At 46.5% G+C, this 115,343-nt stretch carries 120 protein-coding genes, 2 tRNA genes, 3 pseudogenes and 2 CRISPR repeat arrays (2 of these 127 running past the window's edge); of the genes and pseudogenes, 43 read left to right on the forward strand and 82 right to left on the reverse strand.

Annotation, left to right across the window (positions count from 1 at the left end; all coding sequences use genetic code 11):
* The 6 genes from CTN_RS01155 to CTN_RS01180 form a co-directional block, all read right to left on the reverse strand.
* Positions 1-77, reverse strand: the 5' end (the start) of a protein-coding gene (locus CTN_RS01155; RefSeq protein WP_244261584.1) for a TRAP transporter large permease. It extends 1,291 nt beyond the left edge of the window; the window shows 77 of its 1,368 coding nt (coding positions 1-77); the start codon lies at positions 75-77; its stop codon lies beyond the left edge, outside the window.
* Between the two features lie 29 nt (positions 78-106).
* On the reverse strand, positions 107-706 hold the full coding sequence (locus tag CTN_RS01160; protein WP_015918746.1) for a TRAP transporter small permease: 600 nt from the start codon (positions 704-706) through the stop codon (positions 107-109).
* Positions 703-1,665, reverse strand: coding sequence for a TRAP transporter substrate-binding protein (locus CTN_RS01165; protein WP_015918747.1), 963 nt, complete (start codon positions 1,663-1,665; stop codon positions 703-705). Before CTN_RS01165 ends, CTN_RS01160 begins: the two co-directional genes overlap by 4 nt.
* A 188-nt stretch (positions 1,666-1,853) precedes the next feature.
* The gene (locus CTN_RS01170; RefSeq protein ID WP_012895863.1) at positions 1,854-2,606 is read right to left on the reverse strand and encodes an ATP-binding cassette domain-containing protein; all 753 of its coding nucleotides are present in this window, start codon (positions 2,604-2,606) and stop codon (positions 1,854-1,856) included.
* Positions 2,603-3,583 carry an ABC transporter permease gene (locus tag CTN_RS01175; protein WP_012895862.1) on the reverse strand — a complete coding sequence of 327 codons (981 nt, stop codon included), beginning with the start codon at positions 3,581-3,583 and terminating at the stop codon, positions 2,603-2,605. Before CTN_RS01175 ends, CTN_RS01170 begins: the two co-directional genes overlap by 4 nt.
* A 53-nt stretch (positions 3,584-3,636) precedes the next feature.
* The gene (locus CTN_RS01180) at positions 3,637-4,569 is read right to left on the reverse strand and encodes a sugar ABC transporter substrate-binding protein (protein WP_012895861.1); all 933 of its coding nucleotides are present in this window, start codon (positions 4,567-4,569) and stop codon (positions 3,637-3,639) included.
* A 259-nt stretch (positions 4,570-4,828) separates the two neighbouring features.
* On the opposite strand from CTN_RS01180, the gene CTN_RS01185 reads away from it, so the two are divergent.
* The gene (locus CTN_RS01185; protein ID WP_015918749.1) at positions 4,829-5,593 is read left to right on the forward strand and encodes an MBL fold metallo-hydrolase; all 765 of its coding nucleotides are present in this window, start codon (positions 4,829-4,831) and stop codon (positions 5,591-5,593) included.
* Here CTN_RS01185 and CTN_RS01190 read toward each other — a convergent pair.
* Genes CTN_RS01190 through CTN_RS01205 form a run of 4 tightly spaced genes read right to left on the reverse strand, consistent with a single transcriptional unit; the run spans position 5,590 to position 9,483 of the window.
* Positions 5,590-6,630 carry an ABC transporter ATP-binding protein gene (locus tag CTN_RS01190; RefSeq protein ID WP_038066417.1) on the reverse strand — a complete coding sequence of 347 codons (1,041 nt, stop codon included), beginning with the start codon at positions 6,628-6,630 and terminating at the stop codon, positions 5,590-5,592. The genes CTN_RS01185 and CTN_RS01190 overlap by 4 nt on opposite strands.
* Positions 6,630-7,451 carry an ABC transporter permease gene (locus tag CTN_RS01195; protein WP_015918751.1) on the reverse strand — a complete coding sequence of 274 codons (822 nt, stop codon included), beginning with the start codon at positions 7,449-7,451 and terminating at the stop codon, positions 6,630-6,632. The genes CTN_RS01190 and CTN_RS01195 overlap by 1 nt, the downstream gene beginning before the upstream one ends.
* Positions 7,448-8,278, reverse strand: coding sequence for an ABC transporter permease (locus tag CTN_RS01200; RefSeq protein ID WP_145971566.1), 831 nt, complete (start codon positions 8,276-8,278; stop codon positions 7,448-7,450). Before CTN_RS01200 ends, CTN_RS01195 begins: the two co-directional genes overlap by 4 nt.
* A gap of 50 nt (positions 8,279-8,328) precedes the next feature.
* Positions 8,329-9,483, reverse strand: coding sequence for an extracellular solute-binding protein (locus CTN_RS01205; protein ID WP_015918753.1), 1,155 nt, complete (start codon positions 9,481-9,483; stop codon positions 8,329-8,331).
* A 541-nt stretch (positions 9,484-10,024) separates the two neighbouring features.
* Between CTN_RS01205 and CTN_RS01210 the strand changes: the two genes are divergently transcribed.
* Together CTN_RS01210 and CTN_RS01215 are read left to right on the forward strand one after the other, a co-directional pair.
* Entirely contained in the window at positions 10,025-10,912 is an 888-nt protein-coding gene (locus tag CTN_RS01210) for an AEC family transporter (RefSeq protein WP_038066465.1), read from the forward strand.
* A 75-nt stretch (positions 10,913-10,987) separates the two neighbouring features.
* Entirely contained in the window at positions 10,988-12,082 is a 1,095-nt protein-coding gene (locus CTN_RS01215; RefSeq protein WP_038066421.1) for a glycerol dehydrogenase, read from the forward strand.
* Here CTN_RS01215 and CTN_RS01220 read toward each other — a convergent pair.
* From CTN_RS01220 to CTN_RS01315, 20 genes are all read right to left on the reverse strand, one after another.
* Positions 12,075-12,989, reverse strand: coding sequence for a TIM barrel protein (locus tag CTN_RS01220; RefSeq protein WP_038066426.1), 915 nt, complete (start codon positions 12,987-12,989; stop codon positions 12,075-12,077). The genes CTN_RS01215 and CTN_RS01220 overlap by 8 nt on opposite strands.
* A gap of 17 nt (positions 12,990-13,006) precedes the next feature.
* Positions 13,007-14,086 carry an ABC transporter ATP-binding protein gene (locus CTN_RS01225; RefSeq protein WP_015918757.1) on the reverse strand — a complete coding sequence of 360 codons (1,080 nt, stop codon included), beginning with the start codon at positions 14,084-14,086 and terminating at the stop codon, positions 13,007-13,009.
* Positions 14,086-14,934: a carbohydrate ABC transporter permease gene (locus tag CTN_RS01230; protein WP_011943137.1), complete on the reverse strand. Its 849-nt coding sequence runs from the start codon at positions 14,932-14,934 to the stop codon at positions 14,086-14,088. Before CTN_RS01230 ends, CTN_RS01225 begins: the two co-directional genes overlap by 1 nt.
* Positions 14,934-15,818 carry a carbohydrate ABC transporter permease gene (locus tag CTN_RS01235; RefSeq protein WP_144399070.1) on the reverse strand — a complete coding sequence of 295 codons (885 nt, stop codon included), beginning with the start codon at positions 15,816-15,818 and terminating at the stop codon, positions 14,934-14,936. The genes CTN_RS01230 and CTN_RS01235 overlap by 1 nt, the downstream gene beginning before the upstream one ends.
* Before the next feature lie 36 nt (positions 15,819-15,854).
* Positions 15,855-17,186: an ABC transporter substrate-binding protein gene (locus CTN_RS01240; RefSeq protein WP_015918760.1), complete on the reverse strand. Its 1,332-nt coding sequence runs from the start codon at positions 17,184-17,186 to the stop codon at positions 15,855-15,857.
* Between the two features lie 209 nt (positions 17,187-17,395).
* Entirely contained in the window at positions 17,396-18,205 is an 810-nt protein-coding gene (iolO, locus tag CTN_RS01245) for a 5-keto-L-gluconate epimerase (RefSeq protein WP_038066429.1), read from the reverse strand.
* Positions 18,174-19,031, reverse strand: coding sequence for a PfkB family carbohydrate kinase (locus CTN_RS01250; RefSeq protein ID WP_008191991.1), 858 nt, complete (start codon positions 19,029-19,031; stop codon positions 18,174-18,176). Before CTN_RS01250 ends, iolO begins: the two co-directional genes overlap by 32 nt.
* Entirely contained in the window at positions 19,028-20,032 is a 1,005-nt protein-coding gene (iolG, locus tag CTN_RS01255) for an inositol 2-dehydrogenase (RefSeq protein ID WP_008191990.1), read from the reverse strand. Before iolG ends, CTN_RS01250 begins: the two co-directional genes overlap by 4 nt.
* Before the next feature lie 4 nt (positions 20,033-20,036).
* Positions 20,037-21,008, reverse strand: coding sequence for a 3-dehydro-scyllo-inosose hydrolase (gene iolN / locus CTN_RS01260; RefSeq protein WP_015918762.1), 972 nt, complete (start codon positions 21,006-21,008; stop codon positions 20,037-20,039).
* 10 nt (positions 21,009-21,018) lie between these two features.
* A complete protein-coding gene (gene iolM / locus CTN_RS01265; protein WP_011943142.1) occupies positions 21,019-22,203 on the reverse strand; it encodes a scyllo-inosose 3-dehydrogenase in 1,185 nt (394 codons plus the stop codon).
* Positions 22,204-22,216: 13 nt separating this feature from the next.
* A complete protein-coding gene (locus CTN_RS01270; protein WP_015918763.1) occupies positions 22,217-23,308 on the reverse strand; it encodes an ROK family transcriptional regulator in 1,092 nt (363 codons plus the stop codon).
* A 142-nt stretch (positions 23,309-23,450) separates the two neighbouring features.
* The gene (locus tag CTN_RS01275; protein WP_015918764.1) at positions 23,451-23,912 is read right to left on the reverse strand and encodes a 2-thiouracil desulfurase family protein; all 462 of its coding nucleotides are present in this window, start codon (positions 23,910-23,912) and stop codon (positions 23,451-23,453) included.
* Positions 23,909-24,736 carry a peptidoglycan DD-metalloendopeptidase family protein gene (locus tag CTN_RS01280; RefSeq protein ID WP_015918765.1) on the reverse strand — a complete coding sequence of 276 codons (828 nt, stop codon included), beginning with the start codon at positions 24,734-24,736 and terminating at the stop codon, positions 23,909-23,911. Before CTN_RS01280 ends, CTN_RS01275 begins: the two co-directional genes overlap by 4 nt.
* A gap of 4 nt (positions 24,737-24,740) precedes the next feature.
* Positions 24,741-25,775 (reverse strand): protein-glutamate methylesterase/protein-glutamine glutaminase, encoded by a 1,035-nt coding sequence (locus tag CTN_RS01285; RefSeq protein ID WP_038066431.1) that lies wholly within the window; start codon positions 25,773-25,775, stop codon positions 24,741-24,743.
* Positions 25,738-26,220 carry a diacylglycerol kinase family protein gene (locus CTN_RS01290; protein ID WP_038066432.1) on the reverse strand — a complete coding sequence of 161 codons (483 nt, stop codon included), beginning with the start codon at positions 26,218-26,220 and terminating at the stop codon, positions 25,738-25,740. Before CTN_RS01290 ends, CTN_RS01285 begins: the two co-directional genes overlap by 38 nt.
* The gene (locus tag CTN_RS01295) at positions 26,201-26,803 is read right to left on the reverse strand and encodes a 2-oxoacid:acceptor oxidoreductase family protein (RefSeq protein WP_015918768.1); all 603 of its coding nucleotides are present in this window, start codon (positions 26,801-26,803) and stop codon (positions 26,201-26,203) included. The genes CTN_RS01290 and CTN_RS01295 overlap by 20 nt, the downstream gene beginning before the upstream one ends.
* Positions 26,800-27,600: a 2-oxoacid:ferredoxin oxidoreductase subunit beta gene (locus CTN_RS01300; RefSeq protein WP_015918769.1), complete on the reverse strand. Its 801-nt coding sequence runs from the start codon at positions 27,598-27,600 to the stop codon at positions 26,800-26,802. Before CTN_RS01300 ends, CTN_RS01295 begins: the two co-directional genes overlap by 4 nt.
* Complete coding sequence (locus tag CTN_RS01305; RefSeq protein ID WP_038066434.1) at positions 27,597-28,106, reverse strand: deoxycytidylate deaminase; 510 nt, start codon at positions 28,104-28,106, stop codon at positions 27,597-27,599. Before CTN_RS01305 ends, CTN_RS01300 begins: the two co-directional genes overlap by 4 nt.
* A gap of 140 nt (positions 28,107-28,246) precedes the next feature.
* Positions 28,247-28,588, reverse strand: a complete 342-nt coding sequence (locus CTN_RS01310) for a P-II family nitrogen regulator (protein WP_038066442.1) — start codon at positions 28,586-28,588, stop codon at positions 28,247-28,249.
* Between the two features lie 13 nt (positions 28,589-28,601).
* A complete protein-coding gene (locus CTN_RS01315; RefSeq protein ID WP_041437415.1) occupies positions 28,602-29,909 on the reverse strand; it encodes an ammonium transporter in 1,308 nt (435 codons plus the stop codon).
* 288 nt (positions 29,910-30,197) lie between these two features.
* Here CTN_RS01315 and CTN_RS01320 point away from each other — a divergent pair, with 288 nt between their 5' ends.
* Complete coding sequence (locus CTN_RS01320; protein WP_038066445.1) at positions 30,198-30,746, forward strand: thymidine kinase; 549 nt, start codon at positions 30,198-30,200, stop codon at positions 30,744-30,746.
* Here the strand turns inward: CTN_RS01320 and CTN_RS01325 are convergent.
* Both CTN_RS01325 and CTN_RS01330 read right to left on the reverse strand, forming a co-directional pair.
* Positions 30,736-31,938 (reverse strand): sensor histidine kinase, encoded by a 1,203-nt coding sequence (locus CTN_RS01325; protein WP_244857363.1) that lies wholly within the window; start codon positions 31,936-31,938, stop codon positions 30,736-30,738. The two genes, CTN_RS01320 and CTN_RS01325, sit on opposite strands and share 11 nt — an antisense overlap.
* Entirely contained in the window at positions 31,931-32,602 is a 672-nt protein-coding gene (locus CTN_RS01330) for a response regulator transcription factor (protein WP_038066450.1), read from the reverse strand. Before CTN_RS01330 ends, CTN_RS01325 begins: the two co-directional genes overlap by 8 nt.
* Positions 32,603-32,710: 108 nt before the next feature.
* Here CTN_RS01330 and CTN_RS01335 point away from each other — a divergent pair.
* The 6 genes from CTN_RS01335 to CTN_RS01360 all read left to right on the forward strand — a co-directional run bounded on the left by CTN_RS01335 (position 32,711) and on the right by CTN_RS01360 (position 38,107).
* Positions 32,711-32,784, forward strand: a tRNA-Gln gene (locus CTN_RS01335).
* 213 nt (positions 32,785-32,997) lie between these two features.
* Entirely contained in the window at positions 32,998-34,140 is a 1,143-nt protein-coding gene (locus CTN_RS01340; RefSeq protein WP_015918776.1) for a class II glutamine amidotransferase, read from the forward strand.
* A complete protein-coding gene (locus tag CTN_RS01345) occupies positions 34,133-35,656 on the forward strand; it encodes a glutamate synthase-related protein (RefSeq protein WP_015918777.1) in 1,524 nt (507 codons plus the stop codon). The genes CTN_RS01340 and CTN_RS01345 overlap by 8 nt, the downstream gene beginning before the upstream one ends.
* Before the next feature lie 5 nt (positions 35,657-35,661).
* The gene (locus tag CTN_RS01350; RefSeq protein WP_038066467.1) at positions 35,662-36,108 is read left to right on the forward strand and encodes a 4Fe-4S dicluster domain-containing protein; all 447 of its coding nucleotides are present in this window, start codon (positions 35,662-35,664) and stop codon (positions 36,106-36,108) included.
* Positions 36,105-37,382 carry an NAD(P)/FAD-dependent oxidoreductase gene (locus CTN_RS01355; protein ID WP_015918779.1) on the forward strand — a complete coding sequence of 426 codons (1,278 nt, stop codon included), beginning with the start codon at positions 36,105-36,107 and terminating at the stop codon, positions 37,380-37,382. Before CTN_RS01350 ends, CTN_RS01355 begins: the two co-directional genes overlap by 4 nt.
* The gene (locus CTN_RS01360; protein ID WP_015918780.1) at positions 37,370-38,107 is read left to right on the forward strand and encodes a GltB/FmdC/FwdC-like GXGXG domain-containing protein; all 738 of its coding nucleotides are present in this window, start codon (positions 37,370-37,372) and stop codon (positions 38,105-38,107) included. Before CTN_RS01355 ends, CTN_RS01360 begins: the two co-directional genes overlap by 13 nt.
* 28 nt (positions 38,108-38,135) lie before the next feature.
* Here CTN_RS01360 and CTN_RS01365 read toward each other — a convergent pair whose 3' ends face one another.
* From CTN_RS01365 to CTN_RS01400, 7 genes are all read right to left on the reverse strand, one after another.
* Positions 38,136-39,239 (reverse strand): ROK family transcriptional regulator, encoded by a 1,104-nt coding sequence (locus CTN_RS01365; protein WP_244857365.1) that lies wholly within the window; start codon positions 39,237-39,239, stop codon positions 38,136-38,138.
* Positions 39,240-39,255: 16 nt separating this feature from the next.
* Entirely contained in the window at positions 39,256-40,476 is a 1,221-nt protein-coding gene (locus CTN_RS01370) for a glycosyltransferase (protein ID WP_015918782.1), read from the reverse strand.
* A gap of 662 nt (positions 40,477-41,138) precedes the next feature.
* Positions 41,139-41,500: a CRISPR direct-repeat array (repeat unit 30 nt; unit sequence GTTTCAATACTTCCTTAGAGGTATGGAAAC).
* A gap of 170 nt (positions 41,501-41,670) precedes the next feature.
* Positions 41,671-42,885: an ABC transporter permease gene (locus CTN_RS01380; RefSeq protein WP_038066477.1), complete on the reverse strand. Its 1,215-nt coding sequence runs from the start codon at positions 42,883-42,885 to the stop codon at positions 41,671-41,673.
* Positions 42,872-43,576: an ABC transporter ATP-binding protein gene (locus CTN_RS01385; protein ID WP_015918785.1), complete on the reverse strand. Its 705-nt coding sequence runs from the start codon at positions 43,574-43,576 to the stop codon at positions 42,872-42,874. Before CTN_RS01385 ends, CTN_RS01380 begins: the two co-directional genes overlap by 14 nt.
* Positions 43,573-44,580, reverse strand: coding sequence for an efflux RND transporter periplasmic adaptor subunit (locus tag CTN_RS01390; protein ID WP_015918786.1), 1,008 nt, complete (start codon positions 44,578-44,580; stop codon positions 43,573-43,575). Before CTN_RS01390 ends, CTN_RS01385 begins: the two co-directional genes overlap by 4 nt.
* Complete coding sequence (locus CTN_RS01395) at positions 44,577-45,836, reverse strand: TolC family protein (protein WP_015918787.1); 1,260 nt, start codon at positions 45,834-45,836, stop codon at positions 44,577-44,579. The genes CTN_RS01390 and CTN_RS01395 overlap by 4 nt, the downstream gene beginning before the upstream one ends.
* A 15-nt stretch (positions 45,837-45,851) precedes the next feature.
* A complete protein-coding gene (locus CTN_RS01400; protein ID WP_015918788.1) occupies positions 45,852-46,838 on the reverse strand; it encodes a TolC family protein in 987 nt (328 codons plus the stop codon).
* Positions 46,839-46,954: 116 nt separating this feature from the next.
* On the opposite strand from CTN_RS01400, the gene ilvA reads away from it, so the two are divergent.
* Genes ilvA through CTN_RS01415 form a run of 4 tightly spaced genes read left to right on the forward strand, consistent with a single transcriptional unit; the run spans position 46,955 to position 49,303 of the window.
* Entirely contained in the window at positions 46,955-47,758 is an 804-nt protein-coding gene (ilvA, locus tag CTN_RS01405) for a threonine ammonia-lyase (RefSeq protein ID WP_244857366.1), read from the forward strand.
* Entirely contained in the window at positions 47,736-48,161 is a 426-nt protein-coding gene (locus CTN_RS10025) for an ACT domain-containing protein (RefSeq protein WP_015918790.1), read from the forward strand. Before ilvA ends, CTN_RS10025 begins: the two co-directional genes overlap by 23 nt.
* Positions 48,162-48,188: 27 nt before the next feature.
* Entirely contained in the window at positions 48,189-48,395 is a 207-nt protein-coding gene (locus CTN_RS01410; RefSeq protein WP_015918791.1) for a hypothetical protein, read from the forward strand.
* A gap of 2 nt (positions 48,396-48,397) precedes the next feature.
* The gene (locus tag CTN_RS01415) at positions 48,398-49,303 is read left to right on the forward strand and encodes a diacylglycerol/lipid kinase family protein (protein WP_015918792.1); all 906 of its coding nucleotides are present in this window, start codon (positions 48,398-48,400) and stop codon (positions 49,301-49,303) included.
* A 12-nt stretch (positions 49,304-49,315) separates the two neighbouring features.
* Here CTN_RS01415 and mds read toward each other — a convergent pair whose 3' ends face one another.
* A complete protein-coding gene (mds, locus tag CTN_RS01420; protein ID WP_038066479.1) occupies positions 49,316-50,386 on the reverse strand; it encodes a GDP-mannose:di-myo-inositol-1,3'-phosphate beta-1,2-mannosyltransferase in 1,071 nt (356 codons plus the stop codon).
* 97 nt (positions 50,387-50,483) lie between these two features.
* Between mds and bioB the strand changes: the two genes are divergently transcribed.
* Both bioB and CTN_RS01430 read left to right on the forward strand, forming a co-directional pair.
* A complete protein-coding gene (gene bioB / locus CTN_RS01425; protein WP_231555957.1) occupies positions 50,484-51,377 on the forward strand; it encodes a biotin synthase BioB in 894 nt (297 codons plus the stop codon).
* Entirely contained in the window at positions 51,371-51,721 is a 351-nt protein-coding gene (locus CTN_RS01430; RefSeq protein WP_015918795.1) for a MazG nucleotide pyrophosphohydrolase domain-containing protein, read from the forward strand. Before bioB ends, CTN_RS01430 begins: the two co-directional genes overlap by 7 nt.
* On the opposite strand, the gene CTN_RS01435 is transcribed toward CTN_RS01430, so the two are convergent.
* On the reverse strand, positions 51,718-52,041 hold the full coding sequence (locus tag CTN_RS01435) for a hypothetical protein (RefSeq protein WP_015918796.1): 324 nt from the start codon (positions 52,039-52,041) through the stop codon (positions 51,718-51,720). The two genes, CTN_RS01430 and CTN_RS01435, sit on opposite strands and share 4 nt — an antisense overlap.
* Positions 52,042-52,096: 55 nt before the next feature.
* Here CTN_RS01435 and CTN_RS01440 point away from each other — a divergent pair, with 55 nt between their 5' ends.
* The 8 genes and pseudogenes from CTN_RS01440 to CTN_RS10250 form a co-directional block, all read left to right on the forward strand.
* Positions 52,097-52,960 (forward strand): deoxyribonuclease IV, encoded by an 864-nt coding sequence (locus CTN_RS01440; protein ID WP_015918797.1) that lies wholly within the window; start codon positions 52,097-52,099, stop codon positions 52,958-52,960.
* A 1-nt stretch (position 52,961) separates the two neighbouring features.
* Positions 52,962-54,611, forward strand: a complete 1,650-nt coding sequence (locus tag CTN_RS01445) for an Rqc2 family fibronectin-binding protein (protein WP_015918798.1) — start codon at positions 52,962-52,964, stop codon at positions 54,609-54,611.
* Positions 54,608-55,933 (forward strand): 4-alpha-glucanotransferase, encoded by a 1,326-nt coding sequence (gene mgt / locus CTN_RS01450; protein ID WP_015918799.1) that lies wholly within the window; start codon positions 54,608-54,610, stop codon positions 55,931-55,933. The genes CTN_RS01445 and mgt overlap by 4 nt, the downstream gene beginning before the upstream one ends.
* Positions 55,934-57,289 carry an aminopeptidase gene (locus CTN_RS01455; RefSeq protein WP_015918800.1) on the forward strand — a complete coding sequence of 452 codons (1,356 nt, stop codon included), beginning with the start codon at positions 55,934-55,936 and terminating at the stop codon, positions 57,287-57,289. It begins immediately after the preceding gene.
* A gap of 9 nt (positions 57,290-57,298) precedes the next feature.
* Positions 57,299-57,925 carry an endonuclease III gene (gene nth / locus CTN_RS01460; protein ID WP_015918801.1) on the forward strand — a complete coding sequence of 209 codons (627 nt, stop codon included), beginning with the start codon at positions 57,299-57,301 and terminating at the stop codon, positions 57,923-57,925.
* 34 nt (positions 57,926-57,959) lie between these two features.
* A pseudogene (locus CTN_RS01465) lies at positions 57,960-58,445 on the forward strand (TIGR00266 family protein); the annotation flags it as partial.
* Complete coding sequence (locus CTN_RS10180; RefSeq protein WP_280381582.1) at positions 58,405-58,593, forward strand: AIM24 family protein; 189 nt, start codon at positions 58,405-58,407, stop codon at positions 58,591-58,593. The pseudogene CTN_RS01465 and the gene CTN_RS10180, both read left to right, overlap by 41 nt.
* A 151-nt stretch (positions 58,594-58,744) precedes the next feature.
* A pseudogene (locus tag CTN_RS10250) lies at positions 58,745-59,735 on the forward strand (MFS transporter); the annotation flags it as partial.
* Between the two features lie 87 nt (positions 59,736-59,822).
* On the opposite strand, the gene CTN_RS01475 reads toward CTN_RS10250, so the two are convergent.
* Positions 59,823-60,257, reverse strand: a complete 435-nt coding sequence (locus tag CTN_RS01475) for a transcriptional regulator (RefSeq protein WP_015918805.1) — start codon at positions 60,255-60,257, stop codon at positions 59,823-59,825.
* Positions 60,254-60,982, reverse strand: coding sequence for a KaiC domain-containing protein (locus CTN_RS01480; protein WP_038066485.1), 729 nt, complete (start codon positions 60,980-60,982; stop codon positions 60,254-60,256). Before CTN_RS01480 ends, CTN_RS01475 begins: the two co-directional genes overlap by 4 nt.
* A 168-nt stretch (positions 60,983-61,150) precedes the next feature.
* On the opposite strand from CTN_RS01480, the gene argR reads away from it, so the two are divergent.
* A complete protein-coding gene (gene argR / locus CTN_RS01485; RefSeq protein WP_038066495.1) occupies positions 61,151-61,609 on the forward strand; it encodes an arginine repressor in 459 nt (152 codons plus the stop codon).
* Here argR and CTN_RS01490 read toward each other — a convergent pair.
* Positions 61,599-64,601 (reverse strand): efflux RND transporter permease subunit, encoded by a 3,003-nt coding sequence (locus tag CTN_RS01490; RefSeq protein ID WP_015918808.1) that lies wholly within the window; start codon positions 64,599-64,601, stop codon positions 61,599-61,601. The genes argR and CTN_RS01490 overlap by 11 nt on opposite strands.
* A 228-nt stretch (positions 64,602-64,829) precedes the next feature.
* Between CTN_RS01490 and dnaK the strand changes: the two genes are divergently transcribed.
* Both dnaK and CTN_RS01500 read left to right on the forward strand, forming a co-directional pair.
* Positions 64,830-66,620 carry a molecular chaperone DnaK gene (dnaK, locus tag CTN_RS01495; RefSeq protein WP_015918809.1) on the forward strand — a complete coding sequence of 597 codons (1,791 nt, stop codon included), beginning with the start codon at positions 64,830-64,832 and terminating at the stop codon, positions 66,618-66,620.
* Between the two features lie 15 nt (positions 66,621-66,635).
* Entirely contained in the window at positions 66,636-67,079 is a 444-nt protein-coding gene (locus CTN_RS01500; protein ID WP_015918810.1) for an Hsp20/alpha crystallin family protein, read from the forward strand.
* Positions 67,080-67,109: 30 nt separating this feature from the next.
* Here CTN_RS01500 and CTN_RS01505 read toward each other — a convergent pair whose 3' ends face one another.
* Both CTN_RS01505 and CTN_RS01510 read right to left on the reverse strand, forming a co-directional pair.
* Positions 67,110-67,742: a phosphate propanoyltransferase gene (locus tag CTN_RS01505; RefSeq protein ID WP_015918811.1), complete on the reverse strand. Its 633-nt coding sequence runs from the start codon at positions 67,740-67,742 to the stop codon at positions 67,110-67,112.
* Between the two features lie 34 nt (positions 67,743-67,776).
* Positions 67,777-68,502: a sulfite exporter TauE/SafE family protein gene (locus CTN_RS01510; RefSeq protein ID WP_038066506.1), complete on the reverse strand. Its 726-nt coding sequence runs from the start codon at positions 68,500-68,502 to the stop codon at positions 67,777-67,779.
* Between the two features lie 21 nt (positions 68,503-68,523).
* Here CTN_RS01510 and CTN_RS01515 point away from each other — a divergent pair, with 21 nt between their 5' ends.
* Genes CTN_RS01515 through CTN_RS01525 form a run of 3 tightly spaced genes read left to right on the forward strand, consistent with a single transcriptional unit; the run spans position 68,524 to position 71,526 of the window.
* Positions 68,524-69,444 carry an ABC transporter ATP-binding protein gene (locus CTN_RS01515; protein ID WP_038066510.1) on the forward strand — a complete coding sequence of 307 codons (921 nt, stop codon included), beginning with the start codon at positions 68,524-68,526 and terminating at the stop codon, positions 69,442-69,444.
* Positions 69,441-70,523 carry an ABC transporter permease gene (locus CTN_RS01520; protein ID WP_015918814.1) on the forward strand — a complete coding sequence of 361 codons (1,083 nt, stop codon included), beginning with the start codon at positions 69,441-69,443 and terminating at the stop codon, positions 70,521-70,523. Before CTN_RS01515 ends, CTN_RS01520 begins: the two co-directional genes overlap by 4 nt.
* Positions 70,516-71,526 (forward strand): ABC transporter permease, encoded by a 1,011-nt coding sequence (locus tag CTN_RS01525; protein WP_015918815.1) that lies wholly within the window; start codon positions 70,516-70,518, stop codon positions 71,524-71,526. Before CTN_RS01520 ends, CTN_RS01525 begins: the two co-directional genes overlap by 8 nt.
* On the opposite strand, the gene CTN_RS01530 is transcribed toward CTN_RS01525, so the two are convergent.
* The 4 genes from CTN_RS01530 to CTN_RS01545 form a co-directional block, all read right to left on the reverse strand.
* Complete coding sequence (locus CTN_RS01530; RefSeq protein WP_038066515.1) at positions 71,523-72,488, reverse strand: nitroreductase family protein; 966 nt, start codon at positions 72,486-72,488, stop codon at positions 71,523-71,525. The genes CTN_RS01525 and CTN_RS01530 overlap by 4 nt on opposite strands.
* Before the next feature lie 81 nt (positions 72,489-72,569).
* Entirely contained in the window at positions 72,570-74,522 is a 1,953-nt protein-coding gene (locus tag CTN_RS01535) for an anaerobic ribonucleoside-triphosphate reductase (RefSeq protein ID WP_015918817.1), read from the reverse strand.
* Positions 74,494-75,039 carry an anaerobic ribonucleoside-triphosphate reductase activating protein gene (gene nrdG, locus CTN_RS01540; protein ID WP_015918818.1) on the reverse strand — a complete coding sequence of 182 codons (546 nt, stop codon included), beginning with the start codon at positions 75,037-75,039 and terminating at the stop codon, positions 74,494-74,496. The genes CTN_RS01535 and nrdG overlap by 29 nt, the downstream gene beginning before the upstream one ends.
* A gap of 124 nt (positions 75,040-75,163) precedes the next feature.
* A complete protein-coding gene (locus tag CTN_RS01545; RefSeq protein WP_038066519.1) occupies positions 75,164-75,664 on the reverse strand; it encodes a nitroreductase family protein in 501 nt (166 codons plus the stop codon).
* Positions 75,665-75,691: 27 nt separating this feature from the next.
* Here CTN_RS01545 and CTN_RS01550 point away from each other — a divergent pair, with 27 nt between their 5' ends.
* Positions 75,692-76,351, forward strand: coding sequence for an endonuclease III domain-containing protein (locus CTN_RS01550; RefSeq protein ID WP_038066522.1), 660 nt, complete (start codon positions 75,692-75,694; stop codon positions 76,349-76,351).
* On the opposite strand, the gene lpdA is transcribed toward CTN_RS01550, so the two are convergent.
* The 4 genes from lpdA to CTN_RS01570 form a co-directional block, all read right to left on the reverse strand.
* Positions 76,328-77,674, reverse strand: a complete 1,347-nt coding sequence (gene lpdA, locus CTN_RS01555) for a dihydrolipoyl dehydrogenase (RefSeq protein WP_038066527.1) — start codon at positions 77,672-77,674, stop codon at positions 76,328-76,330. The two genes, CTN_RS01550 and lpdA, sit on opposite strands and share 24 nt — an antisense overlap.
* Positions 77,675-77,719: 45 nt before the next feature.
* The gene (locus CTN_RS01560; protein ID WP_038066529.1) at positions 77,720-78,055 is read right to left on the reverse strand and encodes a carboxymuconolactone decarboxylase family protein; all 336 of its coding nucleotides are present in this window, start codon (positions 78,053-78,055) and stop codon (positions 77,720-77,722) included.
* A gap of 24 nt (positions 78,056-78,079) precedes the next feature.
* Positions 78,080-79,411 (reverse strand): FAD-dependent oxidoreductase, encoded by a 1,332-nt coding sequence (locus CTN_RS01565; protein WP_015918822.1) that lies wholly within the window; start codon positions 79,409-79,411, stop codon positions 78,080-78,082.
* A 108-nt stretch (positions 79,412-79,519) separates the two neighbouring features.
* Positions 79,520-80,485, reverse strand: a complete 966-nt coding sequence (locus tag CTN_RS01570; RefSeq protein ID WP_015918823.1) for an NAD(P)H-dependent glycerol-3-phosphate dehydrogenase — start codon at positions 80,483-80,485, stop codon at positions 79,520-79,522.
* A gap of 157 nt (positions 80,486-80,642) precedes the next feature.
* A CRISPR array of direct repeats spans positions 80,643-81,070; the repeat unit is 30 nt; unit sequence GTTTCCATACCTCAAAGGAAGTATTGAAAC.
* Between the two features lie 624 nt (positions 81,071-81,694).
* Between CTN_RS01570 and CTN_RS01575 the strand changes: the two genes are divergently transcribed.
* On the forward strand, positions 81,695-82,318 hold the full coding sequence (locus CTN_RS01575) for a LysE family transporter (protein ID WP_038066533.1): 624 nt from the start codon (positions 81,695-81,697) through the stop codon (positions 82,316-82,318).
* On the opposite strand, the gene aroQ is transcribed toward CTN_RS01575, so the two are convergent.
* The 11 genes from aroQ to CTN_RS01625 all read right to left on the reverse strand — a co-directional run bounded on the left by aroQ (position 82,277) and on the right by CTN_RS01625 (position 91,628).
* Positions 82,277-82,714 (reverse strand): type II 3-dehydroquinate dehydratase, encoded by a 438-nt coding sequence (gene aroQ, locus CTN_RS01580; RefSeq protein WP_015918826.1) that lies wholly within the window; start codon positions 82,712-82,714, stop codon positions 82,277-82,279. The two genes, CTN_RS01575 and aroQ, sit on opposite strands and share 42 nt — an antisense overlap.
* Positions 82,711-84,189, reverse strand: a complete 1,479-nt coding sequence (gene aroB / locus CTN_RS01585; protein ID WP_041437436.1) for a bifunctional shikimate kinase AroK/3-dehydroquinate synthase AroB — start codon at positions 84,187-84,189, stop codon at positions 82,711-82,713. The genes aroQ and aroB overlap by 4 nt, the downstream gene beginning before the upstream one ends.
* Entirely contained in the window at positions 84,137-85,267 is a 1,131-nt protein-coding gene (aroC, locus tag CTN_RS01590; RefSeq protein ID WP_011943194.1) for a chorismate synthase, read from the reverse strand. The genes aroB and aroC overlap by 53 nt, the downstream gene beginning before the upstream one ends.
* Positions 85,264-86,025, reverse strand: coding sequence for a shikimate 5-dehydrogenase (gene aroE, locus CTN_RS01595; RefSeq protein ID WP_011943195.1), 762 nt, complete (start codon positions 86,023-86,025; stop codon positions 85,264-85,266). The genes aroC and aroE overlap by 4 nt, the downstream gene beginning before the upstream one ends.
* Positions 86,022-87,287 carry a 3-phosphoshikimate 1-carboxyvinyltransferase gene (gene aroA / locus CTN_RS01600; protein WP_015918829.1) on the reverse strand — a complete coding sequence of 422 codons (1,266 nt, stop codon included), beginning with the start codon at positions 87,285-87,287 and terminating at the stop codon, positions 86,022-86,024. The genes aroE and aroA overlap by 4 nt, the downstream gene beginning before the upstream one ends.
* On the reverse strand, positions 87,284-88,045 hold the full coding sequence (locus CTN_RS01605) for a prephenate dehydrogenase (RefSeq protein ID WP_004083127.1): 762 nt from the start codon (positions 88,043-88,045) through the stop codon (positions 87,284-87,286). Before CTN_RS01605 ends, aroA begins: the two co-directional genes overlap by 4 nt.
* Complete coding sequence (aroF, locus tag CTN_RS01610; RefSeq protein WP_004083125.1) at positions 88,042-89,058, reverse strand: 3-deoxy-7-phosphoheptulonate synthase; 1,017 nt, start codon at positions 89,056-89,058, stop codon at positions 88,042-88,044. The genes CTN_RS01605 and aroF overlap by 4 nt, the downstream gene beginning before the upstream one ends.
* Before the next feature lie 256 nt (positions 89,059-89,314).
* Positions 89,315-90,556 carry an MFS transporter gene (locus CTN_RS01615; protein ID WP_015918831.1) on the reverse strand — a complete coding sequence of 414 codons (1,242 nt, stop codon included), beginning with the start codon at positions 90,554-90,556 and terminating at the stop codon, positions 89,315-89,317.
* Between the two features lie 12 nt (positions 90,557-90,568).
* Positions 90,569-90,745, reverse strand: a complete 177-nt coding sequence (locus tag CTN_RS09955) for a hypothetical protein (RefSeq protein ID WP_162828737.1) — start codon at positions 90,743-90,745, stop codon at positions 90,569-90,571.
* A 6-nt stretch (positions 90,746-90,751) separates the two neighbouring features.
* Positions 90,752-91,252, reverse strand: a complete 501-nt coding sequence (locus CTN_RS01620; RefSeq protein WP_015918832.1) for a hypothetical protein — start codon at positions 91,250-91,252, stop codon at positions 90,752-90,754.
* A complete protein-coding gene (locus CTN_RS01625; protein WP_011943199.1) occupies positions 91,245-91,628 on the reverse strand; it encodes a DUF2089 domain-containing protein in 384 nt (127 codons plus the stop codon). Before CTN_RS01625 ends, CTN_RS01620 begins: the two co-directional genes overlap by 8 nt.
* Positions 91,629-91,999: 371 nt before the next feature.
* Here CTN_RS01625 and CTN_RS01630 point away from each other — a divergent pair, with 371 nt between their 5' ends.
* The 9 genes and pseudogenes from CTN_RS01630 (at position 92,000) to CTN_RS01670 (ending at position 100,625) form a co-directional block, all read left to right on the forward strand.
* Positions 92,000-93,703, forward strand: coding sequence for a YgiQ family radical SAM protein (locus CTN_RS01630; RefSeq protein WP_015918833.1), 1,704 nt, complete (start codon positions 92,000-92,002; stop codon positions 93,701-93,703).
* Entirely contained in the window at positions 93,700-94,938 is a 1,239-nt protein-coding gene (gene estD / locus CTN_RS01635; protein ID WP_015918834.1) for an esterase EstD, read from the forward strand. Before CTN_RS01630 ends, estD begins: the two co-directional genes overlap by 4 nt.
* 26 nt (positions 94,939-94,964) lie before the next feature.
* Positions 94,965-96,032 (forward strand): annotated as a pseudogene (locus CTN_RS09985) (dihydroorotase); the annotation flags it as partial.
* An 18-nt stretch (positions 96,033-96,050) separates the two neighbouring features.
* Positions 96,051-96,713 (forward strand): iron-sulfur cluster-binding protein, encoded by a 663-nt coding sequence (locus CTN_RS09990; protein ID WP_174872578.1) that lies wholly within the window; start codon positions 96,051-96,053, stop codon positions 96,711-96,713.
* Positions 96,701-97,513, forward strand: coding sequence for a tRNA-dihydrouridine synthase (locus tag CTN_RS01650; RefSeq protein WP_015918836.1), 813 nt, complete (start codon positions 96,701-96,703; stop codon positions 97,511-97,513). The genes CTN_RS09990 and CTN_RS01650 overlap by 13 nt, the downstream gene beginning before the upstream one ends.
* Complete coding sequence (pyrF, locus tag CTN_RS01655; RefSeq protein WP_011943203.1) at positions 97,510-98,115, forward strand: orotidine-5'-phosphate decarboxylase; 606 nt, start codon at positions 97,510-97,512, stop codon at positions 98,113-98,115. The genes CTN_RS01650 and pyrF overlap by 4 nt, the downstream gene beginning before the upstream one ends.
* Positions 98,112-98,675, forward strand: coding sequence for an orotate phosphoribosyltransferase (gene pyrE, locus CTN_RS01660; RefSeq protein WP_011943204.1), 564 nt, complete (start codon positions 98,112-98,114; stop codon positions 98,673-98,675). Before pyrF ends, pyrE begins: the two co-directional genes overlap by 4 nt.
* The gene (locus tag CTN_RS01665; protein WP_011943205.1) at positions 98,672-99,976 is read left to right on the forward strand and encodes an amidohydrolase family protein; all 1,305 of its coding nucleotides are present in this window, start codon (positions 98,672-98,674) and stop codon (positions 99,974-99,976) included. Before pyrE ends, CTN_RS01665 begins: the two co-directional genes overlap by 4 nt.
* A complete protein-coding gene (locus tag CTN_RS01670) occupies positions 99,951-100,625 on the forward strand; it encodes a type II restriction-modification system endonuclease (protein WP_004083091.1) in 675 nt (224 codons plus the stop codon). Before CTN_RS01665 ends, CTN_RS01670 begins: the two co-directional genes overlap by 26 nt.
* On the opposite strand, the gene CTN_RS01675 is transcribed toward CTN_RS01670, so the two are convergent.
* The 8 genes from CTN_RS01675 to CTN_RS01710 all read right to left on the reverse strand — a co-directional run bounded on the left by CTN_RS01675 (position 100,616) and on the right by CTN_RS01710 (position 107,151).
* Entirely contained in the window at positions 100,616-101,542 is a 927-nt protein-coding gene (locus tag CTN_RS01675) for a type II restriction-modification system DNA methyltransferase (RefSeq protein ID WP_008193633.1), read from the reverse strand. The two genes, CTN_RS01670 and CTN_RS01675, sit on opposite strands and share 10 nt — an antisense overlap.
* Before the next feature lie 33 nt (positions 101,543-101,575).
* Positions 101,576-101,652 (reverse strand) — tRNA-Thr (locus CTN_RS01680).
* Between the two features lie 39 nt (positions 101,653-101,691).
* On the reverse strand, positions 101,692-102,675 hold the full coding sequence (locus CTN_RS01685) for a phosphoglycerate dehydrogenase (protein WP_015918837.1): 984 nt from the start codon (positions 102,673-102,675) through the stop codon (positions 101,692-101,694).
* A 16-nt stretch (positions 102,676-102,691) separates the two neighbouring features.
* Positions 102,692-103,534, reverse strand: coding sequence for a MurR/RpiR family transcriptional regulator (locus CTN_RS01690; RefSeq protein ID WP_015918838.1), 843 nt, complete (start codon positions 103,532-103,534; stop codon positions 102,692-102,694).
* Between the two features lie 12 nt (positions 103,535-103,546).
* Positions 103,547-104,302 (reverse strand): SDR family NAD(P)-dependent oxidoreductase, encoded by a 756-nt coding sequence (locus CTN_RS01695; protein WP_015918839.1) that lies wholly within the window; start codon positions 104,300-104,302, stop codon positions 103,547-103,549.
* 15 nt (positions 104,303-104,317) lie between these two features.
* A complete protein-coding gene (locus CTN_RS01700; RefSeq protein ID WP_015918840.1) occupies positions 104,318-105,601 on the reverse strand; it encodes a TRAP transporter large permease subunit in 1,284 nt (427 codons plus the stop codon).
* A 1-nt stretch (position 105,602) separates the two neighbouring features.
* Positions 105,603-106,088, reverse strand: a complete 486-nt coding sequence (locus CTN_RS01705) for a TRAP transporter small permease (protein WP_015918841.1) — start codon at positions 106,086-106,088, stop codon at positions 105,603-105,605.
* A 49-nt stretch (positions 106,089-106,137) separates the two neighbouring features.
* Complete coding sequence (locus CTN_RS01710; RefSeq protein ID WP_015918842.1) at positions 106,138-107,151, reverse strand: C4-dicarboxylate TRAP transporter substrate-binding protein; 1,014 nt, start codon at positions 107,149-107,151, stop codon at positions 106,138-106,140.
* A gap of 150 nt (positions 107,152-107,301) precedes the next feature.
* Here CTN_RS01710 and CTN_RS01715 point away from each other — a divergent pair, with 150 nt between their 5' ends.
* Positions 107,302-107,883 carry a ThuA domain-containing protein gene (locus tag CTN_RS01715; RefSeq protein WP_015918843.1) on the forward strand — a complete coding sequence of 194 codons (582 nt, stop codon included), beginning with the start codon at positions 107,302-107,304 and terminating at the stop codon, positions 107,881-107,883.
* Here the strand turns inward: CTN_RS01715 and CTN_RS01720 are convergent.
* The 6 genes from CTN_RS01720 to CTN_RS01745 are packed head-to-tail and all read right to left on the reverse strand — an operon-like array spanning position 107,871 to position 111,655.
* Positions 107,871-108,074: a heavy-metal-associated domain-containing protein gene (locus CTN_RS01720; RefSeq protein WP_015918844.1), complete on the reverse strand. Its 204-nt coding sequence runs from the start codon at positions 108,072-108,074 to the stop codon at positions 107,871-107,873. The two genes, CTN_RS01715 and CTN_RS01720, sit on opposite strands and share 13 nt — an antisense overlap.
* A 12-nt stretch (positions 108,075-108,086) precedes the next feature.
* Positions 108,087-108,329, reverse strand: a complete 243-nt coding sequence (locus tag CTN_RS01725) for a DUF542 domain-containing protein (RefSeq protein WP_231555960.1) — start codon at positions 108,327-108,329, stop codon at positions 108,087-108,089.
* Positions 108,322-108,945, reverse strand: coding sequence for a class I SAM-dependent methyltransferase (locus CTN_RS01730; protein WP_015918846.1), 624 nt, complete (start codon positions 108,943-108,945; stop codon positions 108,322-108,324). The genes CTN_RS01725 and CTN_RS01730 overlap by 8 nt, the downstream gene beginning before the upstream one ends.
* Positions 108,945-111,122: a heavy metal translocating P-type ATPase gene (locus CTN_RS01735; protein ID WP_038066548.1), complete on the reverse strand. Its 2,178-nt coding sequence runs from the start codon at positions 111,120-111,122 to the stop codon at positions 108,945-108,947. The genes CTN_RS01730 and CTN_RS01735 overlap by 1 nt, the downstream gene beginning before the upstream one ends.
* Positions 111,079-111,405: a carboxymuconolactone decarboxylase family protein gene (locus CTN_RS01740; RefSeq protein ID WP_012310636.1), complete on the reverse strand. Its 327-nt coding sequence runs from the start codon at positions 111,403-111,405 to the stop codon at positions 111,079-111,081. The genes CTN_RS01735 and CTN_RS01740 overlap by 44 nt, the downstream gene beginning before the upstream one ends.
* Entirely contained in the window at positions 111,398-111,655 is a 258-nt protein-coding gene (locus CTN_RS01745) for a PLB family transporter (RefSeq protein WP_012310637.1), read from the reverse strand. The genes CTN_RS01740 and CTN_RS01745 overlap by 8 nt, the downstream gene beginning before the upstream one ends.
* Positions 111,656-111,749: 94 nt before the next feature.
* Here CTN_RS01745 and CTN_RS01750 point away from each other — a divergent pair, with 94 nt between their 5' ends.
* On the forward strand, positions 111,750-111,929 hold the full coding sequence (locus CTN_RS01750; protein ID WP_038033454.1) for a YHS domain-containing protein: 180 nt from the start codon (positions 111,750-111,752) through the stop codon (positions 111,927-111,929).
* 54 nt (positions 111,930-111,983) lie between these two features.
* On the opposite strand, the gene CTN_RS01755 is transcribed toward CTN_RS01750, so the two are convergent.
* The 3 genes in view from CTN_RS01755 to CTN_RS01765 are tightly spaced (at most 26 nt apart) and all read right to left on the reverse strand, a layout consistent with a single transcriptional unit that may run on beyond the window.
* A complete protein-coding gene (locus CTN_RS01755; protein WP_015918850.1) occupies positions 111,984-113,990 on the reverse strand; it encodes a glycoside hydrolase family 31 protein in 2,007 nt (668 codons plus the stop codon).
* A gap of 26 nt (positions 113,991-114,016) precedes the next feature.
* The gene (locus CTN_RS01760) at positions 114,017-114,835 is read right to left on the reverse strand and encodes a carbohydrate ABC transporter permease (protein ID WP_015918851.1); all 819 of its coding nucleotides are present in this window, start codon (positions 114,833-114,835) and stop codon (positions 114,017-114,019) included.
* A gap of 3 nt (positions 114,836-114,838) precedes the next feature.
* On the reverse strand, positions 114,839-115,343 hold the 3' portion of the coding sequence (locus CTN_RS01765; RefSeq protein WP_015918852.1) for a carbohydrate ABC transporter permease. The gene runs 371 nt beyond the window's last position; only the last 505 of its 876 coding nucleotides appear in the window; its start codon lies off the right edge, out of view; its stop codon occupies positions 114,839-114,841.

The raw sequence follows: 115,343 nt of genomic DNA on the forward strand, positions 1-115,343 counted from the left end.
TGAATGTCTCGAACGAACGGAAAATCCATCAAAAAAGATACATCTATTCCCAGAAGGAAAAGAAGAGCTCCCAGCACCAGCAACCTAAGAATTGTCCTCGATCTCATCATCTCTCTGCTGCTCCTCCTAATTTTTTGGTTATGAATTGCTCCACCAGTTTCATCACCACGCTAAATATGATCAAGATACCACATATAGAAGCAGGCATGTACATCCAAGCCACAGAAATACCAGTGGCGGGCAGCCTGTTCGGCAAACGTATGGCCAGAGTATAACTGTACTTTGCCATTGCATAGCCATAGTATCCTATGATCAACAATACAATTATCCCAGCCACTTTCTTTATCCAGAAAGGCAACGCATTCAAAAAGAGCTCCACTTTCATGTGGATTCCTTTCTTGACCCCAACTCCTGCCATTAACAAAGAGATCCAAATCATAATAAGAAGGGTGGTCTCTTCACTCCAAGTTGGAGGTCTGTTGAATACATATCTGGCTACCACTTGGTAGAAAGTAATACCAACCATAAAGAAAAGACCGATTGTTGCGAAACCAAGAGTGGTGTTTTCAACGATCTCATTGATTTTGTTCACAACTCTCGTAATTTTTTCTACCATCTGGACCGTGGCCTCCTTAATTGATTGTGGCAAATCTAAAACCCCAGCCAATGGCAGTTGGCTGGGGCTGTATTTGACAATCTCAATCATTTAACGGCCTGAATCCTTTCCAAGAATTCTTTGTAAGCTGGATATCTGTCGTACAATGGCTGAACTGCTTTTTGGAAGAGCGTAACATCTGGATGGAAAATCTTTGCCCCTCCTTCCTGGACTTTCTTCAAAGCCATTTCTTCCCATTGATTCCACAGGTACTTCTCGTACTCTGCGGAAGCCAAGGCAGCTGTCTTGAATATGAGCTTTTCCTCATCAGTCAATTTGTCCCAGAGCACCTTAGATACCAACACAACCTCAGGTATTCTCGTGTGACCATCCAGACTGTAATAAGGTGCTACTTCAAAATGTCTGGTCTCGTAATAGCTTGGAGGATTGTTCTCTGCACCATCAATCACGCCAGTTTGTAGAGCAGTGTAAACTTCTTCGAACGCCATTGGAACAGGAGACGCTCCAAGAGTTTTCATCAGTTCTATCATGACCGGATTCTTCTGAACGCGTATTTTCAAACCTTTCAGATCTTCTGGTTTCAAAATAGGTTTTTTAACCGTGTAAAAGCTCCTCGCACCTGCATCGTAATAACACAGGCCAACCAATCCCACCTTTTCAAGGCCTTTAAGAAGTTCCTCACCAATAGGCCCCTCGAGTACTTTCCACATGTGGTCTTGATCCCTGAAAACGTAAGGCAGTGTAAGAACCCCTATTGGCGGATAGAAAGCCACAAGTGGTGATACCGAAACCCTATCAATATCGATGGCTCCGAGTATTGTCTGTTCTATCGTCTCTTTTTCCGAACCCAGCTGGGCACTTGGATAAACCTCGATTTTGTACTTTCCGTTCGTCATAATCTCGATGATCTTGCCCATGAATTTTAAAGCTTCAACTGTGGGATACCCTTCTGCATGGTCATCTGCTGCTTTTAGAATGATGGGATCAGCAAACAAAGAGATACTCACTATAACCAGAAGTGTAACGAAAAGCATAAGCAACTTTCGCATACTTCCACCTCCTGTAAGATATGTGATGTTTTAAGCGTCACCAGATTATGATTGTACCAAAACGATTACAAAAGTCCAAGAAATGAAATAAAAAGATTTCAAAGATTATTCGGTGATATTCATCAATAATCGCTGTTAATAAAAGATAATCAAAAATATTCTGGCACAGTCCGTGATGCTCTGGTTATTCAACGAGACATCGTTCCAACAGAAGAAGCAGCGATGATCTCCATGATCTTTTCAGGAGTGGTTTCTGATTTCTCAAGGTCACCTATTTTTTCTCCTTTTTCAAGTAACACGAATCTGTCGGCCACTTCATAGACATGATATATATTGTGAGTAATGAAAATGACAGCTATTCCCCTTCTCTTGGCCTCAAGTATATGCTCCAGCACCCTTTGAGTCTCTCCAACCGAGAGGGCAGCTGTGGGCTCGTCGAGTATCAACAACTTGGCACCAAAATGAATGGCCCTTGCAATTGCTATCGCTTGTCTTTCACCACCAGATAGGAAAGCAACTGTTTCATCGGGAGATCTCACAAATATTCCTATGTCTTTCAGGGCTTCTATGGTGATCTTCTTCATCCTTTTAACATCCAGTGTTCCGAACGGACCTTTCATAACCTCTCGCCCCAGAAAGAAATTCCTCCAAATAGGCATCAAATTGACCAGGGCAAGGTCCTGATAAACTGTTTCTATGCCAAGCTTTCGGGAATCCCAGGGTGATTTGAAAGAAACTTTTCTCCCTTCAAAATATATTTCCCCCTCATCCGGCCGATAATACCCAACAAGTATCTTGATCAACGTTGACTTTCCTGCTCCATTGTCTCCGAGTAAACCCACTATTTCATTCCTTTTCACCCAAAAGTCCACACCTTTTAAAGCCTGAACCCTCCCAAAGCTCTTTTTGATACCACGCATTTCCACAAGATACTCACTCATCCTGCCACCTTCTTTCTTATCCTGGCGTTTATTATAGCGGCAACTATTAAAATGACTCCTATAAAGGCTCTATACCAGTAAGCAGGAGCCCCTGCCAGAACTAGACCACTTCGAACCATCCCTATCATGAATGCCCCTATAAAGGTGCCTAGGACACTTCCAAATCCCCCTGACAAAAGGGTGCCGCCGATTACAGCAGAAGCTATGGCTTCCAGTTCCATTCCCTGTCCCAGAGTGGGATCAACTATCTTGAATCTCCCAAAAGTAGTAATCCCAGCCAGCCCTGCTAGAAGACTGCTGATAATGAAATTTACAATTTTCACTCTGTCTGTTGGTATTCCCAGAGCCTTTGCCGCGCCAAGATTACCACCTGTTGCAAAGACCCAGTTTCCATAGCGGGTCCTCTCAAGTATTATCCAGAAAACAATCGCCAGGATTATAAACCAAACACCTGAATATCTTAATCCACCCGCTATACTGCCTCCAAATATGTTAAGAACCCTGCTGTTTCTTTCAAGCATTATGGGAAATCCGCCGGTAACGGCTAGAAGAATTCCTCTCCAGAACATCATAGTTCCAAGAGTGGTGATGAACGAAGGAATACCTGTTTTCAACGTGACAATACCGTTTAACAGTCCCAAGGACGCTCCCAAAAGCAACGATATTATCAAGGCTATGACATCGGGTTGCCCTTTGTTTATAAGTATTGCCATAGCCATTGGTACCACAGCATATACAGAACCCACGGAAAGATCAAATTCCCCTGATATCATAAGGAGGGTTATTCCAATAGCAACTATCCCTAACTCCGAAGCCATAGTAAAAATTGAAGCGAGGTTATCCATGCTCAGGAATCGATCTGATAAAACAGAAAACAAAATGAAGAAGACCACTATTCCCACGATTGCTCCCAATTCCTTCATAAGAGGAAACCTGATCATCAACGATTTGGAGCCAGAGTGACTGACGTTTATCATGATTTTCTCCCCCTTAATAGACGATACCGGGGGGAGACCCCCCGTGAATCAGATTATCTGTAACCTTCTCTGACCGTTTTTTCCACAACGTCCACGTTGCTTTTGTCGACGATAGAAGGACCAGTGAGCACCTTTTCATGTGGTATAAGACCGTATTCCTTGTATAAGTAGAGGAAAACAACGGGTAGATAACCCTGGAGATACTGCTGTTGGTCTATGGTGAAAAGCACAGTACCATCTTTTATAGCTTCTATGATCTTGGTTGTAAGATCTATGGCTCCTATCTTCACTTTTCCTTTTAAACCTTCCTCTTCAACAAGTTGAATGGCAGGATGCGCTCCCAATGGCCCAAGAGTGAAAATGGCATCGGTATCAGGATGCTTCATGAGATAACTCTTCATAATGCTCAGTGCTTTCGTGGGGTCTGTTGTGATATCAAGCTTTTCAACAGGAATGTTCTTTTCGGAGAGAACATCCATAATACCCTTGGCTCTTGCTTCCAAACCAGCGTGTCCAGGTTCGTGAATGGCAATAACAGCTCTTTTTGGAGTGAACTCCTGTAACATTCTCCTGGCAGCATAAACTCCTGCTAGATATTCATCCATACCAACGTAAACCAGGTACGGTATAGCCTCTTCAGGTGGCCTTGTATCCGGCACGTTTATTGCTACCACCGGAATACCCATTTTTATAGCCTTTCTCAGAGGCTCATCCAGAGCCACGGGATTGGTTATTGTAACTATCAAACCGTCCGGTTTCCTGGCAATAGCGCTGTTTACAAGATCAATGAACTCTTTCAAAGAATATTTCTCTGGCCCGAGGTAAACCGTTTCTACTCCATATTTTTCACCAGCATCCTTTAAACCCTTCATAACCACTGCCCAAAACGGATCAGCAGGTCCTCCATGCGAGACAAGATAGAACGTGTACTTCGAGAATCCAAAAACAGCCAGTACTACCATCAGGAAGATCAAGACCCTTCTCATACGACTCCCCCCTTTATGAGATGTGTGATATTTCATAAGGAATTCTACCACATGGTTACGCCAAGGTAAAATTTCAACGTAGTAGTATACAAAAATTTTTAACCGTTATTCAAGAATATCTGGACCTCTTCTGACAAAATAGTGTTTCACAAAAGTTTTCGATGAGTAATGTCAGGATATAAAATTCACAATTATGTAAAACTCGTCTGGTCATCGTACTATAATATTAACTAAGGCCTAACCAGAAGGAGAAGATACTATGGATTTAGGTTTTCTGGGAACAGCCTGGGCAGTTAGTACAGAAGAGCGGGATAATACTTCGATATTTCTCAAATCTGGTAATACATTCATTCTGGTTGACTGTCCCGGCAATGTATGGGGGAGACTTTTGAAGATGAGACTCAACCCTCTTGAACTGGACGCAATTTTCATAACACATGGGCATGTAGATCATGTATACGGTTTACCATCACTTTTGGAAATGATGCGCTTGAATGGAAGAAAACGTCCTTTATCCATTTATGTTGGTGAAGACTTTCTTGTATTGGTCGAAAAGTTATTGGACCTCTTTGAGATAGCAAATCATCCTGATTCTTTCAAAATCGATCTTTTTGGATTGGATTACAAATCCTCTCTTTTTAGGGTAAAAGATCTGATGATAGAAACGTTTCCTGTTAACCACACAGTAAGGAATCTGGCGCTGAAATTCCGGAACGACAATGTATCGATTGTCTACTCAAGCGACACGGCATATCATGAACCCCTAGCGGAATTTGCCAGTAATTGTGATGTTCTTATTCACGAAGCCACCATGAGTACCAAACTTGGAGATGCATTCAGAGAAGGACATTCCACACCATCAGATGCTGCCAGGATAGCAGAGAAAGCAAGAGTCAAACAACTTTTCCTGGTCCACGTTGGATTTTCAGTTAGTGAAAATCCCCAAAAGGCTATTGAGGAAGCGAGAAACTTTTTCGATGGTATTGTTGTCATACCAAAAGATCTTGAAATCTACAGTTTCTAGAAGATAAAGTAGCTCCCTTTTGGTACAACCACCTTAACCTCTGTGCCTGTCTCAACATCACTTCCATGGTTTATAAAAACAGGTTCATTTACTCCGTCGACTTCCATCTCATATCGATACTTTGAACCTAAGTAGAGCCTCCCCCTAATCACACCCGTTAAAACAAGGTCCTCTGGCCCAGACTCCACATTCTTATTGGTTGAAAGTATCACTTCATCGGCTCTAATGACAACAGTGGCTATTTTTTGCTGGTTAGGAATTCGTTTCTCAACATTCCCTATTTTTGCAACACCGTTCTTCACGGGAACTTTTATGATGGTGTTTACTCCTACAAAATCTGCTACAAAAAGATTACTGGGATTGCGATAAATCTCTTCCGGTGTGCCAACCTGGAGTATTTTTCCATTGTGAATGATGATAACTCTATCTGCTATGCTAAGGGCTTCCTCTTGGTCATGTGTGACGTAGAGCGTTGGAATCCCTAATTTTTGCTGCAAAGCTTTGAGTTCAAAACGTATACGAAGCCTGATTTTAGCATCCAGATTTGAAAGTGGCTCATCCAGCAAAAGTAATTTTGGCTCCACCACTATTGCCCTCGCCAAAGCCACTCGTTGTTGTTGGCCTCCTGACAACTGGCTGGGCTTCCTGTCGGCGAGCCCTTCCAATCCGAGGAACTTCAATGCCCATTCAACTTTTTCCCTTATTTTCGCTTTATCGATTCTTTTGATCTTCAAACCATAGGCGATGTTTTCAAACACGGTCATATGGGGCCAAAGAGCGTAATTTTGGAAAACCATAGCAACATCTCTTTTCTCTGGGGCAAGATCTGTGATATCCTGGCCGTGAAGATATATTCTCCCCGAGTCGAGTCTAACAAAACCTGCTACAGATCTCAGCAATGTGGTTTTCCCAGAACCGCTGGGACCTATTACCGCCAGCAGCTCACTCCCTTCTATAGTGAAAGACACGTCATCTAATGCACGCACGTGACCATAGTATTTCTTTAAGTTGACGCATTCAAGCACCGCCACGCTCATCAACCTCCAAGTCCGGATATGTACTCTGCTTTCAAATATCTTTCAATGAGTATCATGAAAAGTAGTGATGGAACGATCAGAATAATAGAGATAACACTGGCTATCTGCATATTGTATCCCATACTTGCCGTGTACATCAAAACCGGTGCTGTTTGAATAAAAGGTGCTCCTATGAAAAACGCAGCTGTAAATTCTCCCATTGACCATAAAAAGACAAAAATCGAACCAGCAATAAGACCAGGTATGGCCAGAGGAAATGTTATTGTCCAGAACACCTTGAACCTGCTGGCTCCTAAATTCTGTGCAGCCTGCTCAAGTTCCAGAGGTATCGATTTGAAGGTGGCTGTAATAATCCACAGTGAAAAAACAAGAGAAGCCATGGTATGAGCCAGTATGATACCCCACATATTTCCCCTGAGACCAATTCTGCCAAAAATACTGGCCAGGTTGATGAAAACTGGAAGCTGCGGAAACGCCTGAGGCATGAGGAAAAGAATCAGAAGAACCCGTTCCATGGGAAGTTTGTATCTTGCAAATCCATAGGCCGCTGGTAAGGCAAGGGCCAGTGAAAATGCCACAGTAATGAGTGCTACGGTTACACTCAATACCAATGAGTCAAGTACTCTTCCCTGTTCAAACACCTCAAGCCAGAATTTGAGAGTAAATTCCTGAGGGATGGGACTCGGCCAGTACCATCTCCGGGCAAAACTCCACAGAACTATACCTACAAGTGGTCCTATCATGAGAATCAGTATGAGAGCAACAATTATAACCTTTAATGCCAGCCTTAAAGCCATTTTCCATATACTGAATCGTTTCACCCTTTGATACCCCCTCGTTCAGTGACCATGTATCTTAGGTAGTAGATTGCCAGAGCCATAACGATCAAGTAGGAAACAACGCCAAGGCTGTTGGCTGCTCCCCAATCGTTGAAATAATTCACACGGAACATCATATCGACGGTAATCATGTTTGGCTTGTTTGGACCCACCATCAACGGAATAGTGAGACTGCTAATGGTTCTCACAAAGGTTAAAATCATTGCTACCATTATTGAAGGCTTTGAAAGGGGTATCAGTATGTCGAAAACAATTCTAATTTTTGAAGCTCCCAGATTCTGTGCTGCTTCAACATAAGCAGGGTCGAGTGCTTTAAATGCACCAAGAATGATAAGAGTAGCAAAAGGTGTCATCACCCACACAAAAGCAAAAAGAAGACCCGCCCAACTACCGGAGATGCCAGGTAATTCCTCAACGCCAAGAATTCTCGTCAACAGGGAGTTCAATGTACCGTGCGGTGCTAGGAATATTCGCATCGCATGCCCCACGATTAGAAAAGGGATAAAAAGAGGGAGTCGGTACATATAATCAAGGAATTTCCACTCCTTAAAACGCAAGTAACTGGAAATAACAATACTTATCACCAAAACTACTCCCACTGTAGCAACTGTCATCAAAACTGAGTAGATGATGTCACGTGTGTAAAGCTCAAAGATCTTCGCATAATTTGCCAGAGTAAAACTGCCCGCTTTGTCGTAGAAGCTACTCCATATAGCCCTGGTCAAAGGGTAAACATAGAGCAAGCCGAGGACGGAAAGAGCGGGTAATATCAAAAGGAAACCAACTGGACTCTTTATTTTCTCTTCCAAGTCCTTTCCCCCTTTCCTAAGAAGGGGGCACAAGCCCCCTCAGGATTCGATCATTTTTCAACCCACTTCTCGTAGGCTTCGAGGATATCCTCGTAGTATCCAGTCAACGGGAATGGCTTACCGTATTTAATCAAATCTTCTTGCTTGACATCTTTGTAAAGGCTTTCGAGAACTTCCTTTTTCAAAAACGGTGCAACGTAGTTGTCACCGATGGCAGGATACCAGTTGAAACGCTCCACTATGTACTTGGCCTGGATTCTTGGTGAGGAAACGAATTCTATCAGTTTCAATGCATAATCTGGATTCTTCGCTTTGAGCGGGATCACGAAATGCATGGGCTGACCAGGCATACCAGGAGCTGGGATCAAAATTCGTATGTTAGGATCCATTCTTCCTTCTCTCATCCAGGTATAGAACATGTCTACCCAAACAGGCCCCATCCAGATCTCTCCACGATTAAGCATATCCAATGTTCCTGCATTGCCACTGGTCATAGTCACATATTTATTGAATTCCTTGAGCTCGGCAAAGATCTGTGGCCAATCTTCCTCGTATTTCTTGTCGTACGGTCCTTTCAAAAGTTTGTCAGTGTATTTCGATTTCCAGTAAACCCATCCAACGACAAACGAAATACCAGAAGCTCCATGTTTGATCCCGTTGTAACCGAATTTACCAGGGTGTTTCTTCACCCATTCAACCAATTCCGCATAGGATTTGGGAGGATCTTTCACGTACCGAGGATTGTAGGCAATCGCTGTTTGACTGTGGAACATGGGCATAACGTAACCATCGACATTTACTCCGAGTGCAACCTTGGCCGTGTCTCTCACAACCAATCGTCTGGCACTGAGAAAATCCGTGTAAGGTCTGATCAAACCTTCCTGAAGCGCCCACACTGCACCTATCTCATGAACTACGGCAAGATCAATATCCCATTTTTCTTTGCCAGAATCCCTTTCGATTTCCAACTGTTGAATAATTTGCCTTGAGCCTGCTGGACCAGGCCCTGTGCCAACCACTTCCACTTTTACATTCGGATAAACTTTCTCAAACTCCGGTGCTATTTCGTACTGGAAGAAGTCCACCATATTCTGGTCTCCTGCTACCATCATCCTGAGTTTCACTTTGGTGGGAAAATCCTCTTGAGCTACAGCCAAAGTTGCAATAAAAGTCACGATAAGAACCATTACAAACCACCGCCTCATAGGAACCCCTCCTTTCTACCTGTGAAATTTCTAGGATATTCCCGGATGATTTTATCTGTTTCTGATCTGGTAGTGTAGGAAGAAGTAGGGCGTATCTGGATGGTGTTCGGAAATCCTGGTTCACACACTTACAGCTTTGCGAAATCTTTTCACGTTTCTTTTCGCTGATCACTGTTTCTTCAAACAGCTTTTATCAGGAAGACCATTCATATAAGATGCTTAAAATTTTTTACTCCACTGGTAACTTTCGTTAAGAACTATAAAAGTGATTGTTGAAAACCATTGTAATGCGCTTTCCATGAGGCATTCTGAAAAAATTCTACTATATTTTAAGCAAAAAGCAAAATTGCAAAAATCGTTTATTACAAAAGCATTCCATTCCTACTTATATAAAATAGACAGTATTGAAAGTTTTCTATGAATACAGAACATAAACCATTACCATGTCTGAAATGGTTACCCACTCACAGAAAGAGTGAGAGTAATAAACGTATAATACTCTCTGGTAATGGAAAGAAAAGCGGAAAAAGGAGGAGAAAAAATGCCTTATACATCGTTCTCTTCTATTATTCCCTCCTTCCTCATCATCCTCATCGGCTATGCAGTGGGGAAAGTTTTTTCTGATGAAGTCGTGGGACTTGCCTCAAAGGTTGCAATCTGGGTGATGGTACCAACGGTGACGTTCACTTTCATAAACAAATACACCCCAGGGTTCTCTGAACTGAGGGATTTCGGATTGGGAATAATTGTTATATTCCTGTTTTTTTACCTTTACTCTAGTTTTTTCAAACACAGAAGGGGTGTTGTACTGGTAACCGCTGTTACCTCAAACGCAGGATATTTAGGTTATCCCATCCTTATGTCTCTATGGGGAGAGCAGGCCCTTGCACTGGGAGTAGTTTATGCCCTGTTGATCGTTCTCATGTACACTATACTTCCTGCCTTTCTTGGGGAGAGATTCAACTTAAAGAACCTTTTCAAGCTTCCGTACATCTACGCCCTACCTGCTGGTTTTATAACAGGAAAGCTGGGGTTACACTATGAAGATCTGCCTTCTTACCTTCTTAGTGCTATAAACATGTTGAAGCAAGCTGCAATTCCTTACCTTTTACTGTACGTTGGACTTTCTGTTTCTAGGGTGAAGATGGATAAACGCGTGACCGGGCTGGGAGGTTTGATTATTTTTAACAAACTCTTTCTTTCTCCTCTTATTGCTCTTCTCTTCGTCATGATTTACAAACTTGATGGTCTGTCCGGCAAAGTTTTTATCTTGGAGACTGCCATGCCCACTGCGATCAACAGCGTGGTAATTGTTTCTGCACTCGGCGGTGACAGCAAAACAGTAGGATTAGGTGTTACCCTCACCACTTTCTTTGCCATATTCACCCTTCCCATCTGGGCAGTTTTGCTCGAAAAGATCTTCGGTTGATCTTTCCGAAAAATTTTCCCCACATTGTGAAATACGTAACATGTAGGGTTTAAAATGGAACCGGGAGGTGATGTGATGATCACAACCACCATATTCCCGGGTAGATACGTTCAAGGAGCAGGTGCGATCAACATCCTGGAAGAAGAACTTTCCCGTTTTGGAGAAAGGGCGTTCGTGGTGATCGACGATTTTGTGGACAAAAACGTCCTGGGAGATGGTTTTTTTGGTACTTTCACAAAGGTCAGGGTGAACAAACAGATCTTCGGCGGAGAGTGTTCAGACGAAGAGATAGAAAGACTTTCAGGTCTTGCAGAAGGGGAAACAGACGTGGTAGTGGGTATAGGTGGTGGAAAAACTCTCGATACTGCCAAAGCGGTCGCCTATGAGTTGAAAAGACCCGTTGTGATAGTTCCAACCATTGCCTCTACAGATGCTCCATGCAGCGCTCTTTCCGTGATTTATACGCCAAGTGGAGAGTTCAAAAGATACCTGTTCTTGCCAAAAAATCCAGATGTCGTTCTTGTCGACACCAAGATCGTAGCAAAAGCCCCCGCGAGATTTCTCGTTGCCGGAATGGGAGATGCCCTTGCCACATGGTTTGAGGCAGAATCGTGCAAGCAAAAGCACGCACCGAACATGACAGGAAGGATCGGTTCGATGACCGCTTACACATTGGCAAGGCTCTGCTACGAAACGCTCCTTGAGTACGGTGTTCTTGCAAAGAGATCGGTGGAAGAAAAGGCAGTCACACCGGCCCTTGAAAGAATCGTCGAGGCAAACACACTGTTGAGCGGACTGGGATTTGAAAGTGGCGGACTGGCAGCTGCCCACGCCATACACAACGGTCTCACCATCTTAGAAAACACCCACAAGTATCTACACGGAGAGAAGGTCGCCATAGGAGTTCTCGCGTCGCTGTTTTTGACAGACAAGCCTAGAGAGATTATCGAGGAGGTCTACTCCTTCTGTGAGGAAGTGGGACTACCCACAACCCTGGCAGATATAGGGCTCGATGATGTTTCGGACGAGGATCTGATGAAAGTGGCAGAAAAGGCCTGCGACAAGAACGAAACAATACACAACGAACCCCGTCCTGTAACACCAGAAGACGTGTTCTTTGCTCTGAAAACAGCGGACAGATACGGAAAAATGAGGAAAAACCTCACTTGACCCTTCTTCTTTTTTTCGTCTTGCTGTTGTTTGCTGCCAGGATGAGACGTCTTCTCAGAAGGTTGAGAGAGTCCGCGTACTCGTCTGCGAACCTGTCCATGGAGTTTATCTCCAGAATAACGATCCCGCTAAAATCGGATTCTCTTATTATCTTAAGAACTCTGTTGTAGGGGATATCTCCTTCCCCGATGGGAAGGTGGAGATCCCCTATTCCGTACACGAACCTGAAGGCTTCAACATCGGGTATTTGCTGGTACGTTTGGGGAGACTCACCGAAATTGTCACTGACGTGGAGTTCCACAGCGTAAGGCAGACCCTTTTTCAACTCCTCATAGAAGTTAAGGCCCCGATAGCTTGTGAGTATGAACAGGTGTCCGATGTCTATGGTGAGTTTCACGTTCGGATGATTCACCTGCTTCACCAGTTCCAGAACTTCAGAGACAGGATGCTGGACGTTCTCTATACCGATAACAATGCCCTTTTCCTTCGCCAGATCTGCAAGATCTCGAAGGGCCAGGATCTCCGCTCGACGCTGTATTCTCTCTGGGACGTCGATGGAATGGTCCACTTCGTTGTAATGATAAACGATGACTTCAGCGTTTATCTCTCCGGCAAACTCTATAACCGCTTCCATCACTTTGTAATGCCAGGGATTTGTCTTTCTCTTGAGATTTATCACGTCCGGTGCGTGCACCGTATACCTGAAGTTGTAATTGGAGAGTATCTCTTTTACCCTCTCAAGCCTTTTCTTTATGATGCGCCCTCTTGCTATCACGTCGAGCCCGGCAGCGGGAATTTCTACGTAGTCAAACCCAATACTTTTGAAAAACTCCAGTTCACTCACCAGTCTCTTTATCGATCCGTTCACTCTCCTTGTATCGACGTTCGTTCCTATACCTTTTACCATCCCCTGCACCTTCTTTTTTATAAGATCGTCTCCTCCGTTTCCGGGTTGAAAAGATGAATCTTCTCCAAGTGCGGAACAAGAAACACCTTTTCTCCAACAGAGGGGATCTTCGCCGGGTCTCCAAACACTTTCACGAGTTCTCCCCTGTCAGTTTGCACGTTCACTATTATATCCCTCCCAAGGGGCTCGACCACATAAACAGTGCCAGGGATTGCGTTCTCTTGTTTGTTATGAACCACTTCACAGTGTTCCGGTCTTATACCAACGACCACCTCTTTCAGGTTCGTTTCTAACTCTTTTGGAATCTTCAAAACCACATCGTCTCTTTTCAGGATGGTCTGTCCTTTTTCCACCTCCACAGAAAAACCCTTCAGGAAATTCGTCGGGGGATTACCTATAAATGAGGCAACGAACATGTTCCTCGGATTCTCGTATATCTCATCTGGTGTTCCGTACTGAACGAGCTTTCCCTGGTTGAAGACCGCTATTCTCGACGCCATCGTCATCGCCTCTGCCTGGTCGTGCGTCACATAGACGGAAGTGATACCGAGTTCCTGCTGAAGATGCTTGATCTCTGCCCTCATGAGCATCCTCAGATTCGCATCGAGATTCGAGAGAGGCTCATCGAAAAGGAGTACCTTCGGTTGCTTCACCAGTGCCCTTGCAAGTGCTACCCTCTGCTGTTGACCACCGGAGAGTTGAGAAGGCTTTCTTTCGAGAAGGTTGTCTATGAGGAGTTTTCGAGCGATTTCAACGACTCTCTTTTCTATCTCCTCTTTTGGTATTTTTCTTGCTCTCAGGGGAAAGGCGATGTTTTCAAAAACGGTCATGTGAGGATAGAGCGCATAGTTCTGGAAAACCATTCCCACTTCTCTGTATTTCGGTGGAACGTCGTTGACCAAAACATCATCGAAATATATCTCACCAGACGTGGGTCTGTATATACCGGCAAGCGTCAGAAGAGTGGTGGTTTTGCCACAGCCAGACGGGCCAAGCAACGCAACGAACTCTCCATCCTTCACTTCAAAACTCACACCGTCAACCGCTTTCACTTTCCCAAAATACTTCTTCAAATTCACAACCCTGATGCTGGGCATTATCCTTTCACTCCCCCGATGGTCAGTTTTATCATGTGTTTGCTGACGAAGAAAAAGAAGATGATCGTTGGTATCATGTAGAACAATCCCACGGCAGTCACAAGCCCGTAGTCTGCGAATCTGTAGTCTCCGATGAACCCTTTTACGTACTTTGAGAGTGTCCACAGGTTCTGCGAGAAGATGAACGTGTTCACGAAAACGAATTCAGACCATCCGGAAAGGAAAGCAAAGATGGCCGTAACGGCGATCCCTGGTTTTACAAGTGGAAGAAGAATCTTTCTCCACACCTCGAATCTGCTGTAGCCATCAACAAGGCCTGCCCACTCGAGTTCCCAGGGAATACCATCGTAAAACCCCTTCATAATCCAGGTGCCCCACGGCACTTCCAGAGAGGCTTTGAGGAGTATCACTCCCCAGAGGGTATCCAGCAGTCTAAGCGTCCAGAGAAGGTAAAACACAGCTGTCATGAGAGATATTGCCGGAAAAGCATGAAGTGCAAGAATGAACTTCATCATAGAGGACCTTCCAGGAAAATCGTACCTTGAGAGTGCATACCCACCAAGGCTTGTGATCAACACCTCAATTCCCATCACACCGAGTGCCAGCAAAGCTGTGTTCAGCGTGGTTTGCCAGATGTTCGGATATCCCTTGATCTCCTGCCAGAGGAATCTCCAGTTTTTCAGGGTGAGCTTCGTGGGGACAAAGCCGTTCACCAGATCCTCGCTGAAAGATCTCAGAATGAGCCAGACGTACCCCACCAGAATCGGTGAGGTTATGAGAAAAAGCACAAGAATTATCACAAAATTTCTGATTTTTTCCGAATTTTTTTGCCAGAACGAGAGTTTCATCATTCCACCTCGACCTTCGGTTTTTCCATGAGAGATTCAAAACCGAAGAACTTCATGTAGACAAGAGCAGAAACCACACCTATGATAACGAGGATGATCGAAAGGGCTGCACCGTAGCCGAATCTGAAGTGTGAAAAGGCGTTGTGGTACGTGTAGAGTGCCCACACCTCTGTTCTGTAAACGGGTCCACCGTCCGTGATGATGAGTATGTATTCAAAAGAGGCAAGAAGGGAAAGTGTCTGGTATGCAGTCACGAAGAGAAGATGCCACTTTATCAGAGGAAGGGTGATTCTCCTCACCACCATAAACCAACTCGCTCCATCGATACGGGCTGCCCTGTAGTAATCTTCTGGTATGGATTTTATCGCCGCTGTGAAGACAAGCATCCCCATCGAAGCACCTATGAAACCGTTTGCGAAGATCACCATCCACATAGGAGCACTGTGAAGCCAGTCCTGTGGAGGAAGGCCGAAGAGTCCCCGTATGAAGTTCACAAGTCCGTACTCTGTGGGATCGAACATCCAGAGCCAGAGGAGTCCATAAACAACAGACGGCGTGAGTCTTGGAAGCATCCAGAGAGTCCTGAAGAAGTTACCCCATCTATCGCTGATCGACGTTGTGAGAAGTGAAATAAGAAGGGCAGTTCCAAGGTTGAAAAGTCCCAACGTACCGAAAGTGTATATGAAGGTGTTCGCTATCACACGTGGAATAATGAAATCCGTGGAAATATCCCTGAAATTCTGAAACCCCACGAAATTCCATACGAACGAATAGTCCATGTCTGTGAACGCGATCACTACGGTGAGAACAACAGGGATCACAAAGAAGATGACCACAAAGGCAAGAAGAGGAAAAAGCAAAAGTAACGGCTTCAGTCTTTTCACCCTGTTCACCCCACAAAAGGAGTGAGGGAAACCCCCTCACTCCACGATCACAACCCTATCTTTCAGCTGGGACTTCAGCCTTTTTGCAACGTCTTCTGCCACCTTCTCTGGATCCATACCGCTTTCGGCCATCTGCATTCCTTCGAAGATGATCTGGTTGTAGAGGTTGAACATGTCATCGTTTGGAATGAAACCGGAGTACGGCAAAAGCTTCGTTCCTTCCACCATGATAAATTCCTTGGTGTACTCAGGAAGCACCGTTTGCTGCCATCTGATCGGCAGGTGCCCGCTCTCAATGGCGTGTCTCATGTTGAGTTCCGGTGCAGAAGCCAAGGTTATGAGCAAGAATGCAATGTCTGGGTATTTACTCGTGCTCGGGATCATGTAAACGATTGGATGGGACAGGGTGTTCGGCCTTCCTCTGCCTTTGAACTTCGGAACAGGAGCGAGGATGAACATGTCCTGCAGTTCTTCCTCTGTCTTTCCGTAATCTTTCTTCCATTCAGCCCAGTTCCATGTACCACCCATCCATGCCAGGACCTTTCCGCTCGTGACATCCTTGTGAACAGAGGTCCACGGTGTTCCTATCATGTTCTTTGGAAGAATCTTGTAGGTGTTCGCAAGGTCGTAGAGGAGCTTGAAGTAGTCTTTCATCTCTTTTACGTTGTAAACGAACACAGCCTTTTCCTCATCGTAGAAGTCGATACCCATGCTGATCATGAGCTGGTAGTAGTCGATACCTGCTTTCGGTCTGTGGTAGAGTCCCCACTCCACAAGACCCTTTTCAACGGCTTCTTTTGCCACTTCAATGAAGTCTTCAAAGGTGAACTCTCCCCTGGCGATCCTGTCTGGCAGAGAGTTGATTTCTTCATCCGACCAGCCGAGTTTTTTCAAGACCTGCTTGTTGATGTAGAAAGGTCTTGCTTCTGTGTCCTGTGGGATTCCGTAGATCTTTCCTTTGTACTTGGTAGCCTCCCAGAGCGATGGAATGAAGTCATAGTACTCCTCGTCCCAGTACTTCTTCACGTAGTCGTCTAGAGGAATGATGTAACCCGCTTTCGCCCAGGCTCCTATGTCGTCGTGTCCCGAACAGATGATATCCACCGTCTGACCAGACTTGATTCCAAAGACAACCTTCTGCTTGAAGGAACTCCAATCTGTAGTGTCAAAGTAGCCATCGACCTTAATGGTGAGATCGACTCCAAGGTCCTTCAGAATCTTGTTCAGCCTCTCTGCAGCTGTTTTCAGATTGTCAAACCTGTAGTAAGATGGATTATCGGGTCCCACGGTCCACGCGGTGATGGTGATCTCTTCTGCGAACATCAAAAGACCTATGGTCAAGATGATCACAAGTAAAAGTTTTCTCATACTTTCACCCCCCGTTTTACTAATTTTATCACTATTTTTTCAATTTCCGTTAAAAAACATCAAATTTCTTTCCTGTAGGCTCGGAAGGTCAGGTGCAGTGCTGCCCATTGTAATAGAAAAGCCATCTCAGGTTGATTTTTACTCCCACAACTAAAGAGTATGAGCAATCGTCCTGTTTATCATTAATCAAGACTGCCCTCATTGTGTTACTACAAGTTAACAATTAGTTCTTTTAGAGTCCTGAAGGCAACCTCCGCAGCCTTTTCCATCCCTCCCGGAAGAGGAAGACACTCAACGGAGATGTATCCATCGTAGCCAATCTCTTTCAGGGTTTTGAAAGTGCTTTCAAAATCAAAGTGTCCGCATCCCGGTGCCCATCGGTTGCTGTCTGCCACATGGAAGTGGTACAGTTTCTTTCCCGCTACTTTCAGACTCTCTGAAATGTTTACCTCCTCTATGTTCATGTGGAAGGTGTCTGCGAGAATTCCCACCCTGTCAGAGTTGATTTTTTCAATCACCCTCAGTGCCTCTTCAACGGTGTTTATGAAATCTGACTCGTACCTGTTGAGAGGCTCTATGACGAATCTCACTTCTTTTGTATCGCTCAGTAAAGAGTTCATACTTTCAAGGAAGAGTTTTTCTACCTCTCGATATGGCCTTCCTTCCCTTTTTCCACGAACAAGGCCGATAATAACAAATGCTCCGAATGACTCTGCAACTTCCGCATGTTTCTTGACCCTCTCGATCGACTTTTTTCTGATCTTCTCATCCGGATGTGTTAGAGAAAGCCCATCAGCGAGGAAGGCCTGACCGGTTCCTATGGCACAGATGGGAAGTCCCAGATCTTTTGAAAGCCTGCCCGCCTCGTCCCAGTCCACAACGGATGGGTCTCTGACAGCGATCTCCACCGCCTGATAGCCGATTCTTTTTGCAAGTTCCATTCCTTTTTTCAGGTCTCCTTTGAAAGCCAGTGCGTCAAAGGCAGCATCAGAGGTGCTGATTACCAGAGAGAGTTTCAACATCATCCCTCCTCAAAGGTCCTGGATGTCTCATCTTAACAGAAGTAACCCTTGCTGCAAACCGTGTGGCCTCATCCACACTCATTCCTTTGAAGAGAAAAGCAACGAGAAACGCGGCTGTACACGTGTCGCCTCTTCCTGTTCGCCCCTCCAGAGTCCATCCTTCAAAGGGTGCTTCATGAAACTCTCCATCGAACACAAGAACACCGGCGGAGTGAGTTGCAAGTACAATCCTGGTCCCGAAGGAGCCGATGATTCTACACGCATCTTTTAGATCCTTTGTTCCTGTCAGAACCGCTGCTTCTTTGATATCGACCTTGAAGAGATCAAAAAATCTCAGGTGTTCTTTTTTTCTCCAGTCTCTGTAGACGAGTTTTCCGTTTTCTGGGGCTCTGACAAAACCCTGTGCGTCTCCAGATAGAAAATCCACCTTTTCGCGCAATTTTGTTATGAGCTCTTCTGGAAACTCACCGTACCACAGGGGATTCACGTGGCAAACCTTTCCTTCAACGTGCAGAAGATCCTCCTCTGTGAACGGATCAGCTGCCGAAATCAGAAAACTTTCCCTTTCGTCTGGACTGGTTCCATACCTGTTCTCTATGCTGGTTGTCCTGGTACTTTCCAGAAAGACCACTTCAACTCCGTTTTCACGTAAAAACTCAAAGTGTACGATATCTTCCCTTGCACACTTTGTAACCACCTTCGCTTTCACCCCAAGAAGAGCTGCGGTGATAGAACCAGCCACCACTCCTCCACCGTACGCTGTTTCCTCTTTTCCATGTATCACGTTGATGTCCTTCGACACGTGTCCAATGAAGGTGATCATGGAATCACCTCTTCCAATCTCACGGCCCTTTTTTCTTCCAGAGATTTCTTTGCAGCGTATCCCAGCAGAAGAGCCATTCTCCCGTCCTCTCCACTCACGGCCGGTGGTTCGTTCTCTGCTACGTTTTTAACGAACGTTTTCAACTCTTCCAGATACGACTCTCTGTACCTTTCCAGGAAGAAGTAGAGATACTTCGAACCGTGGTCACCCTGTTCATCTGTGAGCATGGTGGTGTCTTCTCTGATGTTGTCGACGGTGATTTTCCCTTTTGTTCCAAAGACCTCCAGTCTCTGATCGTAACCATAAACAGCCTTTCTGGAGTTGTCTATCACCCCGAGAGCCCCGCTTCTGAAACGCAGAACGACCACGGCTGTGTCCACGTCCCCTGCTTTTCCTATCTCCTCGTCCACAAGCACAGATCCACTGGCGTAGACCTCTTCCACTTCCTCACCCATTATGTAGCGCGCCATATCGAAGTCGTGTATGGTCATGTCGAGGAATATTCCTCCTGAGACCTTCACGTACTCTATCGGGGGTGGCTCAGGATCCCGGCTCGTTATCTTCAAAACATGGGGTGTCCCTATCTTTCCTTCCTCTACTGCTTCTTTTACCTTTTTGAAATTCCTGTCGAATCTTCTGTTGAATCCAACAAAGAGGATCCTTCCAGCCTCTTTCATTGCCTCTATCATCCTGTCCACTTCCACCAGATCCAGGGAGAGGGGTTTCTCGCAGAACACGTGTTTTCTTGCTCTGGCACATTCAAGGACAAGTGGTGCGTGCGTGTTGGTACTGGAACAGATCATCACCGCTTCCACTTCTGGATCACGTATGAGGTCCTCCGGGCTGGCAAAGACCTTTTTCACCTTCAACTTCTCGGCCACTTCCTTTGCTCTTTCAATCCTTATATCGGACACCGCCACCAGTTCCACGTCTTCCAGGAGTTTTGCGTTTTCGGCGTGTATCGTCCCTATGCGCCCCAGACCGATTATTCCAAGTTTCACGGTCTCATCCCCACAGGTTCCCAGCCGTGTACAGGTTCCTCCAGCCTTCCGTAAGTGGCTCTTTTGTGAGTGCATCGAGTTCTTCCTTTGGCCTCTGAGACAGCATCTCCGCAGGTGGCAGTTTCCCCGGCGGGAACCTTTCCATGATGTCCCTCACGAGTTTTTCCAGGTAATCCAGAAGGGCTTCAACTCCTTCCTTGGCCTTGTCCGCAGACGCAAGGGTTGCCTTTCCCACAACTCCCTCAGGATACGCCACAACCTCTATGGGACCTCCCCCTACGTGTCCGTACCATGCAATGGGTCTGTGAAGGAGATTTCCCGCCTTGTCTATGTGTCCTTCCGGTAGGAACCCTTTCGGCTCTGTGTCGACAGCCCATTCCTGGTGCATGAGTTCCGGAAAGAGCGCAAGGCTCCATGACGTCTCCACTTCGTCTGCGTGAATGAACGGTGTTTCGTAGGGGCCGCCTTCTTCCTTCGTCTTGAACTTGTCCTGTATGGCGTGATACCAGTTCAGATTGATGATGATGGCAGGAACCTGGAAAATCTTTGCGAACTTGTGAATGGCTACAGGAATCACGAACTCCTGGCCATGGCCGTTCAGAAGGATCTGCTTTCTGAAACCAGTGTTCCAGAATCCTGCTATGACGCTCACAAGATAGTCTATGAACGCCTCATCTTTTACTGGAACCGTTCCTGGCATTCCTATGTGGTGGTACGGATGGTATCCATACCAGATGGGCTCTGCGACTGTACAACCTGTTTTCAATGCGACCTGCTCGGCCATCCTCGTGACGAGGAAGGTATCTTCTCCTGTTGGTGCATTTGGTCCGTGGTTTTCCGTGCTTCCCACAGGGATTATTATGAGGTCACACTCCTTTAGTCTTTCCCTTATCTGTTTCATCGTCATCGTCTGATAATAGACACCCGTTGGTCTTTCCATGTGACCTCCCTCAGGTGGTATCTGCCACTTACCCATAACTCTCACCTCACTCGTTCACCATGGTAACCTTCACCAGGGACTTGTCGGTTTGAAGCCTCTTTATGTACTCAGGTATTTCCTCCATGGTAACGGTCTTGGAGATGATTTTGGTCATGTCCATCCCGGAGGCCATGAGACTGATCACCCTCGGGAAGGTACCATGACCAGAGTGTCCCTGAGATCCCACGATCTGTGCCCTTCTGACCTGAAACACTTCCCCAGTGAGAGGTATCTTCGCGTCGGCTCTTGCCACGATCACCACGGTGGCGTTTATACCGCGGGCTCTCCAGATTACCTCTTCTATCTGTGGCCAGACGATCTGAGGAACACCTGTCGCTTCGAGGAAAAGCTTTGCTCCAAGACCGTTCGTGTAATCAAGCACCGCTTCCACGAAGTTCTCCTTTGTGGGATCTATCACGTGATCTGCTCCCAGCTCTATGGCAAGGTTTCTTCTAGTTTCGGAAGGCTCTGACAGGATCACTTTCGCTGCTCCTGCGTGTTTCAAAATCGCAACGGCTGCAAGTCCTATAGGACCTCCTCCGAGTATCACCACGTTGTCTCCAGGCCTGATTCCACCTCCTCTCACAATTACAGCGTTGTAAGCAACGGAGGTGGGTTCCACGAGACTTCCTGCAAGAAAGAGTCTGTCACCGTACCTGTCCTCCAGTTCTCTGAGGCTCCAGGCGTATTTGGCATCGACCTTCACGTACTCTGCGAAAGCTCCATCGACGTTGAATCCCAGTTCGTTCAGGTTTTCGCAGTGGTTTGGGAAGCCTTCAGCACAGGGCCTGCAGTGACCACACCAGAGCATTTCCTCTACACAGACGGGCTCTCCGATCTCGAATCTTCTGTTTGTTCTTCTGTTGATGGCCTCCGGTCCTGCCTCCACCACAACTCCGGAAAACTCGTGGCCCAAAGTGACGGGAAAACCAGTAAGACCAGGGTAAAGAATGTAGCCTTCATCATCGGTCTGGGCCATATGAACGTCACTGCCACAGATCCCGCAGGCCTTCACTTTGATGATGATCTCTGTGGGCTTTTCGATCTTTGGCTCCGGGACTTCTTCAACTCGCACCTCCGGATATCTCCACACCTTGCTTCCAAGCCAGGTAAGTTTTCCTTCAACATCCTTGGGCCCCAGTTTGAAATCAGGCCTTGGATCCCACTTTGCATGAAGCCTCACCGCCTTCATAGAATCACCCCCTTCATTTCAATCCCAGAACATTTTCGATCACATACAGGGCTCCACCGATTGCAACTCCATACTCTTCTATTTCTCCTCTTTTAATGACGATATCTTCCAGGATATCTTTTGGAACTGTTCGCTCTACGATCGATTTCACAATGGGTGCTATCCTGTCGAACTGGTGAAACCCTATCCCTCCCTTTATGATCACCACGTCCGGATCGAGTATCACAGTGGTATTTGCTATCGCAACTCCAAGGTGTTCCAGACTTTCTCTCAATTCCTCTGGATTCTGCTCAAACACCGTCTCAATGGGTTTTCTAAATTTCTTCTTCAGAGAGTAACCGGAGAACCACTCTTCGAGATGACCAAAACCTTTCTCTGGCACTACGGTTTTGTCCACCGTCCAGTCTGTTATCATGTGGCCGAACTCACCTGCTTTTCCCCGCGCTCCCCTGAAGATCCTTCCCTCGTAAACGATCCCAGAGCCGATACCCCAGCCTATGGATATGAGAAACACACATCTGTAACCCTTCCCTGCACCCACTCTGGTCTCTGCGAAGGCATCGAGATTTGCGTTGTTTTCGATGAAGACAGGATATCCAGCAAAACTTTCCAGTTCCTTTTTCAGATTCCAGTTTGTGATGTTGAATGCAGGTATGCGCTTTATCAACTGGCTTTCATCGACCGTTCCCGGGATTCCTATTCCGATTCCCAAAATTTTGTCGTATTTGAGAAGTGGTTTCATAACCCTTTTTATCTCCTCAAAAAGCTTTTCCTTGTCCAGGTCAGAAGGAAGAACGACGTGTTCTTTCTTCAGGATGCTACCATTCAGATCGGTGAGAACGGCATCGATCTTCGTGCCTCCAACGTCCACTCCCACAACGTATCTGCTTTCAGGAACAAAAGAAAGCAAAACAGGTCTTCTACCACCTCTTGAAGAGCTTTCTTTTTTACCTGTTTCTTTCACAAATCCCAGTTCGATCAACCTGCTCACAGCCTGAGATACCACGGGTTTGCTGATGTTCAGAATCTTGCTTATCTCCACCCTCGATATTTGCCCTCTGTCTTTGATCGTCTGAAGAATCCTTCTTTCGACCTCGCCCAGCATTGGAATCCCCCAGTAGGTTTGTTTTCATTTACTAACCAACCATATTATAATCAATTTGTCAATACAAAGAAAAATAAGAAAAGAGTAAGAAACAAACGTTTCCTTTCATCAAAAGAAAACAATCGCCTGAAAGGGACTATTTTCAAAGAAGATCATTGTTATTCACGAATACTTCGTTTTCCTCGAAGACTTTCAACCCGTTTTTTTCCAGCAGAAAGGCTGTGACACCTTTTCCTGGAACAAGCCTTCCAGAAAAAGATCCATCGTAGACAAAGTTTTTCCCGCAGGAGGGACTCTTTGATTTCAAAATGGCAAGATCCACGTTTAAAAGGCGGGCGATCTGGAGGGTGATCTCCGCTCCCCTGAGGAAATTTTCCGTCCTGTCGTTTCCGAGTTCGTCAACAACACGCTCATTTCCAGTCCAGCCGTGTCCTCCGAGGATCTCACATCGAGGACGTGGCGTGGGAAGGCCACCCAGTTGCTCCGGGCACACGGGAATGATGATGTGTTTTTCCAGAAGTTTCAGAACTTTCTTGTTTTCCTTAGAACGGGCGTCGTATCGGGTAGGAAGACCGAGAAGACATGCACTGACCAGTATCTTCATTCTCCACCTACACCTATGAGTTCTTTCTTCAGCACCCAGATCCTGCTTGGCAGATAGTTCATGGGATTTGTGGCTTTTTGATTCACCCTGACTTCAAAGTGAAGATGTGGTCCAGTACTCAAACCCGTGTTTCCAACCCGTCCTATGATCTGACCCTTCTTCACAAACTGGCCTTCATAAACATCTATCTGAGAAAGATGTCCGTACACGTGCTCGTACGAGGAAGACTTTATCTTTATCATGAGACCGTATCCACTGTTTTCTCCGGCAAATTCAACTATTCCGCTCTCTGCAGCAAAGATGGGTGTTCCCTCCGGTGCCGCTATGTCAATTCCCGAGTGAAATGAGTACTTTCCAGTGATGGGATGTATCCTCCAGCCAAATCCAGAGGAAATGGTACCGTAGACGGGCCATATGAAAAACTTTTCATCGTTGAATGCCGTTCCTATGATACTCTCGGGTATGAAAAGTTTCTGCCCTGTGTAGATGATGTCTGATTCTAAATTATTTGCTTTTTTTATCAAAGAGGCCACGGTGAAAAACCTCTTTGCAATCAAGTCTAGAGTGTCTCCCTTCTTCACTGTATACAGATAACCGGGAGGCTGGGGTATAACGATCTCCTGTCCCACTCTGAGACTTGCAGGAGTGACCCCAGGGTTCCAATCAAGGATGAGAGAGGGTGAAACACCGAAATTTAAAGAGATACTGTACAGTGTATCGTTTTTCTGAACTCTATAGTGCACTAAAAAATAAGACGAAAACCCACAGGCAGCAAGCGTTAAAGCAAGAAGAAAAAGAATGACTCTCCTTTTCATTCTCCCCATCCTTTCACACGAGTTCTATCAATTTTTCCGGGATCTTGTACGCTGGAAGGACGTAATCTGCGTATCCCTCCTCTATCACCGACTTTGGCATCCCAAAAACAACACACGTTTCTTTATCTTCCGCTATCACCTTTCCACCGTAGAATTTGACTTTGAAGGCACCCTTGGTTCCATCTTTTCCCATCCCCGTGAGAATGACCGCTATTGTTTTGGATTTGTAGATCTCCGCTGCCTTGTCGAGGGTGAAGTCCACTGACGGTCTCACGTTGTTTATTTTATCAGACCTGTCTAGGTAAAAAGAAACCCTGCCGTTTTGAACTTTCAATCCAAGATGGTAATCTCCAGGAGCAATGTAGACGTAGCCTGGCTTTGGTTCTTCGCCCTCTTCTGCTTCCTTCACAGAAAGTTCTGAAGAACTGTCGAGTCTCATTGCAAGCGATTTTGTAAAACCAGGTGGCATGTGCTGTACAACAACGATCGGAGCAGGAAAGTTCTTTGGGAGGTTAGGAATGATCATGTCCAGTGATCTGGGTCCCCCCGTTGAAGAGCCAATGACAACAATCTTTCCACTCACGGTAGGTTTGTTTATGGTGAGGCGTGAAACCTTCGGCCTGAAAAGAAGCGTTCGTGGATCCACATTCATGGCCTGTCTGATCTTCTCCAAAAGTTCCGGTGCAACCTGTCTGAAGGTCATAGAAACTGATCCATGAGGCTTGGTGATGAAGTCAACTGCACCGTTTCTGAGGGCCTCGATTGTGATAGCGGCACCCTCTTCGGTGAGACTGCTCACCATTATGACACGGGTCGGTGCCTTTCTCATTATGAGTTTCAGGGCCTCTATACCGTTCAGGTTTGGCATCTCAACGTCCATAGTTATCACATCTGGTTTCAACTCGATGGCTTTTTCGACGGCTTCAAGCCCGTCTTTGGCAAATCCCACCACCTTCATGTCGGGCTGAGAATCTATGATATCCTTCAAAACCATCCTCATGAAGGCGGAATCATCTACCACCAGAACTCTTATCGTTTTTTCCGACATTCCTATACCTCCTCACAAAAACGGAGAATAATGGGAAGAATATCAGAACTCCAGAGACAAAGAACTTAGCAAAGGATGGAGACCACGAAAAAAGAGCCCTTCCCAGTATCAAAATTCCCACGACCACGGAAAACAGAGAGTACCAGAGAACGAATCCGGCCGCTATATCCTTCACCAGTTTCACAGATTCACTGTAGTCCTCGAAGAACAGATCGAGAAACTTCTCGATAACCGTGTTCAGAAGTTCTGCACCTATGACCGAAAAGATAGCAAAATACACCCACAGCAGGTCTTTCTCACTCAAGGGCAAAAAAAGAGAAAAAACGGCCACAGCGATTCCTATGAAGAAATGTATCTTGAGATTCCTCTCAAGTCTTAAGGCACTTTCTATACCTTCGAAGGCATTTCTGAAGGACTTCAGGATATTATTCGAATCCCGCCGCAAGTCTTTTCCACACCCTCTCTGTCTTTACTTTGAACTGTTTGTCAAACATGCTGTAACCCATCTCCAAGGCTTTCAAATTCATCTCCCAAAGGGGTCTTTTCACATAGTCTCTCAACGATCTTTTCAGAGATTCCAATTTCACTATGTTGCAAACCTTCGCAAGAACTCCCACCATTATCATGTTGGAAACCAGAGGGGTTTTGAAATTCGATATGGATTTCTCTGTTGCAGGAACAAACAGTATCTTTCGGGTGATTCGTTTCACAAAATCTGGGATGTTCTTCACCAGTGTTTGATCCAGAATCAGTACCCCGTTCACCTTGAGCGAGCGATGAAGTTCGTCCATCGCCTTCTGGTGCATCACACACAGAACATCGAAGTATTCGGCCTCCGGGTAATCTATGGGATTGTCGTCGAAAAGGACGTCGCAATGACTCACATCGCCCCTCACCTGGGCGGTGTAGGACTGCGTCTGAACAACCCACTTTCCTTCATAAACGAGGGCCTTTGAGAGAATCAAACCAGCGAGGATGTTTCCCTGCCCACTGATTCCCGCTATTCTGATAGAAACAGGCTCTGTCATTCCATCGCACCCTCTCGCCTTGTCAACCGCCTGTAAACCGTCAGGAAATCCTCTTTTTCCTCGTCCCGGAAGACTCCTATCTTTATTTTACCCTCCTGAGGTCGCTCGAGGAAACAGGTGTTGTTCTTGAAGTATTCCATCATCTGGTAGGGTTCTGGCATTCCGTTGTACCTTCCAAAATAAGTGTGACAGTTCGTCAGAACATCGACCACGGATATTCCTCTGTGCCTGAGGGCTCTTTTCAGGATCTCGACGAGGTGATCATAATGGTACACGGTGCTTCTTGCAACGAAAGTGGCTCCGGCTGAAAGGGCCAGTTCAACCACATCGAGTGGTTCCACAAACGATCCCATTGGTGTGGTGGAAGTCTGGTGATAGATGGGAGTGGTGGAGGAGACCTGACCTCCCGTCATACCGTAGATCATATTGTTGAAGACGATGACGGTTATATCTATGTTTCTTCTGCAGGCGTGTATGAAATGGTTCCCTCCTATGGATACGATGTCTCCGTCTCCCCCCATGACCACCACTTCGAAATCCGGTTTTGCCAGTTTCACACCGGTTGCGAATGCAATCGCCCTTCCGTGGAGGGTGTGCAATGTGTTGAAATCAAGATACCCTGTTGCCCTGGAGGAACAACCGATCCCTGAGACAACGGCAACTTTTTCTTTTGGAAGAGAAAGGGCGTCAACCGCTTCGAGGAAGGCTCTCAGAACGATCCCGTTTCCACAACCCGGGCACCAGACACTGGGCCATCTGCCGGGTCTCAAATAGGAAATGAGCCTATTGGTTTTCACCTCTGATCACCTTCGAAGCGAACACTTTCCACACCCGTGAATTTGAAGAAGAAATCCGTCAAAGGGTCCGGGTAGTCTTTCTCATAGACTACACGCTTTATTCCAGCGTTCACTAGAAGTCTTGCGCAGATGGAACATGGCTTGTGCGTTACGTAGATGGTGGCACCGTTCACAGCAATTCCGAACTTTGCAGCCTGCATGAGGGCGTTTTGCTCTGCATGGAGTGCGTAGCATATCTCCTGGTGCTCTCCGGAATTTATTCCAAGATCATCACGAATACATCCCACTTCGTTGCAGTGAGGAAATTTTGAGGGAGGCTGGTTGTATCCTGTGGCGAGGATTCGATGGTCTTTCACAATCACAGCTCCCACTTTTCTGTGGAAGCATGTGGATCTTTCGCTGACCATCCTGGCGATTCTCATGAAGTAAGAGTCCCAGGACTCTCTATCGTCGGGCTTTTTCTCCACTTTCAGGTTGTTCAGGTACTCTTCCAGTCTGCCTTTCACACGCTCACCCTTATGAGATTGTATCACAGCAAAAGCGAGGGCTTTACATGCCCTCGCTCTCTGTAGTATAATTTCAGTCCCGGACATCATACGAGGAGGACGGGAAAAAGGGAGGAGGTGTCTCCTCCCGAAAAGAAACCTTACCCTATGGCCTCCCGTCCTCTCTCCCCCGTTCTGATTCTGATACAGTCCAGAAGGTCCAGAACGAAAATCTTCCCGTCTCCTATGTTTCCCGTTCTTGCTCCCTTTTGAATCGCCTCAATGGTTGGTTCAACAAAACCTTCGTTGACCGCTATGAGAAGCATCACTTTCTTGAGAAGGTTCACTTCTTCTATTTCACCTCTGTATGTCTCTGTGTAGCCCTTTTGCTGCCCGCATCCAAGAACGTTCATCACGGTCATCTTGTAGACCTGAGCGTCGAAGAGTGCCTTTTTCACATCCGGTAACTTGTGGGGCTGTATAACGGCTATGATCAGTTTCATGCTACCACCTCCTTTATCTTGTGGTGAAGATTTCAAAGTCAGCGTACCCTTCCATACCGTGTTCGTCTATGTCCAGCCCCTTCAGTTCTGTGTCTCTGTCCACCCTCAAACCGATGGTCTTCTTGATGAACCAGAACACAAGGAAACTGGTCGCAACAGTCCAGGCGAACACACTGATAACTCCCAGAAACTGCACTCCAAGTTGGTGTACTCCTCCTCCGAAGAAGAGACCTTGCACATCCCCCATCCCACTTGCGAGAGCATACTTACTCTCCGCAAAAAGCCCCACGGCGAGCGTTCCCCATGCACCGTTGACACCGTGAACGGATATGGCACCAACGGGATCGTCGATCTTCAAAACCTTGTCGAAGAATTCAACGGCGAAGACAACTATCACACCTCCGATCGCTCCTATGATCAGTGAACTCACGGGAGACACCACAGCACACGGTGCGGTGATGGCGACAAGACCAGCCAGAGCACCGTTCATCGTCATACTCGCATCTGGCTTTCCATATCTCATCCACACGGTGATCATCGCGGCGAGCGCACCGGCAGCAGCAGCGAGGTTGGTGTTCAGTATGATCATCCCTATTGCACCGTTCGTTCCGGCAAGGGTACTTCCTCCATTGAACCCGAACCATCCAAACCAGAGGATGAAGGTTCCGAGTGCCGCAAGGGGAATGTTGTGACCAGGAATGGGCCTGGGATTTCCCTGACTGTCGTATTTTCCAAACCTGGGGCCAAGAAGGGCAGCACCTATCATGGCAGCCCAGCCACCGACAGAGTGAACAACGGTAGAACCCGCAAAATCGATGAAGCCTCTCTGGGCAAGCCATCCACCACCCCATATCCACCTTCCAACGACCGAGTAGATGATACCCGTTATGAAACCCGTGTAGGCAAGGTATGCGGAAAATTTGGTGCGCTCCGCCATCGCTCCTGACACGATCGTTGCTGCCGTTCCAGCGAAGGCCATCTGAAACATCCACATGGCAAATTCCCACAAACCCTCTTTCATGGAAGGGTCAAAGGTGAGAGGATGTGTGCCGAACATGATCCAGTAACCAAACAAAAAGTAAACCACAGACCCGATCGAAAAATCCATGAGGTTCTTCATGACGATGTTCACCGTGTTCTTTGCACGAGTGAAACCTGACTCTACCATGGCGAAACCTGCCTGCATGAAAAAGACCAGTGCTGCAGAGACAAGAAGCCAGACCATGTCCAGAGACCAACCAACATCCACACTGCCGTCCTGAGCGAAACCAAGGGAGAGCAGAACAAAGGCGAGCATCAAAAAGAGAAACTTCCTCCGCATGAGAACACCTCCTCCTAATAGTGTTGATTTATATATCAATGTGAATATAAATAACTTCTTTTTAGAAACGCAAAAAACAAATACCCTATGAGGTCCGCCTTCTGAGGGCACGAACCCCATATATGGTTGGATATTTTGTTGTGGATTTCCGGGAAAAATTCTCTGGATGTCTTTTATATGCTTTAATAGTATCAGCCTCAAAAGGTGCCGTCAATTATGAGAATGTTTCAGTTTGGGTGGGCAGAGTGTTAACACGAAGAGTTGTATAATCGTTGGGGAGGGATCGACGTGTCCGGAAAACTCACCGTGATCACAGGGCCAATGTACTCTGGAAAAACAACAGAACTTCTCTCTTTTGTGGAAATATACAGGCTGGGAAGAAAAAAGGTTGCGGTTTTCAAACCGAAAATCGACAACAGATATCACTCAACGAAGATCGTATCCCACTCTGGTGATGGTGTAGAAGCGTTCACTGTGGAACGACCTGAGGAGATGTGGAAATACATCGACGAAGAAACAAGGGGAGTGTTCGTAGACGAGGTGCAGTTTTTCAGCCGCGATCTGTTTGACGTGGTGAGGGAACTTCTGAACAGAGGAATAGACGTCTTCTGTGCAGGACTCGATCTCACCCACAAACAAAACCCGTTCGAAACTACAGCCATGCTTTTGAGCCTTGCAGACACCGTGATAAAGAAGAAGGCAGTCTGTCAGAGATGCGGTGAGTACAGCGCCACACTCACACTGAAAATAGCCGGTGGTGAAGAAGAGATCGATGTCGGCGGCCAGGAAAAGTACATAGCAGTCTGCCGGGATTGCTATAACGCCCTCAAAAAATGATCTTGAAAGTACTACCCTTTCCTTCCTCGCTCTCCAGAACTATCTTTGCCTTCAACCTTGCGACGAGTTCCTTCACTATAGAAAGGCCAAGGCCCGATCCTTCCGTGTTTCGAGAGATCCTGTAGAACCTCTCAAAGATTTTTTTCTGCTCCTTCTTCGGAATTCCAGGTCCTGTGTCCTTCACGTATATCGTTACTCTACCGTCACTAACGGCACCAACGATTACCTCCCCTTTTTCTGTGAACTTTATGGCGTTGTCTATCAGGTTTTCCAGCACAACCCTCAGGACGTCCTTTTCCGTCTCCACAAAAAGATCATCCGGACACTCGATCTTGAGTTTCAAATTCTTTGCTTCTGCCTTCGGTGCAAACGCTTCTACCAGTTCTTCCAGAAACACCTTCAGGTTTATTCTTTCCTTCACAGTGTCTTTGAACATCTCACCACTTTTCACAAGAAGAAGGAGTTGTTCAACCTGTTTTCTCATCTTCTCCACGTTCTTTTCCATGATCGAAAGCTTATTCTTCACCTCTTCAGGCACATCTTGGTACTTCAACACATCGAGGCTGGTCTTCAAAACGGAAAGTGGTGTTTTCAACTCGTGAGAGGCGTCCATCGAAAACCTTTTCAAACTATCGTAGGCATTTTTCACAGGAAGAAGTGCCAGTTTCGAAATGAAATACCCGAATATCCAGGCGCCACCCGCCGTGAAAACGATCAAAAGAAGGTACATAGACAGAAGCCTTCTGCTACGCTCCATAAGATCCGATATGTCTTTTCCCACCCTCAGAAATATGGTGGTGTCTCCCAGATCGATCTTCTTTGTAAACACCCTGTAGTTTCCCTCTGTGGAAAATCCCTCCTTTACAGGCATTTCAGGAGTGTCGAGTTGTTCTCCAACTTCCAGAAACACCTCACCTGATGAGAGAAGAAGTTGAAAGGCCTCACCTCGTGGGACAAAAAGGGGAGGCATTCCTTTCATCATCCGAAGCATTCCCATCATGCCTGGAGCGCTGAGTCTTTTTTCGATGAACTCAGCGGTTCTCACAAGATCACCATCGAACTGTCTGGTGATTCTGTTCTTTTCAACCATGAAAACAGCCCCCGCAACCACCGCAACAACAAAGACGATGGAAAGCGTGAAGATGAGAGTCCATGTAAGGTGAGTTTTTCTGAAAGCTTTCTTCTCATTCATCACGGACAACATAACCAATTCCCCTCACAGTGTGGATTATCTTCTTTTTGAAGCCCCTGTCGATCTTTTTTCTCAGGTTCTTGATGTGACTTCTGAGCGTATCGGAAAAGACGGTGTCATCAAAACTCCAGAGGTGCTCCTGCAGTTCCTCCTTTGTAACCACCCTGTTTTTGTTCATCATGAGGTACTCCAGTATCTGGTACTCTTTTTTCGTAAGATCGATCTCTTTTCCTCCTCTGAAGACCTTCCTGGTAGCCGTATCCAGAATTAGGTCTCCACAGACCAGTTTGACATTTTTGTTCTCTGCCTTCCTTCTGATCAAAGCCTTCACCCGGGCAATGAGTTCTCTGAGATCGAAGGGCTTTGGAAGATAATCGTCGGCTCCCATGTTGAGGCCTTTCACCCGGTACTCCACATCCGAAAGGGCTGTGAGCATCAGAACGGGAGTGTTTATACCCTTTTCCCTCATAGCCTTCAGGATCTCCCAGCCATCGTGAACGGGAAGCAACACATCCAGAATCACCACATCGAAGTCTTCGTTTAGAGCCATGTACATTCCCTCTTCACCGTCGTAGCAGACATCAACGGTGAACATCTCTTTTTTCAGAGCCTCGGCGATCAGATCTGCAAGATCCTTTTCGTCTTCCACAAGGAGAACTCTCATTCTATCACCCCGATATGAAGATTTTATCAATTTGAACGTGAAAAAGTCGTGGAAATTCCCTCCCTTGAAATCTCATTACCTCTGGTGTATAATAAGAAAGCAGGAGTTTGGGAGGTCGTCTAACGGTAGGACGGCGGACTCTGGATCCGCTGGTGGAGGTTCGAGTCCTCCCCTCCCAGCCAGCCAAAGGGGATGCAGTAGCATCCCCTGTTTTTGTATCCACATATCGTTTTTATTTTTATGCTGTATTTGGAATATTTACGGCCATTTTTCACAATCTCACCCTACATTTCTCAAATGAAAAATTTATGCTACGTTTATTGCAAATAGAACTCCTCTATGGTATAAATGTTATACACAAGATTTCATATTCATGCCTTTCCGTTCGCTAGGAGGTGAATGCCTTGCCCTATGACCTCCCTCGTTTGATACCCGACAGGGATTTTAAAGTTCCATCCGCGTGTGGTGTTTCTGGAATAATGAACACATCCGGAAAGAGATTCAGCGGAAGCACAATTGTTGAAACAATGGCTTTGATGCGCGAAAGGGGAAACGGCCTCGGAGCAGGTTACGCCGCCTACGGCATATACCCAGAACTCAAAGATTTTTACTGCTTTCACATGCTCTACGACAGTGAACTGGACAAGAAAAATGCAGAAGAGTACATAAAATCCCACTACGAGATCATCGAAAGCGAACCCATCCCCACCAGAAAGAATCCCCATATCAAGGAAGTCCACATCCTCTGGCGATACTTCCTGAAACCAAAGAGCATACCAGAGGGTTTCACCGAAGAAGACTTTGTCGTCGATACGGTGATGTTCATAAACGAGAAGATCAAGGGTGCCTTTGTTATGTCCAGTGGAAAGAACATGGGAGTCTTTAAAGGTGTGGGCTTCCCTGAGGACATCGCCGACTTTTACAGAATCGATGAGTACAAGGGCTACATCTGGACTGCCCACAACAGGTTCCCCACGAACACCGTTGGATGGTGGGGTGGAGCGCATCCCTTCGGAATCCTCGACTGGACGGTTGTGCACAACGGGGAGATCTCGTCCTACGGTATAAACAGAAGATTTCTGGAAGCGTACGGTTACAAATGTACCCTCATGACGGACACCGAAGTTGTGGCGTATCTTGTGGACCTGTTCATGAGAAGGTTCGGATACAGTCCCAAAATCACTGCAAAAATACTCGCTGCTCCTCTGTGGAAAGACATAGACCTCATGCCAGAAGAAGAGAGAAAACTCTACACTGCCCTGAGGATGAACTACGGTGGAGCCCTTCTCAACGGCCCCTTTGCCATCATTGTTGCAAACAGCAACATGATGATGGGGCTGAACGACAGGATAAAACTCAGACCCCTCGTGGCTGCCACGAAAGATGATTTCCTCTACATTGCCTCCGAAGAATCCGCCATAAGGGTTGTTTGCCCCGAACCAGATGAGGTGTGGGCTCCCAAGGCGGGTGAACCCGTTGTGGGAGTCCTGAAATCCACCGAAAAAGTCCGGGTGGCATTGGAGGGAGAGAATGGCTAAGAGAAAAGTCCCAGCGGAATTTGTTGTGGAACGCGATGATTACAAGTGCATAAGATGCCTTGCCTGTGTCAGAGTGTGCTCCTATGGGGCAAACTACTACGATGAGAACGCCAACAGGGTCTACACGGAAAATTACAAGTGTGTTGGATGTCACTTCTGTGAAGCCATATGCCCGACAGAGGCCATAACGGTTCGAAGGAACAATTTCGACATCAGGCCTCTTGCGCACTGGACGCCAGAACACCTGATCGGGATCATGAAACAGGCAGACACCGGCGGGGTTCTGCTCACCAGTATGGGAAACGACAGACCGTACTTCAGTTACTTCGATAGGATCGTTCTAAACGCAAGTCAGGTGACGAATCCATCGATAGATCCTCTCAGAGAGCCAATGGAGATCAGAACCTACATAGGAAGAAAAGAGGCAAAACTGGAGATAGAAGAAGACGGAGAAGGAAACGTGGCCCTCAAAACAGAGATAGCTCCCCAGTTGAAACTGGAAGTTCCCGTCATGTTCACCGCTATGTCCTACGGTTCGATCAGTTTGAACGCCCTTCTGTCTCTGGCGAGGGCAGCAAGAACGATTGGAACCTTCTTCAACACAGGTGAAGGTGGCCTTCCGAAGGAACTCAGAGAGTTCAAAGACAACATGATAGTTCAGGTTGCCTCCGGTCGTTTCGGTGTGAGTGCAGATTATCTGAACGCAGGTTCAGCCGTCGAGATAAAAATAGGACAGGGTGCAAAACCGGGAATCGGAGGACACCTTCCCGGTGAGAAGGTCACAGAACCCATCTCGGAGACCAGAATGATACCCGTTGGGACCGATGCCTTATCTCCTGCCCCACACCACGATATCTACTCCATAGAAGACCTCAGACAGCTCATCTATGCCATAAAAGAAGCCACAAGGTACGAAAAACCTGTCGGCGTCAAGATCGCGGCGGTGCACAACGTGGCCCCCATAGCGGCCGGTATGGTCAGGGCGGGAGCAGACTACATCGTGATAGACGGTATCAGGGGAGGAACGGGTGCCGCCCCCAAGGTGACGAGGGATCATGTGGGAATCCCCATAGAGTTTGCCATCGCCGTGGTCGATCAGAGACTCAGAGAAGAGGGAATAAGACACATGGCATCGATCGTTGTGGCAGGAGGTATCAGAAACAGTGCGGATGTTATCAAAGCAATCGCGCTTGGAGCGGATGCAGTTTACATAGGAACAGCGGCACTGGTTGCCCTCGGCTGTCATCTCTGCCAGACGTGTTACCTTGGAAAGTGTAACTGGGGTATAGCCACTCAGGATCCGAAACTCACAAAAAGGCTCAACCCGGAGATAGGAGCAAGGAGGGCGGCAAACCTTCTGAGGGCCTGGGCACACGAAATAAAAGAAATCCTGGGTGGAATGGGAATCAACGCCATAGAATCCCTCAGGGGCAACAGAGAGGCACTCAGGGGAGTTGGACTGCACGAGTACGAACTGAAACTCCTTGGAATCAAACCCGCGGGAGAGGCGTGGTGATAACTGTGAGGAGAATTCTCATCAGAGAAGAGTACTGTATGGGCTGTAAACTCTGTGAGATAAACTGTGTTGCCGCACAGGTGGGAACGGGAAACCTGATAAAGATTTACAGATACGTCCCGGAACTTCCTGAACCAAACGTGATCGTAGAAGAGCACGATTACATTACTTTTGCCCTTCAATGCAGAAACTGTGATGATCCCTCCTGTTTGAAAGCCTGTATGACAGGGGCGATGCACAGAGATCCAGAGACAGGTGCCATAAAAGTGAACCAGGAAAAGTGCGTTGGATGCTGGATGTGTGTCATGGCATGTCCGTTCGGTGTGGTGAGAAGAAGCACAAAAGAAAAGAAAGTGGCTTCCAAATGTGATCTCTGCATCGACAGAGGAACTCCTGCCTGTGTCGAGGGATGCCCGAACGAAGCCCTTGTTCTTGTTGAGGTGAGAGGATGAGGTACATTGTGGTTGGCTCAGGACCTGCCGGTTTGAATGCGATAGAGGCGATCAGAGAACTCGACAAAGACGGAGAGATTCTCCTCACCACAGCGGAAAAGTACGTTGGGTACTCCAGACCCCTCATCACCTACCTCCTTGGAAGGAAAGTGACGGAAGAAAAGATGTACTACAGAACAGAGGACTACCTGAAGGAAATGGGAGTTTCAATAAAGCCTGCCACCAGGGTAGAACGGGTGATTCCCAAAGAAAAGGTAGTTGTAACCAGCACGGGGGAAAAGATAGCATACGATAAACTCCTTCTTGCCGTCGGTGGAAAACCCTTCGTTCCGAAGATAGAGGGCCTTGAGGGAAAGGAAGGAGTTTTCACCTTCACCACCTGGGAAGACGAAGAAAGAGTAGAAAGATACATAAAGGAAAACGACGTGAGAGAAGCCGTTGTACTCGGTGGAGGATTGATCGGTCTCAAAACAACAGAGGCTCTGATGGAACTCGGAGTGAAGGTGACCATCGTTGAACTTGCAGACAGGATTCTCTCTGTTACGTTCGACAAAAAAGCTTCCGAGATCATCACCAACGCTTTGAAAAAAGAAGGATGCGATGTGATCACAAACGACACCATCGTAGCGGTAAAAGGTGAAGGCTCAGTTTCTTCCGTCGTCCTGAAAAGTGGAAAAGAAATCCCCACCAGACTTCTCATCATCGCCATAGGCGTTAGACCGAACGTGGATTTTCTCAAAGATTCCGGTATAGAAATAAACAGAGGCATCGTGGTGAACGAAAAAATGGAAACAAGCGAAAAAGATATCTACGCCGCGGGAGATTGTACAGAGTTCTACGATCTGATCGACGGCCAGCGAAAGACGATAGCCATCTGGCCCGTTGCCGTCGCCCAGGGAAGAGTAGCAGGCTACAACATGGCAGGAGGAAATGTAAGATACCCCGGTGGTATTCCCATGAACTCTGTCGAACTTGCAGGAATTCCCACCATATCTGTTGGACACACCAACGTCGAAGGTGATGAGTACGAAATCCTCACCTACGAGGAAGGAAACACCTACAAGAAGATGGTCATAAAAGACAATAAACTCATAGGTGCCGTCCTTGTCAACGATATAGACAGGGCAGGAATCTACACGGGACTCATTCTTCAGAAGATGGATGTGTCTTCTTTCAAGGACAAACTCCTCGACGAAAACTTCGGTCTTGTGTACCTGCCGAAGGAGTTCAGAAAGAAGATGCTGGAGGGGGAAGTAAAGATATGGTTAGAATAGACGCAAAGGGACTCCACTACAAAAAGCTGAACGACATGATATGGGAAGCGATAGAAAACGGAGAAACGGAGATCGTTCTCGATAACGTCTGTGGTCAGAGATACATAGGAGCAGGGATCAGAAAGAAGGTCCGAATAGAGATAAATGGAGTTCCCGGAAACGACCTCGGTGTTTTCATGGATGGCCCCGAAATAACCGTGAATGGAAACGCTCAGGACGGCGTGGGAAACACCATGAACTCTGGAAAGATAGTGGTACATGGCCACGCGGGAGACATCATAGGTTACGCCATGAGGGGCGGGCACATCTACATAAAAAAAAGTGCAGGATACCGTGTGGGAATACACATGAAGGCCTACAAGGAGAACTATCCCGTAATCGTGATTGGGGGATTTGCAAGGGATTTTCTGGGAGAATACATGGCAGGAGGCTTGCTCATAGTTCTAGGCCTGGAAAAGGATGAAGATGGAAACATCGCTGGCAACTACGTTGGAACGGGAATGCACGGTGGAGAGATCTTTCTGAGAGGGAACATAGAAGAACACAAACTTGGAAAAGAAGTGAAGATCTTCCAGCCTTCTGAAGAGGACATGAACCGGATCAGACCTTACATCGAAGAATTCTGTAGACTCTTTGAGTACGATCCAGAAGAAATACTGAGCGAGGAGTTCATCCTTCTGAAACCGTACACCCACAGACCTTACGGAAGGTTGTACGCTTATTAAAAATACTCCCGGCATCTGCCGGGAGTTTTCATTTTAGAATATCGGAAAGGTATTCTTCAACAACCGCCCGAGCCGCGCCGAGCATCCAGTTCGCACTCGCCAGATGAAATTCCACGTCGTCCACGAATTCTTTGTTGAACCGTTCTTTAACCATCTTCTCCAGCAGTTTCGCTATGTCTTCGCTCACAGCTCCCTCTCCTGCAAGAAAGACTCGAGAAACACCAGTACTCATCACAACATCACCCACGGCAACAGAAAGATTTCTGAAGGCTTTTTCGTAGTGTTTTCTCACCGCTTCGAAGTTCTCTCTTACCTTTTTTCTCAACTCCTCGATGAAGGGTCTGTATTTTTCCTCTTCGTTTGAGATAAAATCCTCAAAATCGATTTCCGATCCAAGATAAGATTTCAAAACTGCATACTCAGACGAATGATATTCCAGACATCCTGTCTGCCCACAGTAACATTTTCCTTCGGACGACACTATCATGTGCCCCATTTCCAGGTGCTCGATCCTACCGTTTCTGAAAAGACTGGCACCTATTCCTATTCCGTAACTTATGAGGAGAAAGTCTGAGCCTATCCTTTGAGAAACCTCACGACACAGAGCATCGGCATCGTTCATGACAACTACTCTTTCAAAATCTCCCAGAACATCTCTCAGGTTCCAGTTTCTCACGTTCATCACATGAGATACAACCACTTGATGATCTCTCACCAGTCCAGAAGAGCAGATACCTATTCCAAGCAAGTTCTCCGAAAAAAGATTCTCAACCGTTTCTCTGAGTGCCCTCGTGTAACCCTCGTTGCTTCTCATTGGTGCAAGAATACTCACCCTGTGTTCCCTGATGGGATTCAGTGATGCGTTGAAAAGCACACCGTGCACTTCCTCTCGACCAACTTTCACTCCGATCACACTGAATCTTTCAGGATTCACACTCAAAACCTGATAAGGTCTTCCTTTTTTTGATTTGACTTCCTCGATTAAGAGAAAGTTTTCTTCATTCAATTCATCGATGATGTAACTCAGCGTGCTTTGGGCAAGTTCCAGCTCATTTGAAAGATCACCCCGGGTAACCTTTCCATTTTCCAGTATGTGTTTTAGAACCTTCAACTTGTTCTCTTTTCGAAGCAAAGGAGACGGCACATTTTCACCCCAGAAGGTTCAGGAAAGTCTTCAGGTAATTCTTGAGATGTACGGTGATGATGAAGTTCTCAACGACGGTTCTTTTTCCGTTTTCTCCCATCTTCTTCCGCAAATTCTCATCTTTTATAAGCCTTATCACATATTCTGCCAGTTTTTCCTTTTCCCATGCAAGGTAACCGTTTTCTCCGTGCTTCACCTGTATCTTAACCCCTCCAACAGGTCTTGCCACAACCGGAACTTTCTTGTAAAGTGCTTCACTTATCACAAGGCCGAACCCTTCTCTTATCGCTGTGTGAAGCGCCACGGTTGTGGCCCTTTGAATGGCATTGACCTCTTTGTTTCCAACTCCTTTCAGGTTGGTACAGAACTTTATATCTTCGTCAACCCCTGCGTAGCGGAGCACTTTTTCGTAGAAAAACCATCCTTCCGGATCATCGGTTGCCATAGCAGACACAATGGCAAGTTGAACATCGGAAATTTCTTCTTTCACAATTCTGTACACGTCTATAGCGCTGAAAAGATCCTTCCACGGATCAAACCTTGCCACAACTGTTATGAGGGGTCTTTTTGGGTCTATCTCAAGCCTTTCAAGGGTTGTTTTTATGAAATCCTCATCGAGATCGCTGTTTTTCTCACTCAGTGGATCTATGCTCGGTGGAAATGCAACGCTTTTTTCTTTCCATCCCTCCGGGAAATACTCTTCCAGATGAAAGATCAGTTTGTCGTATCCTTCCAGGTACCGGAAAAATCTTTTCCAGACGGTCATGTTCGGTGTCGAAAGGTCAATATGACATCTCCAGAGCCATTTTCTATCGTTCAAATCCAGGTATTTCCTCACCGCCGCTGGCTGCGGGTCGTGTATCACTAGTATTTCTTCGTCCTGAATCAACTTAGTGTTTTCCTGACATACCCTTTCGTAGAGATCCCACTCTTCTTCTGTGATTTCTATATCCGCTCCCTGAAGGGTGTTATGGAATTTCTTGGTGACATTGAAAAATTCATCCGGTGCTTCCAGAACCCTCCATCTTGCATCAAGACCAACAGATCTCATCAGAGGAACAAGATTGTGCAGAATCTCCGCCACTCCGCCTCCATAGGCAGTTGCGTTCACATGGAGTACTTTCATTCCTTTCAGTGGTTCAGCAAGTTTTTTGATCTCGTCCACCTCTTCACCTATCACCGGCCAGTATTCTTCTATGTTTCTCTCTCTCAACCTGGCGTCCATATCGATTCCTCCTTATTTATTCGTAACTTGAATTAATACACATTTAATCATAACACACCGGAGAAAAAATTCAAGGGGTGTTTTTGTTCGTTCATGTTAGAAGAAATACTGTGATAATACAACAACACAGTTTTATTCACTAAAGTATGGTAAGTTCCATTTATTCACAAGGTGGGTAGTGATTGTAACTGGCTTCTGATGTGCGATGTAGAGTATGCAACTGTCGGTAACGAAAAAATTCATGCGGGTTTGAGAGAGGTGATGTATGCAAGAGAAAGGGAATAATGAGCAAGAAAGTGAAACAGAATATGAGAATATGTCTTCATCTATCATCATATATCTATCATGAATAAAGAAACCACACACTTAGTCTCTAACCTTTTAAGGGGGACCTTTTTGAACAAACTTGTGAAAACAGGAACTAGACGGTTTTCCCTTGAAACACTCCAAAATGCCCTGACCTAGGTTAGGATAATTTATCTTTTGATTTTGTCTTTCTTTAGGCTTTTCATTGACTATGCAATTATTCCATTTTTCCAAACAGTACTTGACTGGATCTTTCTGTGTGTTAGAATCACCTGTGATGAAACACCCTTTGTATGTTCTCATATACTCTTGCTTTCTGACATGCTCTGTGGTATGATTCCCTTGAAATCCAACGGGTTTCAATACTTCCTTAGAGGTATGGAAACCAGGAATTGTTCCAGACGGAGTGGCGGTAGAGACATGTTTCAATACTTCCTTAGAGGTATGGAAACTCCACGTCAAAGCCGTGCATTTTCAAAGCGAGTCTGGTTTCAATACTTCCTTAGAGGTATGGAAACGAAAAATTGGTTGGTGTTTCTGATGAAATAATTCTGGGTTTCAATACTTCCTTAGAGGTATGGAAACTTGTGAGTTCTGCTCTTTTTGCCTTTTTGTGATATACGTTTCAATACTTCCTTAGAGGTATGGAAACACTGGAGGGGGTAGAGGACAGCCTTCTTTTCACCTCGTTTCAATACTTCCTTTGAGGTATGAAAACATGAATATTTCCCACCAACCCGGCCTTGTACGCAATGTTTCAATACTTGAGGTATGGAAACGGTAAGAAAATCCTCACAATCAGATGGGAATGCTCTTGTGGGGAAAATTCATCAGGAAGGTTCGGTTTGTTTAAAAGCCCCTGCACCCATGTTGAGTGCAGGGGGAGGTTCATTCGTACCTCAAAGCCTCTATTGGGCTCAGTCTGGAGGCCCTGTATGCAGGATAGAACCCGAAGAACAACCCAACGCTCGCGGAGACACCAAAAGCGATGATCACAGAAAAGGGATCAACGAAGGCTTTCAATCCGTAGGAGCTTCCAAAGGTGTTGACGATCGTGTTTGATCCAAGTATTCCCAGGGCAACTCCTATAGCACCGGCAACGAAGGTGATAACAACGCTTTCCACAAGAAATTCCATGAGAATTCTGATCCTTGAGGCACCTATTGCCATCTTTATGCCTATTTCCCTTGTTCTTTCAACAACGGATACCAGCATGATGTTCATGATGCCTATTCCACCAACAACCAGTGATACGGCAGCGATTGCAACAAGAACGAGGTTGATGATGGAAACACTTTCGGACACAACGTTGAGGATGGCTTGCTGACTGATGATGTTGTAGTAACTTTCTTCTTCATGGAATTTGGTGTAAAGCAGATGGTCTATTTCCATAACGGCCCTTTGAGCAACCTGCGGTGATTTACTCGTTGCAAGGATCATCGAGATGTTTCCGTGGGTCTGGAAAACCCTGAACTTTCCAGTTTCATAAGGAATGAGAATCATGTTGTCCGGGTTGAACATGAGGATACTACCGGTTCTCTCGAAGACACCGATGATCTCAAAGACGAGTTTTCTGTTTCCCTGAACAAGGTAGATCTTTTTCCCCACCGGGTTTTCATTTTCAAAGAGGTTGTAGGCTATTTCCTGACCGATGATGGCCACGTTGGCAGCACTGTCTTCCTCTGTAAACGTTCTGCCCGAGGACACCTTGAGATTCAGTATCTGAAATATCTCATAAGGTGCCGCATAGACGTTTGCCCTTGAATTTGTTTCTCTGTACTGGACGAGGAAATTTCCATTCACAAGACCGATCGCCCTGTCAACACTTGGACACATGCTCAGAATATCTGAAACATCCTCTTCACTGAGAGATTCCACGGACTGGGCTATTGTTCCTCCTCTTCCTCCAATAAAACCTGGTGTGACCATGATGATGTTCGAACCCAGTGATGTGAGTCTTTCGGTCACACTTTCTCTCATCCCGGCACCGAGGGACATGACCATGATGACGGCGGTCACACCGATCACGATACCGAGCATGGAAAGAAACGTTCTCATTTTGTTGGCAAGCAGCGATCTCAGAACCTCTTTAAGTATCTCCATACACAACACCTCGGCGCTCTACATCTTCTATTCTTCCGTCCCTTATTCTCACGATACACGTTCCTTCGTCTACCATCTCAAGATTGTGAGTGACAACAACCAGGGTCTTGCCCATCTCGTGAAGTTTTCTGAAGAGTTCCAGGATTTCCTCTCCTGTTTTTGTGTCGAGATTTCCTGTTGGCTCGTCTGCAAGAATGAAAACGGGATCGTTTGCCAGAGCTCTTGCTATCGCCACTCTTTGCTGCTGACCACCTGAGAGCTGGTTTGGACGGTGATGGAGTCGATCACCAAGTCCGACAAGTTCCAGAAGTTCTTTTGCCCGTTTTCTCCTTTCTCTTGCCGGAACTCCCGCGTATATCATGGGAAGTTCCACATTCTCCAGGGCGTTGAGACGAGGAAGAAGGTTGTAACTTTGAAAGACAAATCCAATTTTTCTGTTTCGAACCTGGGCGAGTTTTCTGTCACTCATTTTTGATACGTCTTCACCCTCGATGAGAACCTTTCCCTTCGTCGGTCGATCGAGACAGCCCAGTATGTGAAGGAGTGTGGACTTTCCACTTCCAGAAGGCCCTATTATGATCACGTACTCTCCCTGAAAGACCTCGAAAGAAACTCCCCGAAGGGCTTCAACCTTCACTTCTCCAAGGTCGTAGACCTTCCATACGTCGACGAGTTCCATCACCTTCTTCATCTTGCTCGGCCTCCTCCGGGGCCAAACACCGGAAGTCCTTGTCTTGTCCTCAGCCTTTGAATCTCCTCCTGAGATGGAACAAGAAGGAGAACATCTCCCTCAGATACACCTTTTTTGATCTCTATTTTTTCGTTCACTTCCTCTCCGATCTCCACGTACACCTTCTGTGGTCCCTCGGATGTTTGTTTCATCACGTAGTATCCGTTTTGATCTTGTCTTACTGCTTCTTTGGGAACAAAGAAAGAACTGGTGGCTTCTCTTATGATGATCTCCACGTTGCAGGTGAGTCCCGGGATCACAATTTCAGGTGGTGTTTGATCGAAAGAAAACTCAACGGGTATCACAGTGACACCACCTGAGGTTTCCGCAACGGGACTGATTCTCTTCACCTTTCCGGTCAAGGTGAGTCCAAGTTGTTCGAAGGTGAAAACAGCTTTCATTCCTTCTTTGACGTTCTTCAAATCGTATTCATCTATAGAACCTTCCACTCTCAAAGTGTCGGTTTCCACAATTTCGACAATGGCTGTTCCAACAGAGACCCTATCACCTTCGGATACATCGACGGACTGGACCACACCGTTCACAGGAGAAGTCACGATGGTGTTTTCAAGGTTCTTTTTTGCTACTTCCAGATTCAACCTGTTGATCTCGGTGGGAGATGTTTTGTAGTTGTTCAGGGCAGAAAGGTACTCGATCTGATAATCTGTGTCGTCTATCTTTGCTATCCTCTGGCCAGACTGAACGTAATCTCCTTCCTGAACGTAGAGTTCCAGAACATCCCCAGAGACCTTGGAAGCAACGCTTCTGGTATCGGCTGTGACCTGTCCTACGATCTCAACGGTTTCATTTTCCTTCGTCACGGTGTAGGTGAGATAGACAGGAAGTTGTGTGGAAGTGGCTGTTCTTTCGGAGACACTCTGGGCACTGGCTCTGTTCAGGAAGATCACAACTATTAGAAGAACCACCAGTATCGCTATGATCAGGAGCGTTATCCACTTTTTCAATTCAGATCACCTTCCTTGAGAAATTTCTCAAGATCGTATCCCAGGGTGCTTATGTATTTCAGTTTTTCCAGAATCAGCGAATTTTCCAGGTTTTCCATGGTGAGTTTTCCTTCCGTGTAATCGAGTTCTGAAAGGATGAAATCTTCTTCACTCAAAAAGCCTTTCTCAAACAGTTGCCTGTTCGTTTCGTAAACCTCTCTGAGATCGTTCAACTCGATATCTTCCTGTTTCATCTGAGATCGGAGGTTGTCAATGCTTGTCAGTGACTTGTTTATCGAATCGTTTATTTCCTTAATTTTCTCTTCGTACTCCAGCGAAACAATCTGAAATTTCCTTTTTTCTGCCTCCAGTTTTCTTTCTCCAAAATCCCAGAGGGTGAGTTGTAGGCCGATTCCTATCGACCAGGTGCTTTTTTCAAAATCGTAGTTGAAGGAAAAGGTCAGATCTGGAAGATACGGTAAAAACCATGTCTTTTTTTTGATTTCTTCTGCCTTTTTCTGTATCTCAAGTGCCTTCAGATCCTCTCTGTGTTCTAATGTAGTGGCAGGGAGTGTGATGTTTGACAAAAGTTCTTTTGTCTCTCTGTAGATCTCTTCGTTTATACCTTCGTGAATGGCCTCCAGATTCAGTTTTGTGTTTCTCAGAGTTTGCTCGACTGAGAGGATCTGCTTTTCCAGGGATTCTTTTTCATCTTCATCGACTGTCTTGCTGAGTTTTTCTCTCAGTACCTGAAGCCTCTGTGAGAGGATCTCTATCTTTCTTGTGTAGTAGTACCAGTCAAACACATCCTGGATCGTCTGGATGAAGATGCTGTTTTTCACAGATTTCAGAGAGTACAGTGCAGAAAGGTAACTTGCCTCAGCCTGCAACCTGCTCACCATGTAGTCTTCTTTGAGGCCTCTTGAAACACTCAACTGCGTTCCTTCAAAATTGGCTGACCAATCCTTCATGTTCACCGAGATTGGAAAGGAAAGTCCGAGTTTAAATCCATATATGTTCACAAAGTTTACTCTGGGAATCACGGAGAAATTCTGAACACCATCCTCTGTTATGATGATTCCATTTGTTCCAAGCGAAACAGAAACCTCCGGATTCCAGAAACTCGTGTACTGCCTGTAGGAGAGATCTTTCTCTTTGAAAGATTCAACGGCGGACCAGTAGTCTGATGATCTGTTCATGTTTTCTTCAAACAGATCGAACACGTTTCCTGCAAGAAAAACAGGAAAAACAAGAAACAACAGAAGGAACCTTTTCATTATCTCTCACCCTCTTCAGAAAGAGACGTCTTTTCCAGCATCTATGAGGAGAGTTATGATCGTGTTGTAGTAGTTTTGAAGCGAATTCAGGTAATTTTTTCTTGCATTGAGAAGATTGATCTTTTGAGCGTTCAGTTCTTTCTTCGAGATAAGGCCCTTTTCGTACCTGTCCTGGTAGTCTTTCAAAATGGATTCGTTGAGATCTATCCTCTCCTTCAGAACTTTGAGATTTGAAAGCATAACTTCAAGAGAGTTGATGGTGCTTCTGTAGGTATCTTTTGCCTCTTTCAACGTCTTTTCGTAGTTCATCTTTGCCTTCTGGTAAGCCAGTTCTGCAGTTCTTCTTTCATACTTAGAAGCGGCGGCGGAGAGGTTGTTGAGGTCGTACTCTGCGATCTTCATGTTCGTCTCTGCGATCTTTACAGAAAGAAGGTTGTCCAGATATTCATCTTCGCTCACAAGATCGTGGAAGTCTACCAGTGGAAGTTCTATCTCGCTTGCCTCCACGCTGAAGAGCTCTTCGTAGTTTTTCTTTGCCTCGTCGAGATCATACTTTGCAGAAAGAAGGTTGTTACTTGCTTCCTCAAGGGTGAGTTCGGAGTCTTTCAGATCGTTCTCCGAAATGAGGTTCTTTTTGAAGAGTTCCTGGTTCGTTCTGTGATCTTCCTGGGCATTTTCGAAGTTTATCTGTGCGCTCTCATAGGAAACTTCGGCGATCAGAAGATCGAAGATTCTTCCAAGGACATCCTGGTAAACTGATTTCAACGAGCTTCTGTAGTTCTGCAGGTTGTTGTAGTAGCTGAGTTCTGCGGAAAGTTCTGATTTCCTATTTGTTGCTTCAAGTTTGGCTTTTTCATAATCCATTGTTGCTGTTTCCAGATCGATCTGGGCGATTTGATAGTCTGTGCTACTTGCAAGTGCAGTTTGAAGAACATCGTTCAGGGAAGCAGAAAAACCAGCCACGGAAACAACCAGCACCAGGGCAACAAAGAGATTTTTCATGTGGATACCTCCTTTTTAAAATGTTTGTCAGTGAAATTCTATATCACCCTCTGTGAAAAAATCGTGAATTCTTTTCTGCGGTGTACAATTCAATGGGGTTGAAAGGAGGTGTTTCTGTGGTCGCTCTGAGGGATATCAGGGAAGCACAGGAGATTTTGAAGGGTGTCGTGCACAGAACAGCCCTCACTTACAGTTCCGTTCTGAGTGAGATCAGTGGTGGCGAGATATATCTGAAGATGGAAAATCTTCAAAAGACAGGAGCTTTCAAAATAAGAGGAGCTTACAACAAAATAGCACATCTGGGTGAAGAGGAGAGAAAGAAGGGTGTGGTAGCAGCATCAGCTGGAAATCACGCTCAGGGGGTGGCACTCGCTGCCAAGATTTTCGGTATTCCTGCAACAATTGTGATGCCCAGGTACGCACCGCTTTCAAAGGTCACAAGAACGAAAAAACTCGGTGCACAGGTGATCCTGGAAGGTGATGTGTTCGATGAGGCGTACGAGGCGGCGCTGAGGATTCAGGAAAGAACGGGTGCAGTCTTTGTTCATCCGTTCAACGATCCTCATGTGATAGCGGGGCAGGGGACCATAGGCCTTGAGATAATGGAGGACCTGCCCGATGTGGATATGATTGTTGTTCCGGTGGGTGGAGGAGGTCTGATTTCCGGTATTTCCATTGCTGTCAAGTCCATAAATCCGAACGTTCGAATAGTAGGTGTCCAGACGGAAAACATGCCCTCCATGATCGCATCGTTGAAGAGGGGAAGGATAGAAAAGATAGAGGGAAAACCCACCCTGGCCGATGGAATTGCGGTGAAAAAACCCGGAGAGATAACCTTCGAGATCATAAAAAAGTACGTCGACGATATGGTCATGGTGAACGAAGAGGAGATAGCGGATGCCATTCTGTTTTCTTCTTGAACAGGCAAAGGTGGTAGCCGAGGGGGCGGGAGCGGTGGGGGTTGCTGCACTTTTGAACAGACTGGATGTGAATGGAAAGAAAGCGGTGGTTGTTGTGAGTGGAGGAAACATTGATGTGAACATGATAGACAGGATTATAAACAAAGGGCTTGTGAAAAGTGGAAGAAAGGTGTTCATCGAAACGTTTGTGATGGACAGACCCGGTGCTCTCAAGGAACTTCTTGGAGTTGTGGCGGAACTCGGGGCGAACGTGCTTTCCGTCTTTCACAACCGGTCTGCAAAGGACGTTCCCATTGGATTTGCAAAGATAGAACTCGAACTCGAAACAGTCGATGAAAAACACGTTGAAGAGATAGAAAGGGTCCTCATCGCAAAGGGGTATGAGGTGAGAATAGGGAGATGATAGAATATCCTCTGCGGAGGTGGAAGGTTGAGAATTATCTCAGATCTTTTTTTCTTTACAGGCTTTGGGACCCTTTTTGTTTCGATCGTCTTTTTCGACCTTGGAACAAGAGCCATCAAGAAAAAGCAACCCCGAAAGAAAAAGTTCTATGACAAAAGAGGATGGCAGTTTCTCACTGCAAGTCTTGCTTCCTTTGCAGTATCAATAATACTTGCACTTTTTGGAAGGGGATAGGTGTGTTTTTGGTATACAACCCGGCGGCAGGCGGAGGAAAAGCCAGAAAACTCTGGATGAAGGTAAAAGACCTCCTGGAAAGGTATGAAATAGATTGCGAAGTTGCCTTTACGGAAAAACCGGGACACGCAATGGAACTTTCAAGGAAAGCCTTTGAAAGCGGCCACAGAAAGATCGTGGCGTTCGGTGGCGATGGAACGATGAACGAAGTGGTGAACGGAATCTTTCTTGGTGGATTCAATCTCGAAGAGGTCACGTTCGGCTGGATCCCATTCGGCAGTGGAAAAGACTGGGCAAGAACGATCGGTGTTCCTCTAATGATCGAAGAGGCAGTAAAGACCCTGAAAGATGGAAGAGTCTTCGTTCAAGATCTTGGTGTTGCCGAGTACGAATCGTCCAATGGGGAAATGAAGAAGCGAGTGTTCGTCAACGTTGCCGGACTCTTCTTCGACGGTTTTGTAACCCACAGAACAAATCTGCTAAGGAAGAAAAACCGTGTTTCATACTTTTCAAGGATATTCTCTTCAATCATCAAGTACAAACCGCCCGTTGCCAGAATCCAGGTAGACGAAAGAGTGTGGGAAAAGAAGATCTTTTCCATGAACGTTGGAATTTGCAAGTACAACGGTGGAGGCATGAATCAACTCCCACACGCCGTTCCGGACGATGGACTTCTGGCCGTTACTGTGATAAACGATATAGGAAAGATCAGAATTCTTGCGAATTTGTACAGGGTGTTCAACGGCACACTTCTGGAGCATCCAGGGGTAGAAGGATACCAGGCAAAAAAAGTGACGGTGGAGTTTCAAAAGAAAGAACCTGTGGAACTGGATGGAGAATCTTTCTGGACGAGGAAGATATCATTTTCTGTCGTTCCCAGAGTACTGAGGGTTCTGGTGAAAAAGTGAGGGGATACCCCCTCACTTGTTGATGGATTTTGCAAGTTCAAGAAATTCCCGGGCAACTTTTTCACCGCTGTACTTTTCCACAAAGATCCTTGCCTCTTTCTTTATGTCTTCCACCAGTTCGCTGTCCAGCATCAGAAGTTCCAGTTTGTGTGCCAGATCGTGTATGTTTCTGTACTTCACTATGGGACCAAATCCGTAAGCATCGGTTTCAATGGTTTCAACGAATCTGCTGTCTCTGATGACGATGGGAGTCTCACTTGCTATGACCTGATAGAGGGTGGAAGAGACCACAACGTTCGGTGTGTTTCCCTTTGGAAGCAGGTGTACGTTCGATCCTTTCAGATAACTGTAGAGCTTTTCAACGGTCGGCCTTTTCTGCCACTGTGTGATCCATTCCGCTTCGTACTCGATCTTTCCATCAGATCTGATGATCCAGTAGTGAACGTTGTCGAATCTCTTTTTCAGTTTTTTCAGAACGTTCAAGAAATCGCAGTACTCTTCAACGGGCTGTCTTCCGAAAGAGAAGAAGAGGAATTTGTCCTCACCAACAGGTCTTTCCGGTTCTACTTCGTAGGGTTTCATCACAGGATAACTGATCACTTCCACCTTTTCTCTTGGGATACCGTAAAACTCGAGGATCTCATCGTAGAACCTTCTGTCGAACACAACGATTTTATCGCAGGGCAGTTTCACAACTTCCCTTGCTTTGAATATGTTCGCTTCATGAAAGACGGAAATGACAGGAATCTTCAGTTTTTCTATGAGTTTTGTGAGAGGCTTCACCGGAACCCTCCAGAAGGTCTCTACTATGAGCAGGTCCAGGTTTTCCTTTAAAATCTCTTCTTCTTTCACCCAGCCTTCTTCGGTCACGTTGTCCACTTCCGTGTAAATTTCCCTCTTGACGAAATCCGGGTCCGTGGCTTCGGTTCTCTTGTAGTATTTGACCTCCTTTTTGGCACTTTCTTCGGTCGGGGCGAAAACCACCACTTCGTGTCCCATGTTGACAAACTCTCTGGCGAGTATCTCTGCGTGCATGCCAACACCGCATGTGGCACCCCATCTGCTGAGAAAGCCGATTTTCATGTGATCACCTCCTTTTTCAGTTTGTTTTGTGGTTGTGAATTGTGCAAAGAACCTATAATATAGTATAGAACTTGTCCAATACAGGAGGTTGAAGATTTTGAAAGAAATTTTGAGTATGGAAACAAGAGAACTGATTCTTAAAGCCAGCACGATGGTTCGCAATTCCAGACTGGATATTTGCAGCATCGTGAATGCAAAATCCGGTATCTGTGATCAGGACTGTAAATTCTGCGCTCAGAGCTCTCTCTACAATACTGGAGTGAAGAGATATCCTCTTCTAGATGAAGAAAGTATCCTTGAGAAAGCAAAAGAAGCTGAAAAAATGGGGGCTGTAAGATTCGGTATTGTCACCTCTGGAAAAAGACCCACCAGGGATGAACTGCTGAAAATAGCAAGTATTATAGAATTTTTGAAAGTAACCACCAGTTTGAGAATCTGTGCTTCTCTTGGAACCCTTGAGAAAGATGAACTCAGTTATCTGAAAGACCACGGTCTTGACAGATACCACCACAATCTGGAAACCTCACCGGGGTTTTTCCAAAACATCTGCACCACCCACACCTTTTATGACAGAGTGAAAACCGTGGAGAACGCGAAAAGCATCGGTCTTGAGGTTTGCAGTGGAGGGATATTCGGCGTTGGAGAAAGTTTTGAAGATCGTCTGGAATTAGCGAGAATTTTAAAGGATCTGGAAGTAGATTCTGTTCCCATCAACTTTCTCATACCGATAAAGGGAACTCCTTTTGAGAACTTCCCGGAGCTTGATGTTGTAGAGAGAATAAAAACGATAGCAGCGTTCAGGATCGTTCTCGGAGAAAACGTGACAATAAAAATCGCAGCAGGAAGAGAAAAACTCGGAGATTTTCAGGCACTCGCCTTTTTTGCGGGAGCAAACGGGATGATAGTGGGGGGTTACCTGACTGTGAAGGGAAGAAGTTATGATGATGATAGAAAACTCGTTGAGGGACTGAAGGAGTTGATGGGATGGTAGAGAAACTCCTTGAGATCATCGAGAAAAGTCTGGAAAAGTGCCCCTGGCTGGAAAGACAAAGCATCGATTCTCTTCTCGATGCACTTGCCTCTGAAGTGGAAGAGATAAGGGATGCGGTGAAGAAAAAAGACCTGACCAATCTCGAAGAAGAGATAGGCGATCTCATCTACGATGCCTTTCTTGTGGGAGCTGTGGCCCAGAGAGATTATGGTGTTGATCTAGAGCGGGCCATTCAGAGGGTTGTGGAGAAGATCTCTCACAGAAAGCCCTGGCTGTTCTGGGACGAAAAGATCTCCCTGGAAGAAGCAGAGAGAATCTGGAAGGAGCGAAAAAGCAGGGGTTAATCCATTTTCTCCATAGGTTTTTCTCCAAAGAGTTTTGCGGCAAGGAAGAACACTGGAGAAGAGAGTTTTTTGTTGAACTTTTCAACTTCTGAGTTGTATTCTTCTTTTGCTTTCTTTAGAAGTTTCAGGATTTCGTTGTGCTTTTCTTCAACGAAACTGTTACCGGATTCTACTTCTTTTCTGAACAGTTTTTCTCTTTCTTCGAGTTCTACTATGTCTCTTTCTATGTAACCTATGATCCTTCTGTGACGAATGAGAAAAGCCCAGGTGTAGAATGAATATATGGTGAAGCCAAGAATTACGAGTGCGATGATCCACATGTTTTCACCTCCGAGAGAATAATACCACGGCGATGATCAAAAAGGGGGAAAAAGGATGATAAAGATAGGCGCTCACATGCCAATTTCGAAGGGATTTGATAGGGTACCGAAGGATACGATCGATATCGGAGGAAATTCCTTCCAGATATTCCCTCACAACGCAAGGTCCTGGCAGGCCAAACTTCCCACAGACGAAATGGCCACGAAATTCAAAAGAGAGATGAAAAAGCACAGAATCGACTGGGAGAACGCCTTCTGTCACTGTGGGTACCTTGTGAATCTTGCCAGTCCAAAAGAAGACATCTGGCAAAAATCCGTAGATCTTCTGAAGACAGAAGTAGAAATCTGCAGAAAACTGGGCATAAAATATTTGAACATCCATCCAGGAAGCCACCTTGGAACGGGTGAGGAAGAGGGAATAAACAGGATCGCCCGTGGACTGAACGAAGTACTGAACAACACGGAAGATGTGATCATTCTCCTCGAGAACGTTTCTCAAAAAGGAGGAAACATCGGCTACAGACTGGAACATCTGAAGAGAATCATCGATCTTGTTGATCAGAAAGATCGTGTTGCGATCACGTACGACACCTGTCATGGATTCGACTCAGGATACGACATAACAAAAAAAGAAGGTGTGGAATCCCTTCTGAGTGAGATCGAAAATCTTTTCGGGCTGGAAAGGCTCAAAATGATACACCTCAACGACTCGAAGTATCCACTCGGTGCGGCAAAGGACAGACACGAAAGGATAGGAAGCGGCTTCATAGGTGAGGCGGGCTTTGCTGTCTTTTTCTCGTTCAAAGAAGTACAGAGGGTTCCCTGGATACTGGAAACGCCTGGTGGAAACGAAGAGCACGCGGAGGACATAAAGAAAGTGTCTGAAATCATAGAAAAATACAGAATAGAGGTCGATTGAAGTGCCGCTGGACGGTGTTTTGCTTTACAAGGTGGTTCAAGAGTTGAAAGAGATAGAGGGAGAGCATCTCAGGCAAATCTATCAGCCCACGTCGGTTGACTACTATTTTCTGTTTCGAAGTTCTACCGTGAGGGTGTGTTTGAAGCCGGACGTTTCTCACATCTCGCTGGCTGAGAGGGAAAAGGCATCCGAGAAGATGCCTTCTTCTTTCACGATGCTTCTGAGAAAAGAGTTGAAAGGTGCAAAACTTCTGAAGGTAGAACAGATCGGAATGGACAGGTCGATTCGATTCGTGTTCGAAAAACTAGACGAGATAGAGGGAGCCGTTCAGAAGGAACTCTTTGTCGAGATAATGGGTATGCATTCGAACATGATTCTCGTAAAAGATGGAAAGATCGTTGATGCACACAGAAGGATTGTGACGAGAAGAAGGGAGATCCTTCCAGGAAAGGACTTTTCAATCTTTCCTTCCGGAAAGACTTCCATTTTCGATCTCAAGGAACTTCCCGGTGAAAGTGAAAAAAGCGTTCGAAACGTTCTTCTCTCCATTCTGGAAGGCTTTTCACCGGTGTCTGTGGAAGAAGTGATCCATCGCGCCGGATACGAACCGGACGTTCCATGGAAGGATGTGGAACGTGAAAGAATTTTTGAGGTTCTCGAAGAGGTGAAACGAGAACTGGAGATCCCGGGTGTGTTCGTCTATTACGAAAAGGGACATCCTGTGGAGATATCTGCGTTCAGACTCACCATGCTGAACCTCAAAGAGCGCTACTTTGAGAGGCCCTCCGAAGGGATCAACGAATTTGTGGGCTGGAAAGAGGAAAAATCCACGTTCGAGAACACCAAAAACCGTCTTACTCGGGTGATCATGAAGAGGATAGAGGATCTTGAGGATCTGGAAGAGAAACTTATGAGAGAGATTGCCGAAGTAGAAAAAGCACAGGATTACAGAAGGATCGGAGATCTCATCGTTCAAAACCTCTGGAACATAAAGGGAAAATCTGGCGAAGTGGAACTCACAGACTGGGAAACGAACGAAAAGATCGTTGTGGATGTGGGAAAAGATCCCGCTCAAACGGCCCAGAAACTTTACAACACTTACAAGAAACTTCAGAGAAAGAAAGAGCAGGTGGAAAAAAGACTCAAGGAGATCTCCCAGGAGAAGGAATACCTGTATCAACTCTGGCAGACGGTCGATGACGCAGAAGACATAGAAACGCTTGAGGAAATAGAAGAGGAAATGAAAGAACACGGGCTTTTGAAAGAAAAAAGCGAGAAAAAGAGAAAAGAAAAGACTTCTCGTTTCAGAGAGACAAGTTACATGGGTTTCAGGATTCTTGTGGGAAGAAACAACAAACAAAACGACGAACTCGTGAGAACTTCCTCGAAGGAGGATCTGTGGTTTCATGCCCATGAGATGCCGGGTGCCCACGTGGTGGTGAAGACAGGGGGAAAGAAGGTGCCCTGGGAGGTGATAGAGTACGCTGCAAGTCTTGCAGCAGGCTATTCGAAAGGGAAAAACTCCGGGAAGGTACCGGTTGATTACACTCTCATAAAGTACGTGAGAAAGCCAAAGGGTTTCAAACCAGGTATGGTCATATACACGAACTATAAAACCATCTTTGTTGAGCCAAGGAGGATAGAGGGATGATAGGCTACCAGATCTACGTGAGATCATTCAGGGATGGAAACTTCGATGGTGTGGGGGATTTCAAAGGATTGAAAGGTGCGATTTCCTACCTGAAAGAACTGGGTGTTGATTTTGTCTGGCTCATGCCCGTCTTTTCCTCCATTTCCTTCCACGGGTATGACGTGGTGGATTTTTATTCTTTCAAAGCCGAGTACGGAGACGAGAAAGACTTTAGAGAGATGATCGAGGCGTTCCACGACAACGGTATAAAAGTCGTTCTCGATCTTCCCATCCATCATACTGGTTTCCTCCATGTGTGGTTTCAGAAAGCCCTGAAAGGAGATCCACACTACAGGGATTATTACGTATGGGCGAGTGAAAAAACGGATCTGGACGAAAGAAGAGAGTGGGACAACGAAAGGATCTGGCATCCTCTGGAGGACGGAAGGTTCTACAGAGGACTTTTCGGTCCCCTCTCACCCGATCTGAACTACGATAACCCGCAGGTTTTTGAAGAGATGAAGAAGGTGGTTTATCACCTTCTTGAAATGGGAGTGGACGGATTCAGATTCGACGCAGCAAAGCACATGAGAGATACTCTGGAACAGAACGTTCGCTTTTGGAGGTATTTCCTCTCCGATATTGAGGGAATATTCCTTGCGGAAATCTGGGCAGAATCCAAAGTTGTGGATGAACACGGCAGGATATTCGGCTACATGCTAAATTTCGATACCTCACACTGTATTAAGGAAGCGGTGTGGAAGGAAAACTTCAAAGTGTTGATCGAGTCGATCGAAAGGGCCCTGGTTGGAAAAGATTATCTGCCGGTGAACTTCACATCGAACCATGATATGTCAAGGCTTGCGAGTTTCGAAGGAGGGTTGAGTGAAGAGAAGGTGAAACTCTCACTTTCCATTCTGTTCACGCTTCCCGGGGTTCCTCTCATATTCTACGGAGACGAACTGGGAATGAAAGGAATCTATCGAAAACCGAACACGGAAGTCGTGCTGGATCCGTTCCCCTGGAGCGAAAACATGTGTGTTGAAGGCCAGACATTTTGGAAATGGCCCGCGTATAACGATCCATTCTCCGGTGTTTCTGTTGAGTATCAGAGGAGAAATCGTGATTCGATTCTCTCACACACGATGAGGTGGGCAGGATTCAGAGGGGAAAATCACTGGCTGGACAGGGCAAACATCGAATTTCTGTGCAAAGAAGAAAAACTGCTCGTGTACAGACTGGTCGATGAAGGGCGTTCTCTGAAAGTGATACACAACCTGTCGAATGGTGAAATGGTGTTTGAGGGAGTGCGCGTACAACCCTACAGCACGGAGGTGGTTTGAATGAAGATGGAAAGAAAGAACGTCTGGCATCACAGAAACAGGGAGGAGATCGAAGCCTTCTCGAAAGAATACATGGATTTCATAGGCAGGGCAAAGACGGAGAGACTGGCAGTCGGAGAGATCAGGAAGTTCCTGGAAAAAGAAGGATTTGTTCCCATTGAAGATTTCACAGGTGATCCCATGGATATGGCAGTCTATGCGGTGAACAGAGGAAAGGCAATAGCGGCCTTCAGGGTGGTGGACGATCTGAAAAAGGGTTTGAACCTTGTGGTCGCGCACATAGACTCTCCCAGACTAGACTTCAAGCCTAATCCACTGGTGGAAGATGAACAGATAGCACTCTTCAAGACACACTACTACGGTGGTATTAAGAAGTATCACTGGTTCAACATACCTCTTGAGATACACGGTGTTCTCTTCAAAGGAGATGGAGAAGAGGTAGAGATTCATGTGGGAGATAAACCGGAGGATCCCGTTTTTACAATACCGGACCTTCTTCCACATCTCGACAAGGAAGACGCAAAGATCTCTGAAAAATTCAAAGGTGAAAATCTGATGCTCATCGCCGGTACCATTCCTCTCAGTGGAGAGGAGAAAGAAGCGGTGAAGATGAACGTTCTCAGAATCCTGAACGAAATGTACGGTATCTCAGAGGAAGATTTCGTGAGTGGTGAGATAGAGGTTGTTCCTGCCTTCCCACCCAGGGAAGTGGGAATAGATAGAAGTCTCATAGGGGCATACGGGCAGGATGACAGGATATGTGCCTACACAGCACTTCGAGCATTTCTGGAGTCAAATCCAAAGAAATCGATCGGTGTAGTCTTTCTCGATAAGGAAGAGATAGGAAGCGACGGAAACACCGGTGCGAAGGCAAGGTTCTATCTGAGAGTTCTCAGACAGATTCTGAAGATTCAGGGTGCCAGGGATTCAGAATTTGCCCTCGATGAGGTGCTGGAAAGATCAGCCGTGATCTCTGGAGACGTTTGTGCCGCTGTGAATCCACCTTACAAGGATGTTCACGATCTTCACAACGCACCGAGACTGGGATACGGTGTTGCCCTTGTCAAGTACACGGGCGCAAGGGGAAAGTACTCAACGAACGACGCCCACGCGGAATTCGTGGCTCGTGTGAGACAAGTCCTCAACGAAAGGAACGTTATCTGGCAGGTGGCAACGCTTGGAAAGGTCGATCAGGGTGGTGGAGGAACGATCGCCAAGTTCTTTGCCGAAAGAGGAGCAGATGTGATCGATATGGGGCCCGCTCTTCTCGGTATGCACTCTCCGTTTGAGATCTCTTCGAAGGCGGATCTGTTTGAAACATACAGAGCCTACAGGGCCTTATTGGAAGATCTGTGAGGTGAGAGTTTGATAGAAAAAATCGCAAAAGAGATCATAGAACGCTTTCCGAGAGATCACAAGGAGACAGATCCTTTCAGGGTGCTCATCTCAACTGTTCTGAGCCAGAGAACACGCGATGAAAACACTGAAAGGGCAGCAAGGAAACTCTTCGAGGTGTACAGAACACCTGAAGATCTGGCAAAAGCAAAACCTGAGGATCTCTACGATTTGATAAAAGAGTCGGGAATGTACAGGCAGAAGGCAGAGCGAATTGTGAAGATATCGAAGATCATCGTGGAAAAATACAGTGGGAAAGTTCCTGACACCCTGGAAGAGTTGCTGAGACTACCTGGCGTTGGAAGAAAAACGGCGAACATAGTGCTCTGGGTGGGATTCAGAAAGCCTGCTCTTGCGGTTGACACCCACGTTCACAGAATCAGCAACAGACTCGGCTGGGTGAAGACGAAAACACCTGAAGAAACAGAAAAAGCACTGAAAAGACTCCTTCCAGAGAAACTCTGGGGTCCCATCAACGGCTCCATGGTGGAGTTTGGAAGAAATGTGTGCAGGCCTGTGAATCCGAAGTGTGAGGACTGCTTTTTAAAGAAACACTGCGAGTACTATCGAAAAAGGAGGAAAGATAGTGAGGTATGAAATCGCTTTGAAGGGTAGTTATGCTCTCCTGAGGGTGTTTCTATCGGGTGGCGAAAGCGTTGTGGCAGAGCCTGGTGCGATGGTCTACATGAGAGGACCCATCGAGGTTCAAACTTCAGTGATGGGTGGTGTGTGGAAGGCACTCAAAAGGGCTGTCCTGGGTGGAGAGAATTTCTTCATGAACACGTACGTTTCCCGTGGAGAGGGTGAAATCGGTTTTGCACCACAACTTCCCGGAGACATCGATGTGATTCCCATGAATGGAACTCTGTATGTTCAATCAACCTCCTATCTGGCCAGTGATCCTTCGGTAGAGATGGATGTTTCTTTCGGTGGCTTCAAAACTTTCTTCGCAGGAGAGGGAATTTTTCTTTTGAAACTGCAGGGCGAAGGAGATGTGGCCGTTTCTTCTTTTGGTGGCATCAGATCGGTGACACTTCAACCGGGAGAAGAGATCACGGTTGACACAGGGCACGTTGTTGCCCTTCGACGGTACACTGAAATGGGATGTCAGAACATTTGGAGGGTTGAAATCCAAACTTTTGGGCGGAGAGGGCCTTGTATGCACCTTCACGGGACCAGGAAGGGTGTACATCCAGACAAGGAATTACCCTGCTTTTGTTGATTGGATAAAGTCACTTGTTCCCAGACAAACAGGCAGCAGGTGATTCGACTATGGACCTTCAAGTTTTCTGGTTTTCGTTCTTCTGATATTTGATGTTTGCTGCTGTTGTGGTAAAATAATTCACACATCGAACCAAATTGCTGGAGGTCATGTGAATGCTATTTCTCACCAACGTTCTTCGTTCTACGGGTACCATGAGTTTCAATCTTCTGATTCAGCTTCGCATGAAAGAGATAGGAGCAACTCTTTTCTTGATAGGTCTTCTTTCCAGCCTCAGAGGAGCGGTGAACACCTTTTCAAACGTCTTTTGGGGGAGAATTTCGGACAGAACCGGGAAAAGAAGGGTGTTCATCATATCGAGTCTTGTTCTAGCATCTGCCTTTTATCCTCTGTACGCGGTCGTAGATGTTCCCTCTGCCATTCTGATTGTCTCCATGATCATAGCTTTTTTCAATGGAATGTATCCTCCTGCCGCGATGGCGCTCAGCAGTACCACAAAGAGAATGGCGCTTGGTTTTTCACTTTATAATTCCTCGAATTCACTTGGAATGTTTTTCAGCAGACTCTCCATTGGTTTTCTGTTGATGTTCATGAATCTGAAACTCGCTTTTGTTTTCTTTTCGATAGTCGTAGCAATGGCAGTGATTCCTGCTCTCAGAGTGAAGGAGGAAGGTGTTCAGAAGAAAAAGGAGGATATACACTTTCGGAAGACAAATCATGAAACACGGAACATGGGCGCTATATCTGGGAAGTTTTCTGAGACAAATGGGAACCTCCGGCTCTATGTCTTTGATCGCTGTTTATTTGAACGACACGTTCCACTACAGTGCTTCGACCATCGGTTTTATCACCGCGGTCAACCCGCTCATCCAGATACCCTCTCACTTTTTCTTCGGAAAACTGGTTGAAAGGGTGGAACCGAAGTTCATAAGTGCTCTGGGGATTTTCATGTCCTCTCTGACTCCTTTTCTTATGATGGTACCGAGAGCCTGGGCACCGATACTGGCTTACGCCCTTCTGGGAGCAAGCTTTGGTGCGTTTATAAACGGCTCGAGTAACTTTCTTGGCAGAAGATTTCACTATCTTCAAAGGGGAAGAGCCCTCGGTCTTTTGAGTTCTGCAAGGTTTTTTGGAGCCACGCTGGGTCCTTTCCTGGCAGGTGTTCTCGCGGAAAAGTCGTACTCACTCATGTTCCTGGTGCTGGGAATTGCCATTCTCTCCGGAGGAGTAGTCGTTCTGTTGTTTACAAAGGGCGGGGAATGAATCCCCGCCTCAGAGTTTCTGAATGACGCTTTCCAGTTTTTGTTTCACCTCTTCGAGCTCTTTTTTGATCTCCTGGAGTTTCTCATCGCCCGTGGTGGTTGCCAGAACACCCTCACCTATCAATCCTTCCACACTCAGCTTTCCTTCTTTTAAAAGTTCGTAGGTTTCGTTTACCAGTTTTCCTGCCTTGGTTTCTCCTTTCACGTGTTCTCTGATCGTTGCTTCGGTTCTTCCGAGTTCCTCTGCGATTTCAGAAGCAGTCATACCGGCTTTTGCTCTTGCAAATGCTCCCGCCGCAACCGCTAGGCTGTCCACCCAGGTGAGCCTTTCAGAGGAGTTTCTGATCTCCTCAAGCACTTCCTTTCTGAAGAGAGTACCAACAAGCAGAACCGTTTCGAGCTGGTGAATCTCCTCTTTCGTCATCGGGTTGAAGTTGAGTTTCATTTCTCCTCACCCCCCTCCGAAGGATGTATGACGATACCTTTGTCGGTTATTTCGAACGGGTGTCTTCTCATAGAGTGAGACGTCCCTCGCATTTTCCAGACGATCAAGCTTCTTTTGAGCTCACCATCTATTTCGTCCAGATCAAGTCTGATGATTCCATCCACACCATGTTCGACACCGGGTCCACCAAATCCCTTCTCCGTCACCGATACCTGACTCACAAGGAGTGAGGTGCAACCAAGTCCTGAAAGGATCCTCTTGAGCTGGAATATGATGCTCCTTGCCATTGCCGGTTTTGTTATGTAGAGGGTCGTGACGGAATCGATCACCACCCTTTTGGCCTGGGTTTCTCTTATTGCCCTTTTCAACACCTCGGCGAGTTCCCTGACGTCGTCTATATCTTTCACCACGTACTTTTCTTTCTCCGCGTACTCACCTATCCCTCCTGTGAATGCGTCCACTATGGCAAACTTCCCTTCCTTTTCGAAATCATCAACTTTCCAGCCGAAAACTTCCATGTTCTTTTTCACCTGTACTGGATGCTCCTCGAGAGCCACGTAAATTCCAGGTTCCCCCATTTGAAGCCCGTTCCATATGAACTGCTGTGAAAAGATCGTCTTGCCGGTACCTGGCCCTCCAGAGATGAGGACTATGTTCCTTTCTGGAATTCCCCCATGAAGGATCTCATCCATCCCCGGTATGCCCGTTTTGACCCTCTTGATCATTCTTTTCACCCCCTTAAGATATATTAGCACTCATCAATATCGATTGATAAAAATAAATGTTACTCTTGAGTTACCAAAACAAAAACAAATGAATTTTTCTTCCAGAGGTGTTATATTTATGCTGTATAATTGTATGTGTTTTCAATCTGAAAGATGGAGGTGTTCAACTTGAAGGTGTCGAAAAAAAGAAGACAGGAACTCATAAAAAAGATCATACACGAAAAAAGAATAAGCAACCAGTTTCAAATCGTCGAGGAGTTGAAAAAATACGGTATAAAGGCCGTTCAACCCACCATCGCCCGGGATCTAAAAGAAATCGGAGCGGTGAAGATAATGGACGAAAGTGGCAATTACGTTTACAGACTCCTGGATGAAACACCAGTGATCGATCCCTGGAAAGAGTTGAAGAGAAACTTCAAGTCCTTCGTTGAAAGCATAGACAGAGCCGGGAACCTCATAGTCATAAAAACGATACCAGGAACTGCCAGCGGGATCGCCCGTGTCATAGACAGGCTCGACATAGACGAGATTGTTGGAACACTGGCAGGAGATGACACCATATTCGTTGCTGTGCGAGATCCGGAAAGCTGTGAGAAAATCGTGGAAAAACTCTCGTCTATACTCTGATTCGTTTTCTCACGAGGGTGTAGATCACGGGTATTACAAAGAGTGTGAACAGCATGGATATTAACAGACCAAAGATCACAACCCACGAAATGGGTGATTCTATCTCTGCACCCTCTCCCTGGCTCAGCGCGGTGGGAAGCAGAGCCACAATGGTTGTGAAGGTGGTCATAAGAATGGGTCTCAATCTGCTCTGAGCACCCTCAAGAACGGACTCCATCAGGTCTTTTTCCTTTCTTATCTGTTCTATCCTGGTTAGCATCACGATGGCGTTGTTCACAACCGTTCCCGAGAGGGTCAAAAGCCCCACAAGAACAGGAACATTGAGAGAATATCCGTTCACAAGTACGGCAAAAGCAACTCCGACGATCGCAAAAGGAACGGTGAGGAATATGACAAAAGGCAGCACAAAGGATTCGAACTGAGCCGCAAGTATCATGTAGACAAGGGCTATTGCCATATAAACCACAGACCTGAGTTCCGCGAAAGCTTCATCCATGAATTCTTTCTGCCCTGAAATATCCACCTTAACACCTGAGAGGTTCATTCCACTCAGAACTTCTTCTACCTCTTTCGAAACATCACCTATCGCACCCTCTATACTCACCAGATCCACGTAAATGACTCGCTCGCCATCGGAGTGATCGATCACCGAAGGAACGGTCTTTTGAGTGACGGTTGCGATAGCTCCGAGTGGAACTTCACCTTTCAATCCCTCAAGGGGTGTTCTGGGAAGATCCTCCAGAGATAACGTCTCTGCTTTCTTAAGAACGATCGGCAGTGTTCCTTCACTTGTTTTCAAAGTTCCTATGTTCTTTCCAAGCATGTAGGTTTGCAGGTCCAGGAAAACCTGACCCGCCACCACACCGTTCATGAGGGATTTGTTTCTGTCTATCCTCACGTGCACAACGCTCTTTTCATAAGAGTTTCGGATCTGGATCTTTTCAACCTCGGGAAGGTTCTTCAAGCGTTCGAATATCTCCTCGGCTTTTTCCTGAATGAGAGAAAGGTCTTCCCCTCTTATCTCAACCGTGATCGGATAGCCCAGAACTTCGTATAACTGCTGTGACTGCTCCAGAACCTCTATTTTTGCTTCGGGTATCTTCAGGGATGAAATGGCTTCTTTCAATTTTTCTCTGTTCTTTGCGAATTCTCTTCTGCTTCCTCCAAGGTTCACCATTATCCTTGCCTCGTTCTGCCCCCGTCCCATTATCTGGGAATACTCACTGGTTATTCCCACTTCTGAGTAGAAAGAAGAGATGTTGTAAGTGGATCTGTGTTCGTTCAGGTATTCTTCTATTTTCTGAACCGCTTCAGATGTCTTTTCGTAGGAAGACTGAGGCGGCAGTTTCACATCTATGACCATAAGGTTTGTCTGGAAAGAAGGGAGAAACCCCATGGGTTTTGATAGAAGAAACACAGCTGATACGATAACTAGGGTGAAAGCCACTGCAAGAACCAGTCCTTTTCTATTCATACACCATTCTAGGGCTCTTCGATAGGACTCCTGAAGTTTTTGAGAGAGTTTTCCCTTCCTTGGTTTTATCCATCTTGTACCGGCTGGAACGATGACGGTTGAAACGAAAAGAGAGGAAGAGAGGGCAAAAACAAAGGCGAGGGCAAAGTATTTGAACAACCTTACAACAAAACCGGTGAAGAACACTATGGGTAGAAACACAGAAACGGTGGTGAGTGTGGAGGCAAGGATTGCCAGCCAGACTTCTCCCGTTCCTTCTCTTGCGGCGTCGGAAATGGACTTTCCCAGAGAACGATGGCGGTATATATTTTCAAAGACAACGATGGAGTTGTCCACCAACATTCCCAAAGCCATGATGAGACCACCGAGGGTCAACGTGTCAAGATTTAACCCGAACGCATACAGAAAGACAAAGGTGACGGTGAGAGAAAGCGGTATGGAAAAGGATGTAACAAATGTAGAGGTGAGATCTTTCAAGAAGATCAGAACCACCACGAACGCTGCTACGAATCCATAGAACAGATTTTTAAGCAGGTTGTCGATGGCTCTTTCGGTGTAGTAAGCCTGGTTCATAGCCTCTATATAATCTATTCCGGAATTGCTCAGTATTTTCTTTATCTCACGAACAGTCTTGACGGTGTTTGCACCGCTTCTTTTGTAGATGGCGATGAGTGATGCTTTCTTTCCGTTTACCCTGACTTCTCCCTGGACACCTTCTTCTACTATCTTCACCTCCGCTATGTTCTTCAAGCGAACAGGAATCAAAATTTTTGGTATCTCTCCTCGAAGCAAAGACTGATACTTTACTCCTCTGAAACCCACGATGGTGTTCTTCAGATCATCGAGGTTTTCGAATCGTCCATCGACAGAGACAGAATAGATGTTCCCCTCAGAATCCTTCACGTATCCAAACGGATAGACCAGATTCCCCGAGAGGATGGTTTCTATCAGTGAAGGATCAACATCGAACTTTTTTATCTTCTCGTGATCCAGAACGATTTCAACGATTTTCTTCGGCTCTCCCATCACTTCGACGCTGGCGACATCTGGAAGCCTTCTGATCTTCGAGACAACCTCTTCGTAATCTTCCTCAGTTGAGAAGGCATACACCGGAAGCAGGGACGGATCGAATTCCACAACGACCGGTTTGGCTTCCCCGGGGAGCTCTCGTGAGGCAAGATCCACATACCTGGACAGTCTTCCCACGGCGTCAGTTGTTTTCACGTTCCACTCGAATTCCACGAGGATGAAAGAAACAGAATCCATGGACATGGAGGTGAACCTTCTAACACCCGGTGTAGATGAGATGTACTTTTCAAGGGGGGAGGTTACGAGTTCCTCTACCTCTTCTGCACCCGCACCCATGTAAGTGGTCAGTACAACAGCATAAGGGTACTCGATCTGTGGAAGAAGGTCCAGTTTGAGATGTTGAAAGGAGATGAACCCAAGAAACACAATGGCAGCCAGTAGCATCAATATTGCTATGGGTCTTTTCGATGATATCTCTGCTAGTTTCATCCGGATCCCTCCCCGGCTGGTTCAATTATATATCATTCCTTGAAGGAAAACTCATTATCATTCATAAGTTTCGTTTGCTATACGATATGATTACATATAAATTATGATATCTCTTTGATAGATAAAAAGAAGAATTCCAAAATTAACGAATTATCCACTGAAATCTTGACACATCGTTCGAGGCTTTCTATAATTTCACACGGAGAAAGAAATTGAGGAGGTGAAACGATGGCAGAAAAGAAAGAATTCGTTGTTGGTATAGACCTTGGGACAACGAACTCCGTTATTGCCTGGATGAAACCAGATGGCACGGTTGAAGTGATACCGAACGCAGAGGGAAGCAGAATAACCCCTTCTGTGGTTGCCTTCACAAAGAGTGGAGAAATACTCGTGGGAGAGCCCGCAAAGAGACAGATGATACTCAATCCCGAGAGGACAATAAAGTCCATAAAGAGAAAAATGGGAACCGACTACAAAGTCAGAATTGACGATAAAGAATACACCCCTCAGGAGATCAGTGCCTTCATCCTGAAAAAACTCAAGAAAGATGCCGAGGCATACCTCGGAGGCGAAATAAAGAAGGCAGTCATCACCTGTCCTGCTTACTTCAACGACGCTCAGAGGCAGGCCACAAAAGAGGCTGGAATCATAGCCGGGCTTGAGGTGTTGAGGATCATCAACGAACCCACCGCAGCAGCGCTCGCGTACGGTCTGGATAAGGCAGGAAAAGAACAGAAGGTTCTGGTTTACGACCTCGGTGGTGGTACGTTCGATGTCTCCATCCTGGAAATCGGAGATGGTGTCATTGAGGTCATTGCAACCGCTGGTAACAACCATCTCGGAGGAGATGACTTCGATCAGAGACTCATAGACTGGATGGCAGAAGAGTTCAAAAAACAGCATGGAATAGACCTGAGAGAAGATAGACAGGCACTGCAGAGATTGAGGGACGCTGCAGAGAAAGCCAAGATAGAACTTTCAACGAAGATGGAAACAGACGTGAGTCTTCCGTTCATAGCGGTTTCTCCAAGTGGTCAGCCACTTCACCTCGAGATGAGGATCACCAGGAGTCTCTTCGAGTCGCTGACAAGGGACCTCGTCGAGATGACAAGGGGTCCGATAGAACAGGCTCTCAACGATGCGAAACTTTCACCACAGGACATAGACGAGATCATACTCGTTGGTGGAATGACCAGGGTTCCAATGGTCCAGAGGTTCATAAAAGAGTTCTTTGGAAAAGAACCGAACAAGAGTGTCAACCCGGATGAAGCAGTTGCCATTGGTGCAGCGATCCAGGCTGCCATCCTTGCAGGAACAGAGGGTGCAAAAGGAAGAGACATCGTTCTCGTGGATGTAACACCGCTCACACTCGGAATAGAGGTCAAGGGAGGCCTGTTTGAGCCGATCATACCGAGGAACACCAAGATTCCCGTGAGAAAGAGCAAGATCTTCACCACCGTTGAAGACGGACAGACCGAGGTTGAGATCAGGGTCTACCAGGGTGAAAGACCGATCGCCAGAGAAAACATTTTCCTTGGAAGTTTCAAACTCGTCGGTATACCGCCAGCACCGAGGGGTGTTCCTCAGATAGAGGTCACGTTCGACATAGACAGCGATGGAATAGTCCATGTCTCAGCAAAAGACCTTGGTTCTGGAAAAGAGCAATCCATGGTGGTGACCGGAAGACACAAACTCTCCGAAGAAGATATAAAGAGAATGATAGAAGACGCGAAAAGATACGAAGAACAGGATAAGCGTCTCAAAGAAGAGATCGAACTCAAAAACAGGGCAGACGACCTTGCATACAGTGTGGAAAAAACCTTAAGAGAACATGGAGACAAGATACCTGCAGATCTCAAATCCAAGCTCGAGAACATGATCAAGGAACTCAGAGACGCTATCAATAGAAACGACATACCAAGGGTGAAGATGCTCTTCGATGATCTCCAGAAAGAGAGCATGAAAATAGGAGAATACCTCTACAAGTCTGCAACAGGAGGAGAAGCCACAAATCAGTAAGAGGGGGGTGACACGATGCTTCTTGGAAGAAGGGAAGACATCTTCAGACCGTTCAGGGAACTTCAGAGGGAGATCGACAGACTCTTCGATGAATTCTTCAAGACTGAAATCAGACCATCCAGGGAAGTCTTCGCACCGGACATGGACGTGTACGAAACAGACGACGAAGTAGTGGTGGAAGTGGAAGTACCAGGTCTTGACAGAAAAGACATCAAAATAACGGTTGAAGAAAACATTTTGAAGATCTCTGGAGAAAAGAAGATCGAAAGAGAACAGAAAGGTAGGAACTACTACTTCGTCGAAAGAAGTGCGGGTAAGTTCGAAAGGGCCATAAGACTTCCAGACTACGTAGATGTGGAAAAGATCAAAGCAGAGTACAAGAACGGAGTCCTCACAGTCAGAATACCGAAGAAAGAGGAAAGGAAGAAGAAAGTGATCGAGGTGGAGGTTCAGGAGTAAGGGGAGCGTGCGCTCCCCTTTTTTATTTTTCTAGAACTCCACGATGTAGACGAGATCTCCTGTGTTGAGCATGGCGGCGTTTGCCTCGTCCGTGTCCACATGAAATTCCAGGGCGAAATCTTCCCTCACCCTTATGAGAACATCGTCGAATATCAGCCTTCTGTCTCCGCTTTCAACGATCACCTTCACTATGTCCTTGTCTTTCACACCGTAGTGTTCTGCGTCTTTTGGGTGCATGTGTATGTGTCTTTTCGCTATGATGACTCCCTTTTCCTTCACCAGGATCCCGTTTGGACCTATGATGACGATTCCCGGGGTTCCCTCGAGGTCCCCCGAGTCTCTTACAGGGGGTCTTACACCGAGCCTGAATGCATCCGTTCTGGAGATCTCCACCTGGGTCTCTTTCCTGACGGGTCCAAGCACACGGACGTTTTCAATGGCACCTTTTGGACCAACTATGGTGACGGTTTCCTTCGCAGCGTACTGGCCGGGCTGTCTGAGTTCTTTCACCGGTGTGAGTTCGTAACCTTTCCCAAAAAGTGTCTCCAGGTCTTCTCTGGAAAGATGAACGTGCCTGTTGCTCACTCCAACGATTATCCCGGGTTCTTTCTTGAGCAATTGATGCACCTCCCTAACTTTATGCATTATTCCATCTGTTATCATCTCACTTTTCTATTTCTTTCCGGTTGAAAGTTAATTAAAAAACGTATCTTATTCCAACGACGATCACCGCTGCAAAGACGATCCATCTCACCCACCTTGCCCCCTTTTTAACAGAAAAACTGGCTGCGATCCAGGCCCCCGTCATGTTTCCAAAGGCAAGGACCAGGCCGTATGGAACGTTCACCTTCCCGTTCAAAAAGAAGATGATCAGCGACACCAGGTTGTAAGATGCCACGATGAACACCTTCACAGCGTTCGTCTTGACCAGTTCGTATCCAAGAAGTAGAGCAATCGCTGGTATGAGAAGGAAACCCACTCCCGCCTGTATGAATCCACCGTATATTCCTATCAAAAAAAAGACGATGTATATGAGAATCCAGTTTCTTTTAACCTCCCTGTCTTCCACCCAGATTTTCGGCTTCCACACCAGCGAAAACGCCATGACAAGAAAGATAACACCCACGATCCTCTGAAGGACTTCCTTTTCTATCTGAACCGCTACGGAACTTCCAACCAGTGCTCCTGCGATGGTTGGTATGGAAACCAGAAGCGCCTCTTTTGCTTTCAAAACGTTTTTCGACCTGAACCTTTCGATGGCAACGAGGTTTTGGAGGATTATCGCTATTCTGTTTGTGCCATTTGCCACGTCTATTCCCAGGCCAAGTGCTGTGAGTATAGGAAGTGTTATCATGGAACCACCGCCTGCCATCACGTTCAGAAACCCAGCGAGGATTCCTCCAAGAAAAGCCAGAAACAGCACAGTCAGGCACCTCCTCTTTTGATGTATCACAGTAGTTATGATACCATTGTGTTCAAAGGGGGGATATACTTGGAGATTCTGAAGGTTGTAAATCTCAAGAAGTACTATGGTGATGTGAAAGCGGTGGATGGAATTAGTTTCACTGTGGAGCGCGGGACAGTTTTCTCCCTTCTTGGTCCCAACGGTGCTGGAAAGACCACAACTGTGGAAATACTCGAGGGTCTCAGAAAGAAAGACGAGGGGGAGATCTACTATTTCGGCGAAAAGAAAGAATCTCTGGACAGTGAAACCAAAAGGAAAATCGGTGTGTGTCTTCAGAAGAGTGCTTTTTTCGATAACCTCACCGTCTTGGAAACGCTGAAACTCTTCCGTGGCCTTTACGGAAAGGGACTGAAGCTGTCTGAGGTGGTGGATCTATTTCAACTGGAAAAGATCGAAAGAAGGAGAGTTAAGACACTCTCTGGAGGTCAACTTCAGAGGCTGGCTGTCGCCGTCGCCTTCATCAACGATCCTGAAATCGTGTTCCTCGATGAGCCAACAACAGGGCTTGATCCACAGGCAAGAAGGCAGATCTGGAGCGTCATAGAGCACTTCAAAAATCAGGGAAAAACGATCTTTCTCACGACTCACTATATGGAAGAAGCAGAAAAACTCTCCGATTACGTTTGCATAATGGATCACGGAAAGATCATAGCAGAAGGAACGCCGTCTTCCCTCATAAACTCTTCCGGTTTAAAAACCGTGGTTGAATTCGACAGCGATCAGAACGTGGATGTGAAGTATCTGGAGAAAAAAGACGGCCATTACGTTGTCGAGACAGACACTCCCGAAGACCTCATAAAAGAACTTTTGAGAAGATGGAACGTTTCGAACATAGTGATAAGAAAGCCCAACCTCGAAGACGTTTTTCTGAAACTCACAGGCAGGGATTTGAGAGAATGAAGGCTCTGATCGTTTCCATTTTCAAGAACGACTACCTCAGAGACAAAGGCGCTATCTTCTGGAACTTTCTGTTTCCACTGCTTCTCTATCTGATCCTTGTGTCGATTTTCGGAAACATGGGTTCGAACATGAACCTGAAAATCGGTATCGTGGGAAAGAGTGAAACGCTGGAGAGTGTCCTCAGAAGCCTCCCCTCCGGTATCGAGGTTGTCGAAGTGAAAGATGTAGAGCAGGATCTGAAGTATGGAAAGGTGGATGTGTGCGTTGTTTTGCCTGAGAATTTCGACTCCCTTTTTACAAGAGCGCTTCTGCTTTCCAGAACGAAACTTTCCATGCCGGTTGAAGTGGAGGTTTTCTACGCTCCAGAGAGAAGAGAATCTGTGATCCTTGCAAACGTTGTGGCGAACATCTTGGAGTCACTCGATCTTCACGTCAGAAAAGTAAGCAAGGTGAAGGTGGAGTACAGAAGGAAAGAAAAGCAAGATTTCAACTATTCACACTACGTGTTTCCTGCCATACTGCTTGTGGGTGTGATGTCCGTTGGACTTTTCACCGTTCCATACCAGATCGCTCTCCACAGAGAGCAGGGTGTTATGAAAAGGCTCTTCGTTTCTCCTCTGAGAAGCTATCACTATCTCATTTCGACCATGATCTGTGGCTTTTTCGCAATGGTGATATCTTCTTCCCTTATAACTGTCTTTGCGAAGATACTGTACGGAGTTTCGGTTTCTGGTTCTTCCTTTCTGATCGGAGTAGCAGTTTCCTTTCTGACGTTTCTAAGTATTTCTTTGCTTATGGTTTCTCTTTTTAAAAGTTTTTCTGCGCTGAACGCTGCCTCACAGGTCTTCAACCAGGTGTTCATGTTCATGGGAGGATTCTACTTCGATGTTTCAAACATTTCCTGGCCGCTGAAGGTGCTCGTTGTTGGAAATCCGGCGACTTACCTTGTGGATTACTTGAGAGGGTGTCTCGGCTACAAAACGGTTTACACAAATCACTTTCTGGTTGCCATTCTCTGGGTGGTCGTGTCTCTTGTACTCTTTTCGTTGAACTGGAGGCGGGTGATGGTAGTTGAGTGAATTTTTCTCACTCTTTTCGGCGATGTGGAAAGAATCGTGGAGGGACAGAATCGCCACTTTTTTCAGCGTTGCCTTTCCCGTGATGTTTCTTTTGATATTTGGCTTCATCTTCGGTGGATCTGGAGAGTCGGTGAAGACGGCCGTTGTGACCGTCGAATACGACCTTTCAGACTTTGGGGATGTGTACTCCTCTCTGGAGGAAGTGGAAGGTTACTATCATGAAGTGGCTGTGGTGGAGAGAGACAGAATCGTCTTCATAAGGAACACCACGGACGAATACTACCAGTCCCTTCTTGATTCCTGGGAGATGTCACTCAAAACCAAAGTGGAACGGCTCTTCAACAGATTGAATCCCGTGATCGTGGTGAAAAAGAAACCTCTGGAGACCACAAGGCAACTCACGGCCTTCGATTATACTCTCACGGGTGTTATAGCTATCTCTTTGCTCTCCATCGGACTTTTTGGCACGGTGGATGTGTTCTCTCATTATCGGGAGAGAGGATTTCTGAAAAGACTCAGAGCAACGCCCGTTGGAAACTTTTCTTTTGTCTTTGGTCTTGTATCGGCAAGGATGGCATACGGCATCCTTAGCACGACTATCATAATGGTCCTTGGAGTGCTTCTCTTCAAAGCCAAATATGAGTTGAACGTCCTTTTATTTTTGTTGTCAGTCGTAAGTTCTGTTCTCTGTTTCATAGCGTTCGGTGCTCTGGTCTCCATTCTGTTCAAAAAATCAGAGGTTGCAACACAGGTTTCCGTTATCCTGTTCACCATAATGATGTTCCTATCAGGAGTTTATTTTCCGATCTCGTTCCTTCCCGATTATCTGAGAACAGTTGCTCTCTTTCTTCCGGTGAAGTACGGTGTGGAGGTCATCAGATACTCACTTGGCTTTGAGATCTTCACGTTCACCAGGTATCTTTTCGCCGTCTCCATCATGTTCGGTGCGGGCCTTGTCTTTGTTTTCTACACCTCTTCTCTCATCCTGAGAAAGGAGGATTAGAGGTTCCATCTGACAATCTCAGAAAGATCTTTTCTCACCCTTTCTGAGCGTTCAATTTCCCTGTGTTTCTCTGAAAGTTCATTTTCGTCTCCCAGGTACCCCACAGCGATCAGAGTTATGAGGACATGGTCTTCTGGTATCCCAAGAATCTCTTTTACCTTCACAGGGTCGTAGCCTGCGACGGGATGTGCCACAAGTCCCATCTGTGTTGCCTGAACAAGGAGGTTTCCCACGGCAAGACCCGTGTCGAAAAGGAAATACTCCCTGTTGTCCGAGAGAACACAGTCAAAATCTCTCTTACTGTGGACCGCTATCAAAACGGGAGCGTTTTTCATCCAGTAGTTTCCGCCTGGCAGGGCTTCGTGTAATCTTTTGAGAACGTCTTCGCTGTCCACCACGACGAATCTCCATGGCTGGTTGTTCATACAGGATGGAGCAAGATGCGCAGCCTTTATGAGTGTTTCTACCTCGTCCCTTGGTATTCTGTCTTTCTTCAGTGCCCTTCTTGCCCTTCTCCACTCTATGTGTCTGTTGAGTGAAAGATCTTCCTTTAGAAGTTGATCAAGCGCCTCTTTCACTTCCTGAACGTGTCCTTCGACCTTCACCTTCCTCCACTCTCTTCTCACAAATCCCCATCTGTCCAGGATGAACGTGGATCTCACTGTTTTCCCGTTCTCCAGAACGTCGAAGAATTCGTGGAGTTCTCCTTCTGGGTCTGAAAGAAGAACGACCTTCAGGTTATTTTTCTCTTTGAACCTTTTCAGAGACTCGACGCTATCCCTTGAAATGCCCACAACCTGGGTTTTTTCGAAGTTTTCTCTGGAAAATTCAACGGCTTCCCTTGTACAACCACTCGTTCCTGCCTTTGGAAAGAAAAAGAGGATCGTGTACCTTCCATAAAGATCGACATGGGTGAAAGGCTTTCCTTCGTCCGTCAGAAGTTCGAAAGGTTTCACTCTCATGACACTCACCTCCAGAAAGTTGAAACTAATTCTCAATAACTATTGTACCACAGAAACACCCCGCCGCTGGCGGGGCGCATTTCACTTTCTTACGATCGTCGAGCTGTAGAACTGCCTTCTTGGATATTCTATTTCCCTTCTTTCCTTGTTGAAGGCTGAGACAGGAACGAGATATCCTACGATCCTCACGTACTCGTCCACTTTCTTTTTTCCACAAACGGGACATCTTTCTCCGTAGAACGCATGGTTGTGTTCGCAGACGCTGATCTTCGTGTTAAACGCAAAGTACATCACACCCATGTCGGCGATCATCTTCACCATGTTGAAGTATTCCTCTTCCGTTTTGAAGGGTTCTCCAAGGTTGATATGAAGAATCGCGCCGCCGCTCACTTTTCTATCCCACATGCCAGAGTAGCGTATCCTGTTCAAAACATCTGTGTTTGCGGCAAGAGGCACCCACTGGTTGGAGTAGATCGTGAACGGTTGTTTCTCACCAAAGAGAAATCTATCCTTCTGTGCAAGTGTCACCGCAGCCTTCTCTGCCGGGACCTGCTCTATGTTGAAGGTAAAGCCGTACTCGCTGTACCCTTTTTCTGCCTCTTCTTTTATCAGATCGAGGACGGTGTCCACGAATCTTTCTCCTTCTTTCGTGTATTTGAGGCCGTCAACGTCCTCTGTTGTCAAACCCATGATGGTAGCGCTCTCCCACACACCGGTGATACCGATCGTTCCGTACTGCCTGTTCAAAAGCATGAGTTCGTTCTCGTAGAGAGGAAGAAGACCCTCCGATATCCTCTCCTTTATAATCTCCCTGATCGAGGCAAGTGACTTCTTGACAAGATCAACCCTTCGTCTCAGTATCTGAAGGAACCTGTCTCTGTCTCCGTTGCTTTCGAGGGCGATCCTTGGAAGGTTGATCGTGATGACCTTGAAAGATCCTATGTTCAGGTCAGACCCACCGATGGAGTTCATTCTTCCTTTGAGTTTTTCGTCTTCGCTGGAGAGAGAAAATTTCTTCAGCGTCTGTGTGGAGGAGGTGAGTCTACAGCAAGAGGCCACCGCGTCGATCGAGTCAGATATGTACCAGTTCGTGTCCTGCCATTTCATGTTCACTCTGTTTATGAAGCGGGCGCTGTCTTCATCGAGGAACTTTCCATCTCTGTACAAAAGGGATGCTGTCAAAACAGGGAAGGTGAACATCTGACGCTCTCTTTCCCTCGATACCCATTCCCAGTAGTGTTTTTGAAGCCTTATTATGTCCTCCACGTGGTCTGTGATCAGAGAACCGTCCGGGTACCTCTCACCATCGAAGATAGCCTTTATGTAGTTTCTGTCAAGGTAGGTGAAGTTCGTGTACGGAGACTGTGTTGTTCTGATCGGCTGGTTCAGAGAGTAGGTGAGTATCTGAAAGTGCTGTTCGATGTACCAGTCCAGTTTGTCCTCTGGAATGATCCCCTCTTCAAGGTCCTTTTTGACGAAGTACCACATCCACACGAAGAAGTCAGGAAGGCCCACCGCTCCTGAACTCTGGTTTGAGGCGAACATGACGAACTGGATAACGTGTTGAATGAACGTGGAAAGGTGTTTTGCTGGCTCGGACTTTATCGTCTTTATGAAGGGAAGCCCCCTCTCCACGATCGGTTTCAGTGTGTAGGCAAAACAGTAAGGCATGAGCGCGGCATGGTGTCTGTCGTGAAGGTATATGGCACCGTTTATCTGGGATTCGACGAACTCGTCTGCCACGCTTTTACCGTACATCTCCTTCATCTTCTGCCAGATCCTGTAGAGCGAGTACAGGTAGGTGTGGGGTTTTGAGATCTCGATGAAATAGGTGCTAATGTTGGTGACCCTGACGTTTGCGTTGGCATCGATGGTGGATTCGATGATTCCTCGTCTCACGAAGTCTTCTGTGAATTTCACCACATCCAGTTGATCTCCAAGACCATCCATCTGAAACATTTCGTAGCCGTATCTGGAAAGAAGTTCCTTCAACAACTCTTCGAAGTCACTTTCGAACGAATAGCGAACTACCATGGTGTTCCCTCCTCTTCACAGCGCGGATCATCTTCTCAAAGGTTTCTCTGTTCACGTGAAGTTGATTCCGGGAGGCAGGGAAGCCTTCTCTGCGATAGGTGTGAAGGTATCTTCCCATGACGAACTCGTCCACGTACTGAACGTATTCCAGAAGGTTCTCTCTAACGATGTCTTTTGGAAGTCTCCAGGTGAAAAGAACAACGACCAGTCTGTCTTTGAACTTTTCCTTGAAGGTTTTCGAAAGAAGAAGCGTATCTTCCCTGTTGTAAGGTGCAAGGGGCTCACCACCCAGAAGAACGAGTGCAACCTTTGGAAAGTATCTCAGAAGATCTGAAAGTTTCTCGTCGATGGTTTTCACCACATCTTCTGGATCTCTTTTGAACCTTTCAGAAAGGTGCCACGTTTCTGGATTGTGGCACATGTGACACTTTGGCATTGCATCACAACCCTGAAAGTAAACAGACACCCCATAGAGATCTGGATGATCCCGGAGAGTACCGATTCTGTTTATGTACAAGGAAGATCCCCCTTTCGGCGGGTTCTGGTGAGATTATACCACAATATGTTGTGGTATTATGAGTTACATCTCAATAAATTGTTGATGGAGATTCTAAGATGATGGATCCGTTTGTTAATGTTTGTTACCATTTTTCGTAGTGGATCCTCTCGGGTTTGAACCTGTCCTCTGGAGTGGGTTGCTCTGCGGGGTATCCCATGGGAACAAGCGCAAAGGGAATCACATGCTCCGGTATTCCAAGAAGTTTCTGGAAGCTTTTCACCCTGTCCTCTCTCGGATACACACCGCACCACACAGCACCAAGACCGAGTTCTGCCGCCCTCAAAAGGAGATTTTCCACCGCAGCAGAACAGTCCTGAACCCAGAACCCTTTGCACTTTTCAAGAGAGGGATCTCCGCAGACCAGAATGGCAACGGGTGCCTCCAGTATCATCTTTGCGTGAGGGTGTATCTCCGCCACTTTCTTTCTGGTCTCGGCATCTCTGATCACAACAAAGTGCCAGGGCTGCTGGTTGCAGGCAGAAGGTGCGTGCATGGCTGCCCTTATGACTTCTTTCACCAGTTCATCTGGTACGTCCTTTCTCTGATATTTTCTGATGCTCCTTCGTTTGTAAACGATGCTCATAGAATCACCCCCGTTATAATTTTAAGTATGAAACTGGAAGAACTCCACGAGGAACTGAGATCGATCCACGGTCCGGTCGGTAAGTGGTGGCCAGGAACACCCGAAGAAATCATGGTGACCGCCATTCTCACCCAGAACACGAACTGGAAGAACGTTGAGCGTGCCATGAGAAACATAGAAGAAGCGCTCGGGAAAGACGATATTCTGGAAAAGCTGTCCTCCCTCTCCACTGAAAGGATAGCACATCTAATAAGACCAGCGGGTTTTTTCAACATAAAGGCCAAAAGGTTAAAAGCTCTGCTTGAGTTTTTGAGGGAGTACAACTTCAATCTGAAACTTCTGAAGAGAATGCCACTGGGGGCTCTTCGAGAGTTGCTTTTAAAAATAAAAGGCATCGGCAAAGAAACGGCCGATGCCATACTGCTCTATGCCCTTGAGAAACCCATTTTCGTTGTCGACAGTTACACAAAAAGGCTCCTGGCGCGTATTTTCAACATCGAATTGAAAGACTACGATGAAATCCAGAAACTCTTCATGTCGTGCTATCCACACGATGTTCGTCTCTATCAGGAACTGCACGGCCTCATAGTGGAACACGCCAAAAGGTTCTGTAGCAAAAATCCAAAGTGCAGAGAGTGTCCGTTGAAGAAAAAGTGCTTTTATTCACAGATGAATGGGCTTTCCTGAGACTCCTTCCAGAGCCCCAAGGATCGTTTCGGTGAGTGTTGGATGAGGATGAATAGCCTTTTCCAGGTCTTCTGCCTTCATTCTGTGTTTCACCGCTATGACTCCTTCCATGATCATATCCGTTGCCGATGGGGAAACGATGCTCATTCCAAGGACAACCCCGTTTTTGTCGGCAACGACTTTGACAAACCCGATGTTTTCCAGCATCGTTCTTGCTCTACCGTTTGCCGAAACAGGGAATTTGGAGATCACAACTTCTTCTGGATTCACATCTTTTTCCTTCAAGCCAACTGAGGCCACTTCTGGTGAGGAAAATATTATGTTCGGAACTGCCGAGTAATCCATCTCTTCTTCCATTCCCGCTATGTTCTTTGCGGCCACTATTCCTTCGTACATGGCAACGTGTGCCAGCATGATCTCTCCACGGATGTCCCCGATCGCATAGACCCCCTCGATGTTCGTTCTCATCTTCCTGTCAGTCACAACGCCTCTTTTTATTTCCACTCCAAGGGCCTTCACGTCTTCTGGGATGTTCGGTTTTCTTCCCACAGCGAGCAGAACCTTTTCTGCCCTCAATGTCTCTCCCGTTTCCAGAGTTGCTTCAAAGCCATTCTCTATCTTGTTAAGGGAAGTTATTTTTGCTTTTTCGAGGATTTTCACGCCTTTTCGTTTCAGGGATTTTTTCACCTCTTCGGCCACGTCTTCGTCTTCGTAGGGAAGAATGTGATTGGCAACTTCCACTATGGTGACGTTCACTCCAAAACTGCTGAAGAACGTTGCAAACTCCACACCTATGACACCACCACCCACTATGAGGAGAGATTCGGGAAATTCTTTCAACCTGAACACATCGTCGCTCGTCCAGACACCCTCCACATCGAAGGGAGGAAAGACACTGGGGATGGAGCCGTGGGCGAGAACGAGGTTCTTTGTCTCCAGTTTTGTCCCTGTCTCTTCAACAACGACGGTGTTTCTGTTTTCAACTATGCCCGTTCCTATGAACACGTCTACGTTGTTTTTCTTCATTAGGTATTCTATTCCCTTTCTGGACATCAGAACGCTCTTTTCTACGTGTTTCATAATGGAGGAGACATCGAACTCCACACCGGAGACCTTCAGCCCGTACTTCGAAGATTTATCCTTTATTTCACTCATCAGGTGAGATACCGTGAGCATCGCTTTCGTTGGAATACACCCTTTGTTGGTGCACGTTCCACCGAGTGCTTCTTTCTCCACAAGAGCCACTCTCTTTCCAAGTTGGGCAAGTTTTATGGCACAGACGTATCCTCCAGGGCCACCACCGATGATCACAGCATCGTACATGCTTTTCCCTCCTGAGAAAACCCCTCCCATGTGGGAGGGGTGAGGTTATTTTCCGAGAAATTCCAGAGCCACCTCGTAAGCCTTCAGGCCGTACATCAGAGCAGGACCTCCACCCATACAAACTGCCACCTTTATCGCGTCGAGAATTTCCTCTTCCGTTGCGCCAGCCCTCACGGCTGCTTCGGTGTGCCATACGATGCAGGGTTCACATCTGACGGCTACGGCAATGCCAAGAGAGATGAGTTCCTTTGTTTTCGTATCGAGTGCCTTTGGACTCTCTGCTGCATGGACGTACTCTGCGAACTTTCCAATCTCGGGTGCCTTGCCTATGACCTCCTGGAGTTGCTTTCTGATCTGCTCGAGTTTCTCCTTCGCTGCCATTTGAAACACCTCCTGTGAGATTTATCACAGAACCATTTCGGCCGCCTTCGCGAGTGGATAAACCGTTGGAGCAGAAGTCAGGAGTGGATGTGTTCCTATCTGCATAGTGAACAGATCGTTCGCTGTGATTCCTTTCTGCATCCCAAGACTGAGGATGTTCACGATCTCACCAACGCTCTTTCCTCCACACACCTGAGCACCAAGCAGTATCTTACTGTCTTCTGAGAAGATCAGTTTCACGATGAGTTTGGTGGTGTCTTCGAACTTTCCAGGGTGTCTGTCTGGGGCTTCTGCTCTTCCAACAACGATTTCGAAGCCTTCTTCCTTTGCGACCCTTTCAGTTATACCAACGGAGCCGAACGCCTTGCTTCCTATGACCGTTGAGTAAGCGTTCAATGAGCCCTTGTTCGTTCTGATGACTTTCAATCCGTAAAGATTGGATGCGGCAATTCTTGCATCAAACACAGCGGCAGAAGCGAGCATGAGCCTGGAGGGTTTCCCCGTCAGAAAGTCTCTGTGCTGCACACAATCTCCCGCGGCAAAGACATCGGGTTTTGATGTTCTCATGTATTCGTCCGTTTCTATAAAGCCGTATTCTGTCACCTTCAATCCCAGTTTTCTTGCGAGATCTGAATTGGGCCGGTATCCCGTTGCGAGTATGACGGCATCGGCCAGTATCGTTTCGGCGTTGTCCAGCCTGACACCCTCCACTCTTTTTGATCCGTAGATTTCCGTTACCTTTCTTCCTGTCAGAACCTTCAGGTTTTCTGCTTCGATTTCTTTTCTTGCGATCTCGCCGAAGTCGGGATCGAAGGACACAGGAAGCAGACTATCCATGATTTCAACCAGTGTGACGTTCTTTCCAGATTTCTTCAACTCGTCCGCCACTTCAACACCAATGAATCCACCACCGATGATCACAACGTTCTTCGAATCTTTGATTTTTTCGTACAACATCTTCAGGTAGTTTGCGTCTTTTGGAACCGTGAAGACACCTTCAAGGTCAACTCCTGGAATGTTCGGAACGTTCGGTGTGGATCCCGTTGCTATGATGAGTTTTTCGTAAAAGATTTCTTTTCCAGTTTTTGTGAGGAGTTTTTTCTCGTCGGTGTTTCCATCCACAACCTCGTCTATCAGAAGGTCTATGCCTGCACTTTTAAATCTCTCTTCTATACCCATGTAGTCGTTTTCCACGCCACTAAGTGTATGGAAGATGTAAGGAATTCCACACGGGACCGTTTCCTTTTCCGTTTTCTTCACAACGAGGATCTTTTTGTCCTTGTAGAACCTTTTGGTGGTGAACGCTGCGACGAGTCCTGCGGGACCTCCTCCCACTATCACAACATCGTACTTCATGTTCTCACCTCCCAGAAAGAGAAAGATTTCACAATCTGTCCATGAACAATTTTAACTCTTTTTGGGTTAAATTTCAACTTCAAAGGTAGAAAAATTTGTGGTGGAAAATCAATCGGCCCAAAATTCGTCTTTCAAACTTCTTTTCATGAGATCCTTCATCGACTGAAACGGAGATTTTCCTCCGTATATCACTCGATAGACCTCTTCAGAGATGGGCATATCTATTTCCAGTTCGTCTGCCTTCTTCACCACAGCTTTGACGGTGAAGGCCCCCTCCACAACCTGATGGGAACTTTCAAGGAGTTTTTGAGGATCGAACCCTTTTGCGATCAACTCACCAAAGCGTCTGTTTCTGCTGTACTTGCTGTTGCACGTGACCATGAGGTCTCCGATGCCTGCAAGTCCCATGAAAGTTTTCTGATCTGCCCCAAAGTGTCTGCCGAATCTTGCTATTTCGTAGATACCACGGGTTTCAAGAGCTGCCTTTGCGTTGTCCCATCCACCAAGGCCATCAAGAATACCCGCAGCGATCGCGATGACGTTTTTTAACGCTCCGGCGATCTCTACACCCACCACATCTTCGCAGGTGTAAACTCTGAAGTACTCGTTTGAGATTCTTCTCTGTAACTCTCTTGCGTTGTCTCCGGCAAGCGTAACGGCCGTTGGAAGTTTTCTTGCAACCTCTTCAGCGTGGGAAGGACCCGAAAGAACGGCGTAAGGACATCCGAGAATCTCTTTCACAATTTCGGATATACGTTTTCCTGTCTTTATTTCCAGTCCCTTTGAGAGATTCAGAACCATCGAAGGTTTTTTCGAAAGCCTGGAAAGATGTTCCCTTACGTGCTGCACAGGGATCGCTATCACGAGTATGTCGGTGCTTTTCAGTTCGTCGAGATTGTTCGTCGCTCTGACAGAGATTTCCATTTCATCTATGTAAGGACTGGTGTGGGAGTTGTTTATAAGATCTGCGATTTCCTTTCTTCTTGCCCACAGAATCACTTCTTCTCCGTTTTCCTTTAAAAGTTGAGCAAAGACTGTCCCCCAACTTCCAGCCCCGAGAACGAAAAATCTCATCTTTCAGCCTCCCTGAACACTTTCTATCTGGAATTTTAACAGATTGAAGTATTGAAACAGGATATCCCATACAGGGAGCAACACAAGGAGGGTATCGAAACATGGATTTGCAGTATGCGTGGGAAGGATTTTCATATCTCTTTGGAGCAACAAAATCTTTCCTATACCTCTAAGAAAGGATTGAAACTTGACATTGTCAAAAGAACGTGGCACTAAACAACGGTTTCCATACCTCTAAGGAAGTATTGAAACGATTAGTTTTTACCATGTATTGGTAATCTTGTCAATGTTTCCATACCTCAAAGGAAGTATTGAAACGGGAGTCCTACGTTGGATATCCACAGACGGCAGAGTACAGTTTCCATACCTCAAAGGAAGTATTGAAACGTGGAGAAGGCTTTTATCTCAATGGATATCGTTGGTAGTTTCCATACCTCAAAGGAAGTATTGAAACCGCGAAAGCAAAACTCCACGCCCTCAAAGCGCCTTTGTTTCCATACCTCAAAGGAAGTATTGAAACTCAGTTCGAACACAACCTGGCGACGTTTGTCTCGTGTTTCCATACCTCAAAGGAAGTATTGAAACCCGTTGGATTTCAAAGAAATTATACCACAAAGCATTTCAAAAAGCAAGAGTATATGAGAACATACAGAGGGTGTTTCATCACAGGTGATTCTAACACACAGAAAGGCTCAGTCAAGTACTGTTTGGAAAAATGGAATAATTGCATAGTCCATAGAAAGCCTAAAGAAAGGCAAAATCGAAAGATAAATTATCCTAACCTAGGTCAGGCCATTTTGAGTTGTTTTATGGGAAAATCTACTAGTTCTCATTTTCACAAATTTGTTTAAAAAGGTACTCCTTAAAAGGTTAGAGACTAAGTACGTGGTTTCTTTATTCATGATAGATACACGATAGAATATGAAGAAATATTCTCATACCCTGTTTCACATTCTCGCTCATTATTCCATTTTCCATGCATACATTACCTCTCTCAAACCCGCATGAATTTTTTCGTTACCGGTAATTGCATACTCCGTATCGCACATCAGGAGTCAGTTACAATCACCACCCACTTTGTGAATAAATGGAACTTACCGTAGTTTATTGAATAAAACTATGATCTTTTAGACTAACATCTTTTACACTAACATAAAAAATAGAAGATGAGTGGTAGAATCTTTCAAAAGGCATGAAGAGGGAAAAAATATGCTTTCCATATTCTTTGGAAGTTTCCTTGTTGGACTTTCTGGTGCGATGGCACCGGGACCCTTAATGGCAATCGCCATATCAAAAAGCACAAAAGACTGGAAAGCATCCCTGAAGTTGATAACAGGGCATGTTCTACTAGAAGCCCTTCTGGTGATGCTGCTTTTGGTTGGTGTTCGAACGATTCCTCCAGTTCTCATGAGGGCAATTTCACTAGCAGGTGGCATTTTTCTCCTGTACATGGGGATTTCTCAACTATTTGAAGCAAAAGACCCGTCTTTGATTTCGAACACAGGAAACAGCAGGTTCCCCCTGCCCGTTCAGGGAGCACTCGTTTCTTTTTCGAATCCCTATTTTCTTCTGTGGTGGTTTTCGGTTGGTAGTGCGTTCCTTTTTCGGGCAAGAGAGCATCTTCTCTCTGGTGTTCTCCTGTTCTACTCTGGTCACATTCTTTCGGACATAAGCTGGTACACTTTCCTGGGTGTCGCCGGGCAGTTTCTCCACAAACCTTCATGGAAAGGTGTGTATAGAATCGTTCTTGTGTCCATGTCGTTTGTTCTGATAGGGTTTGGCGTTTACTTCTTACTTGCTGCTTTCAGAGGAGACTTTTCTCACGTACTCTAGTGCGAGTATGTATCCGTAAGCTCCTAACCCGCTGATCTGACCGTCACAAACCTCCGCTGTGACACTCTTTCTTCTGAATTCTTCTCTTCCGTGTATATTGGATATGTGAACTTCGACCTTGGGAACTTTCACGATCTCAAGGGCATCCCTTATAGCGTAACTGTAATGCGTGAACGCACCGGGATTTATCACAAGACCGTCGAAGTCGAGTCGATGCAGTCTGTCTATGATCTCTCCCTCGTGGTTTGACTGAAAAACCTCCACCTCCACTCCGTTTCTTTTGGCCCAGTCTTCTATCATCCTCACCAGATCATCATAGGTGAAATTTCCGTACACGTTCCTGTCCCTCTTTCCCAGCATGTTCAGATTCGGACCGTTCACAACGAGCAGTTTCAATCTACCACCTCCAGAAGTTCGAGCGGATCCACTTCCAGAAACTCCACCTTTCCAGGTTCTCTCACATATGGAAGCCTCACCCTGGAGCCTTTCATGATTTTCTTGTCGTTCAGAATGAGGGTTCTTGCTTTTTCTCTGTCAACAGCCGGAACCGGGATGGGTACGATCTCTTTGATCTTTTCAACGATCCACCTGAAGGTATCTTTTGGAACGATCCCTTTTCTGTAGAGGTACATCGTTTCTTTTTCCAGTCCCCACGCCACCGCTATACCATGGGGCACCCCTTCCAGCATCTCATAGACATGTCCCAGGGTGTGTCCTAGATTCAGAGCGTGTCTCAATCCCTTGTCGTAGGGATCTTCCATCACTATCTTTGCCTTCTCTTCCACCGATAGCCTCACCATCTCACTGAGGATTCTGAGATTTCTCCTTTCTATCTTCTCTGGATCGTCGAAGAGTTCCAGCCCCCTTCCAGAGAGAAGGGCCATCTTGAAGGCCTCCACCACTCCTTCCTCGAACCTTCCCTCGTCCATCGAGAGCGTGACAACGGGATCTATGATCACATAGTCTGGCATCCTGAAAGTTCCAACGATGTTCTTCACCCCTGCAAAATCGATGGCATTCTTTCCACCAACGGAAGCGTCCACCTGAGCCAGAAGTGTCGTTGGATAGAAAGAAAGTCCCACTCCCCTTTTGAACGTGCTCGCCACAAAGCCGGTGAAGTCGGTGAGAGCACCTCCTCCGACACCCGCTATGGTCTTTCCCCTGGGAAAGTCCATCCTCACAAGTTCGTAGTACGCTCTGGAGACATGCTCCAGCGTCTTCACTTCCTCTCCATCCGGAAAAAGAAGCCGATTCTCTGGAAGGTACCTTCCGTATATCTTCTCCACCCTCTCCGTGGTGAAAACCAGCTCTTCGTTCCTCACCCTCTTGAAACCACCGAGGATGATCTTCACCAGGTGTGGTTTTTCTATCGTTGAGATTTCTTTCTCGTCCAGAGCCTCCAGCACAACGAGTGCGGTTGTTTCCCACTCGTTCAACTTGGAGGTGTCGATCCCTCTAAACTCCGTGTAGAACTGTTTTCTCCTTTCCCAGATCTCTCGTATTCTCTCTTTTCCTTCTCTCAGAAGAGGCCTGTTCTCTGTTGTTACTCTTTCCATCAACACTTCAGGGGGAGCGTAGAGAAAGAGAGTCTTCTCTTTCTTCAAAAGCTCCCTGTTCTCTGGATCGATCACAACACCTCCACCCGTTGCCACGACCACGTTGTCTCTTTCCACAAGTTCCCTAAGAAGTTCTTTCTCTTTCAATCGGAAGTACTCTTCACCGTCTTCTTCGAAAATCCTTCGAACTCTTCTTCCCTCTCTTCTTTCTATCTCTTCGTCCATATCTATGAACTGAAGGTCGAGCACCTCGGAAACCCTTTTACCGATCGTACTCTTTCCAGAACCCATCATCCCAACGAGGAAGATTCTCATTCCCGAACCTCCTTTTCAGGTCGTCGATGTTTCCATCGCCCAGGTGTTCGAGCAAGGCGTCCGAAATCACCACAGCGAGCGCGGCTTCACACACGACGGAAGCGGGAGGAACGGCCGTCACGTCAGATCTCACGTACGGTGTTTTCGCCGGTTCCATTGTTCTCAAATCAACGGAGTTCAACGGCTTTCCTGTGGTAGGAATGGGTTTCACGAAGACGTTCACCCACACGTCTTCTCCGTTGGTGATGCCCCCTTCTATTCCTCCCAGATTGTTTGTTCTTCTCTTTATCCTGCCGTCTTCCAGTTCGAACTCATCCAGATAGTCAAAGCCGTACCACATCTCTTCACTTCCAATCACCACTCCCTTCACAGCGGGAATGGCAAAAAAGAGGGAACCTATCTTCGAGTCGAGCTTTTTGAAAAGATCGGAGTAGCTCCCGATGCCTGCCGGGACACCTCTTGCAATGACCTTCACCTTGCCGCCGAGGGTGTTTCCCTCTTCTTTCGCCCTGTCGATCTCGGAGATCATTCCTTCCGTTGCCTCTGGATCTGGACAGAAAACGGCCGATTCGTCCCTCTTTCTTCTCAACTCCTCAAAATTGTCTGGGATATTCTTCGCTTCCACGTTTCCAAGTCTTGTGACAAACCCGAGAACATCTATGTTGAACTCTCTGAGGAGACTCTTCAGAAGAGCACCCGCCGCCGTGAGAGCCACCGTCCATCTGGCACTGGATCGTTCCACGTAGACGTTCAGATCCGGCAGTTTGTACTTCACAAAGGCAGCGTAATCTATGTGACCCGGTCTCGGCACGCTTCGAACGTCTTTCACCGGGTTGCCCGCTTTGTTTGGAACGAGAATCGTCACCGGTGCTCCCGTTGTGATACCTCCCCACACTCCGGAGACGATCTCGAAGGCATCTTCTTCCATGCTCATCCTCTTTCCTCTACCGTAGCAATTTCTTCTCCTGAAAAGCTCTCTTCTTATGATTTCTTCGTCGATCTTCAAACCCGCAGGAATCCCTTCCAAAACCGCTATCATGTACTTTCCGTGGGAATCTCCCGCTATTGTGAGCCTCATCTCAGTACCTCCTCGAACACTTCTTTGAACGATCTTTCATCGTAGATTCCCCATATTTTGAGATTCTCCATCGCCTGATAGTAAAACATGAGGTTTCCCTTTACAACGTGTTCCACTCCCAATCTCTTCGCATCAGAAACGAGAGGAGTCTCAAAGTACACCACGTCGTAAACAAGATACAGACCTTTCAAAGAAGCTTCGGAAACGGTCAGTTTCTCTCCCTTCATTCCAACGGAAGTGGTGTTGAAGAGACTCTTCGCCTTTTTCACAACCTCGTCGAGCTGATCGAGAGAGAAAATTTTCACAGGAAAATCGAGAGCCTTCGCCCTTTCGATCGTTCTGTTCACCACCCAGATGTCTTTCACGCCCATCTGGAGGAGAGCGTAGATCACAGCACGTGCGGCTCCGCCCGCTCCCACAACGACAACGGGTTCTTTCACCTCTACACCCTCGAGCGATTTCACAACGCCAACCCAGTCGGTGTTGTATCCCTTTCCCCGAAAGACGCAGTTCACGGCTTTTATTCTCTGCGCATCTTCAGATGGTTCGACGTACCGCATCACTCTTTCTTTGTGAGGAATTGTCGCGTTGAAACCATCGTATTCTTCGAGAATCCTTCTTATCTCCGTGTCGAAAGATTCAGGTGGTATCTCTTCCATACCGTACGAGTGGTTCATTCCCGCCCTTTTGAAATACTCGTTGTAAAGCCTTGGTGATATGCTGTGACTCACCGGATACCCTATGATGCAGAATTTCATGATATCACCACTCTCTCCAGCAGTTCGTAAAAGTTCGGGAAAGACACCGCCACGCATTCGTGATCTTTCACATCAACCCCCTCTTCACTCACGAGCCCTGCTATGGAAAAGAGCATAGCCATTCTGTGGTCGCCTTCTGGATCCACCGATCCACCTTTTATGCTCTGCTTTCCAACGATCTTGAAACCATCTTTGAACTCTTCTATTTCGACACCGAGCCGTTTGAAGTTTTCCACCAGAACCCTTATCCTGTCGGATTCCTTCTTTCTCAACTCCTCCGCGTTTCTCACAACCGTTTCTCCTTCCGCAAAAACACCGAGAAGCGCCACAAGAGGCAGTTCATCTATCATGAGAGGTACGAGGTGTTCGGGAACAACCACACCTTTCAGGTTTGGAGATGTCTCAACCCTCACAGTTCCTATCGGTTCAAGATTTTCTTCCGTGATCTCCCACTCCAGGTTGGCTCCCATGAGTTTCATAACTTCGAGGAGTCCCGTTCGGGTGGGATTCAGGCCAACGTCCGTTACTGTGATTCGAGCGTTGGGATGAATGGCGCCGAGAACCACGAAGAAAGCAGCCGACGAGATATCACCAGGGACTTTCATCGTGAAACCCCTGAAGGTAGCAGGCTCCAGAACCACACGTGTTCCCTCCACCTCGACGGGAACACCGAGGTTTTTGAGCATCCTTTCCGTGTGATCTCTGCTTTTTGCTGGTTCGATAACGATTGTTCGTCCGCTGGCTCTGAGCCCCGCCAGAAGAACCGCGCTCTTCACTTGAGCGCTCGCCACCGGTGTTTTATAGCTGATACCGGAAAGGTGATTTCCCTTGATAGCCATGGGAAGGTAGTTGTTCTGCCTCGCCATGAAACGCGCTCCCATCATCTCCAGAGGTTCGATCACTCTTCTCATCGGCCTTCTGGAAAGAGAAGAATCCCCGTAAAGCACTGTGAACATCTCGTATGAAGCAAGAACTCCACTCATCAACCTCGTGGTTGTTCCGGAGTTTCCACAGAAGAGAGGTTCTATTGGCTCAGCGAAGGGCTTCGGAAAGACCTTCATCTTTTCCCAATCGCCTTCAAAACGTGTACCGAGTTTTTCGAGAATATCGTGGGTTCTCTCCGTGTCCAGACATCTCAAAAGGTTGTAAAGTGTGCTTTCGCTCTCTGCAAGGGCCGAGAGAATGAGAGCCCTGTGAGTTATGGATTTGTCCGGAGGAACGCTCAGCACTCCTTCAACCTTCTTCGCCGGAAGTACCTTCAAGATATCACTTCCCTTATCACTTTTTTCAGGTTTTCGAAATCCTCTTTCTCTGTGAGATGATATAAAACATTCAGAAAGTTTCTTGCGTTCTCCAGGTATTTGAGGATGTTTTCTTTATTATATCTGATCATATCCAGCGCCATCTCCATGTTCTGTTTCGAAAGTCTCGTGTTGGAAAGATAACCAGGTCCCGCGTATTCTTCAAAGGGTTTCCCTACGTACCGTGCGCTCAGTGAGATCAAGTACTGAACGTGGCTCACCGCAGCGACGATCTCGTCGTGGATCCTGTAGTCTATCCACAAAGGTCTGGCACCAAGATCTTTCACGATGTTTTCAATCATCCCATCCTCTTTTCCGTCGAGAGAGCAGAGAAAGAAGATCTTTCCGTCGAACATTTCTCGATCCCAACCTGATTTTCCCTTTCGTTCGTTTCCGGCCATGGGATGTCCTCCTGTGAAGTTCAATCCCCTCTCTCTGGCTATTTCCATGAAAGGTGTCTTCACGCTCGCCACATCGAGAATCTTCCCTGAAAAGTCCGTTTCTTTCAGGAATCTCTCCTCGACGCTCATGGGAAGCGCAAGAACGAGAAGGTCTGTATCGTAGAGATCGCTTTCCTTTGAAACAGTTTCTATTCCGTTTTCTTCCAATGCTTTCATCGTTTCTTCATCTCTGTCGAAGGCTGTGACATGATGCTTTTCTTTCAATTTAAGTGCGATCGATCCACCGATGCATCCCGCTCCGAGCACAGAAATTTTCAATTCACCTTCACCCCCAGGGCATCAGCGAGTTTCTTCATTTCCTGAACCAGTTCCTTGAAGAGCTCGAAGTCAAGACTCTGTTTTCCATCCGAAAGTGCCTTCTCCGGCTCCGGATGAACCTCCACAATGATTCCATGAGCTCCAACCGCTATAGCGGCCCGGGAGAGTGGAATAACGAGGTCTCTTCTTCCCCCAGAGTGGCTCGGATCCACCAGAATGGGAAGATGGGATTCCTTTCTGATTATAGGAACAGCGGATATATCGAGTGTGTTCCTCGTGGCCTTTTCGAACGTTCTGATTCCCCTTTCACACAGTATGATCTTCGTGTTTCCAGAGTTTGCGATGTATTCAGCGGAGAGAAGGAACTCTTCGATGGTGTTCATGAAACCCCTTTTCAGAAGAACGGGTTTGTTGTAGCTTCCCGCTTTAGAGAGCAATCTGAAGTTCTGAGCGTTTCTCGCTCCTATCTGAATGATATCAGCGTACTCGGCCACTTTTGGAAGATCGTCTTCTCCGAGAGCCTCCGTCACCACGTACATACCGTACTTGTCGGCAGCTTCTCTCAGGTACTCCAACCCTTTCTCTCCGAGTCCTTGGAAAGAGTAAGGAGATGTTCGAGGCTTGTAAGCCCCTCCCCTCAAAACCTTGACACCGAGTTCGCTCAAAAAGTGCGCGGTTTCCATGAGCATTTCCCTGCCCTCAACTGAGCACGGTCCCGCTATGATGGTGAAGTAGCCGTTTCCTATCTTCACATCTCCGAGGTCGATCACCGTGTCCTCCGGATGGAACTCACGAGAGACGAGTTTGTAAGGCTTGAGCACCCTCACAACGCTTTCCACACAGTCCAAAGATTCGAACTTGTCCGCCACCACGTACCTATCGTCCCCGATGATCCCAATAACCGTTCTTTCCTGACCTTTGGAAATGTGACACTTCAAGTTGTAACTCTCAGCCAACTTCACCACCTTCCTTATATCTTCTTCTGTGGAACCGGGTTTCAAAACGACTATCATAGATCTACCACCTCCTACGGGATTTTGGTAATAAAAAAAGGGCTCCGCTGCCCGGAGCCCTTCAGTGTTTTCTATCGCTCCGGGCAGATACCGAAAGAGGCACCTGCCCGGAGCGGTCGCACTCACGGACAGGTGCCCCTGTTAAACCAAAAGTAATAATAATTGTGTTCAATCGATTTGAGACATATTATTCTTCCACATCGCATAACCTTTCACCCCTGTTTGGTTACTATTCTAACAAACAACGCTGGAAAAATCAAGTGGGAAGCTCTTTTCCCCTCAAAGCTACCAGAAGCAGCACAGCGACCAGAAAAGAAAGCGCTCCGACAATATAGTAAAGAAAATGGACCGGTACTCTATCAACGAGGTATCCGTAGAGAACCGATCCGAGCGGAGTGACTCCGTTTGCCACGAGAATGAGGAAAGAAAAGGCCCTCGCTCTGATGTGAGAAGGTGTCATCCTTTGAAACGCGGTGTCCAGAGGAACGTTGATGATAGGATTCAAAAAACCCATTATCAGGAAAGTGATGAAGAACAACGAGAAGATGACCAGCCTGCTCAAAGAAAAATCAGGCATGACAAGAAAACCAAGGAAGACGATGGGAAGTTCAAAAAGAAAGATAGAAATCTTCATGGCCTTCCACATGTTCTTCTTTGACAGGTACGATGCGATCAGAAAGTTCCCAAGAAGCGCCCCTAAGGTGAAGGAAGTCTCCAGGAAACCAAATTCCTGAGCCGAAAATTTCATCACTTCCCTGATCGTGTAAGGATACACCACCATGAACAGCGGAGAGATGAGCAGATTCAGAAAAAGTGCGAAGATCAAAATGGTTCGTATGAGTTCGTGGTTCCAGATGAAGAGAAATCCTTCTTTGAGATCTTCAAGAATCTGAGAGAATTTTGCTGGCTTTTTCTCCACCTTTCGGCTGTAAACGATGAAGATCTCACTGATGGCAGAGAGGACAAAAGACACTCCATTCACAAGAAAAACGATCGCTATACCGTAGAATCCGTAGATCACTCCTCCCAGTGCGGGGCCCAGGATCTGTGGAAAGATCCTCACCATACCCATGATGGAGTTGGCTCTCATGAGAAAATCCTGAGGAACGATATCGGGAAACATCGCACCTGTCGGTATATCGAAGAGATTGTCCATGACAGCCATCGCTATCTGAGAAACGTAGAGAACGGGAAGGGTGACGGAGTTTCTGAACGCAAGAAGGGCCAGAAAACAGATGAGAAATCCCCTCAGAAAATCCATCGAGACCATGAGAAACTTTCTGTCTCCCCTGTCTCCCACGATCCCGGCTATGGGTGTGAAAAGGATCCTCGGAACCATGTAGGCTACGGTCATCAGAGCAACAGCAGATCCGGAGTGTGTCAGATCCAGTACAAAAAGAGGAATCGCAACCGCCTGAATGGAACTTCCAAGAATCGATACGAACCTTCCGAGGGCAAGAAGGAAGAAGTTCCTCTTCCAGTGTAAGAGCTCATTCACAGTACTCCCTCCTCATCGATCCTGAAGACTTCCAGGTACCATTGCACTGGATGTTTCTGTGACACCCAGTTCCCAAACCGCCGGTGAAGATGAAGCTGTCTCTACAGGAGAAAAAAACAGCACATACAGCCATATCAAAGAAAACAACATCACCACAAGAATCGTCGAAACCATCAGATACACCTTCATGGAAGATCACTCCTTTCCTTCGACCTTCTTCTTGGAAGAAACAGAGATGTTACTGATGAAAGGAGAGACCATTTTCAAAATACCGCTGACGAAGAAGTTCGATATCCTCGCGATATCACCTTCCACCACCGGCGTTTTCCCTGATTCTTTGACACCGACGAGAGCGAGATCTCCCTTCACCGTTCCTCCATCGAATTCGATCTTTCCGCCGATGACGGCAAGATCACCTTCCACCTCTCCGGAAAAGAACGTTTCACAGTTGATGAGCGCAAGATCTCCTTTGATTTTTCCCCTTATGATCGCTTTCTTTTTAGAAAGGACGAGATCTTCTTCCACTATCTCGTTTTCGCCGAGGATGTAGTCGCCCTCCCGTTCAGAAAAATCACCTTTTGGCCCGATTTCTTCTCTTTCCTTTTCCTGTACCGCCTTTATCAGCATCTCCCCTTCTTCTGGACTGATTTCTTCCCTTGCCACAGCTTCCAGGATCTTTCTGATCTCCTCAGACATCGCTCTCTCCTCCTTTTTTCCTCTTCTTCAGAATTTCCAAAGCTTCCTCAACGCTGATCTTCCCTTCTTTCACCTGCTTGAAGAGATCCTCTTCTGCAGCTTCTTCCTCTACTTCTCCAAGGGGTTGGAGATTCATCTTCTCCAGGATTCTCTCCAGCTTCCCCCTCAAGGCGAAATAGCCCTGTCCTGTGTAACGCTCTATCTCCTTCAAATTCCCACGCGCCTTGAAGAATAGAATCACGAACTCGAGTTCATCTTTGTCGAGAAAATCGAACGGGCTCGCTTTGAAATGTCCCCGCACAGTGACATCGTCTCTTTTGCAGTGAAGCTCTGTAACTATCATTTCTTTTCCGCAGACCGGACACTTGGGCAACATATTTTGTCACCTCCTGCAAAATATTTTAGACTAGCACCAAATATTTTGTCAAGTCCCCAAAAATTTTTCTGTGAGGATTCTTATTGCTCCCTTCTTCACCGTGAAATGAGTCTTTCTTTACATATAATTAGCGTTACCTTATTTGACTCTTAATCTCCCGATGATACACTTACACATGAAAAATGAGAGTAATTCTCAAAAAGGAGGTGAGGAAAATGTTAGTGTTGATACCGGTAGATGTGTTGATTTCGATCCACAATGAAAAGATAAAGCAACCTCAAAAGAAATAAGTACCGTGCCCCTGCGTCCCTATTTTTTAACCAGGCCTCGAAACGAGGCTTTTTTTGTTTTAAAATACATAGGGTGATACTGTGTTTCTTCCCACAACACGTGAGGAAATGAAAAAATTAGGCTGGAGAGAGCTCGATGTCATTCTTGTCACAGGCGACGCTTATGTGGATCATCCCTCCTTCGGTGTTGCCCTCATCGGTCATTATCTCGTCTCTCACGGCTTCAAAGTGGGAATCATAGCTCAGCCGGACTGGAGAACAGAAAAAGACATCACACGTCTTGGAAGGCCTCGTCTTTTCTTCGGTGTCACCGCTGGAAACGTTGACTCGATGGTGGCGAATTACACGGCCTCGAAGAAAAAAAGAAAAACGGACGACTACACACCGGGTGGATCTGGTGGAAAAAGACCCGACAGGGCAACCATCGTCTATACGAATCTCATCAAGAGATTCTTCCCGGAAGTTCCCGTTGTCCTTGGTGGATTGGAAGCGAGCCTCAGAAGGTTCGCACATTACGACTGGTGGAGCGAAAAGGTGAGAAAATCCATCCTCGTCGATTCAAAGGCGGATCTCCTCGTCTATGGAATGGGTGAGAAGGCAGTTCTTGAGATCGCACAGATTCTTTCCAGAACAGGTGATATAGAAAAGTGCAAAAGTGTTCGTGGAGTTGTCTGGTGGGCCTCTCAAAAACCTGAAGAAGGTATCGAACTGCCCTCCTACGATGAAATCTCAGAAAATCCCGAAAAATACGCCGAAGCGTTGAAACTTCAAACTTGGTACACTGATCCATACAAGAACATTCTGATCTACCAGAAACAGGACACAAGATATGTTGTTCAGAATCCCCCGCAACTTCCACTTTCCCAGGAGGAACTCGACCGGCTCTACCTTCTTCCTTTCGAAAGAGAAGTTCATCCCTTCTACGCAAAGATGGGAAGAGTGAAGGCGATAGAAACGGTGAAGTTCTCGATAACGGCCGTGAGAGGTTGTTTCGGAAGCTGTTCTTTCTGCGCCCTCACACAGCACCAGACGACCCACGTTTCCTACCGCAGCAAAGATTCCATTCTCGAAGAAGTGAGGATCCTCACAAAGAAAAAGGATTTCAAAGGTACCATCACGGATGTTGGAGGGCCGACTGCGAACCTCTACGGTTCGAGCTGTTCCATCAGAGAAACGAAAGGACAGTGCCAGAAGTTCTGTTTGTATCCCAGCGTGTGCAAGATTGTCCGACCGAACCATGACGAATTCATCTCTCTTCTCGAGTCGATCAGGAAAATACCAGGTGTCAGAAACGTCTTTGTCTCTTCCGGGATCAGGCACGACTTCGTCCTTGCCGAAAAAGATCCAGACGTCTTCATAAGGGAACTCGTGAAGTACACCCCGGGACAGCTGAAACTCGCCCCCGAACACGCTCATCCAAAGGTGCTATCTCTGATGAGAAAACCGCCTGTGGAACTGTTCCTCGAGTTCAAAAAACGCTTTGAAACACTTGCAAAGAAGATGGGAAAGAGAAAGTACGTGATCGGCTACTTCATAGTGGGACATCCGGGAGAAGGCTGGAGGGAGAACAATTACTTGAGAGACTTCATACTCAAACACCTCGGGTACTTTCCTCAGCAGATCCAGATATTCACACCTACTCCCGGAACGGTGAGCACCGCGATGTACTACTCTGGTTTGGATCCCTTCACAGGTGAAAAGGTTCACGTCGAAAGATCGCTGAAGGTAAGAAACAAGATGAAGGAGAACGTGCTGTTCAAAAAGAAGGGGAGGGAAAAGAGATGAAACTCACTGTCTTCCTTTCGCTCTTTCTCGGTGTGATGGTGTTTGGTGCCTTCGATCAGGAAGCGTTTCTCTTCGTTCAACATCTCACCTCTGAAAACTTCGAATCGGCTTTGAATATGTGTTCCAATCAGGTAAAAGCACAGCTCAGTGTCCAGAGTCTTTCAAACATCTGGAACTCTCTGAAAGCACAGCTCAGTGACTTCAGAGAAATCGCTGGATACGAGAAAATCATCCAGGCTGAATACGAGATCTACAACTTCACTCTGAAGTTCGACAGAGGAGAAATCTCAGCACTTGTCACCATGGACAGAGAAGGAAAAGTCGCCGGACTCTTCTTCAAACAGGCTACAAAGACAGAGTACGAACTTCCAGACTACGTGGACCCGGAGAGCTTTGAGGAGAAGGATATCACCGTGAACGGCCTTCCCGGGAAGATCACGATCCCAAAAGGAAGCGGACCGTTCCCGGCTGTTGTCCTCGTGCACGGCTCTGGACCGAACGACATGGACGAAACCATCGGTCCAAACAAGATATTCAAGGACATCGCGTACGGTCTGTCTTCGAAGGGTATCATCGTTCTCAGATACCACAAAAGAACGTTCGTCGAGAAAGTAGACCCTACCACCCTGACCGTCGAAAAAGAAGTCATAGAAGACGCACTGGAAGCGGTGAAGATACTCAAAGAGAGAAAAGACGTCTCCCGAGTTTATGTGCTGGGACACAGCCTCGGTGCGATGCTCACACCGGAGATAGCGGAAAGATCGAAGGCAGACGGTGTTGTCATGATAGCACCGCCCGCAAGACCGCTCGAAGAAGTCATGGAAGATCAGTTGAAATATCTTCAGTCTCTGGGTCTTGCAAGCAACGTAGAAGAAACTCTGAACATTCTGGAAAAACTCAAAAGAAAAGAGATTCCTCCAGATGAATTCGTCCTTGGAGCTCCCGCGAAGTACTTTTACGATCTGAGAGAAAGAGATCCTGCTTCAATTGCGAAGAGACTAACCATCCCCATGCTTTTGATCTTCGGCGGCAGAGACTACCAGGTGACTGAAAAGGACCAGGAGATCTGGTTGAAGGAACTTTCAGGCAGGGAAAATGTGAAAATACTCGTCTTCGACGATCTCAATCACTTGATGATTTCAGGAGAAGGAAAATCAACGCCGGTTGAATACATGAAGAAAGGTCACGTTGACAAAAGAGTAATAGATGAGATCGCCAGGTGGATGGTAAAATAACAGGAAAGGAATTCGGAGGGAAAAGTGTGAGGATCTACGATCCGTTTAGAAAGAAATGGATAGAAGAAGAAATAGAAACACCCTTTCCCTCGAAAGGATTGGTTGCCACGTTTCCCTTTGTCGATCTTCACGTTCATGTTCGCCTCAATGGTGGAGAAGATTACAGCTCCTTAGAAGAAGCCTCCCTTGTGGGAGGCTTTTTTAAAGTGGTGGTACAGCCCAATACAAAGCCACTCATAGACAGCAAAGAAGTTCTGGAAAGACACCTGGATCTCTCCAAAAACAGAGCGGTCGAGTTTCTCTTTGCCGTTTCTCCCTTCGGATCGATCGAAGCTGAAGGAGAAAGAGTGGTGGGCTTTTCAACGGACGGCATAGAGTACGACTACCCTACACTCGTTGAAACGATGAAAAAGAAAAAGAAAGCCCTCTGGTTCGACCACAGCCAGATGTACGAGGTGGATGGAATCTTCTACGAGGGAGCTCCTCTACCGTTTCAGAAAAGACCGAGATCGAACGAAGCGATAGCCATAGCACGAACCGTTCTGACGGGCCTTGAGTACGGATTCGAAAGATTCCACATCCAGCATGTAACAACGAAGTACTCCGTAGAAGTGATATCGTTTTTGAAGAACCTGGCAAAGGTCAGCTGTGAAGTAACACCGCACCACCTGTTTTTCTGCTACGAAGACATCAAAAACACGAACTTCAAGATCAACCCTCCTCTCGGATCTCCGGAGGATAGAAGAGCTCTCATTGAGGCCGTGAAAAAAGATGTGATCGATGTTCTAGCGACGGATCACGCGCCACACCACGAAAAACCGGACGATTTTCTCACCGCTCCCTACGGCTCAACATCCATAGAAATCGCCTTTCCTGCCTATTACACAGCCCTGGGTGATCTCGAACTCGTCGTAAAAAAACTCACGAAAAAGCCCCTCGAAGTGCTCGGTGTTGAAGCTCGTCTCACAGAAGATACTCTTGTGTTCATCGATCCGGAGGCAGAGTTCATCGTGGACGCAAAAAAATTCAAAAGCAAAGGGAAGAATTCCATGTTCGACGGTGTCAGACTGAAGGGAAAAGTGGTCGCTCTTAAACTCAAAGGAAGATGGGTGATGATAGATGGAGAGAGGTTATTGCTGACCAAAAAGAAAACGATTAGAGTGAACGAGGATACCTGGATCGTTCTCTTCGAGGAGCGGATCGATTTCTCTCCAGGACAGTTCGTCATGTTGGAGACACCGAAACTCGTCAGAAAGCCTTTCGTTCTCGGATACTGGGAAGATCACACAGCGATCTCCGTTCAGGTGAAGGGAAAGGGAACGAAGTGGATCGTCGAAGAAGCAGAGAAGATAAAAGGTCACGGTCCTCTTGGAAACGGCTTCGAAAAGCCTGGAAAAGGCCTTCTCATCATCTCTCCCACATGCCTCACGATGGCAAAGGCGTTTGAAAGAACCATGAACGTGGACGTTCTCGTTGGAAGCAGAACTCCTATTCTCACACCCCTGGAATACGAAACTGTCATCGGAAACGATGAATTTTTGAAAAAACTCTCATCGCTTCCAGAGTACGACTGGTACCTTGTCTCTGGATCCAGAAGTATGGAGAAGGTGTGCTGGGAACACCTGAGGGGAAAAGAAGTTTACTTCTCACTCGAAGAATACATGGGATGCGGCATAGGTGCCTGCAAGTCATGTGCTGTTTTCACGGAAAGTGGCGTGAAACACGTCTGCACGGATGGTCCGATATTCAGAGGTGATGAACTGTGCTGGAGTTGAGACCCCCTCTTGTTCTTCTCTCCGGTCCTGCCGGCTTTGGAGAGTATCTGAAGCTCATGGATCACAGATACGTGGGCGGTGTTTTGCTGAAAACCGTCACGCTCCATCCGAAAGAAGGAAACCCCACTCCCAGAATGGCAGACAGCGATTTCTACGTGATAAACAGGATCGGACTGGAAAACCCCGGAATACACGCGTTCGTTGAAAACATTCCGGAACTTCCCGTTCCCATGATCGCAAGTCTCGGCGGTGATTCTTTCGAGGAGTATCTGGAAGTGGCCCGTGTGTTCAAAAAGGTAGCGGACAGATTCTATGCGGTGGAGTTCAATTTCTCCTGTCCGAACGTGAAAGAAGGAGGACTCTCCATAGTCAAAAACGCGGAAGAGTGGAAGAAACTCCTGAACACACTTAGAAAAGAACTTCCCGACTCCTTCCTGATAGCGAAAGTGGGAGTAGAGGGTATCTTCGTGGAAGACGCTGCGGAATTCGTGATGAAAGCGGAATGGGACGGAATCACGCTCGTGAACACGGTGAGGGGACTGCATTTTGAAAAAGACACGATGATCTTAGGAGGACTTTCTGGTCCCGTGCTGAAACCGATCGCCCTCAGGGCAGTGTACGAAGTGAAGAAAAGATTCCCAGAACTCTTTGTGATAGCAAGCGGTGGTGTGTACTCCGTGAAAGACGCAGAAGAATTCCTGAAAGTGGGAGCGGACGTGATAGGAGTCGGAAGCGCTCTCTTCAAAGATCCCGGTGTTGTGGAAGAAATTGGAAAATATCTGCTGGAGGTGAAAAGATGACACCTGTTCTCAGTCTGGACATGGAAGATCCTATCAGATTCATCGACGAAAACGGCAGTTTCGAAGTGGTGAAGGTGGGGCACAACCTCGCCGTACACGGAAAAAAGATCTTCGACGAACTCGCAAAGAGGAATTTGAAGATAATCCTTGACCTGAAGTTCTGTGATATCCCTTCAACGGTGGAACGTTCCATAAAGAGCTGGGATCATCCGGCGATCATAGGTTTCACAGTTCACTCCTGCGCTGGATACGAAAGCGTGGAGAGAGCCCTCAGGACAACAGACAAACATGTGTTCGTTGTGGTGAAACTCACTTCCATGGAAGGATCTCTCGAGGATTACATGGACAGGATAGAAAAACTGAACAAGCTTGGGTGTGATTTCGTGCTTCCTGGTCCATGGGCAAAGGCTCTGAGAGAGAAGATAAAAGGCAAAATTCTCGTTCCCGGCATCAGAATGGAAGTGAAAGCAGACGATCAAAAGGACGTCGTAACGCTCGAAGAAATGAAGGGAATAGCGGATTTTGCTGTGCTCGGAAGAGAGATCTACCTGAGCGAAAATCCCGGAGAAAAGATCAAAAGAATAAAGGAGATGAGACTGTGATAAAGGAAATCCTCGAGAAAACCGGTGCTTTGATGGAGGGGCACTTCATTCTCTCTTCCGGGAAACACTCCTCAAGATACGTGCAGTGCGCACGTCTTTTCGAGTTCCCAGAGTACGGCGACATCGTGGGAGAAGAATTAGCAAAGCTTCTGAGGAAGTACGATGTGGAAACAGTAGTGGGTCCTGCGATGGGAGGAGTGATACTCTCGTACGTCGTCGCAAGGTACCTGAAAGCGAGGTCGTTGTTCGCGGAAAGAGAAAACGGAGTGATGAAACTCAGAAGGGGCTTTTTCGTAAGACCTGGTGAGAAAGCAGCAGTAGTTGAAGACGTGGTGACCACGGGTGGTTCTGTGAAGGAAGTGATAGAGCTCTTGAAAGAGTATGGAGCAAACGTGGTGTGTGTGGGTTCCATCATCGATCGCTCCGGCGGAAAAGTGGACTTTGGAGTTCCGTTCGAAAGTCTTCTGAAGCTCGACCTTCCGGTCTACGATCCTGAAGACTGTCCACTCTGCAAACAGGGAATCCCGGCAGAAAAACCGGGAAGCAGGGGGTTGAAATGATAATAAAAGGTGCCCTGGTGTGGAATGGAAGGGAGTTTGTTCAAAAAGATCTGTTCGTGGAAAACGGAGAATTCGTCGAAAAAGCAAATGAACCTGTCATTGATGCGAAAGGATACTTCCTCGTTCCGGGCTTTGTCGATTCACACGCACACGTTGTGGGAACGGGCTTTTCGAAACTCAGTGTCCAGTTCAACGATTGGGACGAGCTTTTCGAAAGAGATCTCACCAGTGAAGTTGTGGTGGGAAGGGGTTGGTTCGAAGAACCAGATGGATCGGTTGTTGAGAGGTTGGACAGAATCGAAGCGCCTGTCTTTCTCATAAGAAGGTGCGGTCACAAAGCGTTTCTCAACAAAAAAGCGATGGAGGTTCTGGGAGTCGAAGAAAGGTATCTCGTAGAGAACTTGGAAAAGATCTACGAATACGTCTTCAAAGAGAAAATAGCAGAATTCTACAGAGTAGGAGAAGAGGAATTTCTCAAACACGGTGTAACATTCGTTCAGAGCGATGACCTTTACGGTGTGAGCGTGGAAAGGCTTCTTTCCATTATAAAACACTCCAGAATCAGACTCTTCGAGAAGCTGAAACCAAAGGATCTAAAACCCGAACACTTCGGAGATCTCAACAAGAGAGTGCACGTTAAAGGAGTCAAAGTCTTCATGGACGGTTCCCTTGGAGCAAAAACGGCTCTCATCTCCGGTGAATACGACGACGGAACGCAGGGTGTGCAACTTCTCACAGAAGAAAAACTCGAAGAACTGGCTCGCTTCTGCGACGAACACGATCTCATTTTGAACGTTCACGCCATAGGAGACAGTGCGGTGAGCCTTGTTCTCGATGTTCTCGAAAGACACCGCGGTCACAGAATCATCCACGCTCAGTTCGTCCAGGAAAAGGATCTACAACGGGTGAAAAACACCACTTTTTCCGTTCAGCCACATTTCTTCTTCGAAGATCAGCCCCTTTTGAAGAAAGTCAAGGTGAACGCTCTTCACTATCCGTTCTACAGAATGTTCAAAGCGGGTGTTTCTATCTCTTTCTCTTCGGATTCTCCCGTTTCACCGTGTGACCCAAAATATATCGCAGAACACGCACTCAAAATGGGTTTCTCCAGAGAAGAAACGTTCTACCTGATGACGGAAGCGGGGGCAAGTCAGGTGGGAATAAAAACAGGAAAGATAGAAGCAGGGTACAGAGCAGACTTTTGTCTCTACGAGAGAAATCCACTTCTTTTCGAGGATGATCCCATTGCGGTGTTTGTGGAGGGGGAGAAGATTTATGAGAAAAACGGATCCTCTCATTGATATTTTCAAAAAGAACAAAGAGAGAATCGATATCCTTGGAAAAGCATGGGATATCTTTTATTTTGAAGGAAGAGCTCCCGATGTAGGTAAAAGGCGTGAGAATTTCATAGTTGAGATGATAAGAAAAGAACTTTCACACTTCATAAAATCCGTTAATCAAGCCCCAGACACAGAAAGAAACTGGGATATTGAAATAACTTTTCAAGACGACTCAACAAAGAGGTACAGTATAAAAACAACTGAAGGATTTTCCGACGTTAAAATAGCATGGGATGGATTCCCAACCAAAGATAGAATTTTAACTTTCAACTTCCAGGCAGATATATTCTACATTGCAAGAAACAAAGACAAAATAATACTATGCGTTATTGATTTAGAAAAATTGAGAGACCTACAGAGAGAAGTAGAAAAAAATGAATCAAAGTTGGAGGAGTACTACTCACTCCCGAGCAGCAACACAAACCCGCGTGGTTTTGGATTGAAGAGTTCTACTGTAAAAAGATTGATCGAGCTTTCAAAAAAAGAGGAAAACTATTTAGAGATCGATTACAAACCTTTTCCCGTTGAATTGATACTCAAAGCAAAAGAAGAATATTTCAAAGGATGGTACGATCTCATAAAAGAGTTGATAGAAAAATATCAACAGTGATCTTCAAAAAGAGTAGGTTTGCTGAGAATATCCTTTACCCTTTCTTCGGCCTTTTTTACGTATTCGGGATTTATCTCTATTCCAACAAAATGCCGTCCTGTTTTAACGGCAGCCACACAAGTTGTTCCTACACCAGCAAAAGGATCGAGAACGACATCTCCTTTAAAGGTGTAGAGCTGTATACAACGGTAAGGAAGTTCCTCAGGAAAGGGGGCAGGATGTCCTACTCTCTTAGCTGACTCTGGTGGAAATTTCCACACACTCCTTGTGAATTCTAAAAATTCTTCCCTTGTTATTGTTGATTTTGCTTCTCTATCACTGGGTTTTCTTCGCTTTAGATCTCCTTTACTCATTACAATTATATATTCGTGTTGATCTCTTAGCACGGGATTTACAGGAGACATCCACGAACCCCACGCAGTCGAAGAACCACTCACCGCTTCCCCTTTGTCCCAAATGATCTCTCCACGTATCAAAAAGCCTATCTTTTCAAACAAATGGATGAGATACGCATGAAGAGGAATGTACGGTTTTCTTCCAAGATTTGCTACATTAAAACAGGCTCTTCCACCCCAGACGAGAACCCTGTACACTTCTTTCATGATTTCTTCTATGAATTCAAGGTATTCATCAAGAGTCATATCTTCATCGTATTCTTTCCCTACATTGTACGGAGGTGAAGTCACCATGAGATGTATCGAACAGTCAGGTATTTTTTTCAGAACTTCTCTGGCATCCCCCTCAATGACCTTGTCTAAGAGATTTTCAGGAAGTGGGTTCTCGATGAGATCTTCCTCTGAAGGTTTTGGAAGGGAAAAGTTGGAATAGATCGCTCTACTATAAAATGGAGATGAATCATGGCTTTCCCGGCCTTTTACTCCAAAAGAACTGGTTCTTGTTGATTTTCTTCTCTTCACAATGTCATCCCCTGGGGATAGGAAAATAGAAAATGGAGCAGGCGGTGGGACTCGAACCCACACCCTCCGCCTTACCAAGGCGGCGCTCCACCGCTTGAAGCTACGCCTGCTCGCTGCTAGGGTTATTTTAACACATTGTCGCCTGTGATTCAAGATGTTTCCTGCAATCCTTTACGCTTCAAAAGATCTATCACCTCTTCGTTCACCACATGTTTTGGAATTTTCCCACTAAAGAAATCCACCACTGCCTGAGCAGCCATCATGTTCATTCTGTAGATGGCTTCCTTTGTGTGAGCACCTATGTGCGCAGTGGTAATGAGGTTTGGACATTCAAACAGTGGTGAGCCGGGATCTGGAGGCTCTTCAGAGAAAACATCGAGTGCGGCCCCGGCGATTTTCCCTTCCTTTAAAGCCTTCACGAGTGCTTTTTCGTCCACAAGACCACCACGAGAGGTGTTGATCAAAAAGGCAGATTTCTTCATCAGGGAAATTTCCCTTTCACCTATCATGTTTCTTGTGCTTTCGTTCAGTGGAACATGGAGCGATACAAAATCACTCTCCCTGAGAAGGTGATCCAGATCGTCGACCGGAGTGGCCTCTGACAATCTCACACTGTCCTTGCTCACGTATGGATCGTAAACGAGCACGTTCATACCAAGGCAAACAGCCTTCTTAACCACTTCCCTGCCTATTGCTCCAAAACCTATTACACCGAGTGTTTTTCCAGAAACTTCCTGCCCGATTATTCCTTCCCACTTTCTCTCCTGAAACAGTCTGTTGTGGGCCCACACAAGACCTCTGCTGAGTGCGAAGATGAAGGCGATGGTGAGTTCGGCAACAGAAAGCGAATTCGCACCGGCTGTGATGGTAACGGGTATTCCTTTCTTTGTTGCTGCATTCAGATCTATGTTGTCCACTCCCACCCCGTGCTTGGCTATGATCTTGAGGTTGGAGTTTTCTATCATCTCAGCCGTGACAGGATGTGTGCCCACAATCAGAGCGTCCGCGTCTTTTAAAGCGTCTGGATCTATGGTATCGGCCCTGATTGTCTCAAATCCATTTTTCCTGAGAAAATCAATGGGTTCCTGAGAATACTTACCAAAAGTTCGTGTCACAATGAGTACTTTCCTCATATTTTTCCCTCCACGTTCAGTACTTTAGCTCCGAGACAGACAACCTGCTCTTGTTCAGATTCTCTATGGCTTTTGGATCTCTCGCCGCAAGAAGTGTGTAAATCGTGTCGAGTATGACAAGTTGTACGATTCTGGAGGTCATAGCGTCCGTTCTTATCTTCGTCTCTTTCGTGTTTGTTACAAGGACAACGTCTGAGTACTTTGCGAGGGTAGACTTCTTGTTTCCCGTTATCGCAACGACCGGTATCCTCATCTCTCTGGCCTTCCTGGCGAAGTTCACAACGGATATCGTTTCCCCCGTGTGCGAAACGGCAACGAGGAGATCACCGGGAGATGCGGTGGCAAGGATGGTGGCTATGATGTGTTCGTCGTTGGAGAACAAACAGTTTTTTCCAATGCGGGTGAACTTGTGAAACGCATCGAAAGCAACAGCAGCAGAAGCTGCAAAACCTATGAATATGATCCTTCGAGCCTCTCTGAACATTTCGACGGCTTTTTTGATCGACTCAACATCTATGGAGTTCAGGGTATCCAGAATTGCCCTCACAGTGGCTTTGAAAATCTTTTCGGTGATGGTTCGGGTGTCGTCTTCAGTGGAAACATCTTCGTAAACGATCTCAAGAGGTGCTCTTGAAATGCTCTGTACCAGGATCACCTTGAACTGCTGAAAACTGTTCAGCCCCAGTTTCTTGTAAAACTTCACCACGGAAGCTTCGCTTTTCACACCCGCTTTTTTACTGAGATCGCTAATGGAACTTTCTATGACCCCTCCTGGATCTGAAAGAATAACATCGGCTATTTGTTTTTCCGCGTTGGTGAATTCATCGTATTTTTCCTTAATCATCTGAATCACATCCACATTAAGACCTCCTCACACAGCAGTGGATCCTCCATCTATACTTATGATACTTCCCGTCATAAAGCCCGCCTCATCGCATGCGGCAAAAAGGATAGCGAAAGCAATTTCCTCTTCTTCTCCAAGCCTCTTCATGGGGATCCTGGACGTCATTTTTTTCAGAAGTTCTTCCGGATTTGGGGATGCGTTTACCCTTGCCATCAATCCCTCAGACTTCGTGGTACCCGGGCACACCGCGTTCACCCTTATTCCATAGTCCACGTAATCGACCGCAAGGGATCTTGTAAGACCCAGAAGCGCTGCCTTTGAAACACTGTAAACACATCTTCTTGGGATTCCCACAAGCCCCGCTTCGGAGGAAACATTCACAATAACTCCTCCACCCTGCTTTTTCATCTGCTCGACCGCGTATCTCGACAGTAAAAACGGTCCTTTGACATTCACAGCGATCGTTCTGTCGAAGTCCTCTTCTGAAGTCTCTTCTATGTTTCCATAGGGAACTATACCCGCGTTGTTCACAAGGATATCGAGTCTCCCAAACGCTTCCACCGTTCTTCTCACTATCCGTTCTGCATCCTTTGTTACGTCTCCAAGAATGAACACGGCCTCTCCACCCTTGCTTTTTATCAGTTCCACAGTGCCATTGCCTTTCTCCTCGGAAATGTCGTTCACTGCCACTTTCGCTCCTCTCTCTGCGAACATGATGGCGGCTTTTTTTCCTATTCCGGAACCTGCTCCCGTTATCAAAACCACCTTTCCCTGAAAGTTCATAGCTTCAATCCCTCCTTATCCAAAGATGAGGTTCGGTATGAACAGCACGATCTGCGGGAAGAAGATGATGAGAAGTATGGCTATCACCGTTACTATGAGGAAAGGCCAGGATGCCTGAATGTACTCTTCTATGCTCGCACCAAGGACTGAACAGCCTGCGTACATGGAAGCCCCCACAGGTGGTGTCTGGTTTCCCATAGCGGCAGAAAGAATGAAGACCAGACCGAAATGGACGGGATCGATTCCCAGCTGCCTTGCCACAGGAAGAAGTACAGCCGTGAGCATTAGTATTAGAGCCGTTGCATCAACGAACAGACCTGCAAACACGAGGAATATGGAAATCATGACCATCAACACGTTTGAATTGCTGGTGATACCGAGAAGGAACTGAGCAAGTCTTTCTGGAATCCTTTCCCATATCATTCCATACCCAAAGATAGAAGACATCGAGAGGATGAACATGACACTGCCAATATCGCCAAGAGAGTTTTCGAGGGTTTCCCAGTAGAAAGTCCTGATGGACATTTCCCTGTGAATCAGAAAACCAACCAGCATTCCGTAAAGCACAGCAAACGAACCAACTTCCGACGGAGTGAAGATACCTCCTCTGAGTCCTACGATCAACAGAACAGGAAAGATGAGTGCCCAGATACTTCTTCCCAGTGTTCTGAAAATCTCACCTGTTGAAGCACGCTTTTCTCTTTCTGGGGCAAGGTTCAGTCTATTCGCAACGAACCATATGGTTATCATATAGACAACCATTAAAAGAAGCCCAGGTCCAATTCCCGCCGCAAAGAGCCTTCCAATGGAAACCTGACCTATCGTACCGTAGATGATGAAAGCGATACCAGGTGGTATGATCGGCGTGATCAAAGATGTCCAGACGTTGACAGCCACTGCAAAACCTCTTGGATATCCTCGTCTTAGCATTTCAGGTCCAAGCATCCTTGTTTCCATCGCTGCATCCGCTATACTAGAACCAGAAACCCCTCCCATCAACGTGGAAAGAACCGCCGAAACCTGACCGAGTCCACCTTTCATATGACCAACAAGAGTGGAAGCAAAATCAAGAAGCCTTCTTGTCACACCAGCGGAGTTCATCACGTTCCCAGCCACTATGAACATGGGGATTGCCAGAAGAGCGAAATTGACCGTCTGAGAAAGCAACCTTTGAATGGGGATCGTAATGGGAAGTTCAGGATGCTGAAGGAACCACAGAAAACCAGATATTCCAATTGCGAACGCGACGGGCATCCCAAGAATCAAAAATACAGCGAACGCGATCAGCACTATTAGCATATTATTGTGCCTCCTTCTTGTTGCGGAATTCGGCCAATATCTTCAAGATGGTGGATCTGAACAGGAGTACCCCACCGACAGGAACACTCAGGGTAACCCAGGTGTAGCTGAAGTTTGGCATACCAACGAAGGTTCTGTATCTTGTTTTATAGGACAGATAAAAGCCCCACACGATCAGATAGAAAGAAAACGCAAGGATTATGAAGTAATTTATGAGCCTTATGATCTTCTGTTTGCGTTCTGAAAGACGTTTCACAAAGATATCTACAGACATCATTTTGTTTTCACGCCATGCGATATCCACCGCAAAGAAAGCCGCCCAGCCGAACAGAAACGTGCTGAAATCCACCGCCCAGTTTATAGGATGACCTATGAATCTTGCAACACCAGAGGCAAAAACCATAACGATCATCACAAGAAGGAGTATCTTGGCAGAGTGCTTTTCGATTTTCAGAAGGATCTCGTCCAGTTTTTTCACGTCTCTCACCTCTGATAGATAGAATGAAGGCCCGCCCCCGAAGGGGCCGGGCTGATGGTCACTCTCCTTTCACTTCTCTGATCAGCTGGTTGAGAGCATCTTCGAGTCCAAGGTTCCTGTAAGCCTGTTTTGCTCTTTCCATGAAGGCTTCTTTGTCGATTTCAGAGGCCGGTATCACCGTCATACCCTTTTCAATACACTTCTGTTTGAACTCTTCTTCGAGCTCTTTCATGATTTTGAGAGAAACCTCTATACCTGCTTTGTCCATTTCTTCCTCAACTATCTGCTGGTATTCCGGTGGCAGGCTGTTGAACCAGTCTGCGCTGACGATCTCAAAGTTGATGAGGAGGAAGTGTCCCGTCTCAGACATGTACTTCAAAACTTCGTACAGACCACCGTTGTAGACGTTCGCGTAGGTGAGTTCTGCACCGTCGACCGCTTTCGTCTGGACTGCCGTGTAGATTTCTCCAAAGTTGATGGCAACCGGTACCGCTCCGAGGGCTCTTATGGACTCCTGCCATGCTGGAGCACCCGGTGTTCTGATTCTGAGTCCCTGGAGATCCTCGGGTTTTCTGATGGGCTTGTTCGTTACAAAGTGCCTGTAACCCTGTACCCAGTAGAATGAGAGAACCTTTATGTTGTACTTCTGTTCGAGTTCCTTCAGCCACTTCTGCATCGTTGGTGACTGTTTGATCTTCTTCAAAATCTCAATGGCTTCTTCGGGTGTTTTCGCTCCCATGAAATCGATGAAGTAGGCAAGGTTCATAACACCGATGTCCTTCACGTACATTCCAAGCCTTGCGGAGTCGGTGTTCCATCCTACAGGTGCTCCCATTCTGATCTGCTCGATGATGTCTTCTTCCACACCAAGCTGAGAACTCGGGAAGACTTCAATTCTGACATCACCGTTCGTTCTCTCTTCAACGGCCTTTGCCCACTTCAGAAATGCCTGGTGGTAGGGTTCTCCGGGAGCGAGAACGTGACCGAATCTCAGAGTCCACCTGGCACCGAACACAACAGACACGAGAAACACACCCAGAATCACCGCTAGGAGAATCTTCCTGCTCACCATCCTACACCTCCTCTGTAAAAATATTTTTTTCTCATGATGATGTGTTTCACATTTTGCAAAAAAATTTTATGTCGGACGAGGATGCAAAGTCAACGGTTAACATTTCTGTTACATAGTGTGGTGATAGGATATCGATAAGGAGGGACTGGGATGCGGGTGTTTGCCTTTCTTGGTGACAGATACCACGATCATGATCTCTTTCTGGAAACGCTGAAGGACGTTTTGAACGGGCAAATCCACGATCTTAATCCAGAAGACTTTTCAGAGATAGAAAAACTTCCGGATCTTGTCGTTATAGGACGCTGGAACCTTCTCGATGAAACCATCCCGTGGGTGAGTGAAAAGGAAACAAAACTTCTGGAGGAATACATCAAAACAGGTGGGAAACTCTTTGTCTGGCACTCCGGACTTTCCCGCTTTCCCGAGAGTTACAACAGACTCGTTGGAGGAAGGTTCATACACCATCCGCCACAGAAAAAAGTGAAATACTACGGAAAAAATGTTGAATTCGAACTGATAGATGAGCACTACTTCGTTGAGCTGTACTCGGATGTGGAGATATTCCTCTGGAGTGAATCAGAAGACGGTGTTTCCATCGCGGGCTGGACGAGAAGGTTTCACGAAGGGAAAATACTGGCCCTCACGCCCGCTCACGGTGAGGGCCTGAAGGATGAAACTTTCAGGAACTTTTTGAAGAACACCCTTTCATCTTTCATGACTCAGGCTTCCTGATAACTCTCCACCGGATAGTCGATTTCCTCGAGTTTTTTCAGAACACTGTCCAGATCTTCTGTTTCAACGATAACTTTCTTTTCCTCCACACTCACTTCGTAATCTTTGATCCCAAGTTCGTCTAGTGCCTTCGAAATCCTCATCTTGCAGTGATTACAGGAAATATCCGGTACGTTGAGTACGTACTTCATAACAGCACCTCCTCACAGAAATTGAGATTCTATCTCTCTTATTATCCTCTCTTCCTCGTTGATCTCCTCCACGATTCTGTTTAGATCTTCTAGAACCTTTTCAACATCCAGACCTTTCTTTTTGCAGGCGTCCTTCAAACTCTCCATCTTCGCACAGCAGGTGTCAAAGCCGTATTTTCTGAGTGCCCTTTCCAGTCTCTCATGGGCTTCCATGATTTCCTTGAGAGTGGTATCCTCTCTTATCTTCTCAATCACTTTCCTCACCTCCTTTTCTGGCAGTTATCAAACGTACCACATCGCCAAGAAGGTGCTTTTCTTCCTCGATCACAAATCCTGCTTTCTTTATGTTATCAACCGTTTTTCGGAGCATGCTCGTTCCCAGAAGAGGCTTTGTGAAGATGTGCATCACAAACAACATCACGTTAACGTACCATTTTCCGCTTCTCATGTGTTCAAGAAAAACGGCTTTTCCAGAGGGCTTGAGAACTCTGTGAACTTCTTTCAAACCCTTTATGGGATCCGGCACCGTACAGAAGACGAACGTGGAAACAACGCAGTCGAACTCTTCGTCTGAAAAAGGAAGATTCTGAACGTCCGCTCTCAACAACTTCACCTTTTTTTCTGGAAACTTTTTTAACCTCTCCTGACACACCCTGAGCATTCCTTCACTGACATCTACACCCACAACGTCTACATCGTCCGGATAGTACGGAACGTTCTTTCCAGTGCCGATGCCAACTTCCAGAATCCTCTTCCCCTCCACTCTTTTGAAGAGTTCTTCACGAAACCTTGAGAAAAACTTCTTCTCGATGAAGCATTCGAATCTATCGTAAAGTGATGCAAATCTGTCGTATTTCTTTTCGACACTCACTATTTCACCCTCATGGAATTGAGGGTCACGGTGATGGAACTGAACGCCATGGCAAGTTCTGCGATCACCGGATGAAGCAATCCCATCATCGCCATTGGAATGGCTATCACATTGTAGAAGAAGGCCCAGAACAGGTTCTGTTTTATGATTCTGAAGGTTTTTCTCGACACCTCGATGGCATCGACGACTTTTGATATACCACCCTTTGTTATGATGATGTCTGCACTGTCGATGGCAAGGTCTGTTCCTGAACCTATTGCTATTCCGACGTCTGCCCCTTTCAAAGCAGCGGCGTCGTTCATACCGTCTCCCACCATCGCAACTTTCTTTCCCTGGGCCTGGTAATATCTCACAAGGTCCAGTTTCTCAGAAGGTTTCACACCCGCGTGGAACTTCTCTATCCCAAGTCGCCTTGCAACCGCTCTTGCTGTCTTTTCGTTGTCTCCCGTTATCATGACAGGTTCTATTCCCATCTCCTTGAGCCTTCTCACGGCCTCGGGACTGTCTTCCCTGATAGGATCTTCTATCGCAAGAAATCCCACAACTTCACCGTTTCTTCTCACCTCAACCACGGTCTTTCCCTCTTCCAGAAGAGACTCGTACCTTGAGTAATCCTGGGGCTTTCCAACAAAATACTCTTCTCCCTTGTAAAGTGCCCTTACCCCTTCTCCCGGGATCTCTTCCACGTTTTCTATCTCGACCACATCCTGAGAGAGTTCCGAAATTGCTTTTGCAAGAGGATGGTTCGAATTTCTCTCCACGCTCGCTACGATCCTCACCAGTTCGTCGGAAAGGTTGTGATCCACCACCCTTGGACTGCCCTCGGTGAGCGTTCCTGTTTTGTCTGTGAGAACCACCCCAATGTCCTTCGATGTCTGAATCGCCTCGGCGTTTCTTATGAGAAGACCTTTCTTTGCCGCAAGTCCCGTTCCAGTCACAAGGGCCATGGGAGTTGCAAGACCAAGCGCACATGGACACGCTATGACGATCGTGGCAACAAAGACGAAGATGGAAAAGGTCAGCGGATCACCGGTCTGTATGATCCACGGAAAGATCTCCCTTGCTTTTTCTACAAAGGGAAGGAATTGTTCGTAATTGAAGTACCACACCAGGGCACTGGCTATCGCAAGGACGATGATCGTGGGGACAAACCACATGGTGATTCTATCGGCGAGAGCCTGAATCGGCACCTTCGAACCCTGCGCTTCCTGAATCAATTTGATCATTTGAGACAAAAAGGTGTCTTCTCCTACTTTTGCGACTTTTATTTTGATAGGGCTCGATACATTCAAAGAACCACCGATTACTTCATCGTTTTCTCTCTTCAAAACCGGTATGGATTCTCCCGTCACTACGGACTCATCGATTGAAGACTGGCCTTCCACGATCACCCCATCCACGGGTATTCTTTCGCCGGGCTTCACGAGTACGATGAAATCCTCTTTCACCGCCTCTATCGGCATCATCACTTCTCCTTCATCGGTGATGACACGGGCTTCTTTCGCCTGAAGTTTCAGAAGGGCTTTGATTTCTTTGCTGGCCCTGTCACGCAGATAAGATTCTATGAAACGTCCTGTGATGTGGAACGCAACGATCATGGCACCTATGGCACCGAAAGACATCACGGGAAGTCCTATACTGTCGAGAACAGCCGTTACCCAGGAAGTCACCGCACCGAAGAAGATGAGTGTGTCCATGTTCGTGTGCTTATGTGTGAGGGCTATCCATGCCCCTCTGATCGTTCCTCTGCCCACATAGAACGTAACGAACGCACCTGCGAAGACCTCTATCCAGGTGAAATACGGCACCTTGGAAACAAACATGTGATAAATCATAAGGAGGGCAAGAGGAGCCGTGACGAGCCAGGCAAGGATCAAATTCTTTTTCGATTCTTCGTAACGCTTTCTTTCCACGTCCTCTGGTGATTCTGTACTGATTCCATAACCTACCTCTTCCACCGCTTTTTTGATTTCCTCGAAGGATAACTCTCTTTCTGCCACGATGAAACCCGTGGAGGTTGCCAGATTCACCGCTGCGAATTTCACCCCGTCGAGTTTTCTCAGGGCCTTTTCAACGGTTTTCGCACATGTGGCACACGTCATTCCTGTTACGGTGAAGGTCTTCTTTATCCCTTCATTCTTCACAGCACGATCCTCCATTGTCCTCTGATCGGCCATCTTGCCACACCTCCCTCGCCCAGGTTTCTGCAATGCACGCTCCCATGGTGACAGCAACTTCGAGGATCTCTTTTATTTCATCCTTTGTGGCACCCATTTCGATCGCTTTCTGATAATATCCCTGAGCACAGGGTTTGCACTTTTCCACAACCGCTATGGCTAAAGCCGTCAGCACTTTGTACTTTGCAGGGATAGAACCGTCAGCGAAAGCCTTGTTTCTCATTCTTACAACGGCACCACTCACTTCAGGGAATTCCTTTCTCCAGCGTTCAAATTCACTCATCCTGGATCCTCCTTTTCATTCTTTCGTACTCTTCTTCGGTGATCTCACCGCGGGCAAACCTTTCCTTCAGTATCTCAAGAGCCTTTTTGTTACTGGTTCTTCCTTCCGTTTTCTCATGTCTTTCTCCTCCAAGCCACCTGAAGAGAAAGGCAAAGAGAACCACCAGAATAACTGCCCAGAAAATCATCATGATAACTCCTCCCCAGTTCCAGGGCCAGAAGCCCCAGCTCCAAAAACAAAAAGGACACATCGTTGATTCCTCCTCTCAAATTATGCTACACTAATTGTAGCACATTATGAGAGACTAATTCAAGTCGAATTTTTCCAGTAAGGAGGTGGATTTTATGAAAGTGAAGGATCCCGTCTGCGGAATGAAGATCGAAAAGGAAGAGGCGGTGGAAAAGGTGGAATACATGGGGAAAGAGTACTACTTCTGTTCTCAAGAGTGTGCTGAAAAGTTTAAAGATAATCCAGAACAATACGCGCACCGGGGAAAGTCACGTGGTCATGGATGTTGTCATTGAAAGATTAAAAAAAGGCGCCGCCCGGCGCCTTTTACTTTGGATTTTGAGATTAGCTTAGAATAACCTCTCATTACCTTTGAAGAACACCGGGATAACATCGAGAGGTGCTTTTACTTCTATCCATTGTCCCCCATCATAGGTTTTACTTGTGCTCCTTTCTGTCCAAAAAGTTCCTTTCGGCAAATAGACTTTCCTAGTTCTTGCTCCCTTTTCCAGAACAGGGGCGACCAGTACATTCGAGCCAAACATGTATTCATCTTCCACATTCCAGACCACGGGATCATCCGGAAAATCCACAAAGAGAGGCCTCATCAAAGGAATTCCTTGTTCAATGGACAGCTTCATCTGCTCCACTATGTAGTGCTTCATCTTCTCTCTCAAAAAGACGTATTCCCTCAGTATGTTGTAAACTTCTTCACCGTACGACCAGAGTTCATTCGGACCCCCCGTAAGCTCTTCCGGTGGGCAGGTATTAGGATCATCTGGATAGGGCAACCTAAACCCGTGTAATCTGAAAATAGGACAAAACACACCAAACTGGAACCATCTCACAAGGAGCTCTCTGAACTCCGGATCGTTGGGATCTCCTCCGTAGAAACCTCCTATGTCTGTTGTCCACCAGAAGATACCCGTCAGTGAGATGTTCAGACCAGCCCTCACCTGTTTCCTCAAGGACTCAAAGGTAGATGGAATATCACCCGACCAGACCACAACCCCCAACCTTTGACTTCCAAGCCACGCACACCGGATGAGATTCACTATCTCTGTTTCCCCTTCCTTTCTCAAACCATCGTAAAAAGCCTTGGCGTAGTAAAACGGATATATGTTGCTGACCTCTAAACCGTTTCCAATGCTGTATCTTAAATTCTCGTAAAAGTACGGATCTGTGTTCTCATAGTGAAACCCTGGCATGCCGAGCTCCGGTTCCGCCTCATCCAGCCAGAACATCTTCACACCGTACCTGTAGTAGTTCTCTTTCACCTTGTTCCATACGTACTCTCTGGCCTCTGGATTGGTGAAATCCACATGCGTACAGATTCCCCTGAAGGTGAAAATCGTGGGAACCCCTTTTTCTGTCCGTACAAGCAAATTTCTCTCCACCATTTCCTTGTAATTCTCGCTGCTTATTTCCACGGTGGGCCAGAAGGAAACCAGAAGCTTTACTCCCATCTCCTCGAGTTCCTTCACCATCCCCTCTGGATCGGGCCAGAACCTCTCATCGAACTTCCAGTCTCCCTGATGAGGCCAGTGGAAGAAGTCTATCACGATGACAGAAAGGGGTATTCCTCTTTTCTTGTATTCCTGAGCAATTCCAAGGAGCTCTTCCTGATTTCTGTACCTCAGTTTGCACTGCCACAAACCGAGTGCCCACTCCGGCACCGGTGAGGGTTTTCCTACGATGTTCATGTATTTCTGAAGGATCTCTGCTGGTGTTTTCCCGTATATAACCAGGTAATCTATCTGCCTTGTTGCCTTCGCTGCCCAGCAGGTGTGGTTCCTGGCTAGTTCAGCCCTCCCGATAGAAGGGTTGTTCCAGATAAATCCATATCCTCTCGAAGACAGAAGAAATGGAACACTGATCTGGGTGTTTTTCTGTGCAAGTTCGAGAACGCACCCCTTCAGGTTCAAAAAGTCATTGGCGTACTGGCCCATCCCGTAAAATCTTTCATCCTCGAAGGCTTTGAAGTAAAGTTCGACCTCAAATAAATCACTGCTCAGCGCCCTGTAATTCCGCGCCTTGCGAAGTGCTGCGTTTTTAACCCGATGGTCTATCCACAACTCCTCAAGCAGAACCTCTCCACTGCTGGAAAGATACCGAACACGTCCATCATTCGCCACTTCTCCTATCAATTCTCCGTTTCTGATGATGGCTTTATCCTCCCCTATCCTTATCTCAACTTCGACACCCTCCTGCGGTAACAGCGTCCAGTCCTGGTTCTTTATCTGTCTCCTCCTGGTGGATCTGAACCGCAAACAATCCCTCCCCCACGGTTCTATCTGGATGATTTCTCCCTCTCCCCTCACAACAAGTTTCCCCTCTTGAACTTTCTCAAAAATCATCCTCCCCCTCCTTCTCTTTATTCTTTTTATTCTTTCAAAGCCCCGGCAGTGAGACCTGCAACGATCGCTTTTCCCGCGATCAGAGCAATTATGAGAGGTGGTATGGTGTATATCATGCTCCCCGCCATGAGTTTGTTCCATTCAACCCCGTACTGCCCGATAAACATATATAGCCCGATACTCATTGGTTGGAGACTCCTCTCTTTTATGAAGGCAAGAGGAACTATGAAATTACCCCAGGCAAGTAAAAAAACAAGGATAGACACAGACGCTATAGAAGGAGCAGAAAGTGGTAAAATTATTTTGACGAATATATCTGTATAACTTGCTCCGTCAATTAAGGCTGCTTCCAAAAGAGCGTCTGGTATTGATATCATATAAGCTCGAAGAATTATGACAGCAAAAGGGACAAGGAAGACCGAAATTCCAAGAACTGCTCCCCAAATATTGTTGATCAATTTAAGCTTTGTGAAAATCAGGAAGAGAGGAATAATGACAGCAACATAAGGTAGCATCTGGACGAACGTGAAGAATTCGTGGGCAAACCTATTTATTTTCATTTTAAACTTCGATAAAACAAATGCTGACGGTAGAGACAGAAGGAGAGTAATTCCAAGGGTTCCGAAGGAAATGAGGAAACTATTTTTCATGTAAGGTAAAAGTGTGAGAAACGCTTCTTTGCAATATGCTAATGTCGGATGAGGAGGGAATAGATAAGGTGGTTTTCTAAAGATTTCTGCTACAGACATAAATCCTCCAATAGCTATAAAATAGAGAGGAAAAACGATCAAAACAACAACCAGGGTCACCACACCTGTCCACTTCCAACCCTTTCTTTTTCTCATAGATTATCCCTCCTCAATCTTTACTTTGTTCAAAGCGAAGACTAAGGCTATAACGATTAGAAGCATCAAAATTATGACTGCTGAGGATTTTCCAAATTGGAATCTATCAAATGCTAGAGAGTAAGATAAGGTTGTGAAAAGATGGGAAGCTCCTCCTGGTCCTCCTTTTGTGATTATCCACACAAGATCGAACACTTTCATTGTAAAAATGCAACCAAGAACGAGTGTGGTTAAGATTACGGGTTTCAGACAGGGAAGTGTTATGTACAAAACCTTTTGCCATCCCTTAGCACCGTCTATTTCGGCACTCTCATAAAGTTCTTCTGGGATTTCCTGCAAACCTGTATAAAGCAGTAAGTAGTTGAATGGTATACCAAGCCAGATATTCGCAAATGTGATGGAATATACTGCCAATTTTTCGCTGGTAATCCACCTTATAGGTTCTTTTATCCAACCAAGAGAGATCAGTAAATTATTCAAAAAACCACTGTCCCCAAAGGTCCATCGG

The organism is Thermotoga neapolitana DSM 4359 (genome assembly GCF_000018945.1).
In the GTDB taxonomy this organism is placed as follows: Bacteria; Thermotogota; Thermotogae; order Thermotogales; family Thermotogaceae; genus Thermotoga; species Thermotoga neapolitana.

Coding starts and splice junctions, on each gene's coding strand:
- CTN_RS01160 (WP_015918746.1), bottom strand. CDS start 706: ATGATTGAGATTGTCAAATACAGCCCCAGCCAACTGCCATTGGCTGGG.
- CTN_RS01165 (WP_015918747.1), bottom strand. CDS start 1,665: ATGCGAAAGTTGCTTATGCTTTTCGTTACACTTCTGGTTATAGTGAGT.
- CTN_RS01170 (WP_012895863.1), bottom strand. CDS start 2,606: ATGAGTGAGTATCTTGTGGAAATGCGTGGTATCAAAAAGAGCTTTGGG.
- CTN_RS01175 (WP_012895862.1), bottom strand. CDS start 3,583: ATGATAAACGTCAGTCACTCTGGCTCCAAATCGTTGATGATCAGGTTT.
- CTN_RS01180 (WP_012895861.1), bottom strand. CDS start 4,569: ATGAGAAGGGTCTTGATCTTCCTGATGGTAGTACTGGCTGTTTTTGGA.
- CTN_RS01185 (WP_015918749.1), top strand. CDS start 4,829: ATGGATTTAGGTTTTCTGGGAACAGCCTGGGCAGTTAGTACAGAAGAG.
- CTN_RS01190 (WP_038066417.1), bottom strand. CDS start 6,630: ATGAGCGTGGCGGTGCTTGAATGCGTCAACTTAAAGAAATACTATGGT.
- CTN_RS01205 (WP_015918753.1), bottom strand. CDS start 9,483: ATGAGGCGGTGGTTTGTAATGGTTCTTATCGTGACTTTTATTGCAACT.
- CTN_RS01210 (WP_038066465.1), top strand. CDS start 10,025: ATGCCTTATACATCGTTCTCTTCTATTATTCCCTCCTTCCTCATCATC.
- CTN_RS01215 (WP_038066421.1), top strand. CDS start 10,988: ATGATCACAACCACCATATTCCCGGGTAGATACGTTCAAGGAGCAGGT.
- CTN_RS01220 (WP_038066426.1), bottom strand. CDS start 12,989: ATGGTAAAAGGTATAGGAACGAACGTCGATACAAGGAGAGTGAACGGA.
- CTN_RS01225 (WP_015918757.1), bottom strand. CDS start 14,086: ATGCCCAGCATCAGGGTTGTGAATTTGAAGAAGTATTTTGGGAAAGTG.
- CTN_RS01230 (WP_011943137.1), bottom strand. CDS start 14,934: ATGAAACTCTCGTTCTGGCAAAAAAATTCGGAAAAAATCAGAAATTTT.
- CTN_RS01240 (WP_015918760.1), bottom strand. CDS start 17,186: ATGAGAAAACTTTTACTTGTGATCATCTTGACCATAGGTCTTTTGATG.
- CTN_RS01250 (WP_008191991.1), bottom strand. CDS start 19,031: ATGATCACCTTCATTGGACACGTGTCGAAGGACATCAACGTGATACAT.
- iolN (WP_015918762.1), bottom strand. CDS start 21,008: ATGGGTAAGTGGCAGATACCACCTGAGGGAGGTCACATGGAAAGACCA.
- iolM (WP_011943142.1), bottom strand. CDS start 22,203: ATGAAGGCGGTGAGGCTTCATGCAAAGTGGGATCCAAGGCCTGATTTC.
- CTN_RS01270 (WP_015918763.1), bottom strand. CDS start 23,308: ATGCTGGGCGAGGTCGAAAGAAGGATTCTTCAGACGATCAAAGACAGA.
- CTN_RS01275 (WP_015918764.1), bottom strand. CDS start 23,912: ATGAAGATACTGGTCAGTGCATGTCTTCTCGGTCTTCCTACCCGATAC.
- CTN_RS01280 (WP_015918765.1), bottom strand. CDS start 24,736: ATGGGGAGAATGAAAAGGAGAGTCATTCTTTTTCTTCTTGCTTTAACG.
- CTN_RS01285 (WP_038066431.1), bottom strand. CDS start 25,775: ATGTCGGAAAAAACGATAAGAGTTCTGGTGGTAGATGATTCCGCCTTC.
- CTN_RS01295 (WP_015918768.1), bottom strand. CDS start 26,803: ATGACAGAGCCTGTTTCTATCAGAATAGCGGGAATCAGTGGGCAGGGA.
- CTN_RS01310 (WP_038066442.1), bottom strand. CDS start 28,588: ATGAAACTGATCATAGCCGTTATACAGCCCCACAAGTTACCGGATGTG.
- CTN_RS01315 (WP_041437415.1), bottom strand. CDS start 29,909: ATGCGGAGGAAGTTTCTCTTTTTGATGCTCGCCTTTGTTCTGCTCTCC.
- CTN_RS01325 (WP_244857363.1), bottom strand. CDS start 31,938: ATGAATGAGAAGAAAGCTTTCAGAAAAACTCACCTTACATGGACTCTC.
- CTN_RS01330 (WP_038066450.1), bottom strand. CDS start 32,602: ATGAGAGTTCTCCTTGTGGAAGACGAAAAGGATCTTGCAGATCTGATC.
- CTN_RS01345 (WP_015918777.1), top strand. CDS start 34,133: ATGGCTAAGAGAAAAGTCCCAGCGGAATTTGTTGTGGAACGCGATGAT.
- CTN_RS01355 (WP_015918779.1), top strand. CDS start 36,105: ATGAGGTACATTGTGGTTGGCTCAGGACCTGCCGGTTTGAATGCGATA.
- CTN_RS01360 (WP_015918780.1), top strand. CDS start 37,370: ATGGTTAGAATAGACGCAAAGGGACTCCACTACAAAAAGCTGAACGAC.
- CTN_RS01370 (WP_015918782.1), bottom strand. CDS start 40,476: ATGGACGCCAGGTTGAGAGAGAGAAACATAGAAGAATACTGGCCGGTG.
- CTN_RS01380 (WP_038066477.1), bottom strand. CDS start 42,885: ATGGAGATACTTAAAGAGGTTCTGAGATCGCTGCTTGCCAACAAAATG.
- CTN_RS01385 (WP_015918785.1), bottom strand. CDS start 43,576: ATGAAGAAGGTGATGGAACTCGTCGACGTATGGAAGGTCTACGACCTT.
- CTN_RS01395 (WP_015918787.1), bottom strand. CDS start 45,836: ATGAAAAGGTTCCTTCTGTTGTTTCTTGTTTTTCCTGTTTTTCTTGCA.
- CTN_RS01400 (WP_015918788.1), bottom strand. CDS start 46,838: ATGAAAAATCTCTTTGTTGCCCTGGTGCTGGTTGTTTCCGTGGCTGGT.
- CTN_RS10025 (WP_015918790.1), top strand. CDS start 47,736: ATGCCATTCTGTTTTCTTCTTGAACAGGCAAAGGTGGTAGCCGAGGGG.
- mds (WP_038066479.1), bottom strand. CDS start 50,386: ATGAAAATCGGCTTTCTCAGCAGATGGGGTGCCACATGCGGTGTTGGC.
- CTN_RS01430 (WP_015918795.1), top strand. CDS start 51,371: ATGGTAGAGAAACTCCTTGAGATCATCGAGAAAAGTCTGGAAAAGTGC.
- CTN_RS01435 (WP_015918796.1), bottom strand. CDS start 52,041: ATGTGGATCATCGCACTCGTAATTCTTGGCTTCACCATATATTCATTC.
- CTN_RS01440 (WP_015918797.1), top strand. CDS start 52,097: ATGATAAAGATAGGCGCTCACATGCCAATTTCGAAGGGATTTGATAGG.
- mgt (WP_015918799.1), top strand. CDS start 54,608: ATGATAGGCTACCAGATCTACGTGAGATCATTCAGGGATGGAAACTTC.
- CTN_RS01455 (WP_015918800.1), top strand. CDS start 55,934: ATGAAGATGGAAAGAAAGAACGTCTGGCATCACAGAAACAGGGAGGAG.
- CTN_RS01475 (WP_015918805.1), bottom strand. CDS start 60,257: ATGAAACTCAACTTCAACCCGATGACGAAAGAGGAGATTCACCAGCTC.
- CTN_RS01480 (WP_038066485.1), bottom strand. CDS start 60,982: ATGATCAAGAGGGTCAAAACGGGCATACCGGGGATGGATGAGATCCTT.
- CTN_RS01490 (WP_015918808.1), bottom strand. CDS start 64,601: ATGAAACTAGCAGAGATATCATCGAAAAGACCCATAGCAATATTGATG.
- dnaK (WP_015918809.1), top strand. CDS start 64,830: ATGGCAGAAAAGAAAGAATTCGTTGTTGGTATAGACCTTGGGACAACG.
- CTN_RS01500 (WP_015918810.1), top strand. CDS start 66,636: ATGCTTCTTGGAAGAAGGGAAGACATCTTCAGACCGTTCAGGGAACTT.
- CTN_RS01505 (WP_015918811.1), bottom strand. CDS start 67,742: ATGATAACAGATGGAATAATGCATAAAGTTAGGGAGGTGCATCAATTG.
- CTN_RS01515 (WP_038066510.1), top strand. CDS start 68,524: ATGTATCACAGTAGTTATGATACCATTGTGTTCAAAGGGGGGATATAC.
- CTN_RS01520 (WP_015918814.1), top strand. CDS start 69,441: ATGAAGGCTCTGATCGTTTCCATTTTCAAGAACGACTACCTCAGAGAC.
- CTN_RS01530 (WP_038066515.1), bottom strand. CDS start 72,488: ATGAGAGTGAAACCTTTCGAACTTCTGACGGACGAAGGAAAGCCTTTC.
- CTN_RS01535 (WP_015918817.1), bottom strand. CDS start 74,522: ATGGTAGTTCGCTATTCGTTCGAAAGTGACTTCGAAGAGTTGTTGAAG.
- CTN_RS01545 (WP_038066519.1), bottom strand. CDS start 75,664: ATGAGCATCGTTTACAAACGAAGGAGCATCAGAAAATATCAGAGAAAG.
- CTN_RS01550 (WP_038066522.1), top strand. CDS start 75,692: ATGAAACTGGAAGAACTCCACGAGGAACTGAGATCGATCCACGGTCCG.
- lpdA (WP_038066527.1), bottom strand. CDS start 77,674: ATGTACGATGCTGTGATCATCGGTGGTGGCCCTGGAGGATACGTCTGT.
- CTN_RS01560 (WP_038066529.1), bottom strand. CDS start 78,055: ATGGCAGCGAAGGAGAAACTCGAGCAGATCAGAAAGCAACTCCAGGAG.
- CTN_RS01565 (WP_015918822.1), bottom strand. CDS start 79,411: ATGAAGTACGATGTTGTGATAGTGGGAGGAGGTCCCGCAGGACTCGTC.
- CTN_RS01570 (WP_015918823.1), bottom strand. CDS start 80,485: ATGAGATTTTTCGTTCTCGGGGCTGGAAGTTGGGGGACAGTCTTTGCT.
- CTN_RS01575 (WP_038066533.1), top strand. CDS start 81,695: ATGCTTTCCATATTCTTTGGAAGTTTCCTTGTTGGACTTTCTGGTGCG.
- aroB (WP_041437436.1), bottom strand. CDS start 84,189: ATGAGAATCTTCCTCGTTGGGATGATGGGTTCTGGAAAGAGTACGATC.
- aroC (WP_011943194.1), bottom strand. CDS start 85,267: ATGAGGCTCACAATAGCGGGAGATTCCCACGGAAAGTACATGATAGCG.
- aroE (WP_011943195.1), bottom strand. CDS start 86,025: ATGAAATTCTGCATCATAGGGTATCCGGTGAGTCACAGCATATCACCA.
- aroF (WP_004083125.1), bottom strand. CDS start 89,058: ATGATAGTCGTTTTGAAACCCGGTTCCACAGAAGAAGATATAAGGAAG.
- CTN_RS09955 (WP_162828737.1), bottom strand. CDS start 90,745: ATGAAGGTGTATCTGATGGTTTCGACGATTCTTGTGGTGATGTTGTTT.
- CTN_RS01620 (WP_015918832.1), bottom strand. CDS start 91,252: ATGTCTGAGGAGATCAGAAAGATCCTGGAAGCTGTGGCAAGGGAAGAA.
- CTN_RS01625 (WP_011943199.1), bottom strand. CDS start 91,628: ATGTTGCCCAAGTGTCCGGTCTGCGGAAAAGAAATGATAGTTACAGAG.
- estD (WP_015918834.1), top strand. CDS start 93,700: ATGAAACTCACTGTCTTCCTTTCGCTCTTTCTCGGTGTGATGGTGTTT.
- CTN_RS09990 (WP_174872578.1), top strand. CDS start 96,051: ATGATAGATGGAGAGAGGTTATTGCTGACCAAAAAGAAAACGATTAGA.
- pyrF (WP_011943203.1), top strand. CDS start 97,510: ATGACACCTGTTCTCAGTCTGGACATGGAAGATCCTATCAGATTCATC.
- CTN_RS01665 (WP_011943205.1), top strand. CDS start 98,672: ATGATAATAAAAGGTGCCCTGGTGTGGAATGGAAGGGAGTTTGTTCAA.
- CTN_RS01670 (WP_004083091.1), top strand. CDS start 99,951: ATGAGAAAAACGGATCCTCTCATTGATATTTTCAAAAAGAACAAAGAG.
- CTN_RS01685 (WP_015918837.1), bottom strand. CDS start 102,675: ATGAGGAAAGTACTCATTGTGACACGAACTTTTGGTAAGTATTCTCAG.
- CTN_RS01695 (WP_015918839.1), bottom strand. CDS start 104,302: ATGAACTTTCAGGGAAAGGTGGTTTTGATAACGGGAGCAGGTTCCGGA.
- CTN_RS01700 (WP_015918840.1), bottom strand. CDS start 105,601: ATGCTAATAGTGCTGATCGCGTTCGCTGTATTTTTGATTCTTGGGATG.
- CTN_RS01710 (WP_015918842.1), bottom strand. CDS start 107,151: ATGGTGAGCAGGAAGATTCTCCTAGCGGTGATTCTGGGTGTGTTTCTC.
- CTN_RS01715 (WP_015918843.1), top strand. CDS start 107,302: ATGCGGGTGTTTGCCTTTCTTGGTGACAGATACCACGATCATGATCTC.
- CTN_RS01720 (WP_015918844.1), bottom strand. CDS start 108,074: ATGAAGTACGTACTCAACGTACCGGATATTTCCTGTAATCACTGCAAG.
- CTN_RS01735 (WP_038066548.1), bottom strand. CDS start 111,122: ATGGCCGATCAGAGGACAATGGAGGATCGTGCTGTGAAGAATGAAGGG.
- CTN_RS01740 (WP_012310636.1), bottom strand. CDS start 111,405: ATGAGTGAATTTGAACGCTGGAGAAAGGAATTCCCTGAAGTGAGTGGT.
- CTN_RS01745 (WP_012310637.1), bottom strand. CDS start 111,655: ATGTGTCCTTTTTGTTTTTGGAGCTGGGGCTTCTGGCCCTGGAACTGG.
- CTN_RS01750 (WP_038033454.1), top strand. CDS start 111,750: ATGAAAGTGAAGGATCCCGTCTGCGGAATGAAGATCGAAAAGGAAGAG.
- CTN_RS01755 (WP_015918850.1), bottom strand. CDS start 113,990: ATGATTTTTGAGAAAGTTCAAGAGGGGAAACTTGTTGTGAGGGGAGAG.
- CTN_RS01760 (WP_015918851.1), bottom strand. CDS start 114,835: ATGAGAAAAAGAAAGGGTTGGAAGTGGACAGGTGTGGTGACCCTGGTT.